92 protein-coding genes, 1 tRNA gene and 6 pseudogenes (1 of these 99 running past the window's edge) are annotated in these 115,343 nt (G+C 59.5%); 56 read left to right on the top strand and 43 right to left on the bottom strand.

The window, feature by feature from the left end; genetic code table 11:
• Positions 1-85 precede the first annotated feature (85 nt).
• Positions 86-490, top strand: a complete 405-nt coding sequence (locus V1283_RS13110; protein WP_334386895.1) for a hypothetical protein — start codon at positions 86-88, stop codon at positions 488-490.
• A 1,358-nt stretch (positions 491-1,848) separates the two neighbouring features.
• On the opposite strand, the gene V1283_RS13105 is transcribed toward V1283_RS13110, so the two are convergent.
• The 7 genes and pseudogenes from V1283_RS13105 to V1283_RS13075 form a co-directional block, all read right to left on the bottom strand.
• On the bottom strand, positions 1,849-3,414 hold the full coding sequence (locus V1283_RS13105; RefSeq protein ID WP_334386894.1) for a porin: 1,566 nt from the start codon (positions 3,412-3,414) through the stop codon (positions 1,849-1,851).
• Positions 3,415-4,488: 1,074 nt separating this feature from the next.
• Positions 4,489-4,998, bottom strand: coding sequence for a hypothetical protein (locus V1283_RS13100; protein WP_334386893.1), 510 nt, complete (start codon positions 4,996-4,998; stop codon positions 4,489-4,491).
• A 42-nt stretch (positions 4,999-5,040) separates the two neighbouring features.
• Entirely contained in the window at positions 5,041-5,283 is a 243-nt protein-coding gene (locus V1283_RS13095; protein ID WP_334386892.1) for a hypothetical protein, read from the bottom strand.
• A 107-nt stretch (positions 5,284-5,390) separates the two neighbouring features.
• Positions 5,391-5,564: pseudogene (locus V1283_RS13090) on the bottom strand (alkylated DNA repair protein); the annotation flags it as partial.
• 68 nt (positions 5,565-5,632) lie between these two features.
• Entirely contained in the window at positions 5,633-6,052 is a 420-nt protein-coding gene (locus V1283_RS13085; RefSeq protein WP_334386891.1) for a DoxX family protein, read from the bottom strand.
• A gap of 78 nt (positions 6,053-6,130) precedes the next feature.
• Complete coding sequence (locus V1283_RS13080; protein WP_334393046.1) at positions 6,131-6,580, bottom strand: tetratricopeptide repeat protein; 450 nt, start codon at positions 6,578-6,580, stop codon at positions 6,131-6,133.
• Positions 6,581-6,625: 45 nt separating this feature from the next.
• Positions 6,626-7,603 carry an MBL fold metallo-hydrolase gene (locus tag V1283_RS13075; protein ID WP_334386890.1) on the bottom strand — a complete coding sequence of 326 codons (978 nt, stop codon included), beginning with the start codon at positions 7,601-7,603 and terminating at the stop codon, positions 6,626-6,628.
• A gap of 484 nt (positions 7,604-8,087) precedes the next feature.
• Between V1283_RS13075 and V1283_RS13070 the strand changes: the two genes are divergently transcribed.
• The 6 genes from V1283_RS13070 to V1283_RS13045 all read left to right on the top strand — a co-directional run bounded on the left by V1283_RS13070 (position 8,088) and on the right by V1283_RS13045 (position 16,757).
• Positions 8,088-8,654, top strand: coding sequence for a sigma-70 family RNA polymerase sigma factor (locus tag V1283_RS13070; RefSeq protein WP_442895740.1), 567 nt, complete (start codon positions 8,088-8,090; stop codon positions 8,652-8,654).
• Complete coding sequence (locus V1283_RS13065) at positions 8,651-9,469, top strand: anti-sigma factor family protein (RefSeq protein WP_442895739.1); 819 nt, start codon at positions 8,651-8,653, stop codon at positions 9,467-9,469. The genes V1283_RS13070 and V1283_RS13065 overlap by 4 nt, the downstream gene beginning before the upstream one ends.
• An 89-nt stretch (positions 9,470-9,558) precedes the next feature.
• On the top strand, positions 9,559-10,356 hold the full coding sequence (locus V1283_RS13060; protein WP_334386889.1) for a haloacid dehalogenase type II: 798 nt from the start codon (positions 9,559-9,561) through the stop codon (positions 10,354-10,356).
• 622 nt (positions 10,357-10,978) lie between these two features.
• Positions 10,979-12,709: an adenylate/guanylate cyclase domain-containing protein gene (locus V1283_RS13055; RefSeq protein WP_334386888.1), complete on the top strand. Its 1,731-nt coding sequence runs from the start codon at positions 10,979-10,981 to the stop codon at positions 12,707-12,709.
• Positions 12,710-13,653: 944 nt separating this feature from the next.
• Entirely contained in the window at positions 13,654-14,694 is a 1,041-nt protein-coding gene (locus V1283_RS13050) for a DUF4145 domain-containing protein (protein WP_334386887.1), read from the top strand.
• 119 nt (positions 14,695-14,813) lie between these two features.
• The gene (locus V1283_RS13045; protein WP_442895738.1) at positions 14,814-16,757 is read left to right on the top strand and encodes a DUF7380 domain-containing protein; all 1,944 of its coding nucleotides are present in this window, start codon (positions 14,814-14,816) and stop codon (positions 16,755-16,757) included.
• A 28-nt stretch (positions 16,758-16,785) separates the two neighbouring features.
• Here V1283_RS13045 and V1283_RS13040 read toward each other — a convergent pair whose 3' ends face one another.
• Positions 16,786-20,475 carry a hypothetical protein gene (locus tag V1283_RS13040; protein ID WP_334386886.1) on the bottom strand — a complete coding sequence of 1,230 codons (3,690 nt, stop codon included), beginning with the start codon at positions 20,473-20,475 and terminating at the stop codon, positions 16,786-16,788.
• Positions 20,476-20,685: 210 nt separating this feature from the next.
• Positions 20,686-21,999: a sensor histidine kinase gene (locus V1283_RS13035; protein ID WP_334386885.1), complete on the bottom strand. Its 1,314-nt coding sequence runs from the start codon at positions 21,997-21,999 to the stop codon at positions 20,686-20,688.
• Positions 22,000-22,339: 340 nt separating this feature from the next.
• On the opposite strand from V1283_RS13035, the gene V1283_RS13030 reads away from it, so the two are divergent.
• A complete protein-coding gene (locus V1283_RS13030) occupies positions 22,340-22,675 on the top strand; it encodes a hypothetical protein (protein WP_334386884.1) in 336 nt (111 codons plus the stop codon).
• A 961-nt stretch (positions 22,676-23,636) separates the two neighbouring features.
• Positions 23,637-29,084: a trifunctional serine/threonine-protein kinase/ATP-binding protein/sensor histidine kinase gene (locus V1283_RS13025; protein WP_334386883.1), complete on the top strand. Its 5,448-nt coding sequence runs from the start codon at positions 23,637-23,639 to the stop codon at positions 29,082-29,084.
• A 115-nt stretch (positions 29,085-29,199) separates the two neighbouring features.
• Here V1283_RS13025 and V1283_RS13020 read toward each other — a convergent pair whose 3' ends face one another.
• A complete protein-coding gene (locus V1283_RS13020; protein WP_334386882.1) occupies positions 29,200-29,886 on the bottom strand; it encodes a response regulator transcription factor in 687 nt (228 codons plus the stop codon).
• Between the two features lie 453 nt (positions 29,887-30,339).
• Between V1283_RS13020 and V1283_RS13015 the strand changes: the two genes are divergently transcribed.
• Both V1283_RS13015 and V1283_RS13010 read left to right on the top strand, forming a co-directional pair.
• On the top strand, positions 30,340-30,927 hold the full coding sequence (locus tag V1283_RS13015) for an AraC family transcriptional regulator (RefSeq protein WP_334386881.1): 588 nt from the start codon (positions 30,340-30,342) through the stop codon (positions 30,925-30,927).
• A gap of 414 nt (positions 30,928-31,341) precedes the next feature.
• Positions 31,342-37,206: an AAA family ATPase gene (locus V1283_RS13010; protein WP_442895737.1), complete on the top strand. Its 5,865-nt coding sequence runs from the start codon at positions 31,342-31,344 to the stop codon at positions 37,204-37,206.
• A 158-nt stretch (positions 37,207-37,364) separates the two neighbouring features.
• Here the strand turns inward: V1283_RS13010 and V1283_RS13005 are convergent, their stop codons facing one another.
• Positions 37,365-37,718, bottom strand: a complete 354-nt coding sequence (locus tag V1283_RS13005) for a nuclear transport factor 2 family protein (RefSeq protein WP_334386880.1) — start codon at positions 37,716-37,718, stop codon at positions 37,365-37,367.
• A 1,509-nt stretch (positions 37,719-39,227) separates the two neighbouring features.
• On the opposite strand from V1283_RS13005, the gene V1283_RS13000 reads away from it, so the two are divergent.
• Complete coding sequence (locus V1283_RS13000; protein WP_334386879.1) at positions 39,228-39,746, top strand: LLM class flavin-dependent oxidoreductase; 519 nt, start codon at positions 39,228-39,230, stop codon at positions 39,744-39,746.
• A gap of 610 nt (positions 39,747-40,356) precedes the next feature.
• Here the strand turns inward: V1283_RS13000 and V1283_RS44705 are convergent.
• Positions 40,357-40,491, bottom strand: a pseudogene (locus tag V1283_RS44705) (IS5/IS1182 family transposase); the annotation flags it as partial.
• A gap of 754 nt (positions 40,492-41,245) precedes the next feature.
• On the opposite strand from V1283_RS44705, the gene V1283_RS12995 reads away from it, so the two are divergent.
• Complete coding sequence (locus tag V1283_RS12995; RefSeq protein ID WP_334386878.1) at positions 41,246-42,628, top strand: S1 family peptidase; 1,383 nt, start codon at positions 41,246-41,248, stop codon at positions 42,626-42,628.
• 476 nt (positions 42,629-43,104) lie between these two features.
• Positions 43,105-43,329 carry a hypothetical protein gene (locus V1283_RS12990; RefSeq protein WP_334386877.1) on the top strand — a complete coding sequence of 75 codons (225 nt, stop codon included), beginning with the start codon at positions 43,105-43,107 and terminating at the stop codon, positions 43,327-43,329.
• A 453-nt stretch (positions 43,330-43,782) separates the two neighbouring features.
• Here V1283_RS12990 and V1283_RS12985 read toward each other — a convergent pair whose 3' ends face one another.
• Positions 43,783-44,130, bottom strand: a complete 348-nt coding sequence (locus V1283_RS12985; RefSeq protein WP_334386876.1) for a hypothetical protein — start codon at positions 44,128-44,130, stop codon at positions 43,783-43,785.
• A gap of 518 nt (positions 44,131-44,648) precedes the next feature.
• Between V1283_RS12985 and V1283_RS12980 the strand changes: the two genes are divergently transcribed.
• Positions 44,649-45,269 (top strand): CarD family transcriptional regulator, encoded by a 621-nt coding sequence (locus V1283_RS12980; RefSeq protein WP_334386875.1) that lies wholly within the window; start codon positions 44,649-44,651, stop codon positions 45,267-45,269.
• 1,439 nt (positions 45,270-46,708) lie between these two features.
• Here V1283_RS12980 and V1283_RS44700 read toward each other — a convergent pair.
• The 4 genes from V1283_RS44700 to V1283_RS12960 all read right to left on the bottom strand — a co-directional run bounded on the left by V1283_RS44700 (position 46,709) and on the right by V1283_RS12960 (position 52,542).
• A complete protein-coding gene (locus V1283_RS44700) occupies positions 46,709-46,891 on the bottom strand; it encodes a GcrA family cell cycle regulator (RefSeq protein WP_442895736.1) in 183 nt (60 codons plus the stop codon).
• Between the two features lie 254 nt (positions 46,892-47,145).
• Positions 47,146-47,382: a hypothetical protein gene (locus tag V1283_RS12970; RefSeq protein WP_334386874.1), complete on the bottom strand. Its 237-nt coding sequence runs from the start codon at positions 47,380-47,382 to the stop codon at positions 47,146-47,148.
• Between the two features lie 1,816 nt (positions 47,383-49,198).
• On the bottom strand, positions 49,199-51,109 hold the full coding sequence (locus tag V1283_RS12965) for a putative bifunctional diguanylate cyclase/phosphodiesterase (RefSeq protein ID WP_334386873.1): 1,911 nt from the start codon (positions 51,107-51,109) through the stop codon (positions 49,199-49,201).
• A gap of 2 nt (positions 51,110-51,111) precedes the next feature.
• The gene (locus tag V1283_RS12960; protein ID WP_334386872.1) at positions 51,112-52,542 is read right to left on the bottom strand and encodes a sensor histidine kinase; all 1,431 of its coding nucleotides are present in this window, start codon (positions 52,540-52,542) and stop codon (positions 51,112-51,114) included.
• A 208-nt stretch (positions 52,543-52,750) separates the two neighbouring features.
• Here V1283_RS12960 and V1283_RS12955 point away from each other — a divergent pair, with 208 nt between their 5' ends.
• Positions 52,751-54,229, top strand: coding sequence for a sensor histidine kinase (locus tag V1283_RS12955; protein WP_334386871.1), 1,479 nt, complete (start codon positions 52,751-52,753; stop codon positions 54,227-54,229).
• Entirely contained in the window at positions 54,222-54,611 is a 390-nt protein-coding gene (locus V1283_RS12950; protein WP_334386870.1) for a response regulator, read from the top strand. Before V1283_RS12955 ends, V1283_RS12950 begins: the two co-directional genes overlap by 8 nt.
• A gap of 105 nt (positions 54,612-54,716) precedes the next feature.
• Here the strand turns inward: V1283_RS12950 and V1283_RS12945 are convergent, their stop codons facing one another.
• A complete protein-coding gene (locus V1283_RS12945; protein WP_334386869.1) occupies positions 54,717-55,508 on the bottom strand; it encodes an outer membrane protein in 792 nt (263 codons plus the stop codon).
• A gap of 271 nt (positions 55,509-55,779) precedes the next feature.
• On the opposite strand from V1283_RS12945, the gene V1283_RS12940 reads away from it, so the two are divergent.
• From V1283_RS12940 to V1283_RS12930, 3 genes are all read left to right on the top strand, one after another.
• Positions 55,780-57,123 (top strand): aminotransferase class I/II-fold pyridoxal phosphate-dependent enzyme, encoded by a 1,344-nt coding sequence (locus V1283_RS12940; protein WP_334386868.1) that lies wholly within the window; start codon positions 55,780-55,782, stop codon positions 57,121-57,123.
• Positions 57,124-57,869: 746 nt separating this feature from the next.
• Complete coding sequence (locus V1283_RS12935) at positions 57,870-58,154, top strand: PilZ domain-containing protein (RefSeq protein ID WP_334386867.1); 285 nt, start codon at positions 57,870-57,872, stop codon at positions 58,152-58,154.
• A gap of 199 nt (positions 58,155-58,353) precedes the next feature.
• Positions 58,354-58,569, top strand: a complete 216-nt coding sequence (locus V1283_RS12930) for a hypothetical protein (protein ID WP_334386866.1) — start codon at positions 58,354-58,356, stop codon at positions 58,567-58,569.
• 409 nt (positions 58,570-58,978) lie between these two features.
• On the opposite strand, the gene V1283_RS12925 is transcribed toward V1283_RS12930, so the two are convergent.
• Together V1283_RS12925 and V1283_RS12920 are read right to left on the bottom strand one after the other, a co-directional pair.
• On the bottom strand, positions 58,979-59,146 hold the full coding sequence (locus tag V1283_RS12925; protein WP_334386865.1) for a hypothetical protein: 168 nt from the start codon (positions 59,144-59,146) through the stop codon (positions 58,979-58,981).
• A 1,109-nt stretch (positions 59,147-60,255) separates the two neighbouring features.
• Positions 60,256-60,456 (bottom strand): cold-shock protein, encoded by a 201-nt coding sequence (locus V1283_RS12920; RefSeq protein WP_334386864.1) that lies wholly within the window; start codon positions 60,454-60,456, stop codon positions 60,256-60,258.
• Positions 60,457-60,748: 292 nt separating this feature from the next.
• Here V1283_RS12920 and V1283_RS12915 point away from each other — a divergent pair.
• The 3 genes and pseudogenes from V1283_RS12915 to V1283_RS12905 all read left to right on the top strand — a co-directional run.
• A pseudogene (locus V1283_RS12915) lies at positions 60,749-61,192 on the top strand (LLM class flavin-dependent oxidoreductase); the annotation flags it as partial.
• A 307-nt stretch (positions 61,193-61,499) separates the two neighbouring features.
• The gene (locus V1283_RS12910; protein ID WP_334386863.1) at positions 61,500-61,721 is read left to right on the top strand and encodes a hypothetical protein; all 222 of its coding nucleotides are present in this window, start codon (positions 61,500-61,502) and stop codon (positions 61,719-61,721) included.
• A gap of 21 nt (positions 61,722-61,742) precedes the next feature.
• Complete coding sequence (locus tag V1283_RS12905) at positions 61,743-62,165, top strand: hypothetical protein (RefSeq protein WP_442895858.1); 423 nt, start codon at positions 61,743-61,745, stop codon at positions 62,163-62,165.
• A 1,401-nt stretch (positions 62,166-63,566) separates the two neighbouring features.
• On the opposite strand, the gene V1283_RS12900 is transcribed toward V1283_RS12905, so the two are convergent.
• The 5 genes from V1283_RS12900 to V1283_RS12880 form a co-directional block, all read right to left on the bottom strand.
• A complete protein-coding gene (locus tag V1283_RS12900) occupies positions 63,567-63,812 on the bottom strand; it encodes a DUF2934 domain-containing protein (RefSeq protein WP_334386861.1) in 246 nt (81 codons plus the stop codon).
• A gap of 94 nt (positions 63,813-63,906) precedes the next feature.
• Positions 63,907-64,221, bottom strand: coding sequence for a hypothetical protein (locus V1283_RS12895; RefSeq protein ID WP_334386860.1), 315 nt, complete (start codon positions 64,219-64,221; stop codon positions 63,907-63,909).
• The gene (locus V1283_RS12890; protein WP_334386859.1) at positions 64,218-64,427 is read right to left on the bottom strand and encodes a hypothetical protein; all 210 of its coding nucleotides are present in this window, start codon (positions 64,425-64,427) and stop codon (positions 64,218-64,220) included. Before V1283_RS12890 ends, V1283_RS12895 begins: the two co-directional genes overlap by 4 nt.
• Positions 64,428-65,057: 630 nt before the next feature.
• On the bottom strand, positions 65,058-65,525 hold the full coding sequence (locus V1283_RS12885; protein WP_334386858.1) for a hypothetical protein: 468 nt from the start codon (positions 65,523-65,525) through the stop codon (positions 65,058-65,060).
• Between the two features lie 357 nt (positions 65,526-65,882).
• A complete protein-coding gene (locus V1283_RS12880; RefSeq protein ID WP_334386857.1) occupies positions 65,883-66,059 on the bottom strand; it encodes a hypothetical protein in 177 nt (58 codons plus the stop codon).
• 678 nt (positions 66,060-66,737) lie between these two features.
• Here V1283_RS12880 and V1283_RS12875 point away from each other — a divergent pair.
• The 5 genes from V1283_RS12875 to V1283_RS12855 all read left to right on the top strand — a co-directional run bounded on the left by V1283_RS12875 (position 66,738) and on the right by V1283_RS12855 (position 70,164).
• Entirely contained in the window at positions 66,738-67,025 is a 288-nt protein-coding gene (locus V1283_RS12875; protein WP_334386856.1) for a hypothetical protein, read from the top strand.
• A gap of 170 nt (positions 67,026-67,195) precedes the next feature.
• Positions 67,196-67,375: a hypothetical protein gene (locus tag V1283_RS12870; protein WP_334386855.1), complete on the top strand. Its 180-nt coding sequence runs from the start codon at positions 67,196-67,198 to the stop codon at positions 67,373-67,375.
• Between the two features lie 571 nt (positions 67,376-67,946).
• Positions 67,947-68,360, top strand: coding sequence for an Rrf2 family transcriptional regulator (locus tag V1283_RS12865; protein ID WP_334393042.1), 414 nt, complete (start codon positions 67,947-67,949; stop codon positions 68,358-68,360).
• Between the two features lie 52 nt (positions 68,361-68,412).
• Positions 68,413-69,174, top strand: coding sequence for an SDR family oxidoreductase (locus tag V1283_RS12860; protein ID WP_334386854.1), 762 nt, complete (start codon positions 68,413-68,415; stop codon positions 69,172-69,174).
• Between the two features lie 591 nt (positions 69,175-69,765).
• Positions 69,766-70,164, top strand: a complete 399-nt coding sequence (locus V1283_RS12855; RefSeq protein ID WP_334386853.1) for a hypothetical protein — start codon at positions 69,766-69,768, stop codon at positions 70,162-70,164.
• 807 nt (positions 70,165-70,971) lie between these two features.
• Here V1283_RS12855 and V1283_RS12850 read toward each other — a convergent pair.
• Both V1283_RS12850 and V1283_RS12845 read right to left on the bottom strand, forming a co-directional pair.
• Entirely contained in the window at positions 70,972-71,145 is a 174-nt protein-coding gene (locus V1283_RS12850; RefSeq protein WP_334386852.1) for a cold-shock protein, read from the bottom strand.
• 268 nt (positions 71,146-71,413) lie between these two features.
• A complete protein-coding gene (locus V1283_RS12845) occupies positions 71,414-71,620 on the bottom strand; it encodes a PRC-barrel domain-containing protein (protein WP_334386851.1) in 207 nt (68 codons plus the stop codon).
• Positions 71,621-71,830: 210 nt separating this feature from the next.
• Here V1283_RS12845 and V1283_RS12840 point away from each other — a divergent pair, with 210 nt between their 5' ends.
• On the top strand, positions 71,831-72,226 hold the full coding sequence (locus tag V1283_RS12840; RefSeq protein WP_334386850.1) for a hypothetical protein: 396 nt from the start codon (positions 71,831-71,833) through the stop codon (positions 72,224-72,226).
• Between the two features lie 46 nt (positions 72,227-72,272).
• A pseudogene (locus tag V1283_RS12835) lies at positions 72,273-72,458 on the top strand (hypothetical protein); the annotation flags it as partial.
• A 310-nt stretch (positions 72,459-72,768) separates the two neighbouring features.
• Here V1283_RS12835 and V1283_RS44695 read toward each other — a convergent pair.
• The 4 genes from V1283_RS44695 to V1283_RS12820 form a co-directional block, all read right to left on the bottom strand.
• Positions 72,769-72,933, bottom strand: coding sequence for a DUF488 family protein (locus V1283_RS44695; RefSeq protein ID WP_442895735.1), 165 nt, complete (start codon positions 72,931-72,933; stop codon positions 72,769-72,771).
• A gap of 49 nt (positions 72,934-72,982) precedes the next feature.
• Positions 72,983-74,167, bottom strand: coding sequence for a S1C family serine protease (locus tag V1283_RS12830; protein WP_334386849.1), 1,185 nt, complete (start codon positions 74,165-74,167; stop codon positions 72,983-72,985).
• Positions 74,164-74,904: a M12 family metallopeptidase gene (locus tag V1283_RS12825; protein ID WP_334386848.1), complete on the bottom strand. Its 741-nt coding sequence runs from the start codon at positions 74,902-74,904 to the stop codon at positions 74,164-74,166. The genes V1283_RS12830 and V1283_RS12825 overlap by 4 nt, the downstream gene beginning before the upstream one ends.
• A 101-nt stretch (positions 74,905-75,005) precedes the next feature.
• The gene (locus V1283_RS12820) at positions 75,006-76,211 is read right to left on the bottom strand and encodes a hypothetical protein (RefSeq protein ID WP_334386847.1); all 1,206 of its coding nucleotides are present in this window, start codon (positions 76,209-76,211) and stop codon (positions 75,006-75,008) included.
• Between the two features lie 292 nt (positions 76,212-76,503).
• On the opposite strand from V1283_RS12820, the pseudogene V1283_RS12815 reads away from it, so the two are divergent.
• The 14 genes and pseudogenes from V1283_RS12815 to V1283_RS12750 form a co-directional block, all read left to right on the top strand.
• Positions 76,504-76,752: pseudogene (locus V1283_RS12815) on the top strand (IS110 family transposase); the annotation flags it as partial.
• A 264-nt stretch (positions 76,753-77,016) separates the two neighbouring features.
• A complete protein-coding gene (locus V1283_RS12810; RefSeq protein ID WP_334393041.1) occupies positions 77,017-77,742 on the top strand; it encodes an SOS response-associated peptidase in 726 nt (241 codons plus the stop codon).
• Positions 77,739-78,845, top strand: coding sequence for a DNA polymerase IV (gene dinB / locus V1283_RS12805; protein ID WP_334386846.1), 1,107 nt, complete (start codon positions 77,739-77,741; stop codon positions 78,843-78,845). The genes V1283_RS12810 and dinB overlap by 4 nt, the downstream gene beginning before the upstream one ends.
• 453 nt (positions 78,846-79,298) lie before the next feature.
• The gene (locus V1283_RS12800; protein ID WP_334386845.1) at positions 79,299-79,508 is read left to right on the top strand and encodes a hypothetical protein; all 210 of its coding nucleotides are present in this window, start codon (positions 79,299-79,301) and stop codon (positions 79,506-79,508) included.
• 9 nt (positions 79,509-79,517) lie between these two features.
• Positions 79,518-79,766: a hypothetical protein gene (locus tag V1283_RS12795; protein WP_334386844.1), complete on the top strand. Its 249-nt coding sequence runs from the start codon at positions 79,518-79,520 to the stop codon at positions 79,764-79,766.
• A gap of 11 nt (positions 79,767-79,777) precedes the next feature.
• On the top strand, positions 79,778-80,038 hold the full coding sequence (locus V1283_RS12790; protein WP_334386843.1) for a hypothetical protein: 261 nt from the start codon (positions 79,778-79,780) through the stop codon (positions 80,036-80,038).
• Positions 80,039-80,303: 265 nt separating this feature from the next.
• The gene (locus V1283_RS12785; RefSeq protein ID WP_334386842.1) at positions 80,304-81,224 is read left to right on the top strand and encodes a DNA-processing protein DprA; all 921 of its coding nucleotides are present in this window, start codon (positions 80,304-80,306) and stop codon (positions 81,222-81,224) included.
• Positions 81,196-81,843, top strand: coding sequence for a hypothetical protein (locus tag V1283_RS12780; RefSeq protein WP_334386841.1), 648 nt, complete (start codon positions 81,196-81,198; stop codon positions 81,841-81,843). The genes V1283_RS12785 and V1283_RS12780 overlap by 29 nt, the downstream gene beginning before the upstream one ends.
• Positions 81,844-82,140: 297 nt before the next feature.
• Positions 82,141-83,850, top strand: a complete 1,710-nt coding sequence (locus tag V1283_RS12775) for an Eco57I restriction-modification methylase domain-containing protein (protein ID WP_334386840.1) — start codon at positions 82,141-82,143, stop codon at positions 83,848-83,850.
• Between the two features lie 877 nt (positions 83,851-84,727).
• Entirely contained in the window at positions 84,728-86,068 is a 1,341-nt protein-coding gene (locus V1283_RS12770; protein ID WP_334386839.1) for a ThiF family adenylyltransferase, read from the top strand.
• 1,023 nt (positions 86,069-87,091) lie between these two features.
• Positions 87,092-87,376: a helix-turn-helix transcriptional regulator gene (locus tag V1283_RS12765; RefSeq protein ID WP_334386838.1), complete on the top strand. Its 285-nt coding sequence runs from the start codon at positions 87,092-87,094 to the stop codon at positions 87,374-87,376.
• Entirely contained in the window at positions 87,363-88,544 is a 1,182-nt protein-coding gene (locus V1283_RS12760; protein WP_334386837.1) for a hypothetical protein, read from the top strand. The genes V1283_RS12765 and V1283_RS12760 overlap by 14 nt, the downstream gene beginning before the upstream one ends.
• Before the next feature lie 69 nt (positions 88,545-88,613).
• Positions 88,614-89,377 (top strand): IS5 family transposase gene (locus V1283_RS12755; protein ID WP_334386836.1). Its coding sequence is split into 2 segments (ribosomal slippage): positions 88,614-88,955 and positions 88,958-89,377, totalling 762 coding nucleotides; the frame shifts between segments, so codons are not numbered across the junction.
• Between the two features lie 149 nt (positions 89,378-89,526).
• Positions 89,527-89,600: transfer RNA gene (locus tag V1283_RS12750), tRNA-Gln, on the top strand.
• A gap of 35 nt (positions 89,601-89,635) precedes the next feature.
• Here the strand turns inward: V1283_RS12750 and V1283_RS12745 are convergent.
• From V1283_RS12745 to V1283_RS12710, 8 genes are all read right to left on the bottom strand, one after another.
• On the bottom strand, positions 89,636-90,850 hold the full coding sequence (locus V1283_RS12745) for a cytochrome P450 (RefSeq protein ID WP_334386835.1): 1,215 nt from the start codon (positions 90,848-90,850) through the stop codon (positions 89,636-89,638).
• Between the two features lie 127 nt (positions 90,851-90,977).
• Entirely contained in the window at positions 90,978-91,928 is a 951-nt protein-coding gene (locus tag V1283_RS12740) for a catechol 2,3-dioxygenase (protein ID WP_334386834.1), read from the bottom strand.
• A 144-nt stretch (positions 91,929-92,072) separates the two neighbouring features.
• On the bottom strand, positions 92,073-92,918 hold the full coding sequence (locus V1283_RS12735; RefSeq protein ID WP_334393040.1) for a hypothetical protein: 846 nt from the start codon (positions 92,916-92,918) through the stop codon (positions 92,073-92,075).
• A 7-nt stretch (positions 92,919-92,925) separates the two neighbouring features.
• Entirely contained in the window at positions 92,926-93,618 is a 693-nt protein-coding gene (locus V1283_RS12730; RefSeq protein ID WP_334386833.1) for a 4-carboxy-4-hydroxy-2-oxoadipate aldolase/oxaloacetate decarboxylase, read from the bottom strand.
• Positions 93,615-94,340 carry a PIG-L deacetylase family protein gene (locus V1283_RS12725; RefSeq protein WP_334386832.1) on the bottom strand — a complete coding sequence of 242 codons (726 nt, stop codon included), beginning with the start codon at positions 94,338-94,340 and terminating at the stop codon, positions 93,615-93,617. The genes V1283_RS12730 and V1283_RS12725 overlap by 4 nt, the downstream gene beginning before the upstream one ends.
• Before the next feature lie 55 nt (positions 94,341-94,395).
• Complete coding sequence (locus V1283_RS12720; RefSeq protein WP_334386831.1) at positions 94,396-95,400, bottom strand: Bug family tripartite tricarboxylate transporter substrate binding protein; 1,005 nt, start codon at positions 95,398-95,400, stop codon at positions 94,396-94,398.
• Between the two features lie 13 nt (positions 95,401-95,413).
• Positions 95,414-96,283 carry an amidohydrolase family protein gene (locus V1283_RS12715; protein ID WP_334386830.1) on the bottom strand — a complete coding sequence of 290 codons (870 nt, stop codon included), beginning with the start codon at positions 96,281-96,283 and terminating at the stop codon, positions 95,414-95,416.
• A gap of 47 nt (positions 96,284-96,330) precedes the next feature.
• Positions 96,331-97,062 (bottom strand): TetR/AcrR family transcriptional regulator, encoded by a 732-nt coding sequence (locus V1283_RS12710; RefSeq protein ID WP_334386829.1) that lies wholly within the window; start codon positions 97,060-97,062, stop codon positions 96,331-96,333.
• Positions 97,063-97,181: 119 nt separating this feature from the next.
• Between V1283_RS12710 and V1283_RS12705 the strand changes: the two genes are divergently transcribed.
• A complete protein-coding gene (locus tag V1283_RS12705; protein ID WP_334386828.1) occupies positions 97,182-97,982 on the top strand; it encodes a transporter substrate-binding domain-containing protein in 801 nt (266 codons plus the stop codon).
• 89 nt (positions 97,983-98,071) lie between these two features.
• Entirely contained in the window at positions 98,072-99,049 is a 978-nt protein-coding gene (locus tag V1283_RS12700) for a tripartite tricarboxylate transporter substrate binding protein (protein ID WP_334386827.1), read from the top strand.
• A gap of 24 nt (positions 99,050-99,073) precedes the next feature.
• Here the strand turns inward: V1283_RS12700 and V1283_RS12695 are convergent, their stop codons facing one another.
• Together V1283_RS12695 and V1283_RS12690 are read right to left on the bottom strand one after the other, a co-directional pair.
• Positions 99,074-100,333: an MFS transporter gene (locus tag V1283_RS12695; protein ID WP_334386826.1), complete on the bottom strand. Its 1,260-nt coding sequence runs from the start codon at positions 100,331-100,333 to the stop codon at positions 99,074-99,076.
• 96 nt (positions 100,334-100,429) lie between these two features.
• Positions 100,430-102,181 (bottom strand): annotated as a pseudogene (locus V1283_RS12690) (EAL domain-containing protein); the annotation flags it as partial.
• A gap of 635 nt (positions 102,182-102,816) precedes the next feature.
• On the opposite strand from V1283_RS12690, the gene V1283_RS12685 reads away from it, so the two are divergent.
• The 10 genes from V1283_RS12685 to V1283_RS12640 all read left to right on the top strand — a co-directional run bounded on the left by V1283_RS12685 (position 102,817) and on the right by V1283_RS12640 (position 113,619).
• A complete protein-coding gene (locus tag V1283_RS12685) occupies positions 102,817-104,577 on the top strand; it encodes an ATP-binding protein (RefSeq protein ID WP_334386825.1) in 1,761 nt (586 codons plus the stop codon).
• A 195-nt stretch (positions 104,578-104,772) separates the two neighbouring features.
• Positions 104,773-105,357, top strand: a complete 585-nt coding sequence (locus tag V1283_RS12680; protein WP_334386824.1) for a peroxidase-related enzyme — start codon at positions 104,773-104,775, stop codon at positions 105,355-105,357.
• An 18-nt stretch (positions 105,358-105,375) separates the two neighbouring features.
• Positions 105,376-105,870, top strand: coding sequence for an MgtC/SapB family protein (locus V1283_RS12675; protein WP_334386823.1), 495 nt, complete (start codon positions 105,376-105,378; stop codon positions 105,868-105,870).
• Positions 105,871-106,160: 290 nt separating this feature from the next.
• Positions 106,161-106,529: a hypothetical protein gene (locus V1283_RS12670; RefSeq protein ID WP_334386822.1), complete on the top strand. Its 369-nt coding sequence runs from the start codon at positions 106,161-106,163 to the stop codon at positions 106,527-106,529.
• A gap of 1,054 nt (positions 106,530-107,583) precedes the next feature.
• Entirely contained in the window at positions 107,584-108,543 is a 960-nt protein-coding gene (locus tag V1283_RS12665) for an alpha/beta hydrolase (protein ID WP_334386821.1), read from the top strand.
• A 798-nt stretch (positions 108,544-109,341) separates the two neighbouring features.
• Positions 109,342-109,635, top strand: a complete 294-nt coding sequence (locus V1283_RS12660) for an acyl carrier protein (protein ID WP_028346689.1) — start codon at positions 109,342-109,344, stop codon at positions 109,633-109,635.
• Positions 109,636-109,644: 9 nt separating this feature from the next.
• Positions 109,645-110,118, top strand: coding sequence for a 3-hydroxyacyl-ACP dehydratase FabZ family protein (locus tag V1283_RS12655; RefSeq protein ID WP_334386820.1), 474 nt, complete (start codon positions 109,645-109,647; stop codon positions 110,116-110,118).
• Positions 110,111-111,313: a beta-ketoacyl-ACP synthase gene (locus tag V1283_RS12650; RefSeq protein ID WP_334386819.1), complete on the top strand. Its 1,203-nt coding sequence runs from the start codon at positions 110,111-110,113 to the stop codon at positions 111,311-111,313. Before V1283_RS12655 ends, V1283_RS12650 begins: the two co-directional genes overlap by 8 nt.
• Before the next feature lie 73 nt (positions 111,314-111,386).
• Positions 111,387-112,664, top strand: coding sequence for a beta-ketoacyl-ACP synthase (locus V1283_RS12645; protein WP_334386818.1), 1,278 nt, complete (start codon positions 111,387-111,389; stop codon positions 112,662-112,664).
• A 19-nt stretch (positions 112,665-112,683) separates the two neighbouring features.
• Positions 112,684-113,619: a lipid A biosynthesis lauroyl acyltransferase gene (locus V1283_RS12640; protein ID WP_334386817.1), complete on the top strand. Its 936-nt coding sequence runs from the start codon at positions 112,684-112,686 to the stop codon at positions 113,617-113,619.
• Between the two features lie 342 nt (positions 113,620-113,961).
• Here the strand turns inward: V1283_RS12640 and V1283_RS12635 are convergent, their stop codons facing one another.
• Together V1283_RS12635 and V1283_RS12630 are read right to left on the bottom strand one after the other, a co-directional pair.
• Positions 113,962-115,026 (bottom strand): polyamine ABC transporter substrate-binding protein, encoded by a 1,065-nt coding sequence (locus V1283_RS12635; RefSeq protein ID WP_334393039.1) that lies wholly within the window; start codon positions 115,024-115,026, stop codon positions 113,962-113,964.
• A gap of 45 nt (positions 115,027-115,071) precedes the next feature.
• Positions 115,072-115,343 carry the end of an aminotransferase gene (locus V1283_RS12630; protein ID WP_334386816.1) on the bottom strand. It continues 901 nt past the right edge of the window, so only the last 272 of its 1,173 coding nucleotides appear in the window; its start codon lies beyond the right edge, outside the window — the gene reads right to left on this strand; its stop codon occupies positions 115,072-115,074.

The raw sequence follows: 115,343 nt of genomic DNA, 5'->3' as shown, positions 1-115,343 counted from the left end.
CAGACGGCACGCTCGCCTCACGAAGCGTGATCAATTCGTCGCATCTCATGCGGGTTCGCAATCGATCCATTCAGGAGAAACGAAAATGACTTCGTTCAAAGCCCTTGCAGCGGCCGTGCTGCTGTCCGCGACCGCTGCGACGCCGACATTCGCGCAAGCTATTGCGCCGGGCAGCAGCGACCACGCTCTGTATAACAAGAATCTGCACGACTCCGGGTATAATCCGGAAAACGACTTCAATCCGAACGGGACCATGAGGGCCGCCATCCAGGAGCCGGGCCTGTTCTCGTTCTATTATCCCAATCTGGACGTTCTGAATGGCGGGGCGCCAACTCCTGCCGCGAGGCTGTCTCCCGACTGGCCCGCGTTGAAGGGCGCGTGTGCGTCGGCCGGCGGCGGCATCACTTACTGCGGCGACCGCTACGGCTCTTATGATTTCGCGCCTGACGCATTCTCGCGCAACCATGGCCGCCGCCGTCACCGGATGTGACGGCGCAAGCTCCCGCTTTGTTGAAAGAGCGTGATGAAATTTCTCCCAAGGCTGGCCGCTCTTCACAACAAGGAGCTGAGCGCTTCCTTGGCTTCTGCCACCATATGGAGAAACAAAATGACCAAAATGACCTTCGCGTCGGCTGCGCTGATCGCGGCAACCGTATTCGCAACCCAGGCCATGGCTGCTCGCAACGATTCCGCGGCGCGGCACGCCACGACCAAGGACTGTGTGCGAGCTCCAAACGTCGGCGCGTTTGCCTCAGATCCGTATACTGTACCCCCGTGCCTGCCCAGCACCGCCACTGATACGTTCCATTAGGCCACGAAGAGTCGGGCTGGCAGACCTCGCCAGCCCGATAATTTTTTCGACCGCACATGGGGCATGGGTTGCGCGCTCCGTGGTGTCCAACATAGGCGCGCGAACGTCCATACGCGCGAAGTAGGTATGGATGTCGATCTCCGTTGCGCGATCGGGATTGTGAGATCGAATATCGATCTCGGGGTTCAATCTCAGCGAAAACGGCCGTTCGGCTTCCACCACGAGGTTGCCGAAGAGGCGCTTCGTGCATGAAGGGACAGATCCGGGCTAGTAGCCCATCCTGATGAGATGGGCTGGCATGTGAGCTCGAGAACCGATCGAGAGGGAGCCATGTCAAGGAAGATTGTCTTTGGGGTCGCATTGGCTCTGGCGTCGCTATTGCTGACAAACATCGGATCTGCAGAGGACTCCCCACCTCGTCACAAGGGACTATGGCCAATTCGCAATGGTCACAATTACCAACCAACCGAGCACGAGCTGAGAGCCTTGCATCTGGAGGATGTCACGCCCGATCAGGCGCGCGAGATCGATCGATTATACGATCAGCTCCTGACAGGAGGTAAAAACGTTCACAATCGGCATCCCGCACCTAGGCGTTGATCGCGCTGCGCTGAAGCCGAGTTTCTGCGCGAAAGCGCGTATTTGTGCCATCCAGAGATCGATCGCCCTCTGGCGCGCTGACATTGATGCCGTTCTCGATTTGCAGACTTCCGACGGGCACAACAACGCTGGAGTTCGTGACGTTCGGTCGATCGGTGGCAATCTCGTCCCCGATGACTGGACAACGGTCCGCGGTGATAGGCAAGCAGAGCTTCCCAATGCTTATGGGCCCGCAAGCGGGCGCATGTGCGTTCTGTACGCCATTCAAAACCGACTTCTCCTTTCGCATTCAATGTCCCCGCAGCCTGACACAAATTGCGAGATGGCAGCTTGACTGGGGCGCCCTAGTTGGACCGGCATCGACGGCTCGCTCACAACGGGAGGATCGACCCACTCGGCCCTCCTGTTTCGTAGCGTGCAGCTGAACCAACTATGCTTCAGAACTGGAAGCGCAAGCCGACGGTAGGATCGATCGAGGATCTCTGCTGGAAGCCATTGGCGAGCCCATTCGAGACTTGCGACCACATGATGCCTGCATAGGCATCGAAGCGTTTGGCAAATCTGTAGTCGGCGACGAAAGAAACCGCATCCAGCTGTCCGCTACATTGCGCAAAGGCGCTGGTCGTGCAGACACCCCCGACGTTCACAGCGCCCGACTGAAAACTGTTCTGCTCTTCGTGGTAATAAGCGACGCTTAGATCGACGTCGGGCCTGACCGCATATTTCACGCCACCCCAAAATACCTGGAGGATCTTGTCGGTCGTAAAATTGGTGTTGTTAACGGTTCCGAGCGAATAGCCACCGGTGATGAAGCTGCCCGGCGTCAATGGATTATTCGGATTCGCGAATTGCATATGCTCATAGCCGGCAAAGAGCTTGACCGGCCCGATGGTGTACTTGGCAAGAAGCATAACGCTGGTGTTGTCGGAGACAGTTCCCGAAACAAGTCCCGCCCCCTGGTTGATACCCAGGGCGGCCGCAGTTGTGATCTGCGCGGTACTGAGGGGAGCCGCGGAAACCGCATCCGTGACGTGACTGAAGATCGCATCAACCGACAGACCCGCATAGTCGGCGCCAATCTGTGCTTCGACGGCATTGCCTGGGGCGCTAAAGGCGCCAGATCTAATCTGAGTTTCCACGGCGGCGCGGAAGGGCCCGACATTCACTGCGTATTTGAAAGAATTGTCGAAGATTCGATTCTCTGTATCTCCCGCACCGCCGGTAGCCCCCTGGAAGCCGATCAAGGAGAACGCGCCCGAATTGCTCATGGGATCATAGTTGACGACGCCGTCTGAAGTCAGCGCGTTTTGTCGACCGTAAGTCAGCGTTCCGTATATCGGCGAGCTGAGGCCGGCATAGGCCGCCACGTTGAACGCCTGGCCGTCCTTGGCGGAATCGGCGAATGAATTCTGCTGGCCAATCGCCAGCCCGTTGTTTTGCACTATGGAGCCGAGCCCGTCGGAAAGCTTGCCGGACTGTGGATTGAAGCCGGTCTGAAGATTGAATACGGCCGACAGACCATCCGCAATCTCCTGGTTTCCCTTCAAACCGATAAGTGACGAACTCAGCGCATTCGGGCCGACGCCGAAGTAAGAACGGTTGCTGTTCTTCGAGATTAGATAGTTCAATCCCAACCCCGCCGTGTTGCTCAACGGGGCGCCCTGATTTTGGAACGTCACGCCCATGTCGACCAGGCCATATAGCGTAATGCCGTGCCACGTCAGGCTGTCATCTACCGGGGCCTTTTTGTATTCCGCCTTGTAGGCGAGGTCGGCGGCCATCGAATCCGCGGGATTCGCCGATCTTGCTGCAACGGCGGGCGGCTTTGCGGGCTGCGCTTCAAGCTTGCGCTGCCGTCTTTCAAGATCTGCGATGCGTTTTGTCAGCGCCCGATTTTGTTCGCGCAGCTCTTTGGATTGCGCCTGGATGTCCGAAACCTCACCGGCATGCGCCGCCGTTGCGACGGTAAAAACCGCCGCTGCAGACAGAATAATCCTGTTCACGAGTGTCCCCCAACAATCGCGCGGCGCAATATCCGCGACTCCACCAAGATCACGGAGCCTCTGAATGAGGACTCCTGATAGGGAGACTCATGCTTGAGTTTAGAAATTCCAGATCACGTTAAAATTTCTTCAACGTGATTGCGCGGATCATCTGCAGACCCAATCGAAACACTTCAATGCGCCCTGATTGACGGGATTTAGTTTGACTGCTTGGGACCCGACGCGCGTCAACAATGTTCGAATGCATTTCGCGACAGCGCGTAGAAGCGGTCAGCATCGAGACCAAGCGGGGAAGCCCCCGAGATCCAACAAGATAACACTGGTAGCGGCAACGAGCGGGTGTCGCGGCGGCGTGAACGTCGTTGCCTCCGCATGCGGATAAGGACAACGCCCTGCTTCGCTGAGCGATAAGTCGCATCCACTCTGTGACAAAAATCGTGTGTGGTCGATACCATGCACGTCAGGTCGTAGGTACTGATGCCTGTCCAAGCAAACGGAATAAATCGGCGTCCAGTCTAGTCTCCTAACTGAAGCGGGACCCTTATCTTGTCGTCCCCTGTGGCTCGACAATCTGCGGGGCTTCTGGAAGCTCAACCTGCAAGCTAGGGGAGCTAAGCGCTATTGGCTCTTCATGTCCAATGGAGACGGAATAAGATGGATGGAGAGAAATATGCGCGGGTCGGATTCGCTATTTTGCTTCGCATCCAACAAGATTGAAGTTCATCCTTGCCCAAACTGCCGCGCCCCAATGCTTGTCCGCATCAATTCGGCCGGCCTGGACACGAACGCGCGAACGTTTGAATGCTTTAATTGCGATGCCGTTGTAATTGTACCGAATGACCAATCGGAGCTCTCGCTTTGAGAGCGGAGGTGAGGATCCGACAGCGATCTTCTGCGCACATCTGAAATAAAATGCGAAGCCTGTGGTGATTATATGGCTAGGTCCAAATGGGAGGACCGCCGTCGACGGCGGTCTTTGGATGCACTATCGCAGGGGGCGGATACATACGCCTGCGCGGTGGTCAGGCGGAATTGAAACGTCTCAGCCAGGGCCTCACCGCCAAGACACTTGGTCTAATGAAGCATTGGAGCCGATGGGGGCTTGAGTAGCTCGTCTCTTCCTTGCATCGACGGCTTACTGGACCAGCCCGAACCGATCAAGCCGGCAGTGGTTTGCAGGATGACACCGATTCCCCACCAGGAGCCGATTACAAATTCCCAGAAGCGCTGGAGAGGCTCGTCGAACACGAGAGCGTAGACCGACACCAGCGCAGCCAGCGCAGAGAGAAATGTACCGGCCGCGCTTAGCCATCCGGCGAGAACTACGTTGGATTGCCGGCCTCCAATCGTGCCCGGCAGCCGCGGAATATTAACCCGCGAATAGAAACCAATCATTCCGCTTAGTACCGTCAGTACTATGAAACCAAACGTTTGGAACAATGCGACGTTTGTTCTCGCCGGCTGCGCCGCGACGAATGTCCCAATCATGGCACCAGTCATCGCAAGGCCGGTTCGTTCCAGGAGTTGCGCGACCCGACTTATCAGCAGGCAATCGTCGATCTTAGTATTGCTCTCGTCAGACATGAACGGTTTTCACTTCAATTGGAGGTAGGCCGAATTGAGAGGTTAATAGCGTCTGGCGACGGCCGGGCGCGGCTTACGGACGACATGAGGCCCGTTGCCGTTGCCGCTGAAAGTCGCAAAAGCCTTGGCGTCTGCGGCAGGCCGTGTCGACCCGATGCCGAGGTCCCCATTGGGATAGGTAAAGGCGAACATGCCGGGCTCTTCGATCATTCGCTGAGCGAACGACGGAGTTGCGATGAACGCTGACAGGATGATGGTCGTAGCCAAAATTTTGTATTGGGTCATTGATCCTCTCCACGTGATGACCCGTCGCGCGACTGCTCGGGTCCTGCACCACCAGACCGGCAAGCAAGCCGCCGTATTCCACCACTGCCGGAATTCGGGATCACGGTTCAGCGATCATTTTTCGGATGTGGCGGGCCATCGACGGGCGGCAGCGACTTGATATAAGCCGCCATTGCCGCGCGATCGTTCTCGCTTTGTCGCGAAGTATTCTTGATGACGAGAGCCATCGAACCCCTGGCAGAAGCGCCGTCAGGCAGTTCGCCCGTCGCAAGGAAGGAGGAGCGTCATCTTCCGATCGCACCGACGGTCTGCTTGTGATTCGCCGCCGGGACGAGCCCCTGCCCGAGGCTTATGCGCTTCGTTCCGCTCTTCGTATGTTGTCGACGGACCAACCTCCCGCTCCGCACAGCATCAAGACCCACATCCCGCCTGATATCGCAAGGTCCTTCTCGAAATGCAGAAGCTCGTTGCGGCTGGCGAAGTTGGTGTGAAACAGCACGGCGGTTGTCAGGCAAAACAGGCCCAATGCCGCCGCACCCAGACGCGTTTGCCAGCCGACCGCGATCGCGATGCCCGTGGAGAGCTGAAAGACGATAGTTAGAATGAGGGCAAACGCTGGGATGCCTGCTTTCGCCATGGTCGCGGACGCGGCTTCGAAATTCACGACCAGGAAGACGCCCTCGTGAACGAAGATCCAGGCCAATAGCAGCCGCCCCGTAAGCAAAACAAGATTTTGGAAAGCAGGCCTTGTGCTCACTGCCTCAGCCATCGATCAACACCGCTCCGCTTCGCGCCGAGCAATTGAAGCGGACGTGTCAACGCCCGCCTCAACGCCCGGCTTCAGGCTTCAATTACTTGCCGATTTTGCGGTGATCGCCTTCTGTAGGTCTTCACGCTCCTCGCAGCCGCCGGGACAGAGTTTTGCTAAGGCAGCGAGCTGTTCCTTAGCCTTTTCCATATTGCCGGTTTCGACATAGAGCTCGCCGAGATATTCGCGGGCGGCCTTGTGATCCGGCTGCAGCTCCAGCGCCTTGGTATAGTAGGTCAGCGACGTCTTGAAGTCGCCGGTCTTGCGAAGCGTAAAGCCGAGCAGGTTATAGACATCGGCCTGCTGGACGTCTTCGGCGAGGTCTCTGAGTTCAGTGAGCGCGGCGGCATAGTCCTTTGCCTTCAGCTTGGCGCGAACCGAGGTCAGGTCGGGTGCATCGGTGGAAGACATATTGTCGACAGCAAGGGCCGGCGCAGGCAGCAGCGCCGGCGCAAAGCCAAGACCGAGGATCAGTATCAGACCGGCCATGCTGGAACAGAGTTTTGTTTTCATGATGATGTACTCCATGGGCTTTCAGGATTGTACGACCGGCGCGAATGCGTAGGCGTTGCCGTCCTTGGTGAACGTTCCGCTGCCGGGGAACGGGAAATGTGCGCCACAAACCATCATCTTGTCGGCGATGACGCGGTCGATCAGCTTGCGGCGGGTTGCGACAGCCGTTGCGCCGTCCTGATCGTAGGCCCCCTGCCAGTCCGGATGCGGCGCCAGCAGCGCCGGCACATACATCGCGTCATTCGACACCATCAATTGATCCTTGCCCGAGGTCACCAGGAAGGCGGAATGACCGGGCGTGTGACCGGGCGCCGTGAGGATGCGAACGCCGGGCGCGACTTCCGCATTGTCCTCGACCAGCTTCCAGTTCTTCCAGGTCGGGAATACATCGCCGATGCGTTTGCCGGCGGCCCTGCGGCCCTCGGCCAATTTCTCGACTCGGCCGGGTTCGGTCCACCAATTGTATTCGGTGCTGCTGACGATGAGTTCAGCGTTGGGGAAGACGGCAGCGTTGGTGCCCTTCTCCATCAACCCCCAGACGTGATCGGGATGGAAATGCGACACCAAGATAGTGCTGATCTGGCTACGATCGATACCGGCGATCTTCATGTTGGCCGGCAGGTTGGTGGCGTTCGCCTGCCACTGGCCGACACCCGATCCGGCATCAACCATAATATGCTTGTCGCCGATCTTGAGCACGATCACCGTTAACGGGATCGGCATGAATTCGGTGGTCAGGCCCGCCTTGGCGAGCGCTTCCTTGGTTTCCTCGACCGAGGCGTTCTTGATGAAGGTGGGATCATGTGGCTTACGCCAGATCCCATCATATATGGCACTCACCTCGATCGAACCGACCTTGTACTTGTAGACGCCCTTAGTCGGCTCAATCGGAGCTTGGGCATAGGCCGTATCGACGAAAGCAAGCCTCTTGTCGTGCAGGCCAAAGGCCGCAGCGACGGCTGCGGAAGCCAGGAGACCCCGGCGTGACATAATAAGCATTGACGTACTCCCAATTCCGATCGGACGCGGAGCGCATAGCGCGGAACGAGCACTGCCTCCGTACAGGGAGACCTGAGCGGCCAGAAATTTATTCTCGATCCGCAAAACTTTTGCTGGGGTCGATCCGGTCGGCCATCGATACGGCGCATCGGGGGCTTGAAGCCGCATCCGCTGGCGGCAATAAATGTGCGATTTCTTCCGCGCGGTCGGGAATAAACCGGCCGCCACCACGGTCTACTTGCTCGTCACAACAGCGCGCCCGGCCTTCGTCAGGCCGATCGACCCAATAATAAGGCAGAATCTAGTCATGAACTCGTCGTTGGCGACAGGTTACAGAGCGCCAGAATCGTTGCTGGGCGCTTTGGCTGCTGCCGCGGTCAAAATTCTTGCGATCGCGAAAGATAGCGGGCTCCGGTCAGTTGCCGCCAGCGGTGGCGATGCTGTCGCCCGTGCACCCAAAGAGCGAATCCGGGACGCCAGCCCGATGGCCTTGAGCGCCAAGGACCAGTACGGCAGGTTCCAGCGCGAGATCGTGCCGCACCTCGACGCCGCTTATAATTTCGCGCGATTTCTCAGTCGAGATCCCGATGCCGCCCATGACATCGTCCAGGAGACCTTCCTTCGCGCCTACCGAAGTTTTGACGGATATCAAGGCGGCGATGCACGCGCCTGGATCTTTTCCATCGTTCGCAATTGCTTTCACAACTGGCTGTTGGAAGGCCGCCGTAAGGCACGCTTGGAAGTCGATGTTCATCGCCGGAACGATCCCACAGACTTCTCCGTCGACGAAGTCGCGTCCGAGGACGACACGCCGGAGACGGCGCTGCTCAGGATATCCGAAGCAGGCAAGGTTCGCAGCGTGCTCAACAAACTACCGCGATCGCTGCGCGAGGTACTGGTCTTGCGCGAACTGGAAGGCCTCTCCTATCGCCAGATTGCGGATACATCGTCGTTGCCGATCGGCACTGTGATGTCGCGTCTGGCGCGCGCGCGGACGCAATTCGAGAGCCTGTGGCGTCAGGAAGCAGAGCTTTGGGAGGGACAAAAGTGAATCCCGCCGCTCCAACCCAATGCACCAAGATGGAGTTGATGCTTCACGGCTTCGTCGATGGAGAACTCGACGCGGCCCATTCGTTGCAGATCGAGCAGCACATAGCAAACTGCTCGCATTGTTTAAGAAAAATGGAAGGCCTTCAGGCCTTGAAACAACTGGTTGGGCAAAAAGGAGTGCAGTGGCGGACGCCGGATCATGTGCGAGCCCAGGTACTTGAATCGATCTCGCGCGAGGCCGCGATGCAGACGCGATCGGCGGCGTTGGTCCACGAGCGAGACGAAAAACGCTTTAGTATTCTCGGATTCATCAAGCAGTGGATGTTCGTGCCATCGCTGGCTGCTCTTGCGGCAAGCCTGCTGCTGGTGATGACGCCGATGTCGGATCGTTCGACAATCGGAGATGAAGTCATTTCCGGCCACATTCGATCGCTGCTGGTCGATCACCTCACCGACGTCGCGACATCGGATCAGCATACCGTCAAACCCTGGTTTAACGGAAAGATCGATTTCTCGCCTCCAGTGGTCGATCTGGCACGGGAGGGCTTTCCGCTGGAAGGCGGTCGCATCGATTATATAAGCGGGCGTGTCGTGGCCGCGCTGGTCTACAAGCGACACTCGCATGTTATCAACGTCTTTGTCTGGCCGGCCGCCGTCGGCGGAGAGACTGCAACTTGGCGAGCTACTGCGTCACGGGACGGCTACAACATGGATTCTTGGGTCGCAGGCGGCTTGACCTTCTGCGCTGTCTCGGATGTCAGCACCGACGATCTCGCCCGGCTTCGGGTGGCATTTTCTAGCAGAACTGCCAAATGACGGCTCGCCTGTCGCTTGACCTGGGAGAAACCCTTCCGTAGCGCCGCACCGCCTTCACTTCACGCTTAACATATCCGGGATGCTTGCGAATGTCCGACACCAATCTCGCGCGAAGTAATTCCATGTCGATCAACCGTCGTAAATTCCTGGAAATTGCCTCCAGCACCGTCACGGCTTCCGGTTTATTGACCGCGACAGCTGCCGCCACCGATGCGAAGCCGGCCATCAAAGCGATCGCCTTCGATGGCTTTCCGATTTTTGACCCGCGTCCCATCTTTGCAATGGCCGAAGAGCTCTTTCCCGGCCGCGGAGCGCAATTGTCCAACGTCTGGCGAACCCGACAATTCGAATACGCATGGCTACGCACCGCCGCACAAAGGTACCGCGACTTTCTCGGCGTCATCGACGATGCGCTTGTCTTCGCAGGCAAATCGCTCGATCTTGAGATGACAAATGAGCAGCGAAAGGCTTTGGTCGGTGGCTATATGCATATGAAAGCGTGGCCCGATGTGAGGCCCGCGCTTTCCAAGCTACGCGAGAGCGGAATCCGCTTGGCGTTCCTAAGCAATTTTTCTCCGGCGATGATAGACGCGAATATCAATAGCGCGGGTCTAATAGAATTCTTCGAGCACCAGCTTAGCACGGACGCTGTCGGCGTCTACAAACCTCACCCGAAAGCCTACCAAATGGGTATCGAAGCTTTCCGTCTAAAGCGCGAGGAAATCCTTTTCGCAGCTTTCGCAGGATGGGACGCGGCCGGCGCCAAACTCTTTGGCTATCCAACATTTTGGATCAATCGCCAGAAGCAACTGCTTGAACAGCTCGATGCGATTCCCGATGGCGAGGGTAGCGGGATGGACGATTTACTTAGATTCCTCTCTTACTAGTCAAGCGGCGATTGAATTCAAAAATGCTGAAATGAATGCTCTATAGGTCCGGCCGTTTCCCGAAGTTCGATTGACGTTACGAAACCTGGCCGGCCTACAACGTTCCACATCCACTAACTCGCGAACCAGAGGTGCGCTGAGACGCCAATAACCGTTCGCCCCCTTTGCATTGACGAGTTGTTACCCATATCGTCACTGGACCGAAGCAATTCTGCCTTCTCTGAAGGTTGCACGAATTTTCTGAAGGCCAGAATTAGCCCATTTTTCCGAGTCCACTCAACTTGAGTTAGCTAATTCGCTATGCAGCAGTGACAATCCATTCTAGCTCCCGCGGAGTTATCGGGCATCCAGATCAAACTTGGACGCTGGGAAATTGGGTCACTTCTCTCCAACGCAGGAAGGCGAACTCTCTCTTTGAGAGCCGGAGTAGGGATTCCCAAAAGGACGTTCAGTGACACCAGACGGCTGAACGAACTGAAGGCAACGCAGACTCATCATGCCGTTTTTTGTCGGCCGTCGTCATTCGTTGAAATAATCTCGCTGTTGAAACGGTCTCTTAGCTGTTGGCCTCCAACACGGACGACCATGTTGCGGGAAAAAGTCGTCGGCCGGAATTATGCACATGACTGAGCTCAATCGCGCATCACTAGACAAATATATCCACAGCGTCGGCGTCCGGCAGATCCGTCTGGCTTGTGGGCTGGTTCTGTTCGCCTACTTGCTAAGCCATTTCATCAACCATGCGCTCGGCAATATTTCGCTGGATGCCCTTGCCACAGGTGTCAAATATCACACCGCTTTCTGGAAAAGTTTACCCGTCTCGACCGTGCTTTATGCCGCGGCAACCGCCCATGCCGGCCTCGGGATCTGGGCGCTTTACCAGCGCCGTCAATTTCACTGGAAAGCGATCGAGCCGATACAACTTGTACTAGGTTTAAGTATCCCTGCCCTTATCATCACCCATCTTGCCGGTGTGCGGTTTGACGACGTACTATTCCAACATCAAAAACTCTATCCGCAGGTGTTTTACTCGTACTGGATCATATGGCCATACAAGATGTGGCTGATGTTCATTGTTTTGATCGTATCTTGGGTTCACGGCTGCATTGGACTGTGTTTCTGGCTCCGCATGAAGGCGTTCTTCGAGACGGCGGCGCCGTTTCTGCTGGCCGCAGCGGTACTCATTCCGACGCTTGCCATGCTCGGCCTCTATCAAGGCGGACGAAGGGTCGTACATGACAGCGGCACCGCGCAATGGAAAGCGGAAAATCTCTCCCGACGTCAGGTCGGGACGGCTGCGGAGCAGGACATCATCGACAGCATCGTCGATTATTTTCTGATTGGATATGTCGGACTGATCGGGTTTGTTTTAATCGCGCGCGGCGTGCGCACGTTGAATGAGCGCCGCGGCGACATGATCAATCTGTCGTACGGCAACGGCAGGACGGTTCGCGTGCCGAAAGGCCTGAGCGTGCTCGAAGCCAGCCTGCGCAATAACGTGCCGCACGCCAGCATTTGCGGCGGTCGCGCTCGGTGCTCTACCTGTCGAATTCGTGTGATGGGCGATTGCAGTTCGCTGCCGGCGCCGTCAAAGCGAGAAGCCTTTGTGCTCAACCGTGTGGGCGCCGGTGGCGATCGGGCAATTCGCCTCGCCTGCCAATTGCGTCCGAACACTGATCTCTCTTTCTTCCAGATTTTTACGCCCGATGTCACAGCGGGTTCTCTCCGGAAAGCAGGTTCTGTCCGTATTGGTCAGGAACGTTATCTTGTCAGTATGTTTGTGGACATGCGCGGTTCAACCACACTTGCGGAGCAGCGATTGCCGTTCGATACCGTATTCATTGTCAACCGGTTCCTAAGCGCAGTCTCCCAGGCGGTGATCGAATGCGGCGGTCAACCGAACCAATTTGTCGGGGATGGGGAATTGGCCCTATTCGGGCTCAACACCAACCCGCAAACCGCCTGCCGGCAGGCCCTTCAGGCAGCAGCACTGATTGCTACGAATATCGATGAGTTAAATCAATTTCTAAGCCATGACTTGCTCAAGCCGATCCGTTTCGGGATGGGCATCCATGGCGGCGAAGTGATCATCGGCGACATCGGTTATCGTGATCACCAAGTGTTCACCGCACTTGGAGACGCCGTCAACGTGGCTGCGCGCCTGCAGGACATGACGAAGGGCCTCGAATGCGAGGTCATTCTGTCAGAGGAGGTCTACAAGACAGCGGGTCTACCGGTCAACTTGCTGCCAGAGCAAGAACTAGCAATCCGCGGACGCGCCGAACCCATGATCGTCCGTGCGGTTACAAATGCAAGGATGTTGTCCTCACCGAGAATCGCCATCGTCGCTTAGGAGAGTCGCGGCAGAGACTCTCGGGGCTAAATCATTCCAAGGAATGGTTTTGCGCTTTCAGAATCGGAACACCGGCCGTCCCCGCAAACTGTTCGTTTGCGATCGTGACTGTTTTGCGCAAAACTCTCGAGCAACACTGCCGTGCGTGCCGCTATTTGCGTTTGGACCGGATTCTGGGTTAGCAGCCGCGTGAGCGCACCTGATCCAGGTCGGTGGATTATTCAGAATAACGGCTACAAGTTCGGTCGGTGCGAGTGCCATATTATTTTGTCTCTATCGTCGAGATGAAAGGTCAATGCATCATCCAACAGCATTAGACCACCGATCTGGCGCGTTTCCGGGGCCGGGAAAAATGAGACCTTAATTAGCACGGCCTTTCCAAAATACGCCGATCGAATGTTATGGAACATCGATGCCCAACTAATAAGGTTTGTGTAATTTCCTTATCAGTTGGTGCGATGCGCAACTATGCTACTACCTATCGCTCGACATCAACGCCACTAGGTCCAAGTTGACCAAGGTTCTACCCTCCAAAGGGAACTACTCCTCGGAATGTACCCTTTCCACCGGGACACCGGTAACGGTGATCGAGAATGCTGCTGGGTCCGTCCACCAAACAGAGGTTAGTAAATAGAACTCCACCCCCGGATTATCCGTGCTTCTTTGCAACCTTTCTGCAAACACCTTTAGTTGCTAATTTTCAGACCGCAATTTTCGACTCTAGCGCCGACTGCACGCGAAACTGTAGGACCACGATGGGATACTGTCCGATCTGCAAAACTTCGGCGAGTCTCGAGCAGCCGAGTTCAGGCGACTACAGACGCGTGGAATGCCGAAGATGCGGGAATTTTCAGATTACCGGCACCGCCCTAGCGATGTTACCGTCCCGCCTGTTGGGCGACGACAAGAAGTCCGTCGCTCGCCTCGGTCATGCGACCAGGTTGATGTCCCTGACCACTGAAGTCGACTGGCCGGAGATCAACTCCGTAAATCTGGACGAAATGCTCAACCAGCCTCTTCCGTCGCTCGACCGGCAGATTACCAATCTCCTCATCTGGACTGCCGCTCAACTTGGCGATGACCATCTCGGCGAAGTGGAATTGCCGGACGAGGAAGATCTCACCGCCGTCATCGGCACGATCGACGGCCGCCGCGTGGACGATCTGATCTCTCGGGCCGAACGCAGTGGCTTCATCACATTTGTTCCCGACGAGTGCATCGCGATCACTGCAAAAGGATGGGAGCGCCTGCAACCACCTTCCGAGGCGAACCTCGTGGTCAGTCCGACAAGCCAGAACAACACACCGAACGTCGACCGCATCATCAAGGCGCACTGCAACACGTGTCGCGGGGCTACAAGTTCCTGGATTCGTGCCGCGCACTCCGTCGACGGTACTGTCGGTACCAGTCCCTTCAGAAATCGCTTCGATGTTTTGCAGTGCTGTGGCTGCGACAGTCTTTCGGTTCGTCACGAGCACTGGTTCTCGGAGTGGGATGAAGCCAGCTATGACGAGCAAGGTCAGCGTGTCGTAAAACGCGGGGTTAAAGTAATCCATTATCCCTCACCGACAGTTCGCCCGAAGCCCGTCTGGTCTGATGCGATCGACGACGAGATACTCAGAAATGTTATGGACGAGCTCTATCTGGCGTTGAATGCTGGGATGAGCGTCCTAGCATCCGTCGGCGCACGCACGTTATTGGACAGGGCCGGCCATCTGCTGTTGGAGGAGGATCCGAGGGGCGGATTCGAGGGAAAGCTGTCGGGCTTGGTCGATCGCGGATTCATCAGCCGTCACGAAAAGGCAACTCTCGAGGCCGTCGCGGACGCAGGCAACGCGTCTGCCCATCGGGGCTACACGCCTAATGCGGAGCGTCTCGGGCACATCGTCGACATCATGGAAAACTTTTTGCAACGCGCGTTCGTCCTTCCGCGCGTGGCCGATGAGGTCCGGAGTTCGACGCCACGACGCCCAAAGGGAAAATAGTCGGGGAGTTATCCGGGACCAGGCCCGCCGCCGCATTGAAATCGTCCGGCGCGGGAGCATATAGGGAACAACCCTTGATGTTGCCGGCCGGTGCGATTGCGCGGCCCAGCAAACTTACAATGCAGAAGCGTCCAGGAGACGACTTGAGCGACGAGAGTCCTACGATCGACGAAAGTCCTGATAACGCTGTGCCACCGCCCCCTCCATGGGCCAGGGCGACCGTAGATGACGTCTCGCAGGTCGATTTTGAAGAGCTGGTTCGGCAATCGGACAGCGCCGATGCGGCCGAACTGGGCGATCTCTACCGAAGCGCCCTCCCCGACACGCAGCCCGAACCCGAAACGCCGGCCTTTCGCGTCTACTCGATGCTCGCTGCGGTCATGGGAATGCAGTTCAAGGCCAACGAGCCGAACGACCCTTTCGCTGCGATGGTCGTCTGGGCAGATGGCAGGCGCTCGGCGATACCAGCTGACTTTCGCAGTGCGATAGATGCCTTGGCCGAAATGGCCGAGCGAGCTCAACACCCGGTGCTACGAGCACGGCTCGCGGACCTCTGCTGGCTGCTAGATCGGAAGAGAGGCCGCCTCGGAGTGATTGCAGCTAAGGCCTACGTCGAAGTCGCTTCCCAAGTCGACTCCGGGACTCTCAAGCTTCGGTTCGACGAGGATGAGACCGGCGCCCTGCGACATGAGGCCCGCGATCTGCTCAAACGGGCGCTATTCATCGGTCGCGGTGCCGGAATGGACAAGAAAGGTCCTTCGGACGCGCAGAAGTTCGTCGTGGCGTTGCGGAAGCGAGCGATCGAGAAGCAACAGGCGAGCCCCGCTCTGATGTTCGGACGTCTCGACCTTCACTTCGGGATCTCGGATGGGGCCGAGGTCGGCAAGGACGTCGAAAATTTGATCGCCGGCCTCTCGACCGGCGCGGACGACCATACGTTAGTGGAGCTTTGGCGCCTTTCCGCCAGGGCTTACCATAAAGCCAAACTCGACGACGACGCGAACCGTTGCCGGACAACTGCAGGCGAGCTGCTGGTCGCGATGGCGAAGCGTCAGCCTTCGGCCATGTTGGCTGCTCATACGCTGACCGAAGCCATACGCGAACTGCACGGCTTGCCAGGCAGCAAGGATCGCCGGAAGGAACTGAGGCATCTCCTGGTGGATGTCCAAGCAGGCATAGCCGACGAAATGTCGCCTTTTGCGATTCCGATGGATCTCGAGAATATCGCCAAAGAGATCGAGAGGAGGATGCAACAGCCGACTTTGCTCGACAAATTCTTCACGTTCGCTGCCCTCAGTCATTCTCCGGATCCGGACCAACTTATCGCCGAGGCGGAGAAGTCCGTCCGAGAGCATCCGTTCTCATCCTTATTTAGCGCCAGTCACCACGACCGCGACGGCAAGGTCATTTATCGCAGCGAAGGAGCCGATTTTGGCGACGCGCAGGATGATTCCACGCTCCGCCAACAGATCGCGCGCGACGAGGGAGTACGTCGCCACATCACAGCTTCGGCGGAGATCGAGGTCGCAAGGCAAGCTATCGTTTCGAGTCACTATCTGTCCGAAGAAATCTTCGCCGCGCTATTGGAAATAAGCCCCTTCGTACCGCAGGGGCTCGTCATGACCTACAGCCACGGCTTTACATGCTTCTTCCGCGGCGACTTCATTGGCGGCCTCTACATTCTGACGCCTTTGCTGGAAGCTTCGCTTCGGCACGTGCTGAAAACGCACGGTCATGACGTCACCAAATTGGACGATGCCACGAAGATTCAGGAGGACCGGACGATATCCGCGCTATTCGAGCAGATGCGACCGGAGTTGGATTCGATCTTCGGCAGCCCCATCACGACCGACATCGAGAACGTTTTTCTCAAGAAGCCGGGGCCCTACATCCGTCACTCCATTGCCCACGGACTACTGAACGACGGAGAACCATACTCGGACGATGCGCTGTATGCGTGTTGGCTGATCTTCCAACTCTGCATGATCCCGCTATTTGAACATCGAGAACATATCCGCCTGCCCTTCGATGCTTCTTCCGAGGTTGTTGATAGGAAGGAATAGTGTCGTGGCGCGTGGGCGCCACCGGCAGCTACGACCCGCTTTGCCCGAACGTGAAAATCGGATCCGGAATATCGCCGCCAAAGAGCTTGGATTGCCGTTTGGACTGCCACTTCTTGATGCGCGATTCGACACCATCGTCGATGGTGGTCATGAAGCGCGCGAAGACCTCGCCCGGCGATCCGCATTCCGTGTGCCACAAATCAAAGCGACCGTCGACGATCTTCGCGAATAGGACCGCATCGCTCCAGAACTCTTCAGGACTCGTGGTGGCCTTCATCTCCCTGTACCAATGCCGTGCCCATTCGTTCCTGCGATAGGCATACGTCGCTGCCTGGTGGGCCTGCCCGATAAACCCATCGCTGCCCTCGAACCGCTGAAGCGCTTGAGTTGCGTGGTCGTTCACGTCAGAAAATCCGCAGACAAGAAGAGCCCGCGCCGTCTTCGCCGGCTCTTGCCTCGCCAACTTTTCGTCGACGTATTCCTGGATGAACGCTTGCGCTCCGGCCTCATGCGCGGCAAGAACCTCCGAGGCAATCAAGGCGTCGTTCGCGGCTTCGTCGAGGCGGGTGAAGCACAACTTGCGTACTTCCGGGATCGAAGCGCGGGACCAAGCTGCAACCGCCTCCGCGGGAATACTCGATACGCCGATGACGCGGTTTACGAACGGCCGAAGTGAGGCCGTCCGACCGAACAGCTGGGCAGAGCCTGCTGGATCGCTCGGCGCGATCGCCCTCGCGAGCCCCGTGGCAAATGCATGCATCGCGCGGAACACGCCATCGCCGACGGCGAGCAGCGATTGCTTCCAGCTCTCCGCAAGAGACGGATTCCGGGCTACGATCGCATCGAATCCTTCCCAGGAGAAGTCGTCCAGGATGATGCGCGCGTCGGCAAGAGTAATGCGTTCGACAAATCGATCGAACGCCTGCCAAGAACGCTTTTGTCGTTGCTGAAGCGCGTCGTCGCTTTCTCCTAGAATCTCGAACGCCTGCTGAATGTCTGGAGCCGGCTGGTCCACCAGGGATAGAAGCGGCGGCTCTTGCCCCTCAGTCGCGGTGACCGGCTGCTGCACTAAGGGGAATTGAGGAATGTCATTCACGCCGATCGCACGGTGGAACGCGATATCGACCCTATCAGCGACCGATTTGGCGCCCTCATCGTTCAACCGAGCTGCGAAGCCGTAGAAGTTTGGCCCCATGCGGCCGACGGCCTCGGCGGCGCCGATCAGTCCTAGGTCGGCAGCCACAAGCAAGCACCGCGAACCATACCAGATCTCACGATGGCCGTTCTTCGCGTCGCAATTCGCGGCGTCCCAGCCTGTTGCCAGAAACTGCCTCAACAGATCCGGGTCTCTAGACCGCGCAGTGAGCGCCAATGCTCTCATCCGCATTCCTTGATCGGCGGATGAAAGCAGAGGAACCAGCCGAGACTTCGCCGCGCTCGACAGCGGGCTTCTGCTGAATTGAGCGAAGCTTACGACCATCGCCAATCTGTCGTTATCGTGGGATGTGAGTGCGCGGTCTAGAGCAGCGTCTATCTCCGCCTCGCTGGCGGGCGACGTTGCTTCCAACAGATCGAGCAGTGCCTCATTGCCTCCGCCGGCTTCTAGAGCCCGGAGCTGCTCTTCACCGCTCCGGTGCGGGAAGGCCGCGCGAAGGGCATACTGCTGCACGAGCCACTCGTCCCGGATCCCGCCTTTGTCAGTCAAGAACTCGGATGCCGGCGGCGCAGAGCCGATGGAAATCAGTCGGGTCACGGTGTCCGGCTCTAGAATTGCGCTATCCTTCAACAGCGCGATCATGGCCTGCCTCAGGGGCAAGACGTCGGTCCGTTCGAGCGCTTGCCGGGCGAACGCGCGGCGAAGTTCGATGGCCGTCGCCGGCTCGAACCGGGCGAGAGCGGGCATCGACCTGGTCACCATGTGATCCTGAGCGGTCATGCCGCGGCCCGTGCTCAGCTCTGCAACATCGGCGTTCCTGCTGACCGTAACGATCGCATCGATGTTGGCGGGCGCTTGTGTAGTCGGGTCGCAAGGATCGACCGCGCTGAAATGCGGATCGTGCCAGGAAGAGCGCGGCCGGTTGGGGTCGAGAGCTTCGAAAACGGCATGCGCCCGCGCCGCATCGTCGGGATCGCCGGTCGCGCTCAACATCGTGACCGCGGCGTGCTTGGCCGTGTTCGACGCCTCCGTCGCCAGGAATGGCTCGCAAGCGATCCGGACGGCATCGCGCATCCTCGACCAATCGACCGCGTTGAAGCGCATGAGATGTCGGAAATGCTTATCCGGCCCGTCGAAGTCCCGATTTAACGAGGCGGCGAAGGCCCATCCTATGAGCGCAGGGACGGCAGCTTCAAGGGGCTTTCCCGCTAAGAGCTCAAGGGCATATGAATGGAGCTGAGGCAGACCTTTTCGCGAGTCTTCCGTCAGTTGCCTGCTGATAAATTCACGCTCAGGCTGGGACAACGCCGAGCGGCGGGTCTCGAGGCCCTGCCGCAGCCGCTCCAATTCCGCGGCTTCCTTTGCCGGATCGCGGCCCGAATGACGGAACATGCCGACCTCGGGCGCCAGAGAATGGCGACACAGCCATTCTTGCGACTGCCGAGCTATCTCCGCGGCGTGCTTTGGGCCTGCCGATGCGGAAAGCAGCGCCAATATCAACCATCGGACGTTCGGCAACCTCACCTTCGAAAACGCGGCGTCGTGCGTCGCCCTCAAAAACGGTTCTGGGGAGCGCTTCGCCATTGCCTCGAACGCCGGATAAACATCATCGGATACGTTCTGCAAGCCGACGAAATATTTCGCCAGCGCCGCCTGTACTTCCGCGGGGCAACCTTCCTCAAGAAAGGAAATTTGCAACGCGGCGAAGACCACGGCAGAGGTCTCCGAAAGGGCACTGATCGGCTCCATCACCTCGGCCAGCTTGGCCTCGGGGTCTCGACCGGCTCGCCGTTCCTTGCGAAGAACGCTCGTCAACGCCAGGCCGAGCGCCAAGGGAAGTCCTTCCTTCCGGATGGCGTACAGATCGCTTTCGCCTTCCACCGGCTCGAAGAACCGGCTTCTGGAGACCGCGTTGAGTTCCTTTCCCAGGTCGAAGATCGTGAGATCGTCATGGTTTTGGCTTTTCAGCCGCTCGAGCATCTCTTCGGCATGCGACTTCAGCGTCTTCGCGAAATCCCGCGCAGAACCGGCGTTTGCCGGGTCAGCATCGTGCCGACGGAGGTGCTCGAACAGCAATCGCCCGACGGTCAATTCATCGACACGTTCGATTTCCTTGGCGTCGAGAAGTTCGACAGCGATCCCGAGGATCCTCGGATTCCGCAGAAAGGTGAAAACCTCGGCTGCCAGGACGTCCGACTTAATGCCCTTGGCTTCGAGAATGGCCTTGAGCTCGGCCTCCGACCAGTCAGCGACTATCACACGATCGAATGGCGTCGTCACTGTCCAGCGGATCTGGGAATGATGCCAGTTATTGGTCGTGACGATCAGCCGGCCGCCTATCTCCCCCAGAAAGCGGGCCATCGCGTCGATCCAGCGCGACCAGGGAAAGCTATGCCCCTGGTTGAGCCCGTCGACCCAGACCACAAGCCGGATATGCTTCGGCGCGGGGTTCGTCCGCCAACCCGCAAAGCGACGTTTCCAACGCTTGCGTATGGCGTCTGTCACGACCTCGCCGGTCTGCGACGAAAGTTTCGATATGAGCAGCTCTTCGAGGTTACGCAAACGGCTCCCGGCCTTAGCGACCAAGCACACCTATGACCTTATTTTCGGAGTACCATGACTCCGGTCGAACCGCCCCAACCCCAGGATACCGTTTAGCCCGGGACGGCCTAACCAAACATGAGGTCCGCTTTACCCTCAGCAGCGGACGTTCGTCCGCTATCCGTTAATGTCCCTAAGTGCCAAGAAGCGACATCGATCACGGACGGCAGCTCAGTCAGTGGGGATCGTAAACTGAAAGAGAGCACCCTGCGGTTCGCACGGGATCGCCCACAGCCGTCCGCCGTGGGCTTCGATGATCGAGCGGCAGATCGACAGGCCCATGCCCATGCCCTCGGGCTTGGTCGTGTAGAATGGCTCGAACAGACGCGAGAGGCTCTCCGGGCTCAGTCCCGGGCCAATGTCCCGCACACCGACGCGCACGCCACCTTCGGACGGAACGGCATCGATGCTGATCTTTAATTCGCGCGCGCCTTCCCCAATACCACTCATGGCCTGAATGGCGTTAACGATTAAGTTCAGCATCACTTGTTGCAGTTGGACCCGATCGCCTTGGACACACGGCAAGCCCTCCGCAAATTGCGTCCGCACCGACACGCGATTGTTTACGGCCTCCGTACGGGTGAGAGCAATAGTCTCAAGGATGGCATCGTCGATCGCTACGGCGTCCTTTCGTGCGGGCACCTTCCTAATGAGCGCACGAACTCGCTCGACGACCTCACCTGCGCGATTCCCCTCCTTGACAATCAGAGAGAGCGCGTCATCCACCTCGCGAAAATTCGGCGGATCCGCGCTTAGGAAACGCCGAGCGGCTAACGCGTATGTGACTGCCGCTGTGATCGGCTGGTTCACTTCATGGGTGATCGAGGCCGTCAACTGGCCCATCGTCGCGACGCGGTTGGCATGCGCGAGCGCCATCTGCGCCTCGCGATATTGCCGCTCGCGGCGGGTGCTCTCCAAGGCAATGGTGGCTTGCGCAGCGAAGTCCCTGAATAAGGAAATCTGTTGGTCGGTGAACGGCTGCACCTGTGTGCGGCCCAGAGTAATTGTCCCGATTATCTCATGGTCTTTGAGCAACGGCACAATCAGGGTCGCTCGATAACCTGCGTTCACCGCCGCGATCCTAGAGTGATCCCGATGATCGCCTTCAAGTGCTGCCAAGTCGGGGATGTGAGCGGGTAACCTGCTTGTGGCTGTTCGACTCTGTAAACTCCCCTTTTCTGCGAGCGCGGGGAATGATGACCACAGGTGACTAACCAAAAGAGGGTCCCCTCGCATCGCCACGAGACGAAGGCCGCTTTCTTCGGAGAGACGTAAGGTGACTACGTCTGCTCGACAGAGACGAGTGGCGCTGTCGAGAATGGCGTCGAAGATGGGCTGCAAGTCGTGCGGCGAGTTCGCAATGGCGCGCAGCACTTCCGAGATGGCCGTCTGTTGCTCGATGAGTTCGGTCACCCGATCTTGCAGCTCGGAGCGGGACCGAACGAGGTGCCGCATGACTCCTCCCGGCAGGTCTTTCTCGTTCATGCGCAGCCGTTCGTCAGCTTGTCACCACCTCAATATGCGCACCCGTACCAGCGTCCTCGGCTTTTTGATCGCCTCATCGAGGGGCCTCATCGCGGGGGCGATCATCTCGGATCGCGACTGTGCCGCGAAGACCTGCCACTATATTGAATGAAAGTGTCGTAACTGGAATGTTCGTGCTACCGCGTCCGGTTTGGGTCTAACTCAGAAGTCTGAGTGTGCAACTGGGGAGTCCGCTTTGCCCTCAACAACGGGCATCGTCAGCAGACCTGTCAGGTCCGAAAGTGCCATGAGCAGCGACGGCTTCGTCTACAATGAGGCGACCTAATGAGAGGATCGCAATATGTCGCTGCGGCGTTTGGATGATTTCTCACCATCGCGCAGGCTAAAACGTTCGCTTCCGCTGGTCGGAGAATCTGGTCAATTTTCATGGTTCAGTCGGCGACAATTCCACCATCTTCTTTTCCGCAGCGTCGTACACCTTGACTTGGAGCATCGGAAACTCGGCTTTGAGATCTCTCGCCCTTTTCCGTGCCGCTTCAAGCGTTGGAAATACCGTCTTCATCCGGCCATCGACTTCCAAGCCAAAGCCCTCGGTCATCACAAGGTCAGCGCGTGTGACGTTGCGGGTTGCGGCTCGTCCGGTATCGTCAGAGGCTTTTTCATGGCAACTCCTTAGGTTGCCCCCTCCCTATCTAATCACTGCCCTCCTCGATAGAAGAGCAACGCCTTTCGCGAAGTTTTCCTGGTCGTTCAATTTTCGACTTTTTCAGCGTGTCGGTCGACCATCAGATTCTCGTCAATGCAGACTCCACTTTTCCCCGACAGTGGACGTTGGTTTAGCGACTGCGCGGAACAAGTTGATGTCTGAAATACGCGACATGGCATCTCATCTATAAATGAGAGAGGCCGCCAACTGAGGCGGCCTTACTACCTCAGGCGGTTACGGTCCAATGCGTCCTTAATCTCGAAGACGACAATCGTCACGATGGTCGTCACTACGATAGGTCCGGCCAATATTGCCACTAGCGTAAGCATTTTTTCAGCGGGGCGGCTGGAGGCCGGGAGAGGAAAGCCATTCCTGCATGCGAAGCTGTCTCCGCCTGCCGGGCTTGGCGAATGAGCTTTTCCCGCTCAATTCCTGGTGGGGTGCCTTTGGCTTCTTTGCGCAGGCGTTCTGCCTGCTCCTTCAATCGTTGATCTAGTGGTGCAGACTGTTGGAAACTGCGTCGCTGCATGGCGCTGCTTCATTCCTGAGGAGGCGGGAGCGCAACCGGCGTTCTCATCACCGATGGAAGCCGATGGCGGGGCGGTGATTGGGACAATCTGGCATGTCCGCTGGCCGACATAGTTGTCAAAATTGCTCACATTGCGAAATCGTCCCCTCAACGTGGTTTGCCCGCGCCAGCGGGTCCCCTTCGTGCCATCACCGGAAGTCAGTTGATTTCTCGATCACTTCGTCGGTGCATTCTTGCTTGCCCAAGCATCTCGGCTCTATAAGCCAGAGGCCCGCGAGGTTCTCATCTAGCCACAATATTGGCACCGATCGCATTTTTTGGGTGCCTGTTTTTGGGTTGACGGGCAAAAGCAAACGTAACCTAATCAATGCCTTAAAGTAATCCTCCTACCAGGAGGCCTTCTTGAACGAGCTCTCGGGCTACATATTCTCGTCGCTGCGGGAGGGCGACATCGCTCTATACCGGGGCTCTGGCAACGGCTTGACGCCGATCCTGCTTGTTGCCGCAGAAGGAACCTCGCCCGGTTGCGTCGAGCGACTTGAACACGAATATGCGCTCAAGTCCGAACTTGACGCCGACTGGGCGGCTCGACCCGTCGCGCTTACGCACGATAACGGCCGTATGACGCTGGTGCTTGAGGATCCCGGCGGTACGCCGCTCGATCGACTGCTTGGCCGGCCACTGGACGTATCGCATTTCCTGCGCATCGCGATCCCGCTCGCGGGCGCGCTCCGCCATGTGCATGAGCGTGGCCTCATCCACAAGGACATCAAGCCGGCAAATATCCTGGTGGACTCGGCAAGCAGCGGCGTGTGGCTGACGGGGTTCGGCATCGCTTCGCGTCTGCCGCGCGAGCGCCAAGCCCCCGCGCCACCGGAGGTGATCGCGGGCACGCTCGCCTACATGGCGCCCGAACAGACCGGCAGGATGAACCGCTCGGTCGACTCCAGAAGCGACCTGTACGCGCTGGGGGTCACCTTTTACGAGTTGTTGACCAGCGCGTTGCCCTTCACCGCAGCTGACCCGATCGAGTTGATCCACTGTCACATCGCGCGAGAGCCCGTCCCGCTGGGCGAGTTTGCAAGGGCGGTGCCGGCCCCACTTTCGATGATCGTCATGAAGCTTCTCGCCAAGACCGTCGAGGAGCGCTACCAGACCGCCGCGGGAGTCGAGGCGGATCTCCGCAAGTGCCTCACCGCCTGGGAGTCGATCGGCCGGATCGAGCCGTTCCCGCTTGGTCTGCAGGACGCGTCGGAGCGGTTGATGATCCCGGAGAAGCTCTACGGACGCGAGAGCGAGATCGCCACCCTGCTTGCCGCCTTCGACCGCATCGTGATGCATGGCGGCTCGGCGCTCGTTCTGGTCTCTGGCTACTCGGGCATCGGCAAGTCGTCGGTCGTCAACGAGCTGCACAAGGTCATCGTGCTGCCTCGCGGCATCTTCATTTCGGGAAAATTCGATCTGCGCCTCAGGGACACCCCCCACTCGACATTGGCTCAGGCGTTTCAGGGACTGATTCAACAGCTACTGAACGGCCAGGCGGACGACATCGCCCGCTGGCGAGACGCGATCAAGGAAGCTGTCGGCAATCAGGGCCGCCTGCTGACCGACCTCATTCCCGACCTCGTTCGACTGATAGGCCCACAGCCGACCGTAGCGGTCCTCTCGCCCGTCGATGCCGAACTGCGGTTTCAGACCGTGTTCCAGCGGTTCGTCGGCGTGTTCGCGAGGGCGGAACACCCGCTCGTCATTTTCGTCGATGACCTGCAATGGCTCGATCCGGCCACGCTGACGCTCATCGAATATCTCCTCCTCCATCCCGACACACGGCACCTGTTGCTGATCGGCGCATATCGCGACAATGAGGTCGACTCGGCCCATCCGCTGATGCTCAAGCTGGAGGCCTTGCGCCGGGCCGGTGCGAGGTTGGATCAGATCGTTCTCGGCCCACTCTCAGTCGACAACGTCAACCAATTGCTGTGCGACACCTTGCGGCATGCGCCAGACGAGATGCGGTCTTTCGCTGAACTGGTGCACAGGAGAAGCAGCGGCAATCCGTTCTTCGCCGGGCAGTTCCTCACAAGTCTGGCAGAAGAAGCGCTGGTCGAGTTCGATCCGCGCTCGCGGTCGTGGACGTGGAATTTGGACGCTATCGTCGACAAGAAGTTCAGCGACAATCCAGTGGACCTGATGATCGGCAGGTTGCGCCGTCTTTCTCCGGAGGCCCAGGAAGCGTTGAAACTGCTCGCCTGCCTGGGCAATCACGCTGACTTTGCGACCTTGGCAAAGCTGCGCAGCGAATCCGACGAGGCGATGCATGCGGATTTTCGCGACGCGGTCCGTGCCGGCGCCGCCATCCCCCGGGAGGGAAGCTATCGGTTCTTCCATGATCGGGTTCAGGAAGCCGCCTATGCGCTGATTCCGACGGAAGGTCGCGCCGAATTCCATCTGCGGATCGCACGTCTTCTTGTCGCGGAGACCGTGCAGGAGAGGATCGCGGAGAAGATCTACGACCTCGTCAACCAGCTTAACCTGGGCTCAGCGCTCATTTCCGAGTGGCCCGAGAAGCTGCGCGCGGCCGAACTCAATCTTGTTGCAGGGCGGAAGGCGAAAGCCTCGACCGCCTATGCCTCGGCCTCCAATTACCTCGCAGCAGGCATCGCCATTCTGTCAGACGAAGGGTGGCAAAGATCCTACGACTTGATGTTGGGCTTGTTCCTGGAACGGGCAGAATGCGAGATCCTCAACTCGAACGTGGAACAGGCCGCGGGACTCGTCGAGGTGTTGCTGATCAAGGCGCAATCGAAGATCGATCAAGCCGAGATCTGTCGCCTGCGCATGCTTCTTCAATTGAGGCAAGGCAACTACGCCCCGGCGGTGCGCACGGCGCTCGAATGCCTGCGAACGTTCGGCGTCGACCTGCCGGACTCGCCGACGCCGGAACAGATGCGAGTAGAATACGAGGAGATGCGCCGGACCCTCGGCGATCGCCCGATCGAGAGCCTGGTTGACCTGCCGATGATGGACGACCCGGAGATACGGGCTGTCATGAAGCTTTTCAGTGCATTGGGCGAATTGGCATATCACGCCGACGGCGATCTGTTCCAAATGATTTCCTGCTGGATGGTCAAGCTGACCTGTCGCCATGGCACAAGCGAGTACTCCACGATCGGCTACGGCGCGATCGCCGTGGTTCTTGGTCCGGCATTCCATCGCTTCGCAGACGGGGAGGCCTTTGCACGGTTGGCGGTCGCAGTCGCCGAACGATACGGGTTCAGCGTGCAAAAGGCGGGCGCACATTTCCTCATGCAAATGGCGGTCCTCTGGACGCGTCCAATCGAAGATGCTCTGACCTGCCTCGAGGCTGCGATCCGATCCGTCGGGGAAACCGGCGAGATGGTTTACGCCTGCTTCAACCGTCAGCATCGCCTCACCGATCTGATGGCGCGCGGCGATCCTCTCGACCAGGTGTGGCTCGAGTCGGCAGGCGCGCTGGATTTCGTCCGCAAATACAAGTTCGGCCAGCTGGTCATTTTGAGCATCCAGGGTTTCGTGCAAAGCCTTCGCGGCGGAGTGGGGAGCGGTGCGCCCCTCGACGAGGCGGCGCTCGAAGCCCGGGTGCTCCGGGGCGGCGTTCCTCTCGTTGCCTGCTTTCTCTGGATCCTTCAATTGCAGCGGCACGTCTTGCTGGGCAACGCGGAGAGAGCCCTTGAGTTTGCCGCCAAGGCGAAGCCGATTCTCTGGTCGGCGCGTCTCAATCTTCAGTCGATGGATTACTGCTTCTATCATTCTCTTGCCATCGCCGCGGTCTTTGAAGCGGCCTCGCCCGAGAGACGGGCGGACCTTCGCGAGGATCTCATCGAACACCTGGCATCGTTTCAGCGATGGGCGGAGAGCTGCCCGGCGACGTTCGCGCATAAACACGCCCTGGTCTCGGCGGAATGGGCACGCCTGGAAGGGCGAGACATCAAGGCCATGCAGCTGTACGAACAGGCAATTCGCTCGGCCGCGGAGCGCGGCTTCCTCCAGGACCGGGCGCTCGCGGGCGAACTGGCAGCTCAATTCTATCGCCTTCGCGGTCTAGACAAGGTGGCAGATACCTATCTGGACGAGGCCCGCGACTGCTACGCCCGCTGGGGAGCCCTTGCTAAGGTCGCACAGCTCGACCAGAGCCACCCCCGAGTCCGAAAACAAGCACCATTGGCCCCGAGGCCGACCATCGAAGCGCCGGTCGAGCAGTTCGATCTCGCCATGGTCATCAAGATGTCGCAGGCCGTGGCCGGCGAGATCGTGCTCGAGAAGCTGATCGAGACGCTGATGGTAATTGCCGTCGAGCATGCCGGGGCCGACCGCGGCCTCCTGCTCCTTCCGCACGGCAGCCGATACCGGATCGAGGCGGGAGCGACGAGCGGTCGCGATGGCGTCAGGGTCCGTCTTGTCGAAACGCCGGTGACGCCATCGGAATTGCCCCTGCTGATCCTTGAGCAAGTCATCCGCACTCAGAGCCAGGTGATCCTCGATGATGCCCGCGGACAAAGCATGTTTTCCGAAGATGAATACATGAGCCGCAAACGGGTACGGTCGCTGCTTTGCCTGCCGTTGCTGAAACAGGCCGAGCTGATCGGCGTCCTCTATCTCGAAAACAGCCTGGCGTCGCATGTGTTCACGCCGGGGCGGATCGCGGTGCTCAAGCTGCTCGCCTCACAGGCAGCAATCGCGCTGGAGAACGCCCGTTTGTACCGCGACGTCGCGGAACGCGAGGCGAAAATCCGGCGATTGGTCGACGCTAACATCATCGGGATTTTCATCTCGAGTCGGAAGGGTGAAATCATCGAAGCCAACGACGCGTTTCTCAGGATGGTGGGATACGACCGGGAGGATCTCGCCGCGGGCAGCATGCGCTGGAACGATTTGACGCCGCCGGAATGGCGCACCAGCACCGCCAGCGCCCTGAAGGGAATGGACACGACCGGGGCGGTCCAACCCTATGAAAGCGAGTACGTGCGCAAGGACGGCAGCCGCGTGCCTGTGCTGATCGGTTCGGCCGGATTCGACGAACAGCGAGACCAGGGTGTGGCGTTCGTGCTCGATCTGACCGAGCGCAAGCGGGCAGAAGAGGCGCTGCGGCACATGCAGATGGAGCTGGCGCACGCCAACCGCGTCGCCACCATGGGTCAGCTCTCGGCCTCGATCGCTCATGAAGTGAAACAGCCGATCACAGCGGCAGTCACGTACGCGTTAGCCGCTCGGCGTTTCCTGAGCGCGGAGCCACCGAATTTTCGCGAGATGGATGACGCGCTGTCTCTTGTTGTCAAGGAGGGGAATCGCGCTGGCGAGGTCGTCGGGCGAATCCGCGCGCTCATCAAGAAGGCGCCCGCACGAAAGGACGCCGTAGCGATCAACGATGCCATCCTCGAGGTTATTGCTCTCACCCGTACAGAGGCCGCAAACAGTAGCGTCTTGGTGCGGACGCAGTTAGCGGAGGGTTTGCCGCATGTCCAGGGAGATCGGGTCCAGCTGCAACAGGTACTGCTTAACTTGATCATCAATGCCGTCGAAGCGATGCGCGACGTCGGCGAAGAGGAGCGAGAATTGCTCGTCAGCAGCCGTAACGAACCGGATGGCGTGTCAGTCGAGGTGCGAGATTCGGGTCCAGGCTTCGCGCCGGCGGCTCTTGAGCGCGTGTTCGAGGCTTTCTACACGACGAAGCCTGGCGGTTTGGGGATGGGCCTGTCGATCTGCCGGTCGATCATCGAAGCGCACGGCGGCCGATTGTGGGCGAGCGCGAACCTGCCCCGCGGCGCCAGCTTTCAATTCGCCCTGCCGGCGATCGCAAACACTGCGTCGTGAGTGGAATGCCGCTTCGGATCAAAGACGTGGCAGACGTCGAGTCTAGCAGGCACCCTGATCATCGGTGGTGAGACGCAATGGGACCATTACGGGAGATGCAGGCTGAGCGTCTGCGCTAGGCAACGCGACCCGGGCTATGTGGCTTTGTCGGCGTCAGTTGCAATTGGTCGGCCATGCGCGCCAAGTCAGGCAAGGACGATGCCCGCATCTTACGCATTACTTGGCCACGATGAACTTTTACCGTGATTTCGCTTACGCCGAGATCGGCTGCGATCTGCTTGTTTAACCGCCCGGTGACCACGACCGCCATGACCTCGCGCTCCCGCGGCGTCAATGTTTCGAAACGAACTTTCAGCCCTGCCATAGCTCGTTCCTGCTCAAGCCGCGCTCGATCACGGGCATGACCGAGCTGAATCGCTTCAAGCAAATCCTGCTCTCGGAATGGCTTTGTCAGGAATTCGATTGCGCCACCCTTCATTGCCTGCACCGACATTGGAATGTCACCATGTCCGGTGATGAAGATGATTGGCAGCTGTCTATTGGCACCTGCTAGCACTCGCTGCAGTTCAAGTCCGCTCTGGCCGGGAAGCCGCACGTCAAGCACCAGGCAAGCAGGTCCTTCTGGCCGATCCGCCGCGAGAAATTCGCTCACCGAACCGAGTAGGCTGACCTGAAAGCCCGCCGATCGAAGCAGCTTGCCTAGTGAGTCCCGCACTCCCGGATCATCGTCGATGACCATCACTGTTGGCGGTTGGTCATTGGCCCGTTGCTCTACCACATGTTCCCTCATCGACATGCGCATTAGCTTTGCCAGTCCGCCATGGAGCATAGCGAGATTATCGCGTGGGCGATAGAGGGGACGACCAGCCCAATTCGGCTCCAACGGATCGCAGCCATCGGCGACCTGGCCGGTTGAAGTCGGCAGTATTCTGCGTCAGGCGCCAGCTGCCCACCCGAGTCGAACCGACTAAGCTGGCAGCGCACAACCTTCGTATAGTGCGCACATTCCCATTTGGTACTCGATCGTTCCGCTAGTTCAATAGTGAGCGCCAATGCGTGCCATTATGGTGAAGTTCTCCTCCCTTGAGGCCGATCACTCCCTGCGGCCTACCGTGCCCCTCCAGCGCAGTCCAGCTGGAGGGGCTCTTGTGAGCTAACAGGGGCCAGGGTGATAGGAAGGTCGATGCCTGTGACGCAGCTTGCTCCATGGACCACAAGATTTCTGCCCCTCCGAAGCCAATCGTTGAGTTCCTTAATGGAAGGACTTCAAACTACCGGACCCGCTTCTTCTTTGGCAGCGGACCAGCAGTTCCACTTCGTTGCGAACAGCCTGGCCAAGCTGCTTGAAACCGCGACGCGAGAGCTCGCGCGTGATCGGGAAGCAGCCAAGGCGTCGCTGGTCATGGCATCCCACATCCTGCAAGCGGAGATCGAGCGCTGTGCGGGCGTTAACGACTCCAGAAGGGGCGGTCTGGCGGCTTGGCAGGTCGTTCGCGTGCGAGCTTACATTGACAGCAATTTACACCGCACCATTCATATCCAGGATCTCAGTGCGGTCGCGCGTCGGAGCAAGGCGCACTTCTCTCGGAAATTCAAACTGGCTGTTGGCGAGTCGCCACACGCCTACGTGGTGAGAAGGCGTCTGGAGAGAGCCTGCCACCTGATGATGACCAGCGCGGCACCGCTGAGCGAAATAGCCTTGAGCGTTGGCTTTTCGGATCAAGCGCATCTATGCAGACTCTTCAGACAGGCCTTTGGTCAAAGTCCGGCCAACTGGCGACGCGAGCGCGAAATCCCTTACGAGATCACCTTAAGAACCGGCATGGACGAGAATATCCCATGAGGTAGCGCTCTCGTGCGACAAGCTGGATGAGGTGCGCGATCGTCAAGCAGAGAGGAAGCTCCAAGAATCACATCTTGACCCATAGCAAGCATGTCGGGCGAATCCGCGCGCTCATTAAGAAGGCGCCCGCACGAAAAGACGCCGTAGAGATCAACGATGCCATCCTCAACAGTCGCGGCTGCGACTTCCGTTTTGTGCCATCACCGGAAGTCAGTTGATTTCTCGATCACTTCGTCGGTGCATTCTTGCTTGCCCAAGCATCTCGGCTCTATAAGCCAGAGGCCCGCGAGGTTCTCATCTAGCCACAATATTGGCACCGATCGCATTTTTTGGGTGCCTGTTTTTGGGTTGACGGGCAAAAGCAAACGTAACCTAATCAATGCCTTAAAGTAATCCTCCTACCAGGAGGCCTTCTTGAACGAGCTCTCGGGCTACATATTCTCGTCGCTGCGGGAGGGCGACATCGCTCTATACCGGGGCTCTGGCAACGGCTTGACGCCGATCCTGCTTGTTGCCGCAGAAGGAACCTCGCCCGGTTGCGTCGAGCGACTTGAACACGAATATGCGCTCAAGTCCGAACTTGACGCCGACTGGGCGGCTCGACCCGTCGCGCTTACGCACGATAACGGCCGTATGACGCTGGTGCTTGAGGATCCCGGCGGTACGCCGCTCGATCGACTGCTTGGCCGGCCACTGGACGTATCGCATTTCCTGCGCATCGCGATCCCGCTCGCGGGCGCGCTCCGCCATGTGCATGAGCGTGGCCTCATCCACAAGGACATCAAGCCGGCAAATATCCTGGTGGACTCGGCAAGCAGCGGCGTGTGGCTGACGGGGTTCGGCATCGCTTCGCGTCTGCCGCGCGAGCGCCAAGCCCCCGCGCCACCGGAGGTGATCGCGGGCACGCTCGCCTACATGGCGCCCGAACAGACCGGCAGGATGAACCGCTCGGTCGACTCCAGAAGCGACCTGTACGCGCTGGGGGTCACCTTTTACGAGTTGCTGACGGGGACGCTGCCCTTCACGGCTACCGATCCGGTGGAGTGGGTGCACTGTCATATCGCGCGGCAACCGATGCCGCCGGATGAGCGGGTCGCGGGCGTTCCCGAGCTGCTCTCGGCAATCGTGATGAAGCTTCTCGCCAAGACCGGCGAGGAGCGCTACCAGACTGCCGCTGGTGTTGAGGCCGATCTTCGGCGCTGCCTGGCGGAGTGGGAGTCGCATGGCCGGATCGAGCCCTTCTCGCTCGGCGGTTGCGACGTATCGGACCGGCTTCTGATCCCGGAGAAGCTCTACGGCCGGGAGCGCGAGATCGACACTCTGCTCGCTTCCTTCGACCGGGTCGTGGCGAACGGCACGCCGCAACTCGTACTGGTGTCCGGATATTCGGGCATTGGCAAGTCCTCCGTGGTGAACGAGCTGCACAAGGTGATGGTGCCGCCGCGTGGGCTGTTCGCGTCCGGCAAGTTCGACCAGTACAAGCGTGACATCCCCTATTCGACACTGGCGCAAGCCTTTCAGAGCTTGATCCGACCACTGCTTGGCAAGAGCGATCCAGAGTTGGATGGATGGCGCGAGGCTTTTCGCGAAGCATTAGGCCCGAACGGGCGGCTTATCATAGACCTGGTTCCGGAGCTGAAGCTCATCGTCGGCGACCAGCCGCCGGTCCCTGAGCTGCCGCCCCATGACGCGCAACGCCGCTTTCAGCTGGTTTTCCGGCGCTTTCTCGCCGTGTTTGCCCGGCCGGAGCACCCGCTGGCGCTGTTCCTCGACGATTTGCAATGGCTCGACTCCGCAACGCTGGACCTACTGGACGATTTGTTGAGCCAGCCGGACGTGCAGCATCTGATGTTGATCGGGGCTTACCGGGACAACGAGGTCAATTCCGCCCATCCTCTGATCCGCAAGCTCGAAGCGATCCGCAAGGCGGGCGCGGTCGTGCACGAAATTATCCTTGCGCCTCTCGCTCCTGAAGACTTGGGGCGGTTGATTGGGGATGTTCTCCACTGCGAACCCGAACGCGTCACCGCGCTGGCAGAACTGATCCATGAGAAGACGGCGGGCAATCCATTCTTCGCCAATCAGTTGATTTCTGAACTCGTCGAGGAGGGTTTGCTCTCATTCGACTATGGTGAAGGGCGATGGTCATGGGACCTGAATAGCATTCGCGCCAAGGGTTATACCGACAACGTCGCAGATCTCATGGCGGCGAAGCTGAGCCGTCTGCCGCCAACGACTCAGAAGGTTCTCGGCCAGTTGGCCTGCTTGGGGCATGCTGCCGAGTCGGAGACGCTTGCGCTGGTTCACGAGGCGAGCGACGAAGCGACAAACGTAGCGCTGTGGGAAGCTGTTCGGGCCGGTCTCGTCCTTCGTTCGGGCGGCACGTACGCATTCCTCCACGATCGCGTCCAGGAGGCGGCCTATACGCTCATTGTCGAGGACGAGCGGGCCATGGCGCATCTTCGCATTGGCCGATTACTTGCCGCGCGCACCCCACCGGGGCACCTCGAAGAGAACATCTTCGACATCGTGAACCAGTTCGACCGTGGCGCGGCGCTGATCAGCACCGAGCGGGAGCGCGAGCAGGTCGCCACATTCAATCTCATGGCAGGTAAGTGCGCCAAGGCGGCAACCGCCTACGCCGCAGCCCTGCGGTATTTTGTCGTCGGACGCTTGCTGCTGGAGGAGAATGGTTGGGAGCAGTGCTACCAGCTCACCTTCGACCTCGAACTCAACAGGGGCGAGTGCGAATACCTGACCGGGGAATTGGCGGCAGCGGAAAAACGGCTCTCGCAACTATCGACGCGGGCACGGACCATTGTTCACGCCGCCGCGGGCACCTGCGTGCGCATCAATCTGTATACGACCCTCGACCGGAGCAACAGGGCCGTCGAGGTAGGGCTGGAATATCTCCGCCGGGTCGACGCCCGATGGCCGCAGCACGCGACAGCCGAGGACGTCCAGCAGGAGTATGATCGGCTGCGGCAACGGCTCGGGTCCGGCTCGATCGAGGGGCTGCTCGACCTGCCGCTGATGACCGATCCCGACCGGCGCGCAACCATGGACGTGCTCACGGTACTAACTTCGCCCGCCTTGTTCACCGATTTGAATCTTTTCCGCCTCGTTGTCGGCCGGATGGCGAGCCTCAGCCTGGAGTACGGCAACAGCGACGGATCGTCCCTTGCGTATGCATGGCTGGGTGGTGTGCTCGGGACACACTTCGGCGACTACCAGGCAGGGTTCCGCTTCGGCAAGCTTGGCCTGGATCTGGTTGAGAAGCGTGGCCTTGATCGGTTCCGAGCTCGTGTCTACCTGGTTTTCGCTGTCCATGTCGCGCATTGGACACAGCCCTTGGCCACGAGCCGCGCCTTCCTGCGGCGCGCTTTCGAGGCAGCACAGGAAGCGGGCGATCTTTCTTATGCCGCTTACAGTTGCATTGACCTGACGGCGAACCTCTTCGCCTCCGGTGCTCCACTCGACCAAGTCGAACGAGAGGCCGAAATTGGGATAAAATTCGCCCAGGACGTGGGCTTTGGTCTTGCCGACAACAATCTCACTGTACAGTTGAGGCTGGTCCGGACGTTGCGTGGACTGACAGTGGACTTTGTTTCCTTCAATGACGCAACGTTCGACGAGAGCCGCTTCGTGCAGCGATTTGAGAACAATCGCGAGCTAAGCATTTGCGCGTGCTGGTACTGGATTCGCAAGCTGCAAGCCGGCGTCTACGTGAGCGACTCCGTAGCTGCGATCGCAGCCACAACGAAAGTCACCCCACTGCTATGGACCACGCCGACGCAAATTGAGCAATCTGAATACCAGTTCTATGGTGCCCTTGCCCTGACGGCGCGGTGCGATAAAGCTCCAGCCGAGGAGCGATCCCAGCATTTGGCAGCGCTGGCGGATCATCACAGGCAGATCGCGGTCTGGGCTGAAAACTGCCCGGAGAATTTCGAGGACCGCGCTGCACTGGTGGGCGCTGAGATCGCCCGGATCGAAGGCCGCGCGCTCGATGCCATGGACTTTTACGAACAGGCCATCCGTTCGGCCCGCGCCAACGGCTTTATTCACAATGAGGCGCTCGCTTACGAACTGGCCGCGCGCTTCTACGCCGCGCGGGGCTTGGATGAAATCGCGCATCTCTACCTGCGAAATGCTCGATACTTCTATGCGCGCTGGGGGGCCGATGGCAAGGTGCGGCAGCTTGATCAATCGCATCCGCAGCTCAAGCATGATCCGCCTGTTGCCGGCCCGACCAGCACGATCGGGGCGCCAGTTGAACACCTTGACCTCGCAACCGTGATCAAGGTCTCGCAAGCCGTCTCGAGCGAGATCGTTCTCGAAAAACTGCTCGACACGCTCATGCGCACCGCGATTGAGCAAGCGGGTGCCGAGCGAGGTCTGCTGATTGTTTCACAGGAAAACGAGCAGCGGATCGCAGCGGAAGCCATAACGAGTGGCGATACAATCATCGTGCGCCGGCCTGACCAGTCCGTGACCACAACGGCGCTGCCGGAGGCGCTCGTCCGGACCGTCCTTCGCACGCGGGAGGCTGTGATACTCGACGATGCCGCGGTTGAACCCGCCTTTGCCGCCGATCCCTACATTCGGCAGCGCCAAGGCCGGTCCATTCTCTGCCTTCCTTTAATCAATCAGAGCAATCTCATCGGCGTGCTCTACCTTGAGAACAACCTGGCCCGCAGGGTCTTCGCGCCAGCCCGGATCACGGTACTGAAGCTGCTCGCCTCGCAGGCGGCAATCGCGCTGGAAAATGCGAGTTTGTACCGCGACCTCAGCGAACGCGAAGCGAAGATCCGCCGCCTGGTTGACGCCAACATCATCGGGATCGTCATCTGGGAGCTTGGAGGTCGGATTCTGGAGGCCAATGACGCGTTTCTCCGCATCGTGGGATACGACCGTGACGATCTCGTCTCGGGCCGCCTGCGCTGGACCGACCTCACACCGTCGGAATGGCTCGACCGCCATGAGCGATGGTGGATCCCGGAGCAAAAGATGATGGGGAGCGTGCAGCCGTTCGAGAAGGAGTACGTCCGGAAAGATGGCAGCCGTGTGCCCGTGCTCGTCGGTGTAGCGAGCTTCGAAGAAAGTAAGGATCATGGAGTCACTTTCGTCCTCGATCTTACGGACCGCAAGCAAGCTGAACTAGGTCTGCGCGAGAGCGAGCAGCGCTTTCGCACGCTGGTACAATTCTCCTTCGACGTGTACTGGGAATCCGATGCGCAGCATCGCTTCATCCGTCAGGAGTTCGCCGAAGGCCTTGCAGACCCGCCGGCGCCGGGCTCTGAAATCGGCAAGACAAGGTGGGAAGTGCCCTACTTGGAGCCTGACGCGGAGGCCTGGCGCAAGCACCGGGAGACCCTCGAGGCCCACCTGCCTTTCCGTGACTTTGAGCTCGCGCGACCCGACGCCGACGGCGGCAAGCGCTACATATCTGCTTCGGGCCTGCCGGTGTTTGATAAGGCGGGGCGCTTCACCGGCTACCGAGGCGTCGCGCGGCACATCACTGAGCGCAAGCGGGCAGAAGAGGCGCTGCGGGACATGCAGATGCAGCTGGCGCACGCCAACCGCGTCGCCACCATGGGTCAGCTCTCGGCCTCGATCGCCCATGAAGTGAAACAGCCGATCACAGCGGCAGTCACATACGCGTTAGCCGCTCGGCGTTTCCTGAGCGCTGAGCCACCGAATTTTCGCGAGGTGGATGACGCGCTCTCTCTTATTGTCAAGGAGGGGAATCGCGCAGGCGAGGTCGTCGCGCGAATCCCCGCGCTCATCAAGAAGGTGCCCGCACGAAAGGACGCCGTAGCGATCAACGATGCCATCCTCGAGGTTATTGCTCTCACCCGTACAGAGGCCGCAAACAGTAGCGTCTCGCTGCGGACGCAGTTAGCGGAGGGTTTGCCGCATGTCCAGGGAGATCGGGTCCAGCTGCAACAGGTACTCCTTAACTTGATCATCAATGCCATCGAAGCGATGCGCGACGTCGGCGAAGAGGAGCGGGAGTTGTTCATCAGCACCCGTAACGAACCCGATGGCGTGTCAGTCGAGGTGCGAGATTCGGGTCCAGGCTTGGCGCCGGAGACTCTCGAGCACGTTTTATCGCGGCCTTCTTACACGACGAAGCCTGGCGGTTTGGGGATGGGCCTGTCGATCTGCCGGTCGATCATCGAAGCGCACGGCGGCCGATTGTGGGCGAGCGCGAACCTGCCCCGCGGCGCCAGCTTTCAATTCGCCCTGCCGGCGATCGCAAACACTGCGTCGTGATGCTGCACTCGTGAGCCGTCCTAAAGAACAGGCGACCCGACCGCGAGTTCTGCTGTGGGTCACGAACGGCTAGCGTCCCGTCCTGATGCGACCTTGGCAATACCGAATGTGTCGCGCTCAAATTGATGTCACGGCATGCTGCGCGCGCGTCACAAAGGTCAGGTGTCGAAAAAAATGTAGAGACTGGTGATCCGTTCGTGCTTCACCGTGATCACATCCCGGCCCTTGACGACGGGGTTACCTTCTTTCCCCGCGAGCGCCCAACTGTACGTAGACATGTCCCCCGTTGTCTGGATCGGGCCGGTGACCGCGAGGTCCATTCCCGGCATCTGCGCCTGTACCGCTTTAATCGCATATTCAATGCCCGCAAAACCAGAGAGCCAAGCCGCCGGCTCGCCGATGACCACGTCTTCTGCATAGATTGACGGGATGCCCGTGACGCGATCAGCGGCGTTTCGAGTGTTCCAGATTTGCAGGTGGCGATCGACGATCTTTGCGACGGAATTGGACATGTCTCACTCACGCTTATGATGCAAGGCGTCTAAGATCCTCGCGGATGCGTAAAATCACCCGCTGAGTCAATTCAAAACCTTTCCATACGGCCGGGTGAGAGCGCGCGATGGTGAGTAAGCAAGATACAAGCCTACCATCTGCTTGGGCTCCTTGGCGGCTTGTGCTCGGCACGACAATACAATCCCAGTTCGGCGCGCTTCAATTGCGCGGTGCACCCGGTCTTATGCACCAAGGCAGTGGCGCTAAATCCAGGAATAGGCCGTCCGGAAGACGCTCAGTCCCCCCCTTGACCCAGTTGGCCAGTTCGCGGCGCGACTGATAGCGCTGCCGCTAGACCTGGAGGGTCTCGCCCAACTGGGTCAAAAGGCCCTGTCCATGATGATTTATCATCGATTGTGCTCTCTCTAAATATTCCTTGCCTCGTTATGAGATCCGGAACGTCATAAAGCCCTCGCGCGGTACTCTGGCAGCTGGTCGAAGGCGATTTGGAGCCAGCCTACCCAATTGCGGTCACTTTCCCTGTGAGCTCTGAAGCGCTCGACGCACTTCTTGGAACAAAGCGGCGTTCGCCACGAGTAGTGCCGGACGAGACCAAACTTGCCATCACAAACTGCGCATCGCGCGGCTCTGCCAGATCTAAGACTTTCGGAGCAGTTGGGCATTGTAGTCTCCTCTTGGTATTATCGTCGCTGTTCGTCGATCATCCTTTTCTCACCGTCGCACTTCATGAGCCTTTGCGCTTTTCCAACGCACGCAGCCTAAGACGATCGCGATCAGCGCCTCAATTGCACGTAGGTAATCGTCCGGCATCGAAAGGTGTCACGGAACGATACAAAGGTTTATGGCACTCGCCCCAGAGTCGACCACTTCCGCAATGGGTCGATAGTGTTGAAAAAGTCGAAAATTGAACGACGCCGAAAATCTCGCAAAAGCCGATTCTTAGCCGACTGCACCACTGCAATACTGCGTAGCGCCCATACGAAGCTCCGTGGATCCGTTGGAGATGGGCATTGTTCGGCAAGATCGGGTATTACCAAAAAATCGGCATGCTCGGCAGCGATCCTCGCGAATGTTCGCTCGATTGCTCCTGACTTGCCGGGTCCTCGACCGGCTCCCCAACGATAGTGAAACCAAGACCTTCGGCCGCATCGCGCAACGCGTCGCCGTACACGCTACGCCAGTAGGAGGCTGGGGCGAGAACGTGCGACGCGGGAAGCCCGAGGAGCAAACTCTCGAAACAGAGATAAGCGCTTGCCATAGAACTCGGAACTAGCTTGATCAAGGTGAAGAACCGAAGTCATCCGGCGATAGAAAGAGTCAAGGAAGCATTCGCGTGACTGACCTCAACTACGGCGCCGTAGACGGATTGGTGACTGCGCACCGCGCCAATAGACTATGACACCGCGCTCGCGTAAGGTGTGTGTGGCTGCAGGGCTGGTCACTTTGAAGAGACGGTCGCATTTCCTTTTGGGAGACGCCGCCGCCAATATTCGATGGAGGACATGCCTATGACATCCCGCCTGCGTTTCGGCGTTTTTCTCGCGCCCTTCCATAAGCCCGGCATTAATCCGACGTTAGCCCTACAGAACGATCTGGATCTGGTCGCTTGGCTCGACCGCCTCGGTTTCGATGAAGCGTGGTTTGGTGAGCACCATTCCGCCGGTACGGAGATCAGCGCGTCGCCCGAAATCATGATCGCGGTTGCGGCCGAGCGCACGCGTCACATCAAGCTTGGCACGGGCGTCGTCAGCCTCTCCTACCACAATCCGCCGTGGGTCGCGGAACGCATCGTGCTGCTCGACCACCTGACCCGCGGGCGCACGATGTTCGGTGCCGGACCAGGCTCGCTGCCGACTGACGGCATCATGATCGGGGTCCCTCAGTCCCAGACGCGTGACCTCCTCGAGCAGAGCCTTGACGTCATCATGAGGCTGCTGGCAGGACCGGCCTCGATGCGGTCGAAGTGCGAGAGATCACCGTCCAACGAACGTTTGTTGACTTCGAAGAGTTTTGGGCGACCAGCATGATGGCCGCGACCGTTAGCGAAACAATCGCGACGATGGCTCTTGGTGATGCTGAATTGCTCAAAATGCGAATGCGCGCACGGTTGCCTGCGGATGTCGCAGGGCGCACCACCCACGGTGCCCGCGCGAATGCTATAAGCGGGCGCGTGCCAAAGTAACGCGCAAGCTGATGTCTCCTTTGGGTGAATCGCGTCGGTTCGGTGATGTCCGAGTCACTTTCGCGGTAGGGACGCGAGTTACCTCGCGCCCACCGGGTCACCGGAGACGGTCGCCCGCCTCCGGTTCCCACAGAACGCAGCGTGCGGATTTACCGCACTACGCTCTTCGGCAGTTGGTTCACAGCACTGCTAGCGCCTGCAGCTTCCCGTATGGGAGGCGCAGTTTTGGTGTCAGCAACGGTGTCCGCTCTTTGATTTGGTTGAAGGCGTCCCAAGTGAGGCGACGGCCTGCCCAGCTGCGGCTGCACAACATCTTGCGCCAGTAACGCTCGACGACCCGATAGACTTTTACGAGGCTCCGGAGATTTCCGGCGACGCCGTAGTAAGCAGTCGGCCGTGAAGAATCCTGGATTTTCAGGCTGGATTGACCCGGGGAAGGTGGCGATGATTTGCCACAACAAGAGCCTGAGCCAGCAGATCAGGCGGCGGAAGTTATAGCCGACGGCGGCGAGGACGGCGTTGATGGCGTCGCCTTCACGATGCCAGAGGTAGTTGCGGCCCATGCGGTGCTCGGATTTGAGGTGGCCGATGGCCCATGTCGATGATCGCGTCCAGCCGCGAGCGCAGAAGATCGGCTTGTCCCGTCTCTCGTCGTTCCCTTGGTCGCATCGCTCCCTCCGATGCGATGACGGAATCACGGCTCGCGATTCGACGGAATCCTCAAAAATGAAATTGCAAGCTTTTGGGCAGTCAAAGCCCCAAAGCTTGCAATCTCAAAGCCAATCTCGCCCGGAAAATCGATTCTTGATCAACCGCTTGGATGGTTCTTCACGGACGACTAAGCATAGTGGCCGCGAAGGACGGCGTTGATTTCGCTGACCTGGTCACTGATCGTTTGATGTCGTATTCGCTGCATTCGCTCTTGCAGAGACGTAAGGCTGCGCCGTAGCCGAGATTTCTCGGTGCGCATCCCAACCTTGAAGTTACCTTTTCGGTTTCGCGTGCAATAGAGCGTCAGACCCAGGAAGTAGATAGTTTCCGGGCGGTTCCTGCCGCGTTTGCCAGCGTGTCTTTGCGCGAACCGACCAAACTCGACCAACTTGGTCTTGGTCGGCTCCAGAGTGAGGCCGAACTTCCCCAACCGTACCTGACGGAGCTTCGCGCGACGCCAGAGGGTCTCCGGGTTGGATTTTCTGGAACGGTATCGCGTCTCAAGATCGGCCCATCCGGGTTCGCCGAGGACATCACTCCAAGTTCACTTGAATATCTCTACCATCAGGAATGGATCAAGTTGATTTGGGTCGTCGCTGCCGGCTTGCTTGCCGGCTTGATCAAGGTACGGTCATGGGTGTCAGGGAAGCCACAAAGCGCGGATTGATAGCGCTCTCGTTCTATCTATCCAGCCTCGACACTGGGCACGCCGTTGAACTTGGCGAAAAGCTCGCCCTCGAATTTCGGAATTTGACTGTTCAGATCGAGTCCGAAGCCAAGCTCGGCTATGGCTTTATCGTCGCGCAGCGGGGCGACACTTTGACGATCGTGACAGCAGACCACGTCGTACGCGACGGCGATCAGGGCACGGTATATCCGAACATCAGGGTTGAACTCTTTGTAGATCGCGGCCATCCGGTCACTCCAAAGGTGCTCGAACAACGCATACCTCCTGAAGAGGGAGATTTGGCTGTACTTGAGGTACAGCACCCCGACTTCTCAATGATCAAGTTTCCAGTCGCAAAGATTCCGATCCCGCGGGCCACGAAGGCATGGAGAATTGGCAGAGACCGTAGTTGGGTCCCTGATCCGCAGACCGGAACCTACTTTGGTCGAGCGCGAACCATTTGGTTGCGCTTTGCCGACCTGGACACTCCTCCCGGCTCTTCGGGCGGTCCAGTCTTGTCCGATCAAGGCCTCGTTGGAATGGTTGAGAAGCAGGACGGACGATATTCGTGGGTATTGCCCATGAATACAATCAATGAATTCTTCGCAGATAACGGCCTTCCCTGGGGTTTGAACGGAGACGGAACGAGCACCGTGGGAGATTCCTCTAACCCGCGCGCTGTTCTAGCTCCACTCGTTGACTTGGACTTCGGGTTCGCAACATCGATCAAGTGCAATACGCTTGACATGAATTCGTTCTGCGGGCGCGCGAAACGACTATTCATGGAATACAAGACTGATGTCGATAAGGCCAGCGGCGCACAGATTAAAGACGCCAGGATCATGAGCATAATAAATGACGAAATCCTGATGACCCCACTTTCATCGAGTTGGCCGATTCTGATCGGTGGTCGTCCGCCCATCTATTTTATGGATATCCTTCTATTCAAAGCGGAGGCCGACGCAGACCGTTACATGAATGGCGATCTAACTATTTCGTCCAACGTGTCTTGGGTCTTCGCCGCGACCAATCGCAAGGAAGAGCATAATGATGGAATATTTCTACATTACAATCTGAAGACGCAGGCTTTGGTTGCGAGCTACGGCGCAACCCCCCTTACGGCAGGTGGTACTACTAGCGATGGGATAATCGCTAGCTTCGAGGACTTACCCGGGACCACGATGCTGATATTCGTCCGCGATGGGATGGCTAGCGATGCCGTGCCGTTACAGTTCCACTTCAAAGACAAACAAGGGCGTGCGATCTACCTTCAAGAGGCAGACTTTCAAGTAAGGCAAGGCCTCGACCGGGGCACGAAAGTCACTTACTACAAATATAGATTTCCGTAGATGCGTCCACGTTCTGGATTTAGGTCGGCTTGCGTTGGGGCTCGTCAGAGATCATCGTCGCAACACATTTTAAGGGCCGAGACCGACGACGGGCGTTCGTGGAGGATCGGCGAAAAGCAACGTCAGGTCACCAGATCGTCGTTGCCTTCTGAAGTATGTGCTGGACAAAGTGTCGGTGCCGAGGGATGGAATCATAAGCAATCACCGACACGGCGAACCACTGTTTGTACTTTGTATAGGGCGTGAGCGCGCCGGAGGTTCGCTGCGTTACCCACAATCGCGTAAATTATTGGCCTAGCTCGCCGGAAGCGTCTTTTATGCCCTATTGAAGCCGCCGTTTGTCCGAACACCTGTGTAGGTTCAATTCCTGGAGAGGCAACCACCGATACCGACATTCTTCAGGTTTTGATCTAGCCGAGGTTGTTGTAACCATACTGCCCGATGGTCCATAATTGCGATGCGACAGGGATAAAGAGATGACGCCGTCTTCCCGAAACGAAGCAGATGCCAAGCTCCTTGCCGAAGCCATTGCCGCGCTTCGGGAGCTAGTCTCACGCGCGCGCGGAACGAACGATCGATCGTTCGACGACGGCCATTCGGTTGATAAATGGCAGAGCGATGAGCTCAGGGCCGCGATAGCGTGTGCCGAAGCCGTGATCGCGAAGGCGGAGGCTGTAATTGCTGAGCCCTCTCCAGAGTAGAAGGTCGCCCGCGAGCCTGGAAACTGACGATTCATGTCAAGAGCTGCCCGATGTGCAGCTGCCGGACGCTTACGGACGAACAAAGTCAACTCTCTCCTACGCTTTTTTGCAATTTTTCACTCATGAGCAAATTCCTTTCTCTCTGCGCTGACGCGGGCAGAGTCCGACGGTGTACGTCCACACGGTTTGCATTCTCCAGGCGGGGTCCATGCGTTCCTTCGCGTTCAGCATCAGGGCTGTCGCATGCTCTTCATCAGGTTCGTAAACAGGGCTGTCCAAGCAGTCTGGCGCTCTCATCACGACGGACGGAAGCAGGCAAGAGATAGCGGACATTCCCCGTTTCGCGGCCCCGCCAGGGAACGCTCACCGCGCGCGCGGATCTCGATATCGGGCTCCTTTTCAGCGGGCTGGCAGCAGAACTGACAACCGATATTTCGTCATCGGCACAACGGATCACCGCGCCGGTTTTAGTTTCAACCTCTGCTTGCTGCACCAATTGCAGAAGTACCTTGTGCAGTCTGCTGAAGCCGTCAAGATTGCACGCTGAACGTCCAGCATGGTTTCGATCATCGTCGTGAACACAAAGTCGGTGCGCTGAATCAGCTCTCGGACGCGCGCCTTGTATTGACCGCGGCTGACGGCACCGACCAACAATCCATAGGTTCGCAGCGCGCCCCGGATGTGGTTTTCTATGTCGACCGGTTTGCGCTTCAAGAGCTTTCGGTTGGATAAAAGCGTGCGCATCTTCTGCACCTCGACATCCTTCACATGCACAGCTCGGAACGATCCCAGCCGCATCATCTGTGCAATTCCGCGCGCATCATTCCGATAGGATTGCTGGTTAAGTTTAATGGCGGTGGCTTCCTAGGGAAGAGCAGACGTCGAACATTCGCTGCTTGAGGTGTGCTTTTTGACGTAGTTCGAACATTGCTGCTTGGCTTCTTTTGGGCCACTTGCATCCGGTCGGACCGCGACGGTCGTGATCGGAGATGCGAGGGACTTCGATCGCGCCGCGGGGAATCCCGTAATTCTCCGTGCTGCTCACAATTACGTCGGTCGTGATGTCGAAGATCTTCCACAGCGCACTCGAGAGCCCGCCAAAGCCTCTTCTCCGTACGGAACACGTTGCCGAGAAGCCACACGACTCGATGGGAATCCGATGCGTGCTATCATTATCGTGGCGATGCTGGCTTCTCGGGCTTAATGATGTTGTGTAGCGAAGACGGCGCGAAGCGCGCCGCGGCGACTAGAACGCTCAGGTAATTTGCCGCGTCATTGGCGATCAGTCGGTACAACACCCGAAGGACTCGAACCGCGACATGAGCTTGGTCGATCAGAATGCGAAATCCGGTCGTGTCCTGGAGGCGCCGGACGCCGCCTCGGCGCTTCCCGGTGGGCGCGAAAGCGGGACGATTCCTTTGGAATTCAAGGCGACAGACTTCGTCGTCTATCCGGCACACGGCGTGGGACAGATTCTGTCGATTGAAGAGCAGACCGTTGCCGGAGCGAACCTGGAGTTCTTCGTGATCTTTTTCACGAAGAGCAAAATGACCGTCCGCGTTCCCGTCGGGAAAGCCGCGAACGTCGGAATGCGCAAGCCATCGGATCTCTCCTCTGTCCAAGGAGTGAAACAGATTCTGAGCGAAACTCCCCGGAAAGGCCGCGGCAACTGGTCCCGGCTTGCTCAGGAATACGAAGGCAAAATCAAATCCGGAGATATCGTCGCGGTCGCGGAGGTTGCTCGCGATCTTTTCCGACCGGGCGACTCCGGCCAGAGTTTCAGCGAACGGCAGTTGTTCGTGTCGGCGCTCGACCGCCTCTGCGGCGAAATCGCGCTGGTGGACGGAATCTCCGAGGAACAGGCCGGCAAGGAACTCGAAGGCCTGTTGAAAACCGGTACGCTCAAGCGTAGCGCAGTTCGGGCGACGCGTTCTGCGTGATTCCGGATCGCTGACCACGCCTACGTGATGCGCGACGGCGTGGCCGCCGGCGATCCAAGCCATCTGAACGACACTCTTTCATACTAACCTGTTTGGGCGCCGGCGCGCGATCAGCGTAGCTCTTCTTCGGCGGTTTCAAATTGTTTGCCTTTTGCTTCCTCGCCTCGAAGAACTTCGAATCATGCGGGTCGTGCCAACGACGAAAAACGAGACGGGGAGACGGCGGATCAATCTCCTTAAACTTCATAACCTGTCTGCTTATTGGCATCCGCCCTCATCTAGAATTATCGCAAACCTAATCAAGCTGCCACTTGGATACACATTGCTTGATTGGATACCAGAGTCGATGATCTACCAAAGACTATACGCACTTCGAGCACCGATACTCCGCTAACTCGGATATTCGATAACCCGACCAAAGAGACTTCGTATGAACGCCACTAGTGGGAGGCCGTCATCTCTTGATGCCCGACCCATCTCCGACGCGCACCCCTGAATCAGACCCTGCCTTAGCTAAATCAAACACTTGCCCGTGATAGATGCCGTTGAGCACGCGACGGTCATTTACGCGCCGAACACCACGCGGTTTGTTCGGCAACATAGGTTTGATGGCTGTCCATTCATAATCGCTGAGTTCTTAGCGCATGATTCGAGGTTCCGGTTTCGGAGCTTGAATCACATCAGTGGTCCTAGACGACTCCTGTCTGGGATGAGGTGGATCACACCTCGATCTTCAAGACGGATGCCATGCCCGCGACCGACGATCTCTCCTATGGAAACAGTGCTCCCGGTTGGGCCCCCGCCTCAGCGGGATATCGCGCAGCGATTTAGTGCCCTGGCCCAAAGCCGACATGCCCGCCGCCGCTGCCGATGTCGCTTTCGGGAACAGCTCTGACTGATCGGAGTCACCAGGCGGCGGCAGCAGACTGTGAATTTTTCCCTGCACTTCACACGCGAAATTTCCCCGGGCACCCCGCGAATTTCTGCCAGCGCGAGGATTGATCGTAAGAAATGTCCACATCGGAAAGCCCCGTGCCCGTCGAGGCATACTTTGGCCGCCGGTCGCGTTTGTCAGCGGTCTGTTCGCAGCCGATGCAACCCGGGCAGCGGCGTTTGGTGCTTGATATATCAGACACTCGACTAATCCGTACAAACGACCACGCATGTTCACCGCCATTCCGCTTCCAGGTCACATCCACAGCGTCCCGAGGAGCGTTGCGCCAGGCAATTCTTTCTTGCGCGCCCCGACGAGATACAAGCCGTTGGCTGCGGTACAGGGGGGGGCTGGATTGAGCCAACGCGGCTTTCTCGCCGGAGCGCGCACACATGAGAGCTCCTGTGGTTTTGTAATATTATGAAAACTGAGCCGTTCGGAAAGCCAGCAGTCTGGATGTACCAATTTTGGCAGTGGTGGATGGCGGCTGCCGAAATCGGAGCATTCAATTTCGCGCAGCATGTCCCGTATCGCTGCCCGACCATGCGCCATTTCGCATGTGGTGCCGGCAATAGCGATGACCCCGTGCCGGCGCGCCGCAGCAAAACTCGGTCGCAACTTCGTTGACGTCGCCGAGCGGCCAGTGACAGCGCGCCTTATCGAACTCGAGCAGCGAGCACGGCCGCATCGCGAGGCTGTCGCTAAGGGCAAAGGCATTGGGAGTGACCGCTACTGGCCCCGGAATTGGCTAAAAAGCCGGTCCACCCGCTGGCGGGCTGCCAACCCCGCGCGACTGGCAGGAATTGCTCAACCGCTAAAATGCGTGCAGAAATTTCCTGCCGCCGCTCGCCCTCGAAAACGCCGGCCTTTTCGACCGGCCCCGTGGCCCTTAGCCGAACTTCGCGGCCACCTGCTATCGCACAACGACGGCGACGTGGCGGTTCATTGATCTTCGGCCAATTCGCAGAGGACGAGATCGCGGCGATCCGGTGGCACCTGTTGCAGCAGCGCGTCGATGACGCGCAGGCTGGCGAATCGCAGCGCACAATCATCGTGCACCTTGGCGCGCTCAAGGGCCTGCCACGCGGCGTCGAGGAGCGGGCAAGTGTGATGCTGTGTCATCTCGGCAGACATCATCGCCAGGTGCGCTTGACCGCCCATTAATGCAATGCAGTTCATTTTAACGTTCAGAACAGCTCTGGCCGTCACCACGGCCTTTGCGGGTTCATGATTATGCTTTCACGATGATGTCGACGTGGATGGCACCCCGATCTGCAGCGTTCGCTAGCCACGCGACGCTACTCGACATCTTGGGCGAGCGTGCGATGCAGATAGCGCTGAGTCTCGTTGGAATCGTGGCGATGATCGCGACCGCAACGCTGCTGAACTTGGTCAGCATCAAACACCCTGGTAGCAATCATAATGTTCTAACTGTGCGGCCAGCGAGAGCGTCTATGAAAGACCTGGCGCTTGCAACATTTAAACGGTCCTGCAGATATAAAACGCTTCTCGGCCCGAGAACATAACATAGGCCGCGTGAACTCCATCACATTGAGGCAAGACTGCTGCCGATAATCTGTTCAATTAACAGCACTGAAAGGAGGCTCTCCATGCGCATCCTTTTCTTGCCCACAGCCATTGCATTTCTCGCAGTCGGAAGTTGGGTGGCCACTCTACCTGTTGCGAAACAGCAAGCCGCCCGCTCAATCAAAACTCCTCTCTTGACTGTATCCGCGACGACGGAGCGCGCGAAGAGACAAGTGCGGGAATTTCAGCATTACGAGAAAGCTAACGCTGACAAGTTACGAGTGGAAGTAGTAAAAATGGCATACCTTATGACACCTACATAGAATGGGTAAGGACGGTCATGACGGAAGTGTTTTGCGACTAGCGCGTGATCACCGCGTCCGAATCGCTGCCAATGCCGTCAACACAACACGACGGCCCCCAAGGGCAACATAAACCCGTCGGGCATCTAGCCCAGGCTCCTTTGGTGAATCAACATCCATTTCTGTGGCGGTCGCACATTAGCCGGAAGTCGTCGTCGTTGGTCTCGTGAACCCAGAATTGTTTATCGGCTTCTTTTTCTGCGCTCTCCGCTTCTTGGTTGCGGTCTCGAGTGACCTCAACGGCTGCAGTTGCGTGTTGAGCGCGTTTTTCAGCAAACTCCCGATACGGCCCTGATGCTCGTGTTCGCTAGTGCGATCTTTGTCCTTCATCGCTTACTCCGCTCCGTTGCGCAACGCGCTTCGTGACGATCATCCGCGCTGAGAGAAAGCCCGCACGGTCCCGCTGAGGTTCTCCGTTCGGGTCATCGCACTACGCACACGTCTTGGACGACGGGTGCGCAGGCAATCCGGCGTTGCTGCTTGTCAAAATCAGCGTTCGGTTCAAACATGCGACGCAAGGTTAGATGCACGATTTGCGACAGCGTCTCTGTCCGATCATTACGCCGACGCTGCCCTGCTTTGAAGTGGCCAACATTGGCGCCGCGTTCGCCGATGCTCACGAAGCGTCTTTGGTCGCATTGTCAATCGGAGTGCAAAATCATTGTACAAAACGAAATCGCTCGCGAAGTCAAACTATTGCTTTGTGATTTGATGTGGAAGGTTTGAATTCGCTATTTGTCCTCTGTGAATAGCTGGGGGAAGGGCGACATCCTTCGTATTCTCGTGCGGCTCGCAGGCGGCCTCAAGCCTATGCCGCTTGGAAAACTCAGGATGGACGATTTCGTCTTCGCCGGGTAGGCGCGCTCAAGCCGCTCTCGAATATGGCGATAGAAATGCGGGGGCCGAGCCGCTTGTCGTCCTGCGACTAAACGATGCCAACGGTGGGATTAGAGACTATGTGATCGTGCCCTCCCCAGACGATACGAGGCAGTATCTGACGCTTTCGGATCTCACTTTGACCCTGAGGGTGGCACTGGTGCGCGATACAATGGGAGCTACCGCAACTGACCGAAACCGTTCCGCTTAGCTCGCGGGCTCATGGCGTACTAGCCGTCCAGCGCCTTTGCGGCCAGCTGCTCCAGCAATTCGGCCACTTCGGCCGGCGGTACCGGTTTGCTGAGCAGGTATCCCTGAACTTCGATACAGCCCTCCCGGTTCAGGCACCGCAATTGCTCTTCCGTCTCGACACCCTCGGCGGTTGTCGTCATGCCGAAGCTCACACCCAGCCCGGCGATCGCTCGAACGATTGCCAAACTTCCCTCGTCAACGAGCACATCCCGAACGAAGGATTGATCAATCTTGATCTTGTCGAACGGAAAACTGCGCAGGTAACCGATGCTGGAATAGCCCGTGCCAAAATCGTCCATCGAAATCCGCACGCCCAGCGAACGCAAATGATTCAAGATCCCGATGTTTCTCTCGGATTTTTCGAGCAACACCGATTCCGTGATTTCCAACTCGAGGCGGCTCGCTGGCAGTCCCGACGAAGCCAACGCGCTCATGACGGTTGAAACAAGGTTTCCCTTGGCGAACTGCAACGGAGACAGATTGACCGAGAGGTTGATTTCGTCCGGCCATTGGACCGCCTCCATGCATGCTCGTCTCAATGCCCACTCGCCCAGCGGCAGGATCAGGCCCATCTCTTCGGCGACCGGAATGAATTCCGACGGCGCCACCGAGCCCCGCTCGGGGTGATGCCAGCGCATCAACGCTTCAAAAGCGGTTACCTTCTTGGTCTGCAGGTTAACCAGCGGTTGATAGAACAGGCTGAAATCGCCCTGCGCCAGGGCGTTGCGCATATCCCGCTCCAGCGACCGCCTGGTCTGGACGGCGGCATCCATCTGCGGATCGAACATGCGAAATGTGCCGCGACCGCCGGACTTTGCGCTGTACATCGCGAGATCCGCGCATTTAAGGACGGTTTCCGCATTCATTTCACCGGGGTGCACGATCGCGATTCCGACGCTCGCGCCCACGGTCACGTCGTTTCCTTCGATGGTCTGTGGATGAGCCGCAACCTCGATGATCCGCTCCGCAAGAGCGATCGACGCTGATGGTTGGACACCCGATATCTGCAGGATCGCGAATTCGTCGCCGCCTAGCCGCGCAATGCGATCCCTTGGCGGAAGCAGATCGCGAAGCCTGGCAGAAAGGGATTTCAGAAGCAGATCGCCGACCGAGTGGCCCCCGGTGTCGTTGACCGCCTTGAATCCATCGAGATCTACGAACAGGACCGCAAGCGGATGCGGTGTCACCGTTTCGTCTGTAAGCGCCTGCTCGAGCTGCTCCTTGAACAGCAGCCGATTGCCGAGCCCTGTCAGCGAATCATGATAAGCGAGATATTGGGATCTCGCCTGCAGTTCCTCACGATCTGCGATCTCTTCCTTGAGCCTTTGGTTGGCGTCGGCGAGGCGCTTGGTGCGCTCTTCCACGCGCGCCTCCAATGCTTCATTTGTCGTGCGAAGCCGTTCATTCGCAAGCTCCACCTGCCGCTCCGCGCGCCTGCGGCTGATCTGCGTATTCACCCGCGCCAATGCGACCGAAAAATCCACCGGTTTCGTGACGTAGTCGTTGGCGCCGCACTCGAGGGCGCCGACAATGTTGGTGCTTTCCGACTTGGCGGTAACCATGATGACGGGAAGCGCGGACGCCGATTTTCGATCGCGGATCCGCTTCAAGGTTTCTATGCCGTCAATTCCAGGCATCATGACGTCGAGAAGGACGAGATCAAACGTCTCTCTCTCGATCAGTTCAATGGCGGCAAGCCCGGATTCCGCCTCCGTGACGGCAAAGCCGCGCCGTTCAAAGCGCCGGGAAAGGATCGCGCGATTGTCGCTGATGTCATCGACAATCAGCAAATGGGGACGTACCTCCTCAACAATGCTGGCGGTGGTGCTCGCGGACTCCTGGGAGGCAAAGTCCTCGAGACGAGTTACATTTGTGGTCTGGATGGACATTTTTACACCGCCGAAGCGCTGGCAGCCGCAAACGCGGGCATGATGGACGGTTCCTCGGCCGGCTGCTGCTCGGTCATCCAGGCCAGCACACGTATGGTGAAGCAGGATCCTCGTCCGGGTTCGCTGGTTGCCGAGATGCCTCCGCCCATTAGCGCACAAAGCTTCTGGCTTAGCGCAAGGCCCAGACCCGTTCCGCCATACTTGCTGGATGTCGCTTGGCTGGCCTGACCAAAATTCTGGAAGAGTCTTCCGATTTCGGACTCGTTGATGCCTATTCCTGTGTCCTGAACCTGGATCTCGATCCAGTCGCCCGCTTGATGCTTGCGGCGCTGTGCCGAGAGGATGATCGTGCCCGCTTCCGTGAACTTCGCTGCATTGCTCAACAGATTGAGCGCGGCCTGCCGCAACTTGGTCTGGTCCGTCGACACGATGCCCAGGTTGGAAGGGCATCTGACGACGAGCTTATTCTTCTTTTCGGCCACCACCGGCTGAACCGTGGCGACAACCTCGCGAACCATGTCATTCAGATCGAACTGTTCGATCTTCAGCTCGACATGGTTGGACTCGATCTTCGACAGATCGAGGACGTCGGTCACCAGCGACAGCAGATGCTTTCCAGCGGAATTGATCCGTTCGAGATCCGGCTTCTTTCGGCTGTTCTTGCCCTCGAACTCCACACCCTCGAGCAAAATCTCGCTGAATCCGATCACCGCATTTAGCGGCGTTCGAAGCTCGTGGCTCATCTTGGCCAGGAAGATCGACTTGGCGCGGTTCGCCTCATCGGCCATGTCCTTGGCTTCGCGCAGGCGCACCGCCGTTTCCCGATGCCGTTCGGCTTCGCGCTCGAGATCGGATCCCACGGTGATCATGTTGGCGTAGTAAATCGCCATCCACGACATGTAGATCGTGGCGGAGAGGATCGAGATCCAGCCGACCGTTGAAAGTTGTTCGTGCGACAGCAGCGTCGGAAATCCCCACAGCAGGTAGGCGAGAACGAAGCCAAGAATGTTGAACGTGAACAGGCCGAGGACGAGGATTGGCCGTTCCGACAGATAGAAGAAGCCAAGCAGCAGGCTGACGATCAACCATGGCAGAAACGGCGAGCTGACGCCGCCGTAGAAGTAGGCGCCAAACAGAGAAGTGAAGGCTAGCAGCTCAACGGAGATCAGCGCCGATAGCTGCAGGTTGCAGCTCATCTTGTAGACGAACGGAAGTGTCCAGAACAGCCAGATGCAAGCGATGACAGTCAAGCAGGCAGCGCCCCGGTGCGGGTCGCTGAGATAGAGAAATACAGCGATGGACTGCGAAAGCAGTGGTCCGAACAGATGAGTGAATACGAAGTTCTGCGCGAGCTCCCGCTTGGAGCGCTCGAGCTTGGCCTCCGCTGGAATAAACCAATCAATAAACTTAACGACTTCTTGCCAAATGGGCATGTCGATCCTTCACGGACGTTTTATCCCGGCAAGCTAGCGCGCCTCTCTTTAATATTCGGTTTAGTCAGGGCTGCCTGCTGATTAACGCGGTTTTAAGCGAGCAATGAAACTGTTAGCTGCCGGAAACTGTCCTTATTTCTACTTGCAAAGCCGCAAGCGCAACGGATCGAATATCGGAAGACCAACTCGCAGGAAGCGGCCCAATTTCATGAACGCCAAATTTGCAACGGCACTTGCTGCCCTCGACAGGGTGGTCAATTACTTCATTCCGGCCAGCATCGCCGCCGACCGCGATACGAGAAAGCGTGCTCACGTGTTTCTCGTCAGTCACATCCTGGGTCCGTTCATCGGAAACGTAGTACCGATTTCGATCTATCTGCTCGATCCCGCGCCCGGATATGACGTGGCGGTATTGGCGGCGTCGATCACGTCGTTCTGGGTATTTCCGTTCATTCTGCGCGCCGGCGCGCCCTACGACACGCTTGCGCTGGTCTCGATCGAGAACCTGATCTTCTGCATTCTCTGGAGCTGCTTCTTCTATGGCGGCGTGACCTCGCCCACGCTCGCCTGGGTACTCGTCATACCGTTGCTGGCATTTTTCTATCTGGGCTCGTCGAGCAAGCTGCGACTGATCGTAATGACCATGTTCGTAGCCAACGTGGCGGTATTCAGCTTCTTCTATTCGCACGGCTTTGAAATCAACAGCAAGCTGCCGGCTGCCGCAATGCAGGGGCTTGGTCTCGTCTCGACGACGGCGGCGTCGATCTATGTGGCGATGATGGCGCTCTATTATGCGAAGATTCAAGCCTCACAGGGCGAGCTGGAAAGCGAGATGCGGCAGCACGTGGCGACTGCATCGGCGTTGCGTGCGGCAACCGAGGAAGCCGAGCGCGCAGGAGCCGCGAAATCCGAGTTTCTGGCCAAGATGAGTCACGAGCTGCGCACACCGCTCAACGCAGTGATCGGCTACAGCCAGATGCTGCTCGAAGACGCCGAGATAGAACGAGACAGGGAGGGCATTGCTGACCTGACCAAGATACACACGGCCGGACAGCACCTGCTGAAGCTCGTCAACGAGGTGCTCGATCTTTCCAAGATCGAAGCCGGCAAAATGGAGCTGCATCTGGAAGAGACAGATTTCGGCGAATTGCTTCGGGATGTTGCCGAGCGGGCGAGGACCGCGGTTGAGGCAAACGGAAGCGAGCTCGCATGTTCGATCCCTCCCGATCTGGGGACCGCACTCTGCGATGCCGGAAGGTTTCGCAATGTGATTGGGCAGCTGACTGATAACGCAGCGAAATTCACCCACAACGGGAGGGTGGAAATCGCCGCGCGACGCCTCAAGGGCGTGGCGGGCGATCAGCTCATCGTTGACGTCATCGATACGGGAATCGGTATCGCATCGGATCAAATGCCGAAGCTCTTCGAGAAATTCACGGTCGCTGACGACTCCAGCACCAGCAAATATGGCGGTACGGGACTTGGATTAGCGCTCAGCCAAAGGCTCTGCAAGTTGATGGGCGGCGAGATCTCGGTGGAAAGCGAACCCGGAAAGGGCAGCCGCTTTACCATCAGAATGCCACTCGTTGATGGTCGGCGGAAAACCGACCGCTACGCCGCGGCGACGCTCGTTCCCGACGTCACCGACACTGCTCTGCCTGCTCCCGCTGGAATGGCCAATGCATAGAATTCTGCTTGTTGAAGACAATGAGATGAACAGGGACATGCTTACGCGCCGTCTCGAGCGCAACGGCTTTTCCGTCTGCTGCGCTTGCGACGGCCCGACGGGCGTAGATATGGCGGCGAGCGAACTGCCGGACCTGATCCTGATGGATGTGGCGCTCGGCGAAATGGACGGTTGGGAAGCAACACAGCGGATCAAGGCCAATCCGGCAACATCGGCCATTCCCATCATTGCACTGACAGCCCATGCGCTTGCCAGCGATCGCGACAAGAGCGTCGAAGTCGGCTGCTCCGATTTTGATACGAAGCCTGTCGACATGCAGCGGCTCCTCGGCAAGATTCGATCGCTCCTGCCTCCGGTCGCGCAACAAAGCTCGGTGGCGTAGGCCCACGAACGTTAGACCAAGGGCATTCTGTAGCGCGGCTTTACGGCCCGCGTGAAAAAGGCCGGCTTTTGGCCGGCCTCATTCAAGCATCGAATTTCAGCGCGACTAATATTTCGCTACCACCGGACCGCCAAACCTGTAGTTCACGCGGGCGGTAACGAGATCGACATCCTGACGGATGGCGACCGTGCCTGCGTAAAGACCGGCCGGGCTGACAAAGTCATGCGTACGGTTCGGCATGAACAGATGGTCGTACTCCACTGCGACCGACCAGTTCGGAGCGAAGCCGTATTCGAGGCCGACGCCTGCCGTGGCTCCCCATCGAGTATCATTCGCGGCGCCAAGGACGGTGCCGGTCGCGTTGTCGGTATAGCGAAAGCGGCTATCGGCAACAGCGGCACCGCCCTTGACGTAGAGCAGTGCATTTTGGACGGCCCAGCCGGCCTGGCCGGTGAACAGGCCGAATGCTTCGATCCGCGACCGATTGGTCGTCGTGGGGAACGGCGGGCTGACCTTGCTGCCATTGAGGTCAGCCCAGTTACCCTGCGCTTCCAGACCAAGGACCCAGGTGCCGGTCTGCCAGCGATAACCGATTTGACCGCCGGCTACCGCACCTGTTGCATCGTGGCAGCCCTCGGGGCCCAACAACGCCGGTGGTACCGGCGTGGGCGGAACAAGATCCCAGCAGTTACGGCTCGAGCCCCAGCCGGCGTTCGCGCCGATATAAAGGCCGGTCCAAGAGAATACCGGGATGGGCGGGGGGGCTTCTTTCACGGGGAGGCGCAAATCTGCAGCGTACGCCGGAGCGGAGAGCGCAATGACAACCGCCGCTGCAGCCGCTACACGGCGTGAATTCTTGCGGAACGGCTGAGTAGGGTCTTCCAGTACGCCGATCATGGGTTCCTCGTCTCCTCCGGCTGGCCTCGGACGGTGAGATACATTGCGTCACTTATAGTTAACGCCGCCTTTACGCGCACGGCGCCGCCCTGGACCCCTCGCGGCCCTTCCTGGCGTCCGGCACAAGTTTCTGTGCAGCTCTTAAGGTGCAGAAAACCAAACACAAACTTCGCCGGAAAAGGCCGGAAAATTTCCCAATATCCAACCAGGAATTAATCTCGTCCCGGGCATCCTGCACTTTCGGCAGAATAACCCAAAAAACGAGCGCAGGATGGCTTCAAACGATTCGTACACCGGTATTTCGCCGGCCGCCTTGACGGGCAGCATGAGGGATTTCCGCATCCCCGGTGGGGCAGACCTGTTGGGACGCACGGAAGGTTTCTTCCGCTGGCAGGATCTGCGCCGGCATCATGGGCTCTGGCCCTTCTCTCGCGCTACGGAGGACGGTCCCAAGACCGTTTGCGCGGCGCAGGACGACCGAGGCAACAGAATGCGCGGCGTCAACTTTGCGTCGCAGGACTATCTCAGCCTGGCATCGCATCCGGCCATCAAGGCAACGGCCATCGAGACCATCGAGCGCTGCGGGGTGCATAGCGCAGGCTCTCCTGCGCTTGTCGGCAACACTTCGTACTCGGTAGCGCTCGAGCGCAAGATCGCCGAATTCCTGGCGATGGACCACGTCGTGTTGTACCCGACAGGTTGGGCCGCGGGCTTCGGCGTCGTGAAGGGCCTCGTCAGGTCGGCCGACCATATCGTGATGGACATGCTGGCACACTCCTGCCTGCAGGAGGGCGCTCACGCCGCAACCAGCAACCTTCATCTGTTCCGGCACCTCGACAACGAATATTGCCGTAACATCCTCGCGAAAATCCGGGCCAAGGACAAAGAGAACGGAGTCCTCGTGATCACGGAGGGATTGTTCTCGATGGACTCTGACACACCCGATCTCGCTATCTTGCAAGCTCTCTGCCACGAATTCAATGCGACACTTGTCGTCGACGTCGCACATGATCTTGGCTGCCTGGGCGAAGACGGCCGCGGCCATATCGGCCTGCAGAACATGCTCGGCAAGGTCGACCTTGTGATGGGGAGCTTTTCCAAGACGTTTGCGTCGAACGGCGGGTTCGTCGCCTGCAAGAGCCGAGCGGTGCAGGAATATCTACGCTTTTACAGCGCCCCTGCCACTTTCTCCAATGCCCTTTCGCCGGCGCAGGCCGCGACGATACTCAAGGCATTCGAGATCGTCGGCTCCGCCGAAGGACACGCGCTACGACGCAAGATGCTCGCCAACGTCCTGTCGCTTCGTCGCGAGTTGAAGCAGGCCGGCCTCGACTATTATGGCGACCCATCCGCGATCGTTTGCGTCAAAATGGGCTCCGAAAGCCTTGCACGTCTTGTTTCAAGACGCCTGATCGAACTCGGATTGGTCGCCAACCTCGTGGAGTTTCCCGCCGTTCCCAAGGGTGCGGCTCGCATCCGAATGCAGGTAATGGCCAATCACTCTCACGAAAACATCGCCGACGCGGTCCGCATGCTGGCCATTGCAAAGGCGGAAGCGGAGACGGAGTTCGACAGGCTCCGGCAGACTGAGCCGACAAAAAGCGTCGCAGCTTGAAGCCACAGGTCTGGACTTCGAACTAGCGAGCACGCCCGCCGGCCCATGGATCACTCGCGCCGATTGATGCGGGCGGGCCGGCGAGAACAGGCCGTGCGCTATCATCGATGCGTTCGACGCCAGGTACGAAATCGTCGATTGTGAATCGGCGTGCGGTCCCAACGCCGATCCGCACCATAACTCTCTGATTCTCTCGACACGGGAGGGATCATCCTTCGACGCCGATTTACACCCCCCTCAGAAAACGGCGGATCTCTGGGACCACGCCGGGCCCCCTCCCGGTTACGAAAAGGCGTTTTCAAGGGCTGGTTATGGCTGACGGGCAATGTGCCCAGTTTTGCTCAGGAGTGGGGCGTGCCAGCCGGGATTCGAAGTCGTGCCACAGACGAACTCGTATGAAGGTTATGCTATTTGTCGCTCCGGTCTCTCCACATTTCTTCAAGCTGTTGTCGTAACCGTCGCTGACTATTCTCGAACGGCTCCGCAGGCTTCGCGGCCACGGCCGATTAGATATTTTGCCGAAAACCGATAGTCGATCAGGGCTCTGCCGAGCCTCGGTTACGAATTTACTCGGCAGCGCAGGCTCAACTAATCACCTCGTCCGTGCGGCCTTAGGACATATTTTAACCGCTAGCCTCTACACTTAATCAATCGCGGTCCCCACCCCAATGAGTGCCGTGAGAGTATTGCGTAAAAGGAACTCGCCGTGGGTCGATGGGTTTCCGTTCATTTTTCAGTTGATTTAGATGGAAAATCGCAAGGCACATCGTGTCGTTTTTGGGCGGGGTTTTTCCGCCAACATGATGGCGATTGACGGGACTTGGCAGCGCCCGTGCACGATGCAGGACGCATCGGATACCGGCGCCAGACTAACCGTTGACGGCTCGATTGAAGGTCTTGCCTTGAAAGAGTTCTTCCTTGTGCTTTCGACTATGGGAAAAGCATACCGGCGCTGCCAACTGGCTTGGGTCAACGGCGATCAGATCGGCGTCTCTTTCATCAAATCGATCGACAAGAAGAAAAAATCATAGAGGCCTTTGCCGTGAAGGGCGGAACTGGCCGTTGAGGAAAGAAGCAGTTGGCCCGGCCTATGGGGACGGACCGCACCATAGGCTCACGATGGCAGATTTTGAGCAGGAATGTTCTTCGTTGGCGGGATTCGAGCGCCATTCCGCGCCACGCCAAATATTGCATCTGGTTCGACACCGTGACGTCGAATACGCATTGCCGATGCCCTTTCTCGTGCAGGCCTACCTTGACAATCACGCGCTCACGGCTGCTGCCGAAACGGCGAAGCACGCGTTTGCAAAAGCCGTCGAGTGGCATGTCGTCGGAAAGTTAACAGACGTCTCGATCAGCGACGGTACCAGAAGCTATTCGATCACCGAGTTTGCATCTGTGATGGCGCTTGCGGAGATTGCGAACACGATCGAAACCGCTGTGTAAGAGCATAGTGCCGACGAAGAAGTGAGTGCGGATGACGCCGCAAGAGATCGGCCCCGGTGCGGGGCTGGCGTTCACCGGGACCGCCGCATCACTTATTGCGCTCATCCCTGAGCGCTTACTAACTTTAGCCGGAAAATCGTGCACCACGGGTGCGACATTGTCACTCCGCACAGAAGCTATGTATTTCAGTCTGTCAGAATGGTTGTCCTAAACGTAAGGGAAACCGGCCGCCGTGGTGTTGGCTAGTCCGCTACCAACAAGCGCAACGTTGCATCGTATCGGACGCTGTGCTCGCCAACGAGAGCCATTGCATCGACCTTGGCTCCGGCTTCGCTGTAGGTACCAAAAAATCCGATGTGTTGGACCCGATCTGCGATCGGCCGCCCGGTCGGAGTATGCTCCTGGCTAGTCATTTTGCCTTGCCAGTTTCCAGCGCTGCATTCGTAGGTCCCCGTGTAATAGACGAAAGCGTCGCCCCGAGCATAGTCCCGTCGTTCAGTATGAGCACGCCGCTGACTTCATCACCCGAACCTTGCCTGGGAATGGCCGCCAAAGCATAAAGTCCGTTCTTGATCATGATCGTTTCCGCACCTAGCCACCCGAAAATCATAGCCAACCTTGGGACGATTGTCACAGCGCCGCAGTTGGCCGACGTTTTTCGTTGTGGCGTAATCTCCCGCTGCTCGGTCAGCTTAATCATCCGCACAGGTGGCGTGTACGGTCCTTTCTGAAGACCGGCATTTCGGTGAAGCGTCTAACTTCCATATCGGCGTGTCGCGCGGACGGCAGTTGCGATGTCCGCTTCGGGTCTCGGTCGCCAGATAACGCGCTGACGCAGGCCGCGGCCGTCCGCGATCCGGTCAACGTAGTCCGAGACGGCCAATCTGAGCAATTTCTACTGTTGGACGATCAGGGGCCACTTCTGAGTCACCATGGGGGTGTGGGCAAGGTCCGGCTCGAGATCGGCCGCGATGGGGTCTCTGCCCTCACGCCTGCCCGCAACGCCCCTGTGCCGACGATGTTCATGACGCGCGTCAGATTGTTGGCGAGTAAACAAAGCAACGCGCAACACTCCAATCAAGGGTCGAAGCGATTCGTCTCAAGCTCAAAAAGCACGACGGTCGCAAGCAAAATTGGGCACCGATAGCGCCGGCCGACTTTGCCTATGTCAGCCTTGGGCCAGTCTCGGCGCGAAGGAGGTTGCTAGGCTTACCCAACTTATGACGGACGAAATTCGCGGGATGCGTGGAGTGGCTGGATGATCCCCATTCTCGGCAAGGCTCGGAGCGTGGTTGCTCCAGCCATTGCCCGTGCCACGTCTTAGTTTCTCGTACGATCCGGCGCTTCCTGCGATGAGTTGTCTCACCGCTCCCCCTTCGCTCCCCGACACACAAGCTATCGATGTTTCTGCATTGTCCTTCGACCAATTTTGGCGTCGGGCCCCAACCTTGAGAGGATTGAGTGTAAAAAAGCGCCCAAGATTGCCCCCACCATCGCTTGGTAGATCAATAGCTTGGCCCGCCGATCGGCGTCGGGACCCCACGCCGATTAACACTCTAGGAACGGGCACTGACTGCCCACTTTGATGTAAGCGCCACGCCCGCCGCATGGCGCGCGTTGGAATGACGGCCCCAGCGTTCTGCCCCCAAGGCTGGAGCCGTTTCCAGAAGTCCAACTGGCGGTCGATCAACCTACCCTGAGATTCTCGGCGGATTCCTTCCCCCGGTTGGCCACGACTTCGTAGCTCACCTTCGCGCCCTCATTCAGACTGCTCATACCTGCTCTCTCGACGGCCGAGATATGAACGAACGCGTCCTTGCCAGTGTCGGGCTGAATAAATCCATAGCCCTTCGTCGCGTTAAACCACTTCACTGTACCTATCGCCACGTCGTTTCTCCCTAATCGATTCTAAAAACACGCAAAGTTGGTGACAGAAATCCGGCGAAAGAAAGGGCCCGCCAGCGTCAACCGGCGGCTCTGATTTTAGTGGGCAATCAAACGGCCACCGGGGGCTTGCTGTGGCCGTACGACGCGCGGCGCCGATCGACACCCACTGAAAACCCTCCCCAAGCGCTCCGAGCTTGATCTACATCAATAGCTCACGATGAGGCTGGCTCTCGTTCGGCTCCATCCGGTCGGCTGCTTAAATGCCGGCAGCTAACCCTGCCTGGATTTGTAGGCGGTGCCGGCAGCCGGAACGGAAGTCCCACTGTGGATTCTCGGATCGAGCAATTTTGGTGCAATGCTGGCGGCTGAACTCGGGCTCCCCTACGCTTTCGCCTCACAATTCGCGCCTGACCTACTCATCCCGGCGCTGCAGATCTATCGCAGCCGTTTCAAACCATCCGAACAGCTCCAGCGCCCCTATGCGATGGTAGGCGTCAACATTATCGCCGCCGGCAGCGACGAGGAGGCACGCCGGCTGGCGACGACTCAGCAGATGTCGTTTACGAATATCTTTCGCGGCGCGCGCGGCCTCAGCCAACCGCCGATCGACGACATTGAAAATTACTGGTCGCCCGCGGAAAAAGCCCAGGCGATGGGCATGCTCGCGCGATCCATCATAGGCTCGGCTAATACGGTTCGTTCTGGCATCGATGCGTTCGTTGCGGGCTCTACGGCGCGCGGTAACATAAGCTCCGCCACAACTGCTTCTGGCTCAATGATACACCGCGGGGTCAGCAGATAGTCCGGCCTGAGGCCGGCTCTAGAGCACGTGTGCTTTTCAACCGCAGACAGGGGCGACGAATGTTCGAAACGGCCCGTCTGGTTTGTCTGCGTGGCGAAAGCAGTGACGATCGCTTTCCTCTCAGCGCCAAGGCACGGTTCCGCGGGATGCGGGATGCCACATTTTTGAACATGCGTCGTATCGTATTTCGATTACAGTTACTCCGGGCTGGAAGAGAAACCCAAACGGTGGAGATTCTTCTATGGCTACGCAGATCGTCATGGATCATTCAGGCGACTCCCGTCATCATTTCGATGCTAAAGACTTGAAAGCGCTGGCCGAAGCTGAACGCCGCTTCAAGGTCTTGACGGGCAGTGGTTTCACGGCCGCCACACGACTAGCGAATGGCGACGTTTCCCTCGTCCGCTCGTTCGATTCAAAGGCCGAAGAGACGGTGTTTTATCCTCGGCTGGTTGGCGGTTAGACAGCCGTGGCTCAATGGCTGATGGCCTCGGCGACCTGGATTGGTCGCCCGGCCCTCAATCTCATCCGCGCATTGCAAGGTGCGCAAAGCCGGCGGCGTGCGCGGTTTGAAAACCGGGCTATCCGCGGCATCACGCTGCTGCGCGAGTGGCTTTCGACGCAACAGCGACGGCTGCTTGATTCTTACGATTATTTCGAGGTCGTTGGTTGCGATAGCGGGAAGTCATATCGTATCCAGCACGGTGTGTGCCAGAACGTCCTTGAGCTCGATGCCGATGGCCGGCCACGCATGGGATGGTGTTTCATACCGGAAGGCAACCTCGTTCCGGGCGATGTGATGCTCGCGCAGAAGATAGCCCTGGAGACGGATGAGTGGGGTGCCTTGGCTATTGCCAAGCAATTTCTAGTGCCCCCACTACCACCCAACACTGCGGCGACCACCTGAGATTGGGCCATTATTGGCAGACTAACTTAGGCCGCCGTAATACTCAGCGCCGCGACATTGTAATCCATGACAACGACGTCTGACTATTACATTGAGACCATCGATACCGGAACGCGTCCTCATCCCTGGAGCTGGGAATTGCACAGACGAAGCAAACCGATGGGCATTCGATTTGGCGCAAGTGGCTTTCAATCGCAAGCAGCGGCGGAGTATGCCGGAAAACTTGCACTTGATCGGTTCCTAACGGACCTTTCCAACGAAGAAGCTCGCAAGCGATAGCAAGCCTGCCCAAACTTCGAGATCTCTTGGATAATCTTTGAGCGACGCAAGGATGAACCTTTGCGCTAGACTTCGACGCTTGTGTCACCGGCATGGAGCATGCAATGGCGATCGGCCTCACAACCTTGGCAGTGGTAACGATCCTAGCGATCGATGCAATTCGACGTTCCCACACTCATGCGCCTAAGACTTGAGATCAAGGTGAGCGCTTGACTAGCTTGTCCGCTGGCGTAATCACCACGAAGGCGGCAACTACAAGCAGGCGCAAGTTGGCGTCGCCAACGACATCAACGACAAGCCCGCCGACGGGATTCTGACCTTCGAACAGGCCGTGGGAACGGCACGGGAGGCCGTTGCTCGAGCCAGAACAGAAGCCGCGTCGCAGGCGGCGGGCCCGGCTCCTACCGTGCGGTCGGCCGTTGAAACCTACGTCAAGGAACGCGACGCTCGAGAAAGGCGCCGGACAGGTCGCGACGTCCGATCCGACGCCGGCACCAAACTGCGGCGTTACGTTCTTGGTCAAGAAAAGCGCGGCAATCAGGAAGCTGCGGAAGCTGCTGCTCTTGCATCGGTGTATCTGCATGCCTTGAAAGAGGACGACTTGATAACGTGGCGTGAGGGTTTGCCGGAAGGCTTAAAGGTCACAACCAAGCAGCGGTTCGTGAATGACCTCAAGGCCGCACTAAACGCCGCGGGTCCGCGACTGTCGGCAGATCGTGCAGTTCACCTTTTACGACGGCACATATCCCGGCGCGAATGGTGCATCCCTGGACGCTTCCGGCACGTATGAGGTGCCGTAACTCGGGTTGCGTTGCTGGGATGGGGGTCGGCAAGCGGCCAGCCGCTCTGATGCGAGCTTAATGAATCATTAATCTCAGGTTGCTACGCAATGGCCCAATCGCGGAAACCCGCCCAAGCCCCCGCGAGAGTACGAAACTCGCCGATCTCAACCCGGCGGGTTTCTGCGTGGCACCCAATTCCAGCCGCCGTCCAGTCACGCTGGTCGCGCCAAGCCTGATAGTTGGCCTCGATTCGTTTCGACGAACAACGGGGGAGCTGGGCTGCCCCCTCCGCTGATGACGGAGTCGTCGTGACGGGTCCGGGTGACGATGCTCGCATGAACTATGCGGCGCGGATTTTACTTTTTCCCAATCGGGCGACCTTTGCCTTTTTAGCGGATTTCGTCGCAACTAATCCCGTGTCGGTGGGCGCTGCGGCGGCGACGGTGCCGTCTGAGCTTTCAACTGCTGTGGTGAGAATTTCGCGTTGAGCATTGAGCCAATAAATGTCCGCCTGGCCCTCGGGTTGACCATCGGCGATCCAGAGGTGGTAGGCACGTTCGCGAATGGCCTCTTTCAGATTTGGCATGGGATTTTCCTTTCATGATGCGCCCAGCCCCGGCAGGCAAAGTCTTGCTCCCGTAAGGTTAATGAAATCCTAACCCGATGGCAGCGACAGCGTGTCACAGGTCTCTCTTGAGCTTTCGCTTTCCCCAGTGATGATCGTTGCGCTCGGGATTGAACACCCGCTCGACATGACGGTTCAGCGCCTTCATGACCCCGATGCGCGCCATCATCGTCGGACCGCTGCGGCTGCACAGCATCAGTGCTTCGATCGCCGTTTGCCATTCCGGCAGATCGGATCCCTTTTTCGGCAGGCCGGTAATGTAGTCGGCGGCGTCCCGTAGCGTGATGAGTTTGCGTCCGCCCGGCAGTGGTATCGGATCCTCGAATTTGCGCTGCCAACCAGCCTTTGTCTCGGGCTTGTGCTGAATCAACTGCGCAACCTGAAATACAAGGTCGTCTCGCGCCCGTCGCGCTGAACTTGTTTGCGCTCGATCCGGCCCTCGCGAGCCATCGCCCTCAAAGTGTGCTTAATACTCGGCGGTGACCACATCTTCAGTTGCTTCCAAAGCAACAGGCCAGATACCGCGTTTTCTTCACCAATAGGAATGAGTTTGGCCAACTCGCCAGAAATAGACATGCGACAAAGCTCGATCAGCAAATGATGAACTAGGGCGAACAAATGCCCCTTTGATAATCTATTACTTCGGACCAATTTGGCCGCGGATCGATCCAACCAACCGAGCCGCACCGCGTGCACTTGAAATGTGCGCAGATATCGTACCAGCCCCAATCCGGAAGTCCATCCAGCGGCACCACAGAATAGTGCCAGCAGCGCGGGCGGGGATCGCGATCGGGCGGGCCGACGCAGTAGACCAGGATCGTTCTGAAGCCTTCCGCCTTCATGTCGGCAGGCCGGCCAGTCGTCCAGTAGCGTAGTCGAGAATTGGGTTTGCGGCGCCAGGGCATGGCCCATGACAGCGCCGCAAAATCTCAGTTGCAATTATCAATCCCTTGGGGATCGGAACCTCGATTAGACACCGCACATCGTAGCGCGAGATCACGCCTTACAATCCGATGCATCGGGACGAGGAGCGGTGAGGACAAGGCCAGCAACGTGGTGCCGCTGAGGCCGATGCCCTAGTCTGCCAGTGCTTCAATCTGCTGGAGCAACGCGAAATGATCTTCTGTTCGCAACGGAGCCTGGGAATAGAAGACGTGCTTGTCGAACGGCGTGCCCAACCTTCGCTCCAACGTAAAACGTACCGGTCTACGCCGTGTTTTTTAAGCTGCTCACATCAGTTTCAAAGTGAGTCGCAAACGGCAGATAGGTCGCATTCGTTTGTTTTGACAACGCGTCTCGTATGAGAGCAGTGGTCGTCGGCGGCGGCGCAAAACTGATCCCCAAATCTTTCCGGGCTCTGACGACCAAACTACTTTCAAAGTGCATTTCGGGTTCAAAAACATTCGTTTGCGAGTAGCCGACACTTCTCACTATCTCGAGCAAATCATGGACAAACAGCTCGAGCTTTCGCGTGCTGCACCGGCCAGAAACAATGATGCCGTCGCCGTACACGCTGAATTCATCGATCTGGACTTCGCCGAACTTGCCAATGGCAAAGGTTTGCGTGTCCTTTTGAAGGTCGTCAGTGTTCGGAAATTTTAAAAACGTGTAACACACATTGCGCGCCCTGTCCGTTAAGGACCGCAACGATCCTCTGACCGAGTTCATTGCCAAGAAGATAATCGAGATTGGTCAGACCGGCCTCAAGGACCCGGCGCAAATTTCAGCGCGCGCGATCCAAGAACTCGCACTCGCGTAAGGCTGCCTCAGTTGGCGGCCTCTTTCGTAACTGCTCGCCGGTATCTAAAGGAACGGCCCCAGCCAGGGGGGATTGGCTGGGGCGGTCATTCCAATTCCGCCGGGGCGGCCCGGCGCGGAATCACAACTCGTTCAACCTCCACTCGTTCCAATTCGGGCTTGCACGAAGAGCGGGCCGCACAGACTCGCCCATGCGCTGGCGCCGCTCGACCGGCGGCACGACAGCCTGCCGCGGCTGGACTCACCGGCGGGCTTCCCAGAGTCATGGCGGGGCTATTTGGCCGTTTCGGTTTGGGCCTGCTTCGCGGCGGCTGCCGCGATGGCCTTGGTAAGAGCCTCGAACACCGCGCCGGCAAATGCCGTTTTGTCGTCGCCATCGTACTCAAGCTGGCGAAGCGCCATCTGGCACGCCGCCAAAAGCAATTTCTCAAGGTCGGTTAAGCTATCCATGACGACACCCCGCGCGCCGTAACTGGTTTGCAGACACAGTGCCGACACAGGGCTTTTTCCGGAACGCCGCTAAGTGGGCTAAGTAGTTTATGATTTTGCTGGTGCCGCAAACAGGACTCGAACCTGTGACCCCGTCATTACGAATGATGGATCAGGCTGTCGGACTGTCTGGCTCGGGCGGGAGGATTCGAACCTCGACATAGTGGACGGTAGAAATCGGCCACTCGCCCATCCGAGAGAAGCGATCGAACCACTTTCCATCGGCTCTTATAAGTTGCTCGAAACGTTGAATTTCGAGAACCGTACGGAAGCAGTGGAGTCCAGAGGTTTGGAGAAAAGCGAACCTTTCGGAGAAAAAAGGCCAACTTTGTCGATCCGAAGGCTGGAGCTCCGATCAGAAGTCGCTGTTTCTTTTGGGCTCAATTGCCAGCCAGTCCACCCGGAGAATACTTGGCTGCGGTGAGGCTGGCGGAGGGAGAGGAACTGGGATCGAACCTTCTCCAAGTACGTCTGCGTAGTCCGGCGAACAACTACGCAAACGGATCCATTTGCCCCGGCGCCGCTTGTGGTGCTCATGATTGCGGCCACTGCAGCCCATGCGGTCAATCGACTTAGCATTTAGGTCAACAGCGTCGCCGGGTGATAAAGTAACGACTTTCTGGCGATTCGAGGTTGGCTATGACCAAACAGCGGCAAACCACCAGCAACAGTTTAGCAAATTCTAGACTTCGACCAGCGGTGAAGAAACTACCTGCTCTGCGGTTTCCGATTCAGCGCGAAATTCACAAATTGCAGGACGCGCTGGACGCCTTTAATGAGCGAATTGCAGAATTGCAAGGCGAAGGTCATCGGGGTCGTGCCATGGAAGTGTTGAGAGCAAACGCGCTGGATTTCGCACGTCAGATCGACGAACTTCGCAGTCTATTAGTTGAACCTGCTTTGAAGAATGTCCCGAAGGTGTCGTGATCGTGTGAAGGCGAGCCAGAAGTTGGAAGTTTTTCTGACACGCAGGATTGTTACCAAAAATAGCCGCAAGCACGGATTCGTGAGCGTTTCATTTGTGAATCAAGTTAACTGTGACATTGCAATTGCGGATGTGCTTGATACAAGGCCGCTCCCAAAAAAATGGAGCAAGAATGGCCCGGACTAAGAAGATCGTGCGTCGTGAATGGACAAAGGAAGACGTGCGGCAAATGAAGACGATGGCAAAAGCTAAGGATGGCGTCACAAAGATAGCGAAATCATTAAAGAGAACTCCGGGCGCTACGAGCGTGATGGCTGCGAAGCTTGGCATATCACTTTCAATGCGTGCCTAAGTACCGACAGAACCGGGACTGGCCACGATAGCCAGCGTGGCCAGTCACGTGCGTATTCGATTATTTTTCGTTTGCGTATCGACTTGGCGTTTGGAAAATCATCAGTGGCTCCCAAACCAACTCCCTCGCGGTCTGGGTGTCGTGACGCAGCAAAATTTGATTCCGCTTTTGTTCGCATAACAGACGTAGGTCTGACAACGCCACACGTCCGAAAAGTGCCAAATCCGGACTCGTGCGCCGCAGCAAACTGTCAGACTACCCAATCAGCTCGTCAGCAAGAGCGGCTCGGCGGAAGTCGCGATGCACTACGCCTTTGCCGCCTGCGATTGATGATAAGCTCGAACTTGCCACGACTCACCCACTAGGGTTTCGTACTGCGGCGCCGCCAACTTTCTCACAAGGCCGCGATGAGTCACTGCTCAGCCAGCCAGCCGGCGGCGACGGCAACACTGCCCACTTGGTCGACAACGCCGGCATCACCGGGAACACCGCCTGTGCTGGCGGGGATCGGGGCGATCGGACGCGACGCTCGAGCTTGACAGCCTTAAATGTAACTGGTATCGTTACCGTTATGACCGCGAACAGTCGTATGGCGAGTGCCGTCCACATCATGAGCTTCGTCGCTTACGCCGGCGACGAGGGAACGACTTCGGAGGCAATCGCGAAAAGCCTCCAGACCAACCCGGTCGTGGTGCGGAAGATCCTCAAGCTCCTCGAGCGGGAGGGCCTGGTCGCTCTTTGCCAAGGCCGTCATGGCGGCGTCGGTCTCCGGCGCCCGGCATCTCGCATAACACTCGGTCAGATCTACAAGGCGGTTGAAAGCGAGACCGGCGTTTTTGCCATGCGCAGCCAAGTGCATGAAGGATGCGCGGTGGCCTGCGCGATGAAACGAAGGCTCGGCCCAATCTTCAACGCTGCGAACGACGCCGTTGAGCAGGCTCTCAGCAAAACGAGTCTCGCGGAGCTGGTACGCGGCGTCGGCTAAATTTGCCTGAAATTGTAACTGACACGGATATGTTTAATAAGGAGTGATGACAATGGGTAGGCTAACGGACAAGAATATCCTTATCACCGGCGGTAACAGCGGGATCGGGCTGGCCACAGCGCAGGAATTCGACCGAGAGGGCGCGCGCGTCGCCATCTGCGGCTTGAATGAGAGGACGCTGCAGGCGGCCAAAGGGACGCTGGGAGCCGGAAGTCTCGCCGTTCGCGCGGACGTCAGCAAACTCGCCGACCTCGATACGATGTTCGCCACGATCAAGCGGGAGTTCGGGCACCTGGACGGCCTGTTCGTAAATGCAGGTTACAGCGAGTTCCTGCCGTTCGAAGAGGTGACAGAGCAAAGCTTCGACATGGTGATAGGCTCCAATTTCAAAGGGGCTTACTTCACCATTCAAAAGGCCTTGCCGCTGCTCAGGCCGGGCTCGTCTGTCGTCATCAATGCGTCCGTTGGCGCGCGCAAGGGGTGGCCGACGACCTCGACCGTCTCGACCTGCAAGGCCGCGGTCGTCCATCTCGCGCGAATCCTCAGCGCCGAGCTCGTCGGCCGCGGGATTCGCGTGAATACCCTAAGCCCAGGCCCGACGGACACGGCGATGTTCGGTCGCTTCGCAGGCGAAGAGCAGGGCGACGCGGTCAAGGGCGTCCTTGCAACCAACAATCCCAGCAAGCGGATGGCCGATCCGTCGGAAATCGCGAAGCTGGCGGTTTATCTCGCCTCGGACGATTCCGCGTACATCGTCGGAGCAGACTTCCTGATCGACGGCGGGGTCTCAGCCATTTCGCCCGTGGGCGCTTGAGCTTCATTGCAGAGAGTCGGGGCCGTTCCTGTTTCCGCTCAGGCAAGGGACGGCTCGCACCGCCACGGGCTGCCAGTACGCAGGCGTGATGTCCGGTATGGGTCCTAGCGACGTTCTGACCGCAGGCCGGTTACTTCCGGTCTACCCGCAACTTCGGACATGTCGCTGCACCGCGCTAACTGACGCGATGTGCCAATAGGCGAAATGACCGCGCGCCTACTCGATCACCCTCCTCGGCGCACTGGAGCTTGGAAAATCTGAGAGCTCACCTGCCACTAATAGTCCAAAAGGCCCCCCTCCACCGATAGGGGGCCGCACGGTTTAGGTGCCCATCGGCCGCGTTGGTTTTTCGTCACCGCTGGTGGTTGATGGCTACCGCGCGGAGCCTCTTTGCTAACTCATTGCATTGACTTGTGCGACACGACGGCGCTAAAGAGCGTCAATGATTTCAATTGGTTGGTGCTTTCCGTGCCAATGTTTGTCCGATGACCGCATACAGATGTTTGTGTGCGCTGTCTTTAAGTCCGGTATCTTGAAGGACGGTATCTTGAAGGTTGGGAAGCTCGTGGCAAAAACCTAAAGAGGTCCCCCATGGTTGACGCGGCATATTCTCGCAAACCGCAATTGGGTCATGCTGTTGTACGTGCTCGCTGGCAACTGATCATTCCTCTGGTCGCCGCGTTCGTCCTAATCGGTGGCGGCTGGACCGTGTGGGCCTTTAGTGCAAGCAAGGAAGCCGCGCCGCGAGCTTCAGACGAGCTTATCGAGACGACGAAGGGGCTTGAGGTAACTCAGCAGCAGGCCGTCGACCAACTGCAAATCGTTCAAGATCAGCTCGTAGCTCAGCAGGCCGAGACGAAAAAGCTTTCCAAGCAAATTGCGACGCTTACTGAGAAGCTCGACGCCCTCCAGCAGTCGGTTGCCAATATCCCGGCACCGTCCGTTGCAACGTCGGTTACACTACCGAAAGCCCAGCCTTCGAAGAGATAGCGCGATTGAGGTGGACGGCTTAAGCAGGGCGCGCGTTGATGACCGTTGACCGGGGCGACGCCAACGCGGAGTTTTGGGTATGAGTATCATCCCTCCGGATCTTCAAAAGAAGGTTTGAACAGTGGTGGGTCGCCCAGATTTTCCAGGCCCCGCTAAACCGTCCGGGAACAAAGGTAGCCTAACCTGACCTCGACATTTGTCGCCGATTAGACTCCAGGTCTCATGATCACGGGTCTATGCTGCATGAATTGCTCTCGAAAGTTCAGTTAGAGGTAATCGGGAGGATCTCATGGATCGAGTAACGCGGTGCCCGAAATGCGGAAAACGTGTGGTCCCGGTTGTCACCATCTCCGGCCGCACCGAGCTCCAATGCATAAGTTGTGACGACCCTGCGGTGAAATGGGCTCAAAGTCCGCTTACAGTCCCTGATAAGCCGGTCGCAGCAGAACGCGTTTAAACAGAACGCTTTCGAACTACTTGCGCCGTGCCTTTGACGCGATGCGCTCCCAAATCGTGTGGGGTGCCGGCAAAATTAGAGCTCCTTGAGCTATTAGCTATTGAGGGCGTCGCGCTGCGATCCATCGCATCTGGTCCCAGTGTTTGTTTTGCTCAGATGTTGGCGCCGGCAGTCCCGCCTGGCGCATTGGAATAACGGCCCCAGCCCATCCCCAGCTGGGGCCGTTTCTTTCCCAAACGAAAAGCCGGGCTTTTGGCCGGGCGATTCGCAACATTCCGAATGATGAAACGAACACCTTAGGTCAGAATAGCCACAAGGGTCTGTTCGCTTTGTCACCTAGGAAATTAACTTTATCCGACTCTCAGATTTTCGGCGGACGTCTTGCCACGGTTGCTCATTTCTTCGTAGCTCACCTTAGCCCCCTCATTGAGACTACTCAGTCCCGCTTTTTCGACGGCCGAGATGTGCACGAAAACATCCTTGCCCCCGCTGTCGGGTTGAATGAATCCATATCCCTTTGTCACGCCTCAGTTGGCGGCCTTCGTTCATATTGAGCCAAGCCTGCGATGTCGCGCCGCCTGCGTTTGGAACCGAAACATTTTCCAGCCTGAATGATTTCTCCCGGGGCTTCGCAAGATGCGAGGCATTCATGAACTCACTCTCGCCGGGCGACGTGTTCCTTACGGTCGCGATCATGAGCGGCACCTTCCTTTCCGAGGTCGGGCTTTTCATTTTGGTTGGAATGCTTTGAAAGGAGCGCGCGATCTGGGCAACGCGCAGCCGATGCGCGGGCTAGGACTCAAACTTGATGGTTGAGACCGGCCATCTTCCCTCATGACCTTCGATGGAAATCCGGAGCCCGTGCAATTCATCCAGCCAAACGTTCACCACCGTGCCGGCTTTTCCGTCGGTAAGCACGACGGCTTTGCCGATCAATTTGGATTGCGCTGCACCGTACTCATCCAAGATTTTTGACGCTCGGCGCTTCACTGATGGCATCGCGCGCCCATGGGCCGTCTGTGCTGTCCTAGCAGGAAGCCTTTCCAGTTAGCGCGCGGGGCCATGACGGGGAACTCCAATACTGATTGCCGGATTCAAGACGAACGACCCGGCTTGGTTCCGACATCGCGACCCTTCGAATAGGATGATTTTTTCTCGGCGCGGTCGTGAGCGGACTCGACTTTTGTTCTCTTTATGTTCTAATTCGGGATGACAGACCGACCCGTGAGCTGGCGCATGCCGACCCCGAAACAGATGGAAAAGCTGGCCGCAGAAGCCGTCCGCAGTCGGGCCCCCTCCGCTGCGGCTCCGGATGCGCCCCTCCCGGCCGAATACTGGGAATCGGTCCTTAAAGACCCTCGCGCCGATGCGACCGGAGCCCAGCTGCGGCAACGACGTCTATCCGAAATTCAGCGCCACGTGCTGCGGATCTCCTGCCGCCGCTGCGAGCGGACCGTGGAAATCCAGACCGCCGATGCAGTCCGATTGTATGGCGGCAACGCGGTCTGGAAGGACGTCGCGCAACGGCTGCTCGACAACACCTGCCAACAGCGCACCGGAAGACACGAAGAAGACGGGTGCTGGCCGGCGTTCGAGACGCCGTAACCCGCTCCGGATCGCCTATCCGATCTCTTTGCACTTGGATGTCCGGATGGCTCCGAAGTATCACCCTACGCCCGTGTCGGGCGGTGATCGCAAGGCTCTGGCGAAAGAGCTCGGCAAGGCGCGCGCGATGGCGAACATCCTGGCTAGCCAATCGGCGGAGACGCGGGCGAAGGGGGAAGCCCTCATCCAGCAAGCGGATAAGCTGCTTTGCGAAAGCTCGAACGAGCGGATGTGTGTGAATAGGCGCCGAACTTTGACCCCTATCGGCTTCCAACATTGACCCCGCACGCGATGAACTTTCCGATGGCAGTTCAACGGTGTCAGCAGTGCCAGCTGGGGGTCAAGCTTTGACGCCGATACGGGGTCCAAGAGTACGCCGAATTACAGTCAAGCAGATCCAGGGCCTTCTGAAAGGATGGGCTGCCCGCATAGTCCGCATAATAGCGGAGAGATCCCGGAGCCCAACCATCGTTGAAGTTGGAGGATAGATGGCCCGATGCTTCGCCACGACAAATAAATCCCAGCTGCCTGAAGTTCGTCTCTTAGTGGGCCGATGTTGAAATGGGGGGCCGGCGCGACGCTGGGAACCGTCGTACGTCGACCACAATGCCTATTTGAGCTGAGCTCAGGATATCGAAAAATTCAGATAGAGATCTGTTTGAGTGCCCGACGGTGAATATGGTGTTGGCAGAGGTAATGATTGCCATGCTGATTGAGTCGTCCAATCGTGCGCGCTAGCTGCAAGACGTTTCCTGTTTAGTCGTTCCTTTTTTGGACAAGCGTCACGGTGGCATGAAGCCAGCCGGTGGTTCGCTCGAAGCCCCAGCCACTACCGAGCCGGAAGTTTAGGTTTGCGCTTCTTTTATCGCTGCTAACTTTACAAGCTATCTGGTCAGCATTGTTAGTACTCGAGATTTGGGGGCGGCAGTCTGTGATGGTGTATCCAGGTTCTGCTGCAAAGGCCTCATCGTAACTGCTGAAATCTTTCGGCGGACCTCCCAGTTGCAATTCTTTCGCGCGAGCCACCGTGAAGCTATGTGAGAAGCGCGATGGCAATCGAACTGCATTGATGGGGAAGGGAATAGTGGAGCACGTAGGCGTGCCTTCGCTTGTCGTCGAACAGATAAACGAGGATGTCTTGATGACCGAATTAGATAACGCCGAAAGATCAAGAGGCGCCGGAGCGCTTGCCAGCCGCCAGCAGCGCTGTGGCGGTGGCGGCAGCTCATCCAGCAGCGGTGCTAAGGGACCCTGAAGCAAATTGTAAGTCGGAATTACGAAGTTGACGTTTTGGACGACGATTTCATCGTCGCCATGTTTCCATTTGACGATTCCGCTAACGGCAAAGCCGACCAGGATGCCACTCTCGCCGAATGCCGGGCCGCCACTATTGCCGGGATTGACGGGAGTAGTCGTTTGCCAGCGTCCGCTCGGGCCGCTCTTGTTGCTCACGATACCGTCCGTGACACTGAGATCTTGATCGACAGGATAGCCGAGCACGAACAACGACGAACCGATCGGCACGATACTCTCCTTGTCGAGGAGCGGCACGGGACAAGCCGAATTATTTGGCATTGCGACAGGTTGTGCCAGCTTCAACACTGCCAGATCTCGATCCGGGTCGCGTTGGATCGCAGCGATTTGCAGCGCTGGCGTCTGAAGAGTGCGGGATCCAAGCCGCACAAACATTTGGAGGGTTCGAAAGTTGTCGGCATCTGGAATGACATGATTATTTGTGACGATCAGGCTGCCGCCAATCATTATGCCCGAGCCCGAATTCCGCTCGACAGTGCCATTGTACAAAGTTCCGATTGTCTCGATGTAAGCGATACGCTCGCTGTGGTTGGCGAAGATGCGGACCGCAGGCGATTCAGCAGCGAGCGGAGCCGACCATGCGACTGACAGGACCGCGGCAATGGTGGTTGCGTGCAACAGCTTCATTGTTTGCCATAAACGGTTTGAACTGCTTGAATATCTAGCTCACTCAGCTTGCCATCACCGTTCCAGTTCGGGTTGCAATAGCTCATGATGGAGCCGCGATCGAACCTGGTCACCTTGTAATCGCCTACGGTACCTGAACGTTCTGCCTTACATTCGGGCGGCGCGTCGTTGCGATTCTGCTCGTGCGTGAAGCCGAGTACATGCCCGAATTCATGAGCGGCCACAGCGTAGATGCAGAAGTCGCGCTTCTGCATGCAATCCCTGCCCCAGTTTGTGAATTCGAAGTTCAAGATCAGGCCGGACGGGTACTGGTCCAGGTAATAACCCATCGCGCGGGTGTGCGGCTCTTCATCTGAGATTCGGATGTGAACGCCCGGCGTCTTTTCAACGCAAGTGTCATCCCATCCTGTAAAAGAGATGGCCGAATGGGCGACCCAAGTCTCCTCCACGGCTTGCCGGACGATAGCTCGCTTGACTGCATTGCTGTCGGACGGGTTCTCCCAGCACACGCCGATGGGCATTTTTTTCCACTTGGAGCTGCGCAGCATGGTGCCGAACAGTTCCTCTTGGGTAATCCCAACTGGCACGATCTCATCGGCAACAGCCATCCCCATTAATCCGATGAACAAGAAACAGACGGCAAAGGCCAGCGCAGTCAGCGTCTGAATGCTGCGTCTGGATTGGAGGCCATCTGATGTTGCCGAATGAGGGCGCACCATCGCTGGATTGTCCCTCATCTAGGCCGCGGAGAATTTGTTCACAAACTGCAAAATGTGCCTCCTCGCAGCGCCGCTGACGTACGCATTTTCTGAAGGGCCCTACGATTGTTCGTTCGCTCTCACTGGAATACGACCAAGGATCGCCGCAAGGAGTCGAGCTGAATATCGAACAATTGCCGCCTTTGCTCGTCAGACAGCTCCTTGCCGCCAGCGACCGCCGGCATGCCGAGAACAACGTCCAGCTGATTGGTACGGACTCGCGAGGCTGCCGCAAACGGCGCTGTTAGGCCCGGCCCCTTGAACTTCACCAAGGTCCAGTTGGGCGTCACGCTACCGCCTAGGGTAACGACGAACTTTGCGGTATGAGTGATCGAATCGATAGGAGCGTCTCGCGGCAGCAACTCCCAGGCTGCTTTGGCAGTGGCTTTAGCTTTGGCGACCTCGTCGCTAGCTTCCTTTGCTGCGGGCTGTATCTTTTTTAGCAGGTCGGGATCACTACCCTGCAGCTTGTCCTTTTGCTCTTTCGCATCTCGATCCGCGACAGTTGCCTGCCATGCGAGATTATTCGCCTTTTCCAGCAGCTTCGAGGTGGCTTCGACGTATCCGTAGGCAGCATCTACCGCATCGTACGTAGCCTGGAATTTCGATTGGAGTGCGAGCGCCCGCGCGCGCAGAGCGGCTTCTCTGGCTAGCTTTGTCCCGTTTTCGCCTTTCTGAAGAGCCGCGAATGCCTCCTTCAGCAAACGTTTTGCCGGAGACACGTAACCCGGTTCTTGTGATGCATCCACTGTGGCGGGACCGGGGATTGGATTCGTTTTGCCATTCGGCGGCTGATGATAGCCTATTTTAAGCTGTCCGGTTTCCGTAGGCGCAAGCGCAGAGACGACCCACTCGTGAAGCCCTAGATTTCCTAACAGGCCGAGCTGGAATGGCAGAAGGCAATTGGTGTTGTTTCTATTTTCGACGAGCTCATTCATCGAAAGTGTAAAGCTGAGTTTCTCGACTCGCTGTGCCTGGGTGGACAATTCTCCGGTGGCGCCGATTGAGAACGTTCCTTGAGAGACAGGTGTTACATAGCTTGAATTGGGTTTCACGGACGACAGGTCGTTGACGTCGAGCGTCAAGTCGACCTTGGCGGTCCAGTACCTCATCCATTGATAATCGCCGCTCGGGTAGTGACCCCTGAAATCTGGGACGGCGTAGGCCAACTCGCATTTCACTCGTTGGACGATGTGGGCAATTGCGATGCCGTCTTCTTCAAGGTGTGGAATGACCGTACAGCCGCCCAATGAAAGCCCCAACGCAACAAAAATTATCGCCCGCATAATCGGCCCCTAAGACTAAAGTGACAAATTTATCAATAGTTGCAGTTTTGTCGATGGCTACTTTTCGACGGCTGGATTTATAAACAGGAGCTGAACGGCATATTTGCCCCCTACCAACGGGTCGGCATGAGGCAGGGCCCGTGGGTCTGTAGTCTCCGTTCTCTTGCTCGAAATGGGCCAGCTCTGCACAAAACGACGTCGGCCATGTCGAAGATGGCCGGGCCGGCTGATTGACTTGCAGTCTGCGCTAATCGAACTATCGATAGATAACTAGAACCCATTCAAGTGGGGAAGACATGGCGGTATCACAAAGGCTGGAGATTCGGTGCTCCGATCGACGTTGATCGTCGGCGCGACCGCGCTGCTGAAGCATATCCGAAAGGGTCGTCATAAGCCCACACCCTGGCTCGCCTCGCTGCTAGAACGAAAGCCGCCGAAGTTGGTGGCGGTGGCCTTGGCCAATAGGTTCGCCCGCATCGCGTGGCGCTTGATGATATCGGGCGGCGTGTACAACCGGCCGGCAGCCGCCATGCCCATCTGATCTGAAATTGGCGCCGCGAGCGAGGTTGCTCGGCGGATAGCCCACGAACTTGCAGGACGCAGTAGATGGAAGGACCGATCGGTCGACACGCGCGAGCTTCCGTAGATTACACTGGCATCATCAATGTCGCCTATGTGCTTGGAACGTGCGTAGCGAACACCATCTCGGCCAGCGGGCTTTGTCCGCGCAAACAGGCCGGACATCTGAGAGCAAGCGATCAGGTCAAAAGTCTGCTACCATCCTGACAAGTGGGGGGCCGTCCACATCTGCAATCTCTATTCGATCACCACAAACCAGGCCGCCATCATCGCGCTGTTTCGCGTCGTGAACCGATACGTCGGCAATCTGGCGCCGGTGCCGGGGGTTTTTCCCGATTACAACGCACCGATCGTGCGCAACGGGGCCGAGGGCCGCGAGCTCGCTACGGCGCGGTGGGGAATGCCTTCGTCGTCAAAGGCACTGATGGACGCCACGAAGAAACGGGCCGAAAAGCTTCAGGACAAGGGCAAGACCGTCGATTTCAAGGAACTGCTGCGGATGGAGCCGGACGGCGGCACGACGAACATTCGCAACGTGAAGAGCAAGCACTGGACGCGATGGCTCGGGACCGAAAACCGCTGCGTGGTGCCGTTCAACTCGTTCAGCGAGTTCAACAAGGCCGAGGGCGGCGATATCTGGTTCGCGCTTGATGAGACCCGTCCCCTCGCCTGCTTCGCCGGCATCTGGACCAACTGGACGTCCGTCCGGAAAGTCAAGGAAGGCGAGACCACCAACGACCTCTACGCGTTCCTCACGACGGAACCGAACGCCGAGGTCGGCGCCATCCACCACAAGGCGATGCCGGTGATCCTGACGACGCCGCAAGCAGTCGAGACCTGGATGACGGCCCCTCCGGACGAGGTCTTGAAGCTACAGCGACCGCTTTCGGACGGGTCGCTCAAAATCGTCGCCCGCGGCGTCAAGGAAGATCCAGCCGGGCAGACAACGTGACCACCGAGAACGATGACGACCAGGCAGTTCCCCCGGGCCGCCAGCGCAAGATCATCCACGTCGACATGGACGCCTTCTACGCGTCCGTCGAGCAGCGGGACAATCCGGATCTCCGCGGTAAGCCGGTCGCCGTCGGCGGATCCCAGGAGCGGGGCGTTGTGGCGGCAGCCAGCTACGAAGCCCGCAAGTTCGGGGTGCGGTCGGCCATGCCCTCGGTAACCGCCAAGCGGCAATGCCCAGACCTGATCTTCGTGAAGCCGCGCTTCGAGGTCTACAAGGCGGTCTCCCAGCAGATACGCGAGATATTCGCCGAGCACACCCCGATTATCGAGCCGCTGTCGCTGGACGAGGCTTACCTCGACGTGACCGAAAATCTGCAAGGCATTCCATTGGCGCGAGACGTGGCGTGCGCGATCCGCGCGAAGATCAAGGAGGTGACAGGCCTCAACGCTTCGGCCGGCATCTCTTACAACAAGTTTCTTGCGAAGCTCGCCTCCGACCACCGCAAGCCGAACGGCCAGTACGTCATCACGCCGGAGATGGGGCCGGCGTTCGTCGAAGCCCTCCCCGTCGGCAAGTTTCATGGAATCGGGCCGGCAACCGGCACCAAGATGAACGCCCTCGGCCTCTACACCGGCCTCGACATGCGTAATCAGTCGCTCGAATTCATGCAGACAAACTTCGGGAAGGCCGGAAGCTACTACTACTGGATCTCGCGGGGCGTCGACAACCGTGAGGTCCGCGCCGACCGGATCCGCAAATCCGTCGGCGCCGAAAACACGTTCTCCACCGACCTCACCGACTTCGACGCCATGGTTGTTGAACTGAAGCAGCTCATCGACAAGGTCTGGCGATACTGCGAAGGCGCCGGCAACCGGGGACGCACGGTGACGCTGAAGGTGAAGTTCAACGACTTCGAGATTATCACGCGCAGCAAATCCGTCCCCGTCGCGGTTTCGAGCCGCAGCGAACTGGAAGGCCTATCGGTCGGTTTGCTGCAGAACGAGATGCCGGTCCCCAAGCCGGTCCGGCTTCTGGGAGTCTCGCTATCGGCGCTGCAGCATGTCGACGACGCAGAACCACAGCTGGCGCTGCCGATGTAGTCGCATCACGTCATTTTTTTTCAAGTTGATCGTTGAGTTCTATCCGTCCCGACAGGATCTTTGGGAGAAGGCGATCACGCTCTTCCCGCCGCTTTGCGCGCGAATGTCGGTGTCCTCCAGGGCGACGTGATACGGCGATCGGCCCGCCAGCGAGGCCCGCCCCCACGCGCCTAAAAGCCCTGACGCTGCATCATGAACTGGCGAGGCTGATAGCCTTTCCGATCCGGCGCGCTTCCTCCGAGGTGAGTTTGCTGGCGCTGACGCTGTAACGTTGCTTGTCATCGCGGCAAAGAGCCAAGGCCATCGTGACGCCGCTGGCGTCTTGGACAGTGTAGCACTCCGAATTCTCCCGGATCAGGGTCCAGGGCGGCTTGAAACGACGGGTTGACCGGCTTGACTCCATGAGAACAAAATAGGAACATAGTCGCCAGCCGGTCAACCGGGAACAGCGTCATGTCCGCGGATTCACAGCCGAAAGCACAGGACGCGGACGGGCTGGAGGCTGCGGTAGATCAAGCCATCGCGGCGTGCGGCGGCGACATGCGGTCCGCGATCCGGGCGTTGATCGTCGCGAATGAATATTTGGAATCCGAGGTGAGCGAACTGATGAAGGCCGTTTCACACGCCTACGTGCGCGGGCGGTTTCAGACCTATTCCGGCTAGGAGCGAATCGTGACGGAAGTAACCTACTTCGTGGCGCTGCCCTTTATCGCGGCCGACGATGGCATTGCGGCCGGCGAACCAACCGAATGCCTGAACCCAGTCGCGGTGGTCATGCGCGCGGAAGCTTTGTCGCGCAAGCCGGGCCATGTAGGAGCTGTGGCCTTCAGCCGGACCGGAGATCCCGCGACGGGCGATTTCGGCGATGCAAAGGTCATCAAGAAGTTCGGCGACGTGCCGGACGATCTGAGTGCGTTGTAGAGGAGCACACCATGGCGGAAGACGAAGAAACAGCGACGGCGCGCTACATCGCCAGCAATGTATCCACGCAATTGATGCTGAAAACGATGTTCGAGATCATCGCCACGATGGCGGACGATCCGGACGGCTATCGTTCGGATATGAGGGCACAACTGCTGGACATAGCGGGTACCATGCCATTGGCGCCGATGGCCGCGGCGCGAGAAAGGAAGGTCCGTGCCTTCGTCAAGGAGACGGTCGGCAATCTGTTAATCAACCAACGGCCCAACTAGTCAAGGCGCGGACTCATTGGCGAAGGTCGAGCGATGAGACTCGCCGTCGTCAGCTAGGGAGCTGAACGAAGTCGCCAGCGAAATGCTGGGGCGACCTTTGTGTCAATCCAATTTGGTCCCTTACAGACATACAAATTCAAGTGAAAACAGTCTGTTAGGCATTTGTGCTAGGTTGGCTGATGGAACATAAGTCGCGCTGGAAAGTCGTCAAAAGGCAGGGTTTGCTATTCCCGAATCGCCGTACGAAGATGACTATAGGAAACCGATGAACGCCGCACTTCTTGCAAAATCTGATGACGGTCCTGCCGTCGCGCCGATCTCGCCTCTATGTGAGCTCGGTGCATACGAAGAGCTTTGGCTTCAAAAAGGCGCGACGTTCAAATCGATAGCTGACAAGTTCGCCGCCGATCCAACGGCGGTGCCCTCCGACTTTGTGTCGCCGACCGTGGCTCACGGACGTGCTCGGGAGGTTGTGCGGCGTCTGTCGAAGGCTGGCGTTTCCCGTTTCGGCGTTCGAATACATCATGCAGGCAATTATCCGCAGAAACTGCGTGATGCTCGATATCCGATTGAGATGCTGTATTTCCAAGGCACGTGGGAGCTTACCGAAACCCGCTCTGTTGCTGTTGTCGGTAGTCGCGATGCAACTGAAGAAGGGAAACGTCGCGCCGGCAGAATTGCACGCGAACTCGTGGCCAAAGGGTTCACAGTCGTTTCTGGGCTCGCAAATGGGATTGACACTGCGGCGCATACCGCGGCGATCGAAGCAGGCGGCCGCACGATCGCAGTGATCGGAACTCCGATCGGCGTTTCATACCCAAAAGAGAACGAAGATCTACAACGTCGAATTGCGACAAACCATCTTCTGATCTCGCAAGTGCCAGTATTGCGGTATGCAAATCAGCATGTACCTCAGAACAAGCTCTTTTTTCCCGCGCGCAATGTCACCATGAGCGCTCTCACAGAGGCGACGGTGATAGTAGAAGCAAGTGACACCAGCGGCACACTCACGCAGGCGCGAGCTGCGTTGCAGCAAGGACGCAAGCTATTCATTCTCGATTCTTGTTTTGCGAGGAATGACATTTCCTGGCCTACCAATTACGAGAGCAAAGGCGCGATCCGCGTTAAAGAACCGTCAGATATTTGGAAGGCCCTCGGTGCCAACGGTCCGCTTTCGAAAGATTGATGATACGAATCTACCGGACCACTACTACCTGACGTCTGACGACGTTTGCTTCTTTTTATATGAATACACCGCCGGCGCTGGCTATGACGGCGAAGCCAACCAACTCATCTACAATCTGAAAAAGAAAAGGGGTGCCGGCGGTTATCAATATAAGGCAGGCGCCATCGAGCGCTGCGCCGCAGATATGGGGCCAGCACTCAATCCGAAATGGATGGAAGAGGCAGTGCTGGTGCCAACACCGCCATCGAAGATAAAGACCGATCCTGCATATGACGATCGCATAACGCGTATTTGCAACGCGATAAAATCAACAGCAACGGTCGATGTCCGCGAGCTTGTTGTTCAGACCCAATCAACCGACGCTGTTCACGAAGGTGAGCGGCTAACGCCCGACCAATTAAAAGCGATCTACCAGATCGACGAATCCTTATGCGGGCCCGGCGACCCAAAGTACATTGGCGTCGTGGACGACATGCTAACGGCTGGTGCCCATTTCAGGGCGATGAAGGACACGCTCCAGGCGCGCTTCCCAACAACCAAGATCTCCGGCATCTTTGTGACGCGTCGAGCTATTCCGAATCCGTTTGAAGATGTGAGCATTGAAGACTTGCTGAAATAGGCGGTGTCAACCGAACCTCGCATGACAGTTTATACGCTGGGCGATACATGACGTCCGCTAGCGGCCGCAGATTCGAGCGCGGTGATGATGCGACGGATTCCAACCATTTCCGTGTCCCCTTTTTATGTTGAAAGCTATGGCTCTTCGAAGGTGCTCATTGACGCCTTCCACGCCGTCTGAAGCAATCCTTGGCACGAGCATTTCGCGAGTTAAGCGCCGAGTTGCATTTCGGGTAAAACACAATTTTTGTTGTGTCCTTATTTCGGCGCAGGCGCTAGAGTTGGATCGGGGTGGGATGTGACGGGCGCTGCAAAAAGCAATCAGACGGCGGTAGCCGCCGCAAATGACGTGCGAGCCGCGCTCAGGTCGGCGATCGCTGGCATCGAGGCATCTTTCAATTCCATCGAGAAGTTGCAACCCCGTACGCGGCTCTCGCTCGCCTTGTCGCTGCTGGACGGCTTTTCGCAAACCGGCACGAAATTCGCGAAAGCGACGGAAAATCTCTCGCAGGTGCTCGCCCTTCTCGATATTGACGAGAGGCACTACTGGATCAGCACGTTCTACACCCTGCTCATCCACACGTCCTTGCGGCGAGAAAAGGCGACCTGTTTCACTCCGCCGGCAATCGTTCGTCATCTTATTCAAAGATCTGAGCTGGCTGGGCTCGATCTCACGAAGGCCCGAATAATCGACCCGGCCGCGGGAGGAGCGGCCTTCGTATCCAGCATTGCCGGGAGAATGGTTCAGCTTGGCTGTCACGTTCGGGACATACGGACGCGTCTCACCGGAATCGAGATCGATCCGCATCTCGCGCTCCTGGGAGATGCCCTCGTCTGCGACCGCCTCGGCGAACCGTTCGACCGCAAAGCTCAAAAAGCCATATTGAGGGTCGGAGACTCGCTGCGGTTGGGCCAAAATCCGATCCGACATGACGCGGTTTTCGTCAACCCGCCCTACGGCAGGATTCTAAATGCAAACTCCGAATTCGTACCCGACTGGGACGCCGTCTCCGCTCCCGGACACATAAATCGCTACGCTCTTTTCATCGACCTCGCATTCCGTCTCGTGAAGCCAGGAGGGTTGGTCGCGGTCGTCTCACCATCGAGCTTCCTCTCCGGCGGCTTGTTCGCGCGTTTGCGGGAAAGCATTAGGTCGCGGGCCGAGGTGCTGCGTGTCGATATCCTCGAAAGACAGGACGTCTTCCACGATGTCCAACAGGATACATGCGTGTCGCTCTTCCGGGCAAAGGCGCCTGGCGCCGCCAAGCTTTTTGTTCCGTCATGCGGTCGGATAGACAGCGAATGGCGGTTCAGCGAAAGTGGAATAATCTCCGCGCCGGGCACGGCACAGACCTCTCCATGGATTATACCGGATCAGACCGGAGACGACCGCGGCGCAATGGACAGATGCGTATCGCGGTTGTCCGACTACGGCGTAACGCCAAGGGCTGGATACTTCGTCTGGAACCGCGAGGAGCACCGTCTCAGTCGCGGAGCCAGAAAGCCTGGCGCCTATCCGCTCTTCTGGGCGAAGAACATACGCCCCGGAAAGCAGTGCCATCCCACCAGCAAGACCCATCGCGGCGTCGATTTCGTAACTTTTGAAGTGCCCACCGCCGGCATTGTCCGGACGCCGTCGATAATTCTTCAGCGAACAACCAACAGCAAACAGGCCAAAAGACTGGTTGCCGCCGTCATTCCCAGGAAGGTCGTCAAGAAGTATCGCGGCTTTGTAACAGAGAACCATACTATCCTGCTGACACCCAACGGCGGACGTCCCGCGCTCAAGCTGCTGTGCAAACTCCTGAACAGTGCCGCCGTCGACCGACGCTATCGTCGTATTGGCGGCTCGACGAGCATCTCAGTTGGTTCGCTGAAGAACCTGCCGTTGCCGGATCCGAGCTGCCTCCAAACCGCCATGAGCCGGCTCGCGGACTTTGAGGAGGCCGTCGAGTTGGCATACGCGTTGTCCGCCGCCGCCTCGATGCGAGCGAAGGCTGCAGCGTGAAGAACCATCGTATCAATTCCCCCGGTCAGGGCACTCGAAGTCTGGATCCCGCGGAGAGGCAGGCCCAGCAGAGAGCTCATGCTGATCGAGCCCGTACCCTGCTCGCGGCCGCGAGCAAGAAAGCCCGGGAAACGTCCACGCTGGAGCGGCCGGGAATTTCCACGGCGACTCGCACGCGTTTCGCCATCCGCGCGAAGCCGTCGGAATGGCTTTTCGCAGACGCGGGCCGCGCGGTGATCGATGCTATCTTTGAATGCATCAAGGACGGAAGCGACCGGGTCGTTATGACGTGGCCAGAGCCGCCGGGCGGCGCATTCGTCGCGGCGTGCGTCGCGCTTCGCGAAGCCCGTGGGATGGGTCATCTCGCGCACGCCAGCTTCGCATACTGGCCGTGGCGCGATGGGGCGACCTGGGCCGCACGGCTGGTCCTTGTCAATCCTTCTGACATCGCGGCGGCGGCGAGATCAGCAATCAACGATGCGCATTCCAAGGACTGGAAAAGAACCGATCTCGCGCACAACTCGCTCGAAATGATCGAGATAAGGCTGCGCGATCTGGACTTGCAGATGGCGGCCTCGCCTGGACGCCCGCCTTCGGACGCCAGCATCATCGTGAGAAGTCCGACGGTCCTTGAGACGACCGCGGTCTTCGCACCCGTAACGTCCAAGGCCGCTCCGCCCTACGGACCGTCCGCGGACAAAATCCTGCGGCGGGTCCGCCGACATACGTTCCTCGGGGAGAGGAATGCGGGGCTGGGCGACCGTTTCGATCATGTGGGCGATCCGATGAAAACGCCATTCGCGCTTCTCGGTCTACCTCCAGCAAAGCGTGCCGAAGAACTTGCCCGCTTCGTACCGCAAACGGCACCGAGATCGCGTTGGCGGCGTTGCGGCTACTGGTCAGGACCTGTCGCAACGTAACTGTCGCGCTTCCTGGGGAGTGCGGCGGCCTGCGGACCGAACTGGAGCGCCTCGCGCGAGAGACCGCCATCACGCCGGTGAACTTCCGCGACGACGTCGTCGCCGAAGCTTTCGATACGATCTTGTCTGTCGGAACTCAGGCGCGATGCGACCTGCCTTGGACCGTGGTGAACTCGAACGGATGGCGGGCAAGGGTCTCCTCGACCGGGCAGCGCCTCGCTGCCGACTGCTCCCAAACCAATCCGATTGGTGCACTCGGCGCCGCATGTCTCGGCGTGACGGAGGTGTTCAAGCGCCTCATCGCCCTGAAGGAGGGCAAGGGTGAGCTCCTCGACGGCCTGTCGTTTTCGTTCTGGACCTATACATCCGTCGGCGACGATCCAGGGCCGCCGCTGCCCGACCACCTGACGGTGAGCGACCTTCTGCTGGTCGGCGGCGGCGCGATCGGCAACGGGATCGCGTATCTGCTCGCCCGTCTGCCGATCACGGGCCGGGCGGTCGTCGTCGACCGTCAGGACTATGGCGAGGAGAACTGGGGCACGTGCATTTGCCTGCCCGCGAGCGGCTTCATCGGCCCGAAGGCGAACTTCATGGCGAAACTGCTGAAGGAAAAGTTCGATTCCCAGCCCCGGCACACGGAGGTGCAAACGCTGGCCAAGGAATTCGGCGCGACCCTGCCCTACCCGACGGTCGCGCTGAACGGGCTTGACAACATCGAGGCCCGTCACGAGGTCCAGCGGCTTTGGCCCGATCTCGTGATCGACGGCGCCATCGGCAGCGACCTGAGCTGCCAGGTGAGCTGCCATCCCTGGGGCGAGGACGTTGCCTGCCTCATGTGCCTATTCCGGCAGCCGACGACGCGATCCGAAACCATTGCGAGCCGGGCCACCGGATTGGGGGAAGCGGTCGTCGGCGATGGCGAAGCCGCGGTCACGCTGGCGCACGTTGACGCGGCGCCGGAGGATAAGAAGGCGTGGCTCGCCGCGCGCCTTGGGCGCAAGATCTGTTCGGTCGTATCGGAGGGCGTCGCCCAAGCTCTGTCCGACGAGAACCAAGAGAAGGGATTCGCTCCGTCGGTCCCATTCGTCGCATGCTTCAGTGCCTGCATGATCGCAACCGAATTCGTCCGTCACCTGAGTGAGGGACGTGCCGAGCCTGCACCGAGATATGCGCTCAACCTGCTCTGGGGGCCGCAGCGGGGAACCGATTTTCCCGAGGCTCGGCATGCCAATTGTTTCTGCGTCGAACGCGCTCCGTTGATCGACAAGGCGAGAGCGCGGCGCAAAGGCACGGCTTGATTCCTTCCGGCGCCGGCGTCGGCTGGTGCGTTTGTCGCCACGGCACTTGTCGTAGTCGAATCCCACGTGATGAGAAGGTCGTGGAGCGGCACCTCGCGGCGCGGAGAGAGAGGGTTTCGCCCCCGCCCCTGCGAGCCGTGATCTGGCGCGAGTTGTGGCGGTCGCCATCGATCCACGATCACAATTGATTCATCGCGTCGTCTCCGCCTCCGCCGATTTTACGCCGCGACTTTCCTCCTGCCGCTTCCACGGCGCTTCCACGAGCGAAATTTCCAGCTAAATTGGGAGCAGCAAAAAGCCCTCGAAAACGATGCGTTCTCAAGGGCTTAAGACTTGGTTGCGGGGATAGGATTTGAACCTATGACCTTCAGGTTATGAGCCTGACGGGCTTGCTGCGACGCCGTCAATAGCGATCGCCCTTGCACCATCGAGACACACAGAGCGCGCAGAACCGCATGGCGGTCTGGTTGCAGGTTCGAGTGCTTTCCAAACCAACAACGAAATCGATAGCTGTCCAGAGCACTGTTTGCGGTCGCGGTGGGCTCTCGCCCCAAGTATCGGGAAGGCGCCTTCATTGTCAGAGCGGGCTGCGTGCATCGCCCCTTGCGCCGAAAAATTCGACAATCAAAAACCGCGGGCAGCTTCTCTCCTTTTTGTTCGCCGTGGCACCCAATCGTACGATTAGTTTATAGCCGCCGTTCCACTCTAGGCGTCACCTGAGCATGATGCTCGGGATGATCAACACGTCCGACATTTTTTCGATTAGCGAAAACGCAAGTGCAGGTACCTCGTCCGGTCGCAGGTGACCTGAGCGTGATCGCTGGGGACAACTCCTCGCCAAGTTTGCGATCTTCTACAGGGATGCAAGAGAGTCCTACGACTCCGCAAGTGTTCCCGTACATCCCATCGCTGGACAGGATGGGCCGCAAAGGCCAGCCCTGCGCGGTGCTGGTGCGCGACAAGATGACAACCATGCCAAGGCCGCCGAAAAGGTGGCCAACCCTCCGGTAAGCTCGAATGACAATGCGCAAGACGGACAACTTGCTTCGGGGCGATCGGACGCCGGCCTATGTCGACCGGGAAACCGGAGCGGCCGAATTGCTAATTTCGACGGACACTTGGGATCAATGGGTGAAGGAGGGTCGCCTGCCCCCACCGTGCGACACGTTCCCTTCGGGCACCCCCCGCTGGCGCTGGGAAGACGTAGACCGTAAGCTGTCCGGCAAGAAGGCGGCGGACACCGATGCGGCCGTATTGGGGGCAGCGAACTTTGGCAAGAAAAAGGGAATCCGGCGTGACGCTGCCTGAGGGCGTTGAGAAGACCAGCGTTCGCAAGCCGAACGGCAAGGTCTACACGTACTATTATTGGAATCCCGGACGCGGCACCGATCGCGAGGGAGAGCGCATCAAACTACCGCACGCCGACACTCAGCCGGTGGCATTTTGGGCCGAAGTCGAGCGTCGCAAAAAATCGGAACCGACAACATATCCGCCAGGCTCCATCGGCGATCTCATTGCGCGCTACCGCCGCAGCGACGAGTTCACGCGACTATCGGAAGGCACCCGATCGAATTACGAAGTGACCATGCGTCGCTTCGAGTCGCATGATACCTGGGGCATGGTGGCCGTCAAAGACCTGACGCCGCTCGCAGCTCAAACTGCGCGCGATGCCATGAAGGAAACGCCGGTGATGGCAAACCAGATGCTGTCGGTCGGGCGCACGATCTGGGATTGGGCCATCCCCCTCGACCTCGCTAAAATCAATCCATTCGACAAGGTGAAGGACTTCGACATCCCCGATCGCGGGCATGTGCCGTGGCCGTCCTGGGTGATCGATCACGTTCGCGCGCACGCGTGGCCAGACCTGGTCCGCATGACGCGGCTCGGGGTTATGACCTGCCAGCGCGGAAGCGATCTGATCCGCATGGGTCCGGAGCATCGCGATCGCAACGGCCTATGGTGCCGGCCAAAGAAAACCCGCAAGCGCCGGCGCGCCTTCCACATTCCGCTTGCCACTGCCGACGCGCTCGAACTCGACCGCTGGGCCGAAACGCCGGTGACGTTCACGAACTCCCGCTGGCTGAAGCCGATCGATCGTTTCCGCAAGGATCTGTATCTCTACTCTCCCAAGGGCGCGCAATACACGGCCGACGGTCTTCGCGCGCGCTGGGGGCGATGGCTCGCCGATACACCCGAAGGCCGCGTCATTTGCCGCCGCTGGAAAGAATGGGTTGGCGCCCAGGTCAAGAAATACGATTGGGACATCGATCCTGATGACGCCGACCATCCGACCATCCATGGGCTGCGCGGGACCGGAATCCTCGCCCGCTCCGAGGAAGGCTATGAGGTCGACCAGATCGCCAACGATATCGGCATGTCCCGCCAGAACGTCGAGCATTACATGCGGTTCCGCGATCAGATGAAGGTCGGCGCCGACGGCCAAAAACGGCTTCGTCTTGTGAACAAGGAGGACTAGGTGGTGTGGACTCTAAGGATTCCCTTTTAGGAGCAAATCAGATTCAAGACTGCTTTTGGGGAGGCAGTCTTGGGTGTGAAGAACCGTTTGGTTTTGAGCGACGCGGCGTGGGAGCGGATGGCGCCGCTGATTATCGGTCGACCCGACCAGAAGGGTTCGACCGGCCGCGACAACCGAATGTTCGTGGAAGGCGTGCTGTGGATCGTGCGCACAGGCTCTCCCTGGCGTGATCTTCCGGAGGCGTTCGGGGATTGGAACAGCGTGTTCCGGCGCATCAGTCGATGGAGTATCAAGGGTGTTTGGTGGCGCATCTTCGAGGCGATGTCCGATGATCCGGACTTCGAATATCTGATCGTCGATTCCACCATCGTCCGGGCGCATCAACACGCCGCCGGGGCGAAAAAAGGGGGCCTGAAGATCAGGCGATCGGTCGCTCGCGCGGCGGCTTGAGCACCAAGATACATATGGTCGTTCGCGGCTTGGGATGCCCCGTGCGGTTCACGCTTACCGCAGGTCAGAAGGGCGATGCACCGCAAGCCGCCGCACTGATCGAGGGATTACCCGCCGAGGTCGTCATGGCCGATACAGCCTATGACGCCGATCACTTGCGCCAAGCCATCGCCGCCAAGGGGGCGCTCGTCGTCATCCCCAACAACCCGTCACGTGCGCTCAAATATCCGCTCGACAAGCATCTCTATGCCCAGCGCCATCTCGTCGAATGCTGCTTCTCAAAGCTCAAGCAGTTCCGACGGGTCGCAACCCGCTTCGAAAAAACCGCCCGAAATTACCGAGCCGTCATCACTCTCGCGGCAATCGTCTTATGGATGAGATAAGTGTCCACACCACCTAGAGCCTAACAAAGGAAGACTAGACCGCGAACGCAGGCCCGGCTATATGGGCCCTGCAAATCGCCGGGTTTGCAAAACTCTTGGCCCTGATTGCAAAACTTCCAAAAAAAGTTATGCGAAATCAGTGCCTTAGGTGGGGAATGGTGTAACGGTAGCACAACAGACTCTGACTCTGTTTGTCTAGGTTCGAATCCTAGTTCCCCAGCCAGACTCCTCGGCCCTTCTCCCCTAACCGCAGCCTCGTCAAATACCCGCCACAACCGGCAGCTCCGCGATCATGCGAATACCGGGCCGCCTCCGCCAATGAATGTGCGACGGCTCCACCGCCAGCGCGAGTTTGGGCCAGCGCGTGAACAGCGCCTGCAGCGCGCAAATCGCTTCGATCCGCGCGAGCTGGTGGCCGAGGCAGAAATGAATGCCCGTCCCGAACGCAAGATGCCGGTTCGGCCGCCGCTCGAGATCGAGGCGTTCGGGACACTCGTTCGCGTCGGAGTCCAGGTTGGCGGCGACGATCATCGCCATCACCCTGTCGCCCTTCTTCAGTTTCACACCATCGAGATCGACGTCCTGGCGCACGTAGCGCGGTTTCGAGAATTGCACCGGCGAGACGAAGCGCAAAAATTCTTCCACCGCCAACCCGGCGCGGCTCCAGTCTGCCGTTAGCCAATCGCGCCGCTCCGGGTCCTTCAGCAGTTCGAACACCGACCCGCTGATCAGATGGGTCGTGGTCTCGGAACCAGCCCCCAACAGCAGAAACACCATCGAGACCATTTCGTCCGGCGTGATACGTCCGCCCTCCTGCTCGACGCGCACGAGTTCCACGATCAATCCTTCGCTGCCCTCTTCACGGGCGATCCGCAGGCGTTCTTTCAGATAGCGCCGCATCTTGATGAGGCCGCCAATCAGCCGCAGAAAGCCGAATGCATTGGTGAGATGCGCCATCGAATTGGCCCAGGCGATGAATTTCGGCCGATCCGCCGGCGGCAGACCGAGCAGCTCGCAGATTACAGATAGCGGCAATATCCGCGCATAACGCTGCACCAGATCGGCAGGGCTTCCCGCCGCAAACAATTCATCGGCGAGACGATCGGCGATGGCGCGGATACGCGGCTCCATGTCGAGCACCGCGCGCCGGCGGAACGCCTCGTCGACGATACTTCGCAGCCGCGTGTGGTCCGGCTCGTCCATCGTCAGCATGTTATTGGCGAATGTCGCGATGAATTTCTGCATCCACCAGGGCAGGCCGACGAGCACCCCGCCCTCCCTGCGCAGCGAGAAGAGCGTGCTGTCCTTCAGCACCCGCGCCGCCGCCTCGTAGGTCGTGGTGACCCAGACCCGCCCTACGATCGGGAATCTCGTCGCGACGGCGGGACCGATCGCGCGCAGCTGCGCGACGCCGGCCTGCGGATCACGAAAAAACGCCTCGCTGGTGAAATCGAAATCCACATGCTGTGCCATCGCGCCGTTCCACACTGCCGCTTCGCCACCCGATCAAGATGGTGCGCGACGGTGCAGCCGCAAGGCTGGCGCTTTCGATCGCCCCCGCTGTAATTTTGTCGTGATCGGTGGCCCAGGAGCGCGCCTCTCACACCGGCGGCGTGCCGTGGGTATGGAACGACTCGATCGTCTTCAGCCCCCACGCCTGGCCCTTCTTGCGCTCTTCCTCGGTCCAGACGATCGGCTTCCAGTCGGGCGCGAGAATGAGGCGGGCGCCGGCGTTGGCGACTTCGACGCGGTTGCCGCCGGGCTCGTAGACGTAGAGGAAGAAGGTCTGCTGGATCGCGTGCTTGTGCGGGCCGGTCTCGATGTGGACGCCGTTCTCCAGGAATATATCGGCGGCGCGCAAAATCTCTTCGCGGCTGTCGAGCGCGTAGGTGACGTGGTGGAAACGGCCGGTCTTGCCGTAATGATCGCGGGTATAGGCGAAGTCGTAGCTCTTGTTCGACATCGTCATCCACATCGCGGCTTCCGTACCGTCGTTGAGCACAATCTGCTCGGTGGTGCGCAGGCCCAGATAGTTTTCGAAGAACAGACGGTTGGCCCTGATGTCGACGGCGAGGCAATTGAGGTGGTCGAGCCGGCGGACGTTGACGCCGCGCGCCGGAAACCGCTGCGCCTGGTTTTTCAGCGCCGGCTTGAGCTCGGGCGGTGGCTGATACCACTCGGTCTCATAGTAGAGTTCAACGATATGCCCATCGGGGTCGCGGCAGCGGAACGCCGGCCCCTGCCCCATGTCGCCGTCAACCCAGCCGATGTCGAAGCCCGAGCCCTTCAGCGCAGCAACACGGCGCTCCAGCGCCTGCGGGCTGCGGGCCCGTAGCGCCATGTGCTCCATACCTGACGTTTTTGAAGCCGTCAGCTTGAGCGAATAGCGCTCGTAATCGTCCCAGCCGCGCAGATAAACCGACTCGCCCTTCCGGCCGCTGACCGTCATGCCCATGACGTCGACGAAGAATTTCAGGCTCTCGTCCGGCTTCGGCGTCAGCAATTCCATGTGGCCGAGATGGGCGAGATCGAAAATCGGCTCTGTTGTCATTGTGTTGCTCCTGATCGCTAAAACTCTCAGTCGTCATCCCCGCGAAAGCGGGGATCCAGTACGCTGCGGCTTCTCGGTCAAGCACAGCCGTCTCTGGAATACTGGATCGCCCGCCTTCGCGGGCGACGACAGCCGTGCAGATGGCTACCTGAGTGCCCGCGTCACGTCATCGAACAGTTCGGCCACGCTGAACGCGCGCGGAATGAGCTTTTGCTGCGCGGCATAATCGATGATCAGCTCCAGCGAACGCTGCATCGCGTCCCGGCTGAAGCGGGTGGCAGCCGGCGCGGCCGCGGCCGATGCAGCTAGCAGGCGATGAACCTCGCCTACGACATCCGGATGCCGGTCGGACAATTCCTGGCTCACTACCACCACATGGTTGACCGGCACCACCTTGTGCTTCGCAAACCACGCCTCTTCCTCGGCCGCGACATCGGCGAACAGCGGACTCAAATCCGGATGATCCGATTTCTCGCCCAGCACCGCATCAAGCTCGCCGTCGACCAGCATCTGCACGATCTGCTTGCCCGCGCCCGCCCGCTTGGTCGTATCGACGAATTCGGCGACATGCGCGTCCTCGAACGTCACCCAGTCGATCGAATCGAGATCGACGTCATAATCATTGGCGAGGATGCCACGCAGCCAGGCGCCGGTCGTGGTGGTGAAGGAGCGGATGCCGACGCGCTTGCCGTTGAGGTCACGCGGCGCGAGCTTTCCCGCCTTCGCATTGTAGAGTGCGTGCCCATGTTGAAACCGCGCCAGCACCACATCCGGCAGCAGCACCATCGGCTTGCCGAACGATTTTGCCATCAGGTAGGTAACGATCGCCATCTCGGAGACGTCGAACGCCCCTTCGCGGACCATCGGCTTGAAACCTTTGTTGGTCGGCGAATATTGCGCGAAATCGAACTCGACCAGATCCGATTTAACGGACCCATTCTTGAGCGCGGTCGTGCCGGGATGGTCACCGAGCAAGGTGCGCAGGCGCATCACCACCTCAGTCTTCCTCCAGCTTGTCGACATAGATGAGACCGGCCTTCGCCAGCGGCTCCCGCATATTGTACATGTCGAGGCCGAGCACGCCGGCGGCGAGCTTTTGACGCTTGCCGTCTTCGTCGGCGACGCGCTTCTCGCCCTTGGCGGCGACATCGGCGGCGTCCTTGCGCCCGATGACCACGACGCCGTCATCGTCGGCAACGACCACATCGCCCGGCACGACGTTGATCCCGGCGCAAACCACGGGAACATTGACGGCACCTAATGTCGCCTTGACCGTGCCCTTGGCCGAGATCGCCTTCGACCACACCGGAAAATCCATCTCGCGAAGCGATTTGGCATCGCGAACGCCGGCGTCGATGACGAGCCCCTTGACGCCGCGCGCCATCAGCGAAGTGGCCAGCAGATCGCCGAACATCCCGTCGGTGTTATCGGTGGTGCAGCCGACCACCAGGATATCGCCGGGCTGGCACTGCTCCACGGCCACATGGATCATCCAGTTATCGCCGGGCTGCGCCAGCACGGTCACGGCGGTACCGGATGCTTCAGCCCCGCTCCACACGGGACGCAGATAGGGCTTCATCAGCCCGAAGCGGCCATACGCTTCGTGCGCGGTTGCGACGCCGAGCGCGCCCAGCCGTTTGACGAGTTCGGCCTCTGTTCGCTTGATGTTGCGGACGACGACGGTCTTCATGCCAGTTCCTCCATCGCCATCGGGAACAGCCGCTGATAGGCCTCGCCATAGGTCATCGGCTTGCCCGTATTGCGGCCGCCCTGCACGCCCCGCTGCAGCGCAACCCGCTCATAATACGCCCACAGATGCTTTTGCGCGGCGAGAATCTCAAACGTCTTGCGCTTGATCTCCCAGACTTCGTCGATGTTGAGGATCACTTGCGGCTTGAAATTGCACATCTCCGGCTGGTGCGGCTCGAACAAAAATACCGGCGGCGCGGAATAGGTGTATTTGGCGCCGGGCTTGTGGCCCATCGCCTGCGCGACCACGCGGGTTTCCTGGGCAAAATGGGCGGCATTCGGATGATCGAAATTATAGGGATCCTCCAGCGCATGCGTCAGCACGAAGGATGGGTTCAGTTCGCGGTAGATATCGACCATGCGGTCGAAATGCGCTTCCGTCAGCCGCAACGGATAGTCGCCCGCGTCGAAGAATTCGATTTCCGCGCCCAGCATGTCAGCCGCGCGCTGCGCCTCGTCGCGGCGGCCAGCCTTGACCTTCTCCATCGTCGCGCCCGCCTCCTTCCAGGCGAACTGGCTTTCGCCACGCTCGCCGAACGACAGGCAGGCGATCTTGACGCGATAACCCTTCTTCACATGCAGCGCGATCGCGCCGCCCGCGCGCCAGACAAAATCGCCGGGATGCGCCGTGACCACCAGGCCCGTTTTGCCAGCATTGCTCATGATCGGGATTTCCTCCTTCGCTTGTTACGCATGGCCGGCCGCACCGGCCGCGCGACTATTGTTTGGCAATTCCTGCCCGCTCGATCACTTGGGCCCATTTGTCGATATCGGCCTTCAGCCGATCGCGGATTTCCTCGGGCGAAGAGGCCTTGGCCTCGATGCCGAGATCGAGCGCGCGCTTCTTCAAGTCCGGCATCTCGAGCACCTCGCGCAGCGCGGCGTTGAGCGTCGCGATCACCGCCGGCGGTGTGCCCTTGGGCGCAAAGATCGCGTTCCAGGACCGCGCCTCGAAATCGCCGCCGCCCGCTTCCTTCACCGTCGGCACCTCAGGCAGGAATGTGGTGCGGATCGTACCCGAAGACGACACCGCAATGGCTGCCTTGTCGGCAACATGCGATTGCACCGCCGTGTAATTTTCGATCGCCATCTGGATATCGCCCCGCAGCAGCGCGATCAGCACATCCGGCGAACTGCGGAATGGCACGATGGTGACATCGACCCCGGCGGTCGATTTGAACAATTGCGCCGCGAGGTTCTGGGTCGACCCGACGTTGATGGTGCCGACATTGAGCGTGCCGGGCTTTGCCTTGGCCGACTTGATGAATTCAGCCAGCGTCGGATATGGCGAGCCGGCTTGCGTGACGAAGATGAAGTCGAAATAGCCCATGCTCGAAACCGGAACGAAATCGGTCACCGGATTGAAGCCAAGGTTTTTGAACAGCGATACCGAGATGGCGGTGCCATTGGAAAACAGCGCCAGCGTATAGCCATCGGCAGGTGCCGACAGCACGGCGCGCGCGGCATTGATGCCGCCGGCGCCCGCCATGTTCTCGATGACGAAGCGCTGGCCGAGCTTTTCGCCGAGTTTTTCGGTAACGAGCCGCGCCGTGACGTCGGCAACGCCCCCCGCGCCGAACGGCAGGATCAGCCGCACCGGCCGGCTCGGATAGTTTTGCGCGTGGGCGATTTGCGGCAGGAACAATGCCGCCGCCAACGCAGCCATCCCGGCGAACGACGCAAGGCGCCAGCTCAGTGCGTATCGCACGCATTTGTCCGCCATCGCACAAGCTCCTTCAAAACTCAAACAGCCGCGCCGGATTGTCGACCAGGATCTTCTGCTGCAGTTCGGGCTCCGGTGCAAACAGAGGAATGAGGTCAACCAGATCACCGTCATTGGGCATCACCTTGACGTTGGGGTGCGGCCAGTCGGTCCCCCAGATCACGCGATCGGGCGCGGTTTCGATAATACGCCGCGCGAACGGCACCGCGTCGTGGAACGGCGGTCCGCCCGAAGACACCCGCTCGCAGCCGCACACCTTGACCCAGCATTTCTCGTCCCGCGTCATCAGCTCAATCAGCGTCCGGAACGGAAGCTGGTCGAGACCGTCGGATGCCTTGATGCGTCCCATGTGATCGATGGTGTAGCGAACCGGCAATTTTGCCAGCATCTCGGCATATTCAGGCAGGTCGATCGCATCGAAATGCAGATCGATGTGCCAGCCGAGCGGCGCGACCATCGCCACAATGCGGTGGAAGGCCCTCATGTCGGGCACGCCGCCGAGATGGCGTACGAAGTTGAAGCGGCAGCCGCGGAAACCGCCTTCGTGCAGCTCGCGAAGGCCGCGCTCGGTAATGCTATCGTCGATATTGGCGACGGCGCGAAAAGTGCCGTCGCTGACCGCGATGGCATCGAGCGCCACGCGGTTATCGGTGCCATGCACGCTGGCATTGACGATGACGGCGCGGCCGATCCCGAGCTTCTTGTGCAGCGCCCGGAAATCTTCGAGCGGCGCATCGGGCGGCGTATAGGGCCGTCCCGGCGCATAAGGGTACTTGTCGCCGGGGCCAAAGATGTGGGTATGCGCGTCACATGCCAGAGCCGGGAGTTTGAATTTCGGCGTTCGCGTATCGGGATCTGGTCCAGGAATCGTCGGCTTGTGCATGGTGCCTTCAGCAGTGTTTTGGTCGCGCTGTATAATTTCCGCGATACCTAGTTGGCCGGATTTTCTTTCCGCTTTGCGACGACGCCCTTTGCGGACGGCTGAGCCGGCTTCGCCTGGGGTGACCCGGCTCCGCTGTTGATGTGATCAACGTCAGCCGCCTGCAACGAGGCGACCGTCGACGCGACGAGTTGCTCGATCGCTTCCGCCATATCGGCACCGTCGGCTTCGCCGCGCGACAGCCGCGTGACCCGCTCCGGGCTGACGAGGGTATAATAGAGTGCGCCGAGCAGGAACTGCGAACGCCACACGATCGTCGTCCGCGGTAGATGCGGCAGGCTTTCCTCGATCGCCTCGATAAAGGCGTTGGTGGTATCGTCGAAGATCTCCGCGATGATGCGCCCCACCACGGCGTTGCCTTCCGCCGACATCACGGCGCGCAGCCGCGTGAAGCGCGCCCCGCCCCCGGCTAGGTCGCTGCTGGATGAAAACGCCGGCTGCACATAGGCCCGCACGATTGCTTCCAGCCGATCCTGAACGTCGCGCACGCGCTTTGCCGCCACCAGCAACTCGATGCGGCGCTTGTTCATGGGACCGCAATGGCGCTTGTAGATTTCGAGCAGCAAGCCGTCCTTGCTCTTGAAATGATAGGTGATGCTGCCCGGATTGGCGCCGGCTTCCAGCGCGATGTCGCGGATCGACACGGCATTGAAGCCGTGCGTCGAGAACAACAGTTCGGCCGCGCTCAGGATGGCTTCCCGCATGTTGGGATTTCGCGTCATGGGATTAGCTTTCCGCTCTCGACTTTTGTACGTTTGTACAAAATATCAGGTCCAGTCAACAAACATCTGGGGTCGCACCGCCCTCGCGACTGGACGGAATGACAAGGGAGAGCCGCCGGATGCGCCGGATTATCGTTGCCTTTCTGATCGTTGCCGGCGCGCTGGCCTGGCGCGCCGTCGGTCCCGCCATCGCGACCGATCTGGAACCACGCCTGATACTGGCGCCATCGGGCGTATTGCGGGCCGGACTCTATCCGGGCACGCCGACCTCGATCCTGCCGGGTGCCGGATCGGGCGAGCCGCGCGGCGTCGGCTACGATCTCGGCAAGGAGCTCGCGCGGCGGCTCGGCGTCCCCTATGAGCCGGTCGTGTTCGCCAAAAACGCCGAAGTCCTCGCCGCCGTCAAAAGCGGAGAGGTCGATGTCGCCTTCACCAATGCGACGGCGGTGCGGGCGCGCGACATGGACTTCGGCCCGCCCTTTCTGGAAATCGAGCTCGGCTATCTCGTCCCGCGCGGATCCGCGCTGACAACGCCGGCGGAGGTGGATACGCCGGGATTGCGTGTCGGCGTGACCGCGGGCAGTTCCTCCGACGCCGCCCTTTCGCGCGACTTCAAGCACGCCCAGATCGTTCGCGCCGCCACCTTCGATGTCGCCATCGAGATGATGTCGACCGGCGCGATCAATGCTTACGCAACCAACAAGGCCGCGCTGTTCGAAATGGCGGAGAAATTGCCGGGGTCGAAAGTTCTCGAAGGCCGCTGGGGGATCGAGCGGCACGCCATCGCCATTCCCAAAGGACGCGAGCAGGCAATGGCTTTCATCCGGCAGTTCACGAACGAAGTGAAGTCGGAAGGCGTGGTCGGCGCCGCGATCGAACGCGCCGGATTGCGCGGCGCCATGATTTCGGCTGCGGAGTAGCGATGCCCCGTCACGAACAACCACGCGCGAACCAGCAACGACGCATGAATTTCTCAAATGATACGCCCAACACGGAAGGATTTCGCCTCATGCCCTCACGCCGAACGATCATCCGCAGCATTGCCGTCGCCGCACTATTTACGTTGGTCGGCACGAACGTTTATGCGGAGCCGTTTCCGACCAGGCCCGTGCGCATCCTGGTGCCTTACGCCGCCGGCGGCGCCGTCGACGTGCTGGCGCGCACGCTCGGACAATCGCTGTCGAAAACCTGGGGGCAGCAGCCGGTGATCGAAAATCGTCCGGGCGCCGGCGGGATCATCGCGTCGCAGGCGCTTACGCAATCCGCACCGGATGGCTACACGCTGATCCTGGTGGCGAGCGGCCATCCGCTGAACCAGTTCTTCTATCTAAAACTGCCCTACGACACCTTCAAGGATTTTACGGCGATCAGCGAGGTGGCCTATTCGCCGCTGGCGATCGTGGTGTCGAAGAACAGCCCGATAAAGAATCTCGGGGAGTTGCTGGCGACCGCGCGCGCAAAGCCAGAATCATTATCGTACGGCATGTCCGGCAACGGCACCTCGGCCCATCTCGCCGGCGAGCTTCTCAACTACATGGCCAAGGTGAAGATCCAGTCGATCCCCTACAAGGGCGGCGCCCCTGCCCTCACCGCCGTCATATCAGGCGAGATTCCGATGAGCGTCAATCCGCTGCCCGAGGTGGTCGGCCAGCTCGAAGGCAATGCGGTGCGCGCGCTTGCGGTGACGACGGCCCAGCGCTCGAAGGCATTGCCCGACGTTCCCACCGTCGCGGAAGCTGGCGTCCCCGGCTATGACGCCTCGGTCTGGTGGGGTTTTCTCGGCCCCGCCGGCATGGCACCTGACCTGGTCGCAAAAATTCACGACGACCTTGCCGCCGCGCTGAAGGATCCGGTGGTCCTGACCGCGCTGGAAAAGATGGGCGCCACGCCGGTCGGCAGTTCGCTCGGGGATTTCGACGCCTTCATGCGCGCTGAAGCCGCGAAGTGGGAGCCGGTGCTGAAGGAAGCGAACATCAAGATGCAGTGAGACATTGCCCGGACGCCAGTCAACTCACCGCGCGTTCGCCGGCGCGTGCGCGTGCCAGAGGTCAGCGCGCCAGTGCAGTATGACCGCCAGCATCAAGGTGAGGCCGGCCGCCGCGTAGAGTGTTCCGGTCGCCGCAAATCCGATCTCGTCGATCAGGCTGCCGGCGGCCAATAGCCCGATCGGCAGCCCATAGATCACCATCATGCGCACGCCCATCACCCGGCCGCGGAAATTCTCGCTCGCGGTCCGCATCAGGATGACGGCGATCGAGATCATGGCGAGGCTTTGCGAAAAGCCCGCCACCACCAGGCACGCAATCGCGGTCGGCACCGTCTGCATCTGCACGAAGATCAGCAAGGTCGCGTACCAGACGACGGTGGCGCCGATCATCAGCCGCGCCACCCGGATATCGCGGATCAGGCTCAGCACGATCGAACCGGCCAGCGAGCCGATCGCGAAACTCGCCGACAGATATCCAAGCCCGGTCTGGTTGGTGCCGTAGATCGCCCTGGCGATGTAGGGCAGCAGACCATTCGTGAGCGGATAGGCCGTCAGGTTGGCGAGGAACGCCACCCACAGCGCGGCCAGCATCCGCGGCGTGGTCCAGACATAGGCCACCCCTTCCTTGAGGTCGCGCAGCGGCGAGCGCTGCAACGCCTCGCTGGCAGCCTCGCCCGCCGCATGCGGTTTTGCCGGGGCCACGATGCACAGCGTCAGCGCGGTCGCGGTAATATAAAGACAGACGATCGCCACATAGGCCGGGCCCATGCCAAGCGCGGCAAACAATCCGGCGCCGCTTAGCGCGCCGGCGATACGCGCGGTATCCATCGTGGTGCGCGAGATGCTGATCGCCCCGATCAACTGGCCATGCGGCATGATGGTCGCGACCAAAGCGCCGCGCACGCCAAGGTCCGATGGCCGGACGATGCCCATCACGGCCGCGATCATGAACACATAGAGCGGCGCAAGGTGGCCGGACAGCGCCAGCGTCATCAACACCGCCGCCAGCACCGCGTAGGTCGCACGCATCACCGCCAGGAGATCGCGGTGACCGATCCGATCGCCGACGACGCCGAACATCGGCGCTACCAGCGTACCGACATAGCCGAGCGAGGCAAACAAGGTGAGCAACAGCACCGATCCAGTCTCGACCAGCACATACCAGCCGAGAATGAGCGTTTCCATCTCGAACGCCCACGAGGTGAGCAGATCGGCGGGCCATTGAAAACGGTAATTCCTGACATGGAATGGTGCGAGCGCGGAAGGCGGCGCCGGCTCGCTCAAGATGCGTTGTCGCGATTCATCGCGGTCCACCCCGCCCTGTTTCTTGTTATGCAGAACTGGATAGCAAGCCGCGCCCGGCGTTTCAAGCAGCCGACGTCAAGCAGCGGACATGGCCCTGCCGCGGTGCGAGAGCAGCAGCCGCCTCACTTCGGCGGCCGGTATCGCGGGGCTGAATAGATAGCCCTGCATCTCGGTGCAGCCGAGGATGTACAGCAGATTCCGCTGCTGCTCGGTTTCGACCCCCTCCGCCGTCGTCGTCATGTCGCTGGCGGCCGCGATGTTCACCACGGCCTGTACGATCGACGATGACGCGCCGGGACCGGCGATGTCCCGGATGAAGGAGCGATCGATCTTGATCTTGTCGAACGGGAAACGCTGCAGGTAGCTGAGCGAGGAATAGCCGGTGCCGAAATCATCCAGCGCGATCCGGACACCCAGCTTGCGCAACTGGTGCAGCATGTCGAGCGCCGCCTCGTCATCGCGAATGAGCACGGCCTCGGTGATCTCAAGCTCCAGCCTGCTGGCGGGAAGGCCGCACGCCGCGAGCGCCGCCGCCACATTCAAGGCCAGCGACGGGCTCCTGAACTGCACCGGCGAAACGTTGACCGCGACGCTAACATGATCCGGCCAGGTGACGGCCTCGGCACAGGCGGTCTTGAGCACCCACAGGCCGAGCTGATTGATCAGGCCGCTGTCTTCCGCGATCGGGATGAATTCCGCCGGCGAGATCATGCCGCGTTCGGGATGCCGCCACCGCAGCAGCGCCTCGCAGGATGAGACCTTGCCGTCCTCGAGATTGATCACCGGCTGATAGTAGGTCTCGAGGCTGCCGTCGCTGATCGCCTGACGCAGCTCGAGCTCCAGGCTTCGCCGCGCCCTGGCGCGCTGATCCATGCCGGCCTCGAAGAAGCGATAGGTCCGCCGTCCGTCGCCCTTGGCGCCGTAGAGCGCAAGGTCCGCATTCTTCAACAACTGATCGAGGTCCACCCCGTCGCCAGGGGCAAGCGCTATGCCGATACTGGCATCGGTGGTGATCAGATGCCCCATGCATTCCAGCGGCTGCCTGATCGCCGAATGGATGTCATCAACGAGCCGAGTGGTTTCCGACCGGTCCTTGATAGCGGTCTGGATGACGGCGAACTCGTCGCCGCCGAGCCGGGCCGCCACATCGGTTTCGTTGAGACAACCGCGCAGACGCTCGGCGACACCCTTGAGCAGCTCATCGCCGATCGGATGGCCGAGCGCATCGTTGACGCTCTTGAACTCGTCGATGTCGATATAGAGCACCGCCAGTTGCTCGCCCGGCCGTATCGCCTTGAGCGACTGTTCGAGCCGCTCGCGGAACAGGATCCGGTTCGGCAGGTCGGTCAACCCGTCGTAATGCGCCAGATGCGCGATCTTCTCGTCCGCGCGCTGGCGAGCGGTGATGTCCTCGATGGTCGCGACCCACCCGCCGCCCTTCAGCGGCCGGTTGATGATTTCGATCGCCCGGCCACCCGGCGCTTCCGTGAGCTGCCGCGTCGCCTTGCCGAGCGAAACCGTTTGGATGATCGCGTTGCAGAATTCATCGACGTCGCCATCGAACGATCCGGTTTCTTTCCGGTGGGCGATCAGCCGCTGCATGGTGCAGCCGGGCCTGGCCACGTCGGGCGACAGTCCAAACATGTCCAGATAGGGCTGGTTGCAGATGATGATCCGCGCGGATGCATCATAGAGCACAAGGCCTTGCGGGATGTTGTTCACGGCAATCGAAAGCTGGCGCCGCTCGGCCGCTAGCCGCCGGTCGGTCAACCGGTCACGCCGCAGCAGCAGTCCGGCGACCAGCGCAAGGACGGCGACGAGCGCGAGCAGGAGACGTTCGCGAAGGCTCCATCCCGAGGTCGCGATGTCGCCGACAACCGCCGTCGCGAGCAGCACGCAGCATACCGCAAGCCACGTGATTGCTCCGGCCCTCTCCACAGGGCCGGCAGAATCGGCCGACATTTGCTGGTCGCTGTCGATGTCCACCCGAGGTGCCTCCCCGCGCATGCCCCGCCAAGATTTCCCGGTTTGGCGACAGGTCCTGCGCCAGATGAAAATTGGCGTGCGACGGAACCCGGACCTCCCGAACGCACCCCTGCGATAATGTTACGCAGCACTGATGGAAGCCGCGTTACAACTTGCGGTTAGCGATCGGTTACCGAGCACACGTGCCGGCGCCAATCCGCGGTCCGGCATCGGAGGTTACCGAGACGCGCCCGGCGGCCGGCGGCTCTCGTGCGAGGTGGTAAACGAATGATTAATTCCGAGCCGGTGTCAGGCGCGGCCGGAAATGCAAGAAAGTCCTTGTTTTCCAGCGCGACTGACACCCGCCGGCGCTGACGGGGCGCGGCCGCAAAAACGAATCCTGACCGAGATGCCGCGGATTTAGCCGATACGAAACCTCACCAGTTTAACCGTTTCGCTAGTCGGGGCTGCCCATAATGTTGGTCAGACCCCAATTCATGAGATCCAACACTGTGACATCCTTCGGACGTGTGATTTCCGTGCGCGGCTCCCTCGCCCGGGTCGGACTTCTGGCGTCGGGCCCGATGCCCGTCTCCGAGGTGCGCGCCACCGTCGGCCGCTTCATCAGTATTCGCTGCGCCGCCGATTCCACCATCGTCGCGATGATCACCGAAGTGTCGTGCGAGGATCTGCCGAACCTCGATAGCTACATCGCGAGCGCCTCGGTCGACCTGCTCGGCGAAATTTCCGGCGGCGAACGCCCCAAATTCCAGCGTGGCGTCACCAATTATCCGACGATCGGCGACGCCGTCGACCTCATCACCGCCGAAGACCTTCGCACCGTCTATGCGCCGAGCGGGTCGGATCAGATCAATGTCGGCACCCTGCAGCAGGACCGCTCGGTGATCGCCTATGTCGACGTCGAGGAGATGCTCTCCAAGCACTTCGCCGTCCTCGGATCCACCGGCGTCGGCAAATCGACCAGCGTGTCGCTGCTGCTCAACGAGATTCTGAAGGCGCGGCCGAACCTGCGGATTTTCCTGCTCGACGTTCACAACGAGTATGGCCGCTGCTTCGGCGAACGCGCGCTGGTGCTCAATCCGCGCAACCTCAAATTGCCCTTCTGGCTGTTCAATTTCGAGGAAATCGTCGACGTGCTGTTCGGCGGCCGCCCGGGCGTGCCCGAAGAACTCGACGTCCTCGCCGAAGTCATTCCGATGGCAAAGGGCATCTACACCCAGTATCAGAACTCCGACCGGCTCGGGCTCAAGCGCATGGACCCGAAGTCGGGCGGCTATACCGTCGATACGCCGGTGCCATACCGGCTGGTCGATCTGATCTCGCTGATCGACGAACGGATGGGCAAGCTGGAGAACCGCTCCTCGCGCATCATCTATCACAAGCTGATTTCGCGCATCGAGACCGTGCGCAACGATCCCCGCTACACCTTCATGTTCGACAACGCCAATGTCGGCGGCGACACCATGGCGGAAGTCATCAGCCACCTGTTCCGCCTGCCTGCCAACGGCCGGCCGATGACCATCATGCAGCTCGCCGGCTTCCCCGCCGAAGTCGTCGATTCCGTGGTGTCGGTGTTGTGCCGCATGGCATTCGATTTCGGTCTGTGGAGCGACGGCGTCTCGCCGCTGCTGTTCGTCTGCGAGGAAGCGCACCGTTACGCCGCCGCCGACCGCAATATCGGTTTCGGCCCGACGCGCAAGGCGGTCTCGCGCATTGCCAAGGAAGGCCGCAAGTACGGCGTCTATCTCGGCCTCGTCACCCAGCGCCCGGCCGAACTCGACGCCACCATCATCTCCCAGTGCAACACGCTGTTTGCGATGCGCCTTGCCAACGACCGCGACCAGGCGCTGTTGCGCTCGGCGGTCTCGGACGCCGCGGCCAACCTGTTGTCGTTCGTGCCTTCGCTCGGCACCCGCGAGGTGCTGGCCTTCGGCGAAGGCGTGGCGCTGCCGACCCGCCTGCGCTTCAAGGAAGTTCCGGTCCACCAGTTGCCGCGCAGCGAAGCCACCATTGCCACCGTGCCGTCGGTTGCCGCCGGCCACGACATGCATTTCGTCTCCGCCGTGCTGGACCGCTGGCGCGGCGCCACCTCGCATCGCGACGTGCCGAACGATCCCGGCATCAACGACCGGCCCGCGGCCGCCCGCGTCATGACGCCGGTGGAAGCGCCGATGCTGCAGCCCTCGATGGGGCTGGACCCCGACCGGTTCTCGCTGCTGAAGAAGCCGTTGCGCTGACGGCGGCACAGCATGATCCGGAAAACTGGATACCGGTTTTCCCTCGCGACAAACGCGGAACGCGTTTGCGCGGAGATCATGCTCAAATAGAAGCGACATTCGCGTGATTTGCTTGCGCGAGCCGGTATCCACTTCGCCGCAAAAGGCTATATGGTTCCGGCAACGCCGCCTTGCGGCTCCAGCCGGAACCCTTTCATGACCAAGCCCGCCACCAAACGATTTCAGCCGCCCGCCATCGACAAGCTGCCGGAGGACATCCGCACCCGGATCCTTGCCGTGCAGGAGAAGTCCGGCTTCGTCCCGAACGTCTTCCTGACGCTCGCTTATCGTCCGGACGAGTTTCGCGCCTTCTTTGCCTATCATGACGCGCTGATGGAAAAGGACAGCGGGCTGACCAAGGCCGAGCGCGAGATGATCGTGGTGGCGACGTCCGCCGCCAACCAGTGCCATTACTGCGTGATTGCCCATGGGGCGATCCTGCGCATCCGGGCCAAAAACCCTGTCATCGCCGACCAGATTGCGGTCAACTACCGCAAGGCCGACATCACGCCGCGGCAGCGCGTCATGCTCGACTTCGCCATGAAGGTGAGCCAGGCGGCCAACACGGTTTCGGAAGCGGATTTTGCCGAAATTGCCGGCCACGGCTTTTCCGACGACGACATCTGGGATATCGCCGCGATCGCCGCCTTCTTTGCGCTGTCGAACCGGCTGGCCAACGTCACTGCGATGCGCCCGAACGACGAGTTCTACATGATGGGGCGGCTGCCGAAACAGGGCTGAGCCCGGAGGTTTCCCGCGTTGCTGGACTGGACCGAAATCGCACTGCGTCTCGGCGTCGCCACGCTCGTGGGCGGCCTGATCGGGCTCAACCGCGATCTGCGGGGAAAGCCGATCGGACTGAAGACGCTGGGGCTGGTCAGCCTGGCGACGGCCATGCTGCTGGTGCTGGTTCATTCGGACGAGGCCAAAATCGTCTCGGACGCCGGCAGCCGGGTGATGCAGGGAATTTTGACCGGGATCGGCTTTCTCGGCGCAGGCGTCATCGTTCACGCCGGACGCCATTTCAGGGTTCGCGGGCTCACCAGCGCCGCCTGTACCTGGCTGGCGGCCTGCATCGGAATTGTCTGCGGCCTCGGACAATGGCGCGTGGTGATCATCGCAGTGGTCATTACCTTCGCGATCCTGACCGTCGGCGGCCGAACTGAACGCTGGCTGCACAAGAAGCTTGGCGGCAAGGACGAGACCGAGCAGGAACCGCATCCTGGCTCTTCATCGGACAACCGACCGACGTAGGGCCGCTATCCAATCAGGCCCGCACCAGCCGGCAGATAGACCGCGTTCTTTGTAACGGGGTTTACCGTGCCATGGTGGCGCGAGCCCTCAAATCGCCGCGACCGGAAGTCGGCTTGCGGCAGGCATGCCAGGATTGCCGGAAGGCCCGACGCCACGCGCGGCCGATCGACGGCACCGGTTCCATCAAACGTTGCGCGGATGGATGGCTGACCCGCGTCCGGCAAGATTTCATGTTGGAAGTGCCGGTGCCGTGCTAAGAAAGACTCAGGATTTTTCGCGGATCGGCGGCAGTGAAAACCCAGCGGCCCATTATTTCGGACGAAGAGCACGTGGTGCTCAAGTTCAGGCCGCGCACCTCGGCCCACCCGCCGGGCGGACGGGAAGAACCCGATCCAGTCAAGACGCCCAGCACCAAGGCATCCAACACCAGCACGTCGCCTGCGGCGAACGACTTGTCCCGCTACGAACGGCCGCGCGACGAGGGTGACGATTTCCGTCATCGCATGCTCGCCAATGTCGCAGCGCTCGCCTTCACCGTGGCACTGACCGCCATCGGCATCTGGCTTGCGGTCAGCATCGCCGATCTCCGCAAGACCCAGGACTGCGTGCTGATGGGCCGCCGCGACTGCGCCCGGATTTCTGTGACGCCGCTGGGGTAGTCGGCCAAGAACCGTTCCACCGTCTTTGCGAGCGCAGCGAAGCAATCCACGTCGCCGCACAAAGAAAGAATGGATTGCTTCGTCGCTTGCGCTCCTCGCAATGACGGATACAGGGACGTCATACCCGCGAAGGCGGGTATCCAGTACGCTGCGGCCTCTCGGTTCAATCATTGACGTCTCTGGGATACTGGATCGTCCGCCTTCGCGGACGATGACAGGTGAATGTGTATCTGCGTTCTCGCGACGCGCTGCGCCCGAGCTTTGCTGAAATTCCTTTCCCCCAAACAAGAGGGAGCAGGGAATGCCGGGTGCTTGCTGCACCCGCGGTCTCGTGTGCAAATAGCGCAAAGAGAGCGCACACGAGCATACAGGTACAGCCGGAGCACTCCGGCATTCCCCGCGCAATGGGTTGACGGCTTATGCCGCGCTCTCCCTGGAGACGAATTCCTCTTGCCTCCATCACTGCCGGCTTGATGGCTGATCGATCCGGTTGGATCGAATTCGCCACCGGCAGCTTGGCACCAGCAACGGGTGTCGGGACCACACGGTTTTGCCGTACGCAGCAACGTCGATCATCTTGCGCGCTGTCCTTCACTCACGGCCGAAACCGCCCTGCGAACGACTTCTCGCGCCTGACGCCGCCGCGTCCACCGCATCCCATCCCAACGTTCGTGACGATGGCCAACGCCCCTCTCCTTCAGGACGGGATGGCGGGTTTGTAGGACTGATTTGGGGTGGCGGCGAAGCGGATTATTTTTGCGATCGAGACTGGACGGGGCAAATCAGATTGAAGTTGTTGGGAAAAATCGTCCCATCGCGCATGCCCGAATAGCCCCGGTCACCTGCTGGTGGGGCCTGATCCCTTCTTCATCGGCGTTGTACCACATCGAACCGGGCGAGAATTAGGTGCACGGTCGCAGGAATTCCCGTTACGTTAGGTCAGGGCAAAAACAAGAATACCAGGGAGGCAACGTTGAGACTTTCAATCGCTGCGGCAGGCTTTTTTCTCGCAACTCTCCTTTCCGTTCCCGCGCTGGCACAGACGAGGGCTCTGGTGACTGAAGAGATGATGGTCAAGACATCAGATCCCGGCATCGAAATATATGTCCGCAACAAGCGGCCGGCGGACATGACCTCGTTCCGGCCGGAGCAGACCGTGCTCTACGTCCACGGCGCGACCTACCCTTCCGAGACGGCGTTCGACCTCAAGCTTGATGGCTTGTCCTGGATGGAATACATCGCCTCGCGCGGCTATGACGTCTGGCTTATCGATCTGCGCGGCTACAGCAAATCCACGCGCCCGAGCGAGATGGCCGACAAGCCCGAAGCCAATGCGCCAATCGTCACCGGCCAGACGGCGGTCAAGGACATCGGCACAGCGGTCGATTTTATCCTGCAGCGCCGCAACATTCCGCGTCTCAACCTTCTGGGCTGGTCGTGGGGCACGACGCTGATGGCGACCTACACCACGCAAAACGCATCGAAGGTGGAACGTCTCGTCCTCTACGCACCGGCCTGGATCCGGCAAACGCCTTCACTGGTTCAAGCCGGTCCCGGCAAGCTTGGCGCGTACAGGATGGTCAATCGCGATCAAGCAAAGGAGCGCTGGTACACCGGCGTGCCGGAGGACAAGAAAGCCAATCTCATTCCCGCCGGCTGGTTCGATGCCTGGGCCGACGCGACCTTCGCAACCGATCCGGTCGGTGCCCAGATGACTCCCCCGGTCGTTCGCGCGCCGAACGGCGTCGTGCAGGACAGCGCCGAATTCTTTGGCGCCGGCAAACCCTATTACGATCCTTCCAAGATCACGGTCCCGACATTATTGGTCGGCGCCGAATGGGACCGCGATACGCCGCCCTACATGGCGCAGACCCTGTTTCCGCTGCTGGTGAACTCGCCGGGAAAGCGCTACGTCGCGCTGGCCGAGGGAACGCACACCATCATCATGGAGCGCAATCGGCTGAAGCTGTTCGAGGCGGTTCAGGCGTTTCTGGATGAGGCGAAGCGGTCGTGAAGAGATCAGCCGAAGCGGAGGGCGAACTAGCGAGCGCGTAATCCGCCGTTTCGATCGAGGTGCAGTTCACGGCGTCGGCGCGGCATCGGTCAGTGTACGATAGTTCGCTGCAACCAGGCTGCGGATTACGCCTGCGGCTAACTAATCCGCCTTACGGGCTCGCGGCCTAACTTCCGGCTGAACACGGGTCGTCCCGAGTATCCCCCAGGGCTGGCATGATATTCGCTTCTTGCTTTCCGCCGGGCGTATCTTTCCTTGGAGATCAAATGGGCGAAATCATAAGATTTCCGAAGCCTACCCCCGACCGTGACAAGGCTCGTCTTATTCAAGAGGCCCGTGCATTATACGAGAGCGTGTTTCCGACTGAAACTGGCCCCGCCAGCATGCGGCAGGACACGCCTGCACAGACCTAGAAGCGTCATTCGGCAAGACGCGAGACCCAGCGGTCGGTTCTGTCCCGCTTGGGATTGTCTGCGAATGAACGATGATTTTGAGTTCGGTCGGCACGGCGAAGATGTCAGCTCTTAAGGCCGCAGCTCCGCCGGCTCGATTCGGCATGGGCTACCATCAAATTGAAGTTCTCGGTGGCGTTCGCAACACTTGTGGAATTCGGAACCAAAACCGCCATTCTCGCCCCCAAATCCATCCCCTTCCGCCCGGCCCCTCTCCATTGAACTCAGGCCCCCGCTCCGATATACGGGCTGTCGACTCCGGCCGAGGGGAACAGGGCCTTCCGGGGCCGTTCACCCGCCTCCTCAGGCCGCTCCAGATTATCTCCAATATATCAAAGGCTTAATGATGTCTTCCACATTCGATCAGATCGCCAACATTATCGCGGAAACCTGCGACATTCCGCGCGACACGATCAAGCCGGAGAGCCACGCCATCGACGATCTGGGAATCGACAGCCTGGACTTCCTCGACATCGCCTTTGCCATCGACAAGGCGTTCGGGATCAAGATGCCGCTCGAAAAGTGGACCCAGGAAGTCAACGACGGCAAGGCCACGACCGAGCAGTATTTCGTGCTGCAAAATCTCGCCGATCGCATCGACGAACTGGTCGCCGCCAAGAATGCAGCGCCGGGCGCCTAATCGCCTGCCATGGACCTTGATCACTTTCAGCTGATCGACCGCATCGTCGACCTCAATCTCGACGAGAAGAAAATTACGGTCGAGGCCCAGGTTCCGGCTGTTCACTCCATCTTCGAGGGGCATTTTCCGGGCTTCCCCATCATGCCCGGCGTGCTGCTGACCGAAGCGATGGCGCAGAGCTCCGGCTGGCTGTTGCTCGGCCTGTTGAAGTTCGAGCGCATGCCGTTCCTGGCCATCGTGAAGGAAGCCAAGATGCGGGGTTACGTCAGTCCCGGTCAGTTGCTGACGATCGATGCGAAGCTCGAGCACGAAGGCTCCGGCTTCGCCGTCACGAAGGCAAAAATACGCGTCGGCAAGGAGTTGAAGTGCAGCGCTGAAATAACCTTCGGCCTTGCCCCCTTCCCAGACCCTGCCTTGCGCGTGCACATGGACGCGAAGGCCAACGAGATCGGCTTCCCACTGCAGGCGATAACGCATGACTGAGCAGAAGTCCGCAGGCGCCAAGGAAGTCTGGATCACCGGCATCGGCATCGTCTCCTCGCTCGGCGAGGGGCTGGACGCGCATTGGGATGCGCTGAACGAGAAGAAGATCAACGTCGACGGCAAGCGGTTTGCGCCCTACATCGTGCATCCGCTTGCCCCGGTCACCTTCGACGCCCAGATCCCAAAAAAGGGCGATCAGCGCCAGATGGAAGCGTGGCAGCGCATCGGCACCTATGCCGCAGGGCTGGCGCTGGATTCGGCGGGGGTGAAAGGCGACAAGGAAATCCTCGGGCGGATGGACATGATCGTCGCCGCCGGTGGCGGCGAGCGCGATCTCGCGGTCGACGAGGCGATCATGAACGCCGACGCCAAGGGCAATTCCAGTCCGGGCTTTCTCAACGAACGGCTGATGAACGATTTGCGGCCGACGCTGTTTCTGGCCCAGCTCTCCAACCTGCTCGCCGGCAACATCGCCATCGTGCACGGCGTCTGCGGCACGTCGCGCACCTTCATGGGCGAGGAAGCGGCCTCCATCGACGCGGCGCGGATCGCACTGGCGCGGATCTCGTCCGGACAGAGCGACATCGCGCTGGTCGGCGCCGCCCACAATGGCGAGCGCTCCGATCTGCTGGTCCTCTATGAATTCGGCGACTTCAATCTGAAAGAGAAGTATGCCCCCGTCTGGCAGCGCGACGACCGAAGCGGTTTTGCGCTCGGCTCCGCCGGCTGTTTCCTGGTGCTGGAATCGCGCGAGCATGCCGAAGCCCGCGGCGCCAAGCCGTATGCCAAACTGACCAAGGTGGTCGCCGACCTCGCGCAGCGCAAGCAGCCGGGCGCGGTGACGAAATCGCTGGAAGCGCTGTGGCCGAAACTCGGTGTCGCCGGCGACAGCGGCCAACTGATCACGGGCGCGACCGGCGTCGAGCCGGTAACGTCTGAAGAGAAGGCGTTCCTGCGCCAGCACCCTGGGTTTGCGGTGCGCGCCACCGGAACGATGTTCGGCCACACGCTGGAGACCCAGTTTCCGCTGGGCCTGGCGCTTGCCGCGCTCTCGCTCTCCCGCGGCGCGCTATTTCCGCCCAACGATCCGACTGGGCTTGAGGTTGAAAAGGCCGATGCCCCGGACCAGATTGTGGTGGTGGGGACCGGTCACTGGCAGGGCGAAGGCATGGCCCTGGTCGAGGCCGTCAAGTAGGGCGCGAGCAGGAACCGCCAGAGCAGGCACGAGCGCGAGAGCGCATTCAGTCACGGCGCACATCGGGGGAACCATGTCAGCACCATCAGATAAATTCGGCAGGCCGATCGTCGTCGTCACCGGCATGGGCGTGGTGACGTCGCTCGGGGCCGGCAAGGAAGACAATTGGCGCAAGCTGACCGCGGGCGAGTCCGGCATCCGCACCGTGACGCGCTTTCCGATCGACGGGTTGAAATCGACCATGGCGGGCACGGTCGATTTCGTCACCGTCGATCCCGTCACCTCGACGGGATTGACCGAACGGCTGGCCGAAATGGCGACCGAAGAAGCGCTCGCACAGGCCTCCATCGGAGCCAAGGCCGATTTTCCCGGACCGCTGTTTCTCGCGGTTGCGCCGGTCGAGGTCGAATGGCCCCAGCGGCTCGAGCTCGGGCGCGCGGTCGGCAAGACCGAATTCGGCTACGATGACATGCTGCGCGTCAGCGGCGGCGGCCGGTTCGCGCCGTACCATCACCGCTTCATGTTCGGTTCGGTGGCGGGCCACCTGGCCGAAACCTTCGGCACCAAGGGGTCGCCGATCTCTCTCTCCACCGCCTGCGCCTCCGGCGCGACCGCGATCCAGCTCGGCGTCGAGGCGATCCGCCGCGGCGAGGCCGACGCCGCGCTCTGCGTTGCCGCCGACGGCACGGTCAATCCGGAAGCGTTAGTGCGCTTTTCGCTGCTGTCGGCGCTGTCGACACAGAACGATCCGCCGCAGGCTGCCTCAAAGCCGTTCTCGAAGAACCGCGACGGTTTTGTGATGGCGGAAGGCGCCGGCGCGATGGTGCTGGAAAGCTATGAGTCGGCGATCGCGCGTGGCGCAAAAATTCTCGGCGTGGTCGCCGGCTGCGGCGAACTGACCGACTCGTTCCACCGCACCCGCTCCAGCCCGGACGGCAAACCGATCATCGGCTGCATGCGCAAGACGCTGGCGGATGCCGGCCTCGAACCGGAACAGATCGACCACATCAACGCGCACGGCACCGCGACGCCGGAAAACGACAAGATGGAGTACAACACGACAGCGGTCGTGTTCGGCGAGCATCTGCCGAAAATTCCGGTGTCGTCGAACAAGTCGATGGTCGGACATACGATCTCGGCGGCCGGCGCGGTCGAGGCCGTGTTCTCGCTGCTGACGCTGGAGCACCAGCGGATTCCGCCGACCATCAATTACGAGATTCCGGATCCGGCCATCCTGTTCGACGTGGTCGGCAACACCGCGCGCGATGCCCGCGTCACCGCGGTGATGTCCAATTCGTTCGGTTTCGGCGGGCAAAACGCCTCGCTGATCCTGACCCGCGAACCAGTGTAGCAGCGCATCAATCAACACGATGAACCGCTTGCTCCTACGCACCAAGGCGCGCCTGCGCGACGCCGCAAAACCTGTGGCGGAAGCCGCCGTCGGCGCGCTGACGGTCGCACTGTTGCGCACCACGCGCTATTTCGATCCGGACAAGACCGCCAATTTCTTCGGCCGCGTCACCCACTTCATCGGCCGGCGGCTGCGCGAGGACCGCATCGGGCGCGAGAATCTCACGGCCGCATTCCCTGAGAAATCGTCTGAGGAGATCGAAACCATTCTGGCCGGCGTGTGGGACAATCTCGGCCGCATCGGCGCCGAGTTCGCCCATCTCGACCACATCTGGGACTACGACGTCGACCATCCGGACAAGCCGAGCCGCGTCGAGTTCGGCGCGCGGACCAAGCAGATTTTCGACCACCTGCGCGACGACGGCAAGCCGGCGATCATCTTCGCGAGCCATCTCGGCAATTGGGAGATCCCGGCGCTCGGCGCGGTCGCCCATGGGCTGGATTGCGCGATCCTGTTCCGCCGGCCGAACATCGAGTCCGCCGATCGCGCTATTGAGCGCATCCGCGCCGTCAAGATGGGTACGCTGGTGCCGGCCGGCCGCGAGGCGCCGCTCAAGCTTGCAGAAGCCCTGCAGCGGGGCCAGCACGTCGCGATGCTGGTCGATCAGTACATGGGCAACGGCGTCGAGGTGACGTTCTTCGGCCGCAAGACCAAGGCCAACCCGACGCTGGCCCGGCTGTTGCGGCAGGTCGATTGCCCCGTGCACGGCGTCCGCATCATCCGCCTGCCCAACCACCGTTTTCGCGCCGAATTGTCCGAAGAGGTCAAGCCGGTGCGTGACGCCGCGGGCCAGATCGACATCCAGGGCACAATGCAGGCGGTCACGTCAGTGGTCGAAGGCTGGGTGCGGGAGTATCCGGATCAGTGGCTGTGGCTGCACAGGCGGTGGCGGTAGCGAGCGATGCGTAGCCCGGATGAGCGCAGCGACATCCGGGGGCCGCTCTCGCCATTGGTCCCGGATTTCGCTGCGCTCATCCGGGCTACGGACTACGGGCTGGCTTATCCGCCGAACAGCAGGCCGAGACTCCACGCCTTCATCGCAACGGCCGATCCCAGGACGAAGACGATCTGCAGCAGGGTGCGCGTTGAAAAGAACGTAAGGATGTTGGTCATGTGATGCTCCCGGAGGGAGCTATAGATTCCCCCTCCCGGTCCGGCAACAGAAGTTTGCCGCGAGTGGAAAACAATTGCCGGCCCGGGCGAATTTGCAACACTGCGGACGCCGCCCCCTACCCGCTCACTTCCCCGTCTTCACCCTGGTCCACAGCCGGTTGATGATACGCTGGGTGGCGGGGTCGCGGGCCTGGATGACGAACAGCTTTTTCTGCGTCGCCTCGTCCGGATAGATGTTCCTGTCGTCGAGAATCTTCGAGTCCACAAGCTTCTGACTCGCCAGATTGCCGTTGGCATACGACAAAAAGTCCGAATTCTTCGCCGCAACGTCCGGGCGGTAGAGATAGTTGATCAGCGCATAGGCCTCCGCGACGTTCTTCGCATCCGCCGGGATCGCGAGATTGTCGAAGAACATCTGCGCGCCCTCTTTCGGGATGGCGTAGCCGATCTCGATGCCGTTCTTGGCTTCGGCGGCGCGGCTGCGCGCCTGCATGATGTCGCCCGACCATCCCACCACGAAGCAGATTTCGCCGGATGCCAGCGCGCCCAGATATTCCGAGGAATGAAACTTGCGGACGTTGGGCCTGATCTTGCTGACGAGCTCGGCGGCCTTTTCCAGATCGGCCTGCTTGGTCGAGTTCGGATCGATCCCGAGATAACCGAGTGCCGCCGGCAGAATGTCGTCGGCGGAGTCCAGCATGTGGATGCCACAGTCCTTGAATTTTGCGAGGTTCTCCGGCTTGAAGACGATATCCCAGCTATCGATCCTGGCGTCCGGCCCGAGAATTTTCTGCATCGTCTTGACGTTGTAGCCGATGCCCGTGGTACCCCACATGTAGTTGGCGGCGTAATCATTGCCGGGGTCATAGATGGCGAGCTGGCTGGTCACGACCGGCCAGGCGTTGGCGAGATTGGGCAGCTTCGACTTGTCGAGCTTGAGAAAGACTTTTGCCGTGATCTGGCGCTGCAGGAAATAGCCTGTTGGCACAACGACGTCGTAGCCTGACTTCCCCGCCAAGAGGCGCGTCTCCAGCGTCTCGTTGGCGTCAAAGGTGTCGTAGACCACCTTGATGCCGGTTTCCCTGGTAAAGTCTTCCAGCACCCCCGGCGCCATATAGTTGGACCAGTTGTAGAAGTTCACCGTGCGCTCCTCGGCCTGCGCGGGCGAGAGCGACAGCGCAACCGTCATCGCACCGATCAGGCGAAACGAACCTCGGACCAGATCGCGCATCTGCTACCTCTTGCGGCGGCCGTGCACCGCGTCCGACAGGCGCTCCAGCGCGGTGTCCAGCGTTTCGTCCTTCTTGGAAAAACAGAAACGCACCACCGACGTCACCGCGTCCTGCTCGTAGAACGCGGATACCGGGATCGCGGCGACTTTATAATCAGTCACGATACGCTTGCAGAACTCGACGTCGGTTTCGTTGAGCCCGAGCGGCGACAGGTCGACGGTGAGGAAATACGTGCCCTGCGATTTCAAAACGGGAAAGCCGATGCTCTCCAGCC

The sequence above is a fragment of the Bradyrhizobium sp. AZCC 2262 genome (genome assembly GCF_036924535.1).
GTDB lineage: Bacteria > Pseudomonadota > Alphaproteobacteria > Rhizobiales > Xanthobacteraceae > Bradyrhizobium.
Note: the sequence above shows the minus strand (reverse complement) of the source record. Positions and strands in the feature narration are given on the sequence as shown.

Excerpts from the sequence above, each read along its gene's own strand:
- V1283_RS12685 (WP_334386825.1), top strand. The coding sequence starts at position 102,817 with ATGAGATCCAACACTGTGACATCCTTCGGACGTGTGATTTCCGTGCGC.
- V1283_RS12910 (WP_334386863.1), top strand. The coding sequence starts at position 61,500 with ATGGCTACGCAGATCGTCATGGATCATTCAGGCGACTCCCGTCATCAT.
- V1283_RS44695 (WP_442895735.1), bottom strand. The coding sequence starts at position 72,933 with ATGGCAATCATTACCTCTGCCAACACCATATTCACCGTCGGGCACTCA.
- V1283_RS12645 (WP_334386818.1), top strand. The coding sequence starts at position 111,387 with ATGTCAGCACCATCAGATAAATTCGGCAGGCCGATCGTCGTCGTCACC.
- V1283_RS12890 (WP_334386859.1), bottom strand. The coding sequence starts at position 64,427 with ATGTCTATTTCTGGCGAGTTGGCCAAACTCATTCCTATTGGTGAAGAA.
- V1283_RS12970 (WP_334386874.1), bottom strand. The coding sequence starts at position 47,382 with ATGAACTGCATTGCATTAATGGGCGGTCAAGCGCACCTGGCGATGATG.
- V1283_RS12980 (WP_334386875.1), top strand. The coding sequence starts at position 44,649 with ATGAGCTTGGTCGATCAGAATGCGAAATCCGGTCGTGTCCTGGAGGCG.
- V1283_RS12640 (WP_334386817.1), top strand. The coding sequence starts at position 112,684 with ATGAACCGCTTGCTCCTACGCACCAAGGCGCGCCTGCGCGACGCCGCA.
- V1283_RS12865 (WP_334393042.1), top strand. The coding sequence starts at position 67,947 with ATGACCGCGAACAGTCGTATGGCGAGTGCCGTCCACATCATGAGCTTC.
- V1283_RS12745 (WP_334386835.1), bottom strand. The coding sequence starts at position 90,850 with ATGGCACAGCATGTGGATTTCGATTTCACCAGCGAGGCGTTTTTTCGT.
- V1283_RS12790 (WP_334386843.1), top strand. The coding sequence starts at position 79,778 with ATGGCGGAAGACGAAGAAACAGCGACGGCGCGCTACATCGCCAGCAAT.
- V1283_RS12955 (WP_334386871.1), top strand. The coding sequence starts at position 52,751 with ATGAACGCCAAATTTGCAACGGCACTTGCTGCCCTCGACAGGGTGGTC.
- V1283_RS12845 (WP_334386851.1), bottom strand. The coding sequence starts at position 71,620 with ATGCCATCAGTGAAGCGCCGAGCGTCAAAAATCTTGGATGAGTACGGT.
- V1283_RS12715 (WP_334386830.1), bottom strand. The coding sequence starts at position 96,283 with ATGCACAAGCCGACGATTCCTGGACCAGATCCCGATACGCGAACGCCG.
- V1283_RS12880 (WP_334386857.1), bottom strand. The coding sequence starts at position 66,059 with ATGGATAGCTTAACCGACCTTGAGAAATTGCTTTTGGCGGCGTGCCAG.
- V1283_RS12785 (WP_334386842.1), top strand. The coding sequence starts at position 80,304 with ATGAACGCCGCACTTCTTGCAAAATCTGATGACGGTCCTGCCGTCGCG.
- V1283_RS13070 (WP_442895740.1), top strand. The coding sequence starts at position 8,088 with ATGGCCTTGAGCGCCAAGGACCAGTACGGCAGGTTCCAGCGCGAGATC.
- V1283_RS12905 (WP_442895858.1), top strand. The coding sequence starts at position 61,743 with ATGGCCTCGGCGACCTGGATTGGTCGCCCGGCCCTCAATCTCATCCGC.
- V1283_RS12825 (WP_334386848.1), bottom strand. The coding sequence starts at position 74,904 with ATGAGGGACAATCCAGCGATGGTGCGCCCTCATTCGGCAACATCAGAT.
- V1283_RS13005 (WP_334386880.1), bottom strand. The coding sequence starts at position 37,718 with ATGTCCAATTCCGTCGCAAAGATCGTCGATCGCCACCTGCAAATCTGG.
- V1283_RS13095 (WP_334386892.1), bottom strand. The coding sequence starts at position 5,283 with ATGACCCAATACAAAATTTTGGCTACGACCATCATCCTGTCAGCGTTC.
- V1283_RS12900 (WP_334386861.1), bottom strand. The coding sequence starts at position 63,812 with ATGCCAAATCTGAAAGAGGCCATTCGCGAACGTGCCTACCACCTCTGG.
- V1283_RS44700 (WP_442895736.1), bottom strand. The coding sequence starts at position 46,891 with ATGCGGCCGTGCTCGCTGCTCGAGTTCGATAAGGCGCGCTGTCACTGG.
- V1283_RS12680 (WP_334386824.1), top strand. The coding sequence starts at position 104,773 with ATGACCAAGCCCGCCACCAAACGATTTCAGCCGCCCGCCATCGACAAG.
- V1283_RS13000 (WP_334386879.1), top strand. The coding sequence starts at position 39,228 with ATGACATCCCGCCTGCGTTTCGGCGTTTTTCTCGCGCCCTTCCATAAG.
- V1283_RS13020 (WP_334386882.1), bottom strand. The coding sequence starts at position 29,886 with ATGCGCATGTCGATGAGGGAACATGTGGTAGAGCAACGGGCCAATGAC.
- V1283_RS12660 (WP_028346689.1), top strand. The coding sequence starts at position 109,342 with ATGTCTTCCACATTCGATCAGATCGCCAACATTATCGCGGAAACCTGC.
- V1283_RS12945 (WP_334386869.1), bottom strand. The coding sequence starts at position 55,508 with ATGATCGGCGTACTGGAAGACCCTACTCAGCCGTTCCGCAAGAATTCA.
- V1283_RS13100 (WP_334386893.1), bottom strand. The coding sequence starts at position 4,998 with ATGTCTGACGAGAGCAATACTAAGATCGACGATTGCCTGCTGATAAGT.
- V1283_RS13015 (WP_334386881.1), top strand. The coding sequence starts at position 30,340 with ATGGAAGGACTTCAAACTACCGGACCCGCTTCTTCTTTGGCAGCGGAC.
- V1283_RS12650 (WP_334386819.1), top strand. The coding sequence starts at position 110,111 with ATGACTGAGCAGAAGTCCGCAGGCGCCAAGGAAGTCTGGATCACCGGC.
- V1283_RS12800 (WP_334386845.1), top strand. The coding sequence starts at position 79,299 with ATGTCCGCGGATTCACAGCCGAAAGCACAGGACGCGGACGGGCTGGAG.
- V1283_RS12985 (WP_334386876.1), bottom strand. The coding sequence starts at position 44,130 with ATGATGCGGCTGGGATCGTTCCGAGCTGTGCATGTGAAGGATGTCGAG.
- V1283_RS12860 (WP_334386854.1), top strand. The coding sequence starts at position 68,413 with ATGGGTAGGCTAACGGACAAGAATATCCTTATCACCGGCGGTAACAGC.
- V1283_RS12935 (WP_334386867.1), top strand. The coding sequence starts at position 57,870 with ATGGAAAATCGCAAGGCACATCGTGTCGTTTTTGGGCGGGGTTTTTCC.
- V1283_RS13045 (WP_442895738.1), top strand. The coding sequence starts at position 14,814 with ATGCAGAAGCGTCCAGGAGACGACTTGAGCGACGAGAGTCCTACGATC.
- V1283_RS13085 (WP_334386891.1), bottom strand. The coding sequence starts at position 6,052 with ATGGCTGAGGCAGTGAGCACAAGGCCTGCTTTCCAAAATCTTGTTTTG.
- V1283_RS13050 (WP_334386887.1), top strand. The coding sequence starts at position 13,654 with ATGTCCCTGACCACTGAAGTCGACTGGCCGGAGATCAACTCCGTAAAT.
- V1283_RS12995 (WP_334386878.1), top strand. The coding sequence starts at position 41,246 with ATGGGTGTCAGGGAAGCCACAAAGCGCGGATTGATAGCGCTCTCGTTC.
- V1283_RS12870 (WP_334386855.1), top strand. The coding sequence starts at position 67,196 with ATGGCCCGGACTAAGAAGATCGTGCGTCGTGAATGGACAAAGGAAGAC.
- V1283_RS13110 (WP_334386895.1), top strand. The coding sequence starts at position 86 with ATGACTTCGTTCAAAGCCCTTGCAGCGGCCGTGCTGCTGTCCGCGACC.
- V1283_RS13075 (WP_334386890.1), bottom strand. The coding sequence starts at position 7,603 with ATGCTTATTATGTCACGCCGGGGTCTCCTGGCTTCCGCAGCCGTCGCT.
- V1283_RS12725 (WP_334386832.1), bottom strand. The coding sequence starts at position 94,340 with ATGAGCAATGCTGGCAAAACGGGCCTGGTGGTCACGGCGCATCCCGGC.
- V1283_RS12875 (WP_334386856.1), top strand. The coding sequence starts at position 66,738 with ATGACCAAACAGCGGCAAACCACCAGCAACAGTTTAGCAAATTCTAGA.
- V1283_RS12635 (WP_334393039.1), bottom strand. The coding sequence starts at position 115,026 with ATGACGGTTGCGCTGTCGCTCTCGCCCGCGCAGGCCGAGGAGCGCACG.
- V1283_RS12990 (WP_334386877.1), top strand. The coding sequence starts at position 43,105 with ATGACGCCGTCTTCCCGAAACGAAGCAGATGCCAAGCTCCTTGCCGAA.
- V1283_RS12960 (WP_334386872.1), bottom strand. The coding sequence starts at position 52,542 with ATGCCCATTTGGCAAGAAGTCGTTAAGTTTATTGATTGGTTTATTCCA.
- V1283_RS12655 (WP_334386820.1), top strand. The coding sequence starts at position 109,645 with ATGGACCTTGATCACTTTCAGCTGATCGACCGCATCGTCGACCTCAAT.
- V1283_RS12710 (WP_334386829.1), bottom strand. The coding sequence starts at position 97,062 with ATGACGCGAAATCCCAACATGCGGGAAGCCATCCTGAGCGCGGCCGAA.
- V1283_RS12735 (WP_334393040.1), bottom strand. The coding sequence starts at position 92,918 with ATGCGCCTGCGCACCTTGCTCGGTGACCATCCCGGCACGACCGCGCTC.
- V1283_RS13080 (WP_334393046.1), bottom strand. The coding sequence starts at position 6,580 with ATGGCCGGTCTGATACTGATCCTCGGTCTTGGCTTTGCGCCGGCGCTG.
- V1283_RS13060 (WP_334386889.1), top strand. The coding sequence starts at position 9,559 with ATGTCCGACACCAATCTCGCGCGAAGTAATTCCATGTCGATCAACCGT.
- V1283_RS12940 (WP_334386868.1), top strand. The coding sequence starts at position 55,780 with ATGGCTTCAAACGATTCGTACACCGGTATTTCGCCGGCCGCCTTGACG.
- V1283_RS12950 (WP_334386870.1), top strand. The coding sequence starts at position 54,222 with ATGCATAGAATTCTGCTTGTTGAAGACAATGAGATGAACAGGGACATG.
- V1283_RS12820 (WP_334386847.1), bottom strand. The coding sequence starts at position 76,211 with ATGCGGGCGATAATTTTTGTTGCGTTGGGGCTTTCATTGGGCGGCTGT.
- V1283_RS12720 (WP_334386831.1), bottom strand. The coding sequence starts at position 95,400 with ATGGCGGACAAATGCGTGCGATACGCACTGAGCTGGCGCCTTGCGTCG.
- V1283_RS12925 (WP_334386865.1), bottom strand. The coding sequence starts at position 59,146 with ATGATCAAGAACGGACTTTATGCTTTGGCGGCCATTCCCAGGCAAGGT.
- V1283_RS12705 (WP_334386828.1), top strand. The coding sequence starts at position 97,182 with ATGCGCCGGATTATCGTTGCCTTTCTGATCGTTGCCGGCGCGCTGGCC.
- V1283_RS12840 (WP_334386850.1), top strand. The coding sequence starts at position 71,831 with ATGACAGACCGACCCGTGAGCTGGCGCATGCCGACCCCGAAACAGATG.
- V1283_RS12930 (WP_334386866.1), top strand. The coding sequence starts at position 58,354 with ATGCCCTTTCTCGTGCAGGCCTACCTTGACAATCACGCGCTCACGGCT.
- V1283_RS13035 (WP_334386885.1), bottom strand. The coding sequence starts at position 21,999 with ATGAACGAGAAAGACCTGCCGGGAGGAGTCATGCGGCACCTCGTTCGG.
- V1283_RS13030 (WP_334386884.1), top strand. The coding sequence starts at position 22,340 with ATGTCGCTGCGGCGTTTGGATGATTTCTCACCATCGCGCAGGCTAAAA.
- V1283_RS13055 (WP_334386888.1), top strand. The coding sequence starts at position 10,979 with ATGACTGAGCTCAATCGCGCATCACTAGACAAATATATCCACAGCGTC.
- V1283_RS12830 (WP_334386849.1), bottom strand. The coding sequence starts at position 74,167 with ATGAAGCTGTTGCACGCAACCACCATTGCCGCGGTCCTGTCAGTCGCA.
- V1283_RS12740 (WP_334386834.1), bottom strand. The coding sequence starts at position 91,928 with ATGACAACAGAGCCGATTTTCGATCTCGCCCATCTCGGCCACATGGAA.
- V1283_RS12700 (WP_334386827.1), top strand. The coding sequence starts at position 98,072 with ATGCCCTCACGCCGAACGATCATCCGCAGCATTGCCGTCGCCGCACTA.
- V1283_RS12965 (WP_334386873.1), bottom strand. The coding sequence starts at position 51,109 with ATGTCCATCCAGACCACAAATGTAACTCGTCTCGAGGACTTTGCCTCC.
- V1283_RS12765 (WP_334386838.1), top strand. The coding sequence starts at position 87,092 with ATGCGCAAGACGGACAACTTGCTTCGGGGCGATCGGACGCCGGCCTAT.
- V1283_RS12730 (WP_334386833.1), bottom strand. The coding sequence starts at position 93,618 with ATGAAGACCGTCGTCGTCCGCAACATCAAGCGAACAGAGGCCGAACTC.
- V1283_RS12855 (WP_334386853.1), top strand. The coding sequence starts at position 69,766 with ATGGTTGACGCGGCATATTCTCGCAAACCGCAATTGGGTCATGCTGTT.